This window comes from Alsobacter metallidurans (genome assembly GCF_014636935.1).
GTDB lineage: Bacteria > Pseudomonadota > Alphaproteobacteria > Rhizobiales > Beijerinckiaceae > Alsobacter > Alsobacter metallidurans.
The window spans coordinates 1873479-1988821 of sequence record NZ_BMES01000002.1; the positions used below are offsets into that span (position 1 = coordinate 1873479).

The 115343-nt window shown below is 68.2% G+C and carries 99 protein-coding genes and 1 tRNA gene (1 of these 100 only partly in view); 50 read left to right on the top strand and 50 right to left on the bottom strand.

The window, feature by feature from the left end:
- Positions 1-44 precede the first annotated feature (44 nt).
- Both minD and minE read left to right on the top strand, forming a co-directional pair.
- Positions 45-860: a septum site-determining protein MinD gene (minD, locus tag IEV99_RS19145; RefSeq protein ID WP_188519306.1), complete on the top strand. Its 816-nt coding sequence runs from the start codon at positions 45-47 to the stop codon at positions 858-860.
- Entirely contained in the window at positions 857-1129 is a 273-nt protein-coding gene (minE, locus tag IEV99_RS19150; RefSeq protein WP_188519307.1) for a cell division topological specificity factor MinE, read from the top strand. Before minD ends, minE begins: the two co-directional genes overlap by 4 nt.
- Before the next feature lie 187 nt (positions 1130-1316).
- Here the strand turns inward: minE and IEV99_RS19155 are convergent, their stop codons facing one another.
- The 4 genes from IEV99_RS19155 to IEV99_RS19170 all read right to left on the bottom strand — a co-directional run bounded on the left by IEV99_RS19155 (position 1317) and on the right by IEV99_RS19170 (position 8175).
- A complete protein-coding gene (locus tag IEV99_RS19155) occupies positions 1317-2426 on the bottom strand; it encodes a mandelate racemase/muconate lactonizing enzyme family protein (protein ID WP_188519308.1) in 1110 nt (369 codons plus the stop codon).
- A 9-nt stretch (positions 2427-2435) separates the two neighbouring features.
- Positions 2436-3584, bottom strand: a complete 1149-nt coding sequence (locus IEV99_RS19160) for an iron-containing alcohol dehydrogenase (RefSeq protein WP_188519309.1) — start codon at positions 3582-3584, stop codon at positions 2436-2438.
- A 62-nt stretch (positions 3585-3646) separates the two neighbouring features.
- A complete protein-coding gene (locus IEV99_RS19165) occupies positions 3647-5665 on the bottom strand; it encodes a hydantoinase/oxoprolinase family protein (RefSeq protein ID WP_188519310.1) in 2019 nt (672 codons plus the stop codon).
- On the bottom strand, positions 5662-8175 hold the full coding sequence (locus IEV99_RS19170) for a GcvT family protein (protein WP_188519311.1): 2514 nt from the start codon (positions 8173-8175) through the stop codon (positions 5662-5664). The genes IEV99_RS19165 and IEV99_RS19170 overlap by 4 nt, the downstream gene beginning before the upstream one ends.
- A 246-nt stretch (positions 8176-8421) precedes the next feature.
- Here IEV99_RS19170 and IEV99_RS19175 point away from each other — a divergent pair, with 246 nt between their 5' ends.
- The 4 genes from IEV99_RS19175 (at position 8422) to choV (ending at position 13480) form a co-directional block, all read left to right on the top strand.
- Complete coding sequence (locus IEV99_RS19175; protein ID WP_188519312.1) at positions 8422-9966, top strand: trimethylamine methyltransferase family protein; 1545 nt, start codon at positions 8422-8424, stop codon at positions 9964-9966.
- A 308-nt stretch (positions 9967-10274) separates the two neighbouring features.
- Positions 10275-11219, top strand: coding sequence for a choline ABC transporter substrate-binding protein (locus tag IEV99_RS19180; RefSeq protein ID WP_188519313.1), 945 nt, complete (start codon positions 10275-10277; stop codon positions 11217-11219).
- Between the two features lie 200 nt (positions 11220-11419).
- Positions 11420-12274: a choline ABC transporter permease subunit gene (choW, locus tag IEV99_RS19185; RefSeq protein ID WP_188519314.1), complete on the top strand. Its 855-nt coding sequence runs from the start codon at positions 11420-11422 to the stop codon at positions 12272-12274.
- 3 nt (positions 12275-12277) lie between these two features.
- Positions 12278-13480 carry a choline ABC transporter ATP-binding protein gene (gene choV / locus IEV99_RS19190; RefSeq protein WP_188519315.1) on the top strand — a complete coding sequence of 401 codons (1203 nt, stop codon included), beginning with the start codon at positions 12278-12280 and terminating at the stop codon, positions 13478-13480.
- 40 nt (positions 13481-13520) lie between these two features.
- Here choV and betA read toward each other — a convergent pair whose 3' ends face one another.
- From betA to IEV99_RS19215, 5 genes are all read right to left on the bottom strand, one after another.
- Complete coding sequence (gene betA / locus IEV99_RS19195; RefSeq protein ID WP_188519316.1) at positions 13521-15203, bottom strand: choline dehydrogenase; 1683 nt, start codon at positions 15201-15203, stop codon at positions 13521-13523.
- 115 nt (positions 15204-15318) lie between these two features.
- The gene (locus IEV99_RS19200; protein WP_244643935.1) at positions 15319-15726 is read right to left on the bottom strand and encodes a GFA family protein; all 408 of its coding nucleotides are present in this window, start codon (positions 15724-15726) and stop codon (positions 15319-15321) included.
- Positions 15723-16775, bottom strand: a complete 1053-nt coding sequence (locus IEV99_RS19205; protein WP_244643936.1) for a GlxA family transcriptional regulator — start codon at positions 16773-16775, stop codon at positions 15723-15725. The genes IEV99_RS19200 and IEV99_RS19205 overlap by 4 nt, the downstream gene beginning before the upstream one ends.
- A gap of 98 nt (positions 16776-16873) precedes the next feature.
- Positions 16874-17950 (bottom strand): coiled-coil domain-containing protein, encoded by a 1077-nt coding sequence (locus IEV99_RS19210; RefSeq protein WP_194483081.1) that lies wholly within the window; start codon positions 17948-17950, stop codon positions 16874-16876.
- Between the two features lie 112 nt (positions 17951-18062).
- Positions 18063-18653, bottom strand: coding sequence for a DUF1134 domain-containing protein (locus IEV99_RS19215; RefSeq protein ID WP_188519319.1), 591 nt, complete (start codon positions 18651-18653; stop codon positions 18063-18065).
- A 39-nt stretch (positions 18654-18692) separates the two neighbouring features.
- On the opposite strand from IEV99_RS19215, the gene IEV99_RS19220 reads away from it, so the two are divergent.
- The 5 genes from IEV99_RS19220 (at position 18693) to IEV99_RS19240 (ending at position 23659) form a co-directional block, all read left to right on the top strand.
- Positions 18693-19271 carry a YHS domain-containing (seleno)protein gene (locus tag IEV99_RS19220; RefSeq protein ID WP_210318678.1) on the top strand — a complete coding sequence of 193 codons (579 nt, stop codon included), beginning with the start codon at positions 18693-18695 and terminating at the stop codon, positions 19269-19271.
- 109 nt (positions 19272-19380) lie between these two features.
- A complete protein-coding gene (gene chpT / locus IEV99_RS19225; protein WP_188519321.1) occupies positions 19381-20028 on the top strand; it encodes a histidine phosphotransferase ChpT in 648 nt (215 codons plus the stop codon).
- A gap of 114 nt (positions 20029-20142) precedes the next feature.
- Positions 20143-22764 carry a hybrid sensor histidine kinase/response regulator gene (locus IEV99_RS19230; protein ID WP_188519322.1) on the top strand — a complete coding sequence of 874 codons (2622 nt, stop codon included), beginning with the start codon at positions 20143-20145 and terminating at the stop codon, positions 22762-22764.
- The gene (locus IEV99_RS19235; RefSeq protein ID WP_244643937.1) at positions 22761-23288 is read left to right on the top strand and encodes a chemotaxis protein CheW; all 528 of its coding nucleotides are present in this window, start codon (positions 22761-22763) and stop codon (positions 23286-23288) included. Before IEV99_RS19230 ends, IEV99_RS19235 begins: the two co-directional genes overlap by 4 nt.
- The gene (locus IEV99_RS19240) at positions 23285-23659 is read left to right on the top strand and encodes a response regulator (RefSeq protein ID WP_188519323.1); all 375 of its coding nucleotides are present in this window, start codon (positions 23285-23287) and stop codon (positions 23657-23659) included. The genes IEV99_RS19235 and IEV99_RS19240 overlap by 4 nt, the downstream gene beginning before the upstream one ends.
- A gap of 77 nt (positions 23660-23736) precedes the next feature.
- Here IEV99_RS19240 and ctrA read toward each other — a convergent pair whose 3' ends face one another.
- The gene (ctrA, locus tag IEV99_RS19245) at positions 23737-24438 is read right to left on the bottom strand and encodes a response regulator transcription factor CtrA (RefSeq protein ID WP_188519324.1); all 702 of its coding nucleotides are present in this window, start codon (positions 24436-24438) and stop codon (positions 23737-23739) included.
- 364 nt (positions 24439-24802) lie between these two features.
- Here ctrA and fliI point away from each other — a divergent pair, with 364 nt between their 5' ends.
- Both fliI and fliJ read left to right on the top strand, forming a co-directional pair.
- Positions 24803-26140: a flagellar protein export ATPase FliI gene (gene fliI / locus IEV99_RS19250; RefSeq protein ID WP_188519325.1), complete on the top strand. Its 1338-nt coding sequence runs from the start codon at positions 24803-24805 to the stop codon at positions 26138-26140.
- 62 nt (positions 26141-26202) lie between these two features.
- Positions 26203-26622, top strand: coding sequence for a flagellar export protein FliJ (fliJ, locus tag IEV99_RS19255; protein ID WP_188519326.1), 420 nt, complete (start codon positions 26203-26205; stop codon positions 26620-26622).
- Between the two features lie 54 nt (positions 26623-26676).
- On the opposite strand, the gene IEV99_RS19260 is transcribed toward fliJ, so the two are convergent.
- Positions 26677-27285: a GNAT family N-acetyltransferase gene (locus IEV99_RS19260; protein ID WP_188519327.1), complete on the bottom strand. Its 609-nt coding sequence runs from the start codon at positions 27283-27285 to the stop codon at positions 26677-26679.
- 84 nt (positions 27286-27369) lie between these two features.
- Here IEV99_RS19260 and copM point away from each other — a divergent pair, with 84 nt between their 5' ends.
- From copM to IEV99_RS19285, 5 genes are all read left to right on the top strand, one after another.
- Positions 27370-27732, top strand: coding sequence for a CopM family metallochaperone (gene copM / locus IEV99_RS19265; RefSeq protein ID WP_188519328.1), 363 nt, complete (start codon positions 27370-27372; stop codon positions 27730-27732).
- 118 nt (positions 27733-27850) lie between these two features.
- Positions 27851-29356, top strand: a complete 1506-nt coding sequence (locus IEV99_RS19270) for a sugar ABC transporter ATP-binding protein (RefSeq protein WP_188519329.1) — start codon at positions 27851-27853, stop codon at positions 29354-29356.
- The gene (locus tag IEV99_RS19275; protein WP_188519330.1) at positions 29353-30402 is read left to right on the top strand and encodes an ABC transporter permease; all 1050 of its coding nucleotides are present in this window, start codon (positions 29353-29355) and stop codon (positions 30400-30402) included. Before IEV99_RS19270 ends, IEV99_RS19275 begins: the two co-directional genes overlap by 4 nt.
- A 53-nt stretch (positions 30403-30455) precedes the next feature.
- On the top strand, positions 30456-31553 hold the full coding sequence (locus IEV99_RS19280; RefSeq protein ID WP_188519331.1) for a substrate-binding domain-containing protein: 1098 nt from the start codon (positions 30456-30458) through the stop codon (positions 31551-31553).
- A 161-nt stretch (positions 31554-31714) separates the two neighbouring features.
- The gene (locus IEV99_RS19285; protein WP_308469383.1) at positions 31715-32746 is read left to right on the top strand and encodes a lysylphosphatidylglycerol synthase transmembrane domain-containing protein; all 1032 of its coding nucleotides are present in this window, start codon (positions 31715-31717) and stop codon (positions 32744-32746) included.
- Positions 32747-32766: 20 nt separating this feature from the next.
- Here the strand turns inward: IEV99_RS19285 and flhA are convergent, their stop codons facing one another.
- From flhA to IEV99_RS19300, 3 genes are all read right to left on the bottom strand, one after another.
- Entirely contained in the window at positions 32767-34911 is a 2145-nt protein-coding gene (gene flhA / locus IEV99_RS19290) for a flagellar biosynthesis protein FlhA (RefSeq protein ID WP_188519333.1), read from the bottom strand.
- Positions 34912-36148: 1237 nt separating this feature from the next.
- Positions 36149-38575 (bottom strand): GcvT family protein, encoded by a 2427-nt coding sequence (locus IEV99_RS19295; protein ID WP_188519334.1) that lies wholly within the window; start codon positions 38573-38575, stop codon positions 36149-36151.
- 11 nt (positions 38576-38586) lie between these two features.
- The gene (locus IEV99_RS19300) at positions 38587-40134 is read right to left on the bottom strand and encodes a trimethylamine methyltransferase family protein (RefSeq protein WP_188519335.1); all 1548 of its coding nucleotides are present in this window, start codon (positions 40132-40134) and stop codon (positions 38587-38589) included.
- Between the two features lie 287 nt (positions 40135-40421).
- Between IEV99_RS19300 and IEV99_RS19305 the strand changes: the two genes are divergently transcribed.
- From IEV99_RS19305 to IEV99_RS19335, 7 genes are all read left to right on the top strand, one after another.
- On the top strand, positions 40422-41126 hold the full coding sequence (locus IEV99_RS19305; protein WP_188519336.1) for a cobalamin B12-binding domain-containing protein: 705 nt from the start codon (positions 40422-40424) through the stop codon (positions 41124-41126).
- Positions 41127-41354: 228 nt separating this feature from the next.
- Positions 41355-41981, top strand: coding sequence for a DUF1638 domain-containing protein (locus tag IEV99_RS19310; protein WP_188519337.1), 627 nt, complete (start codon positions 41355-41357; stop codon positions 41979-41981).
- Positions 41982-42147: 166 nt separating this feature from the next.
- On the top strand, positions 42148-42444 hold the full coding sequence (locus tag IEV99_RS19315) for a virulence factor (RefSeq protein ID WP_188519338.1): 297 nt from the start codon (positions 42148-42150) through the stop codon (positions 42442-42444).
- A gap of 83 nt (positions 42445-42527) precedes the next feature.
- Positions 42528-43052 carry a methylenetetrahydrofolate reductase C-terminal domain-containing protein gene (locus IEV99_RS19320; RefSeq protein WP_188519339.1) on the top strand — a complete coding sequence of 175 codons (525 nt, stop codon included), beginning with the start codon at positions 42528-42530 and terminating at the stop codon, positions 43050-43052.
- An 8-nt stretch (positions 43053-43060) separates the two neighbouring features.
- Positions 43061-44116, top strand: a complete 1056-nt coding sequence (locus IEV99_RS19325) for a methylenetetrahydrofolate reductase (RefSeq protein ID WP_188519340.1) — start codon at positions 43061-43063, stop codon at positions 44114-44116.
- A gap of 128 nt (positions 44117-44244) precedes the next feature.
- Positions 44245-45165, top strand: coding sequence for a dihydropteroate synthase (locus IEV99_RS19330; protein WP_188519341.1), 921 nt, complete (start codon positions 44245-44247; stop codon positions 45163-45165).
- Between the two features lie 217 nt (positions 45166-45382).
- Positions 45383-47398 carry an ASKHA domain-containing protein gene (locus tag IEV99_RS19335; RefSeq protein WP_188519342.1) on the top strand — a complete coding sequence of 672 codons (2016 nt, stop codon included), beginning with the start codon at positions 45383-45385 and terminating at the stop codon, positions 47396-47398.
- Between the two features lie 18 nt (positions 47399-47416).
- Here IEV99_RS19335 and ade read toward each other — a convergent pair whose 3' ends face one another.
- On the bottom strand, positions 47417-49147 hold the full coding sequence (gene ade / locus IEV99_RS19340) for an adenine deaminase (RefSeq protein WP_188519343.1): 1731 nt from the start codon (positions 49145-49147) through the stop codon (positions 47417-47419).
- 410 nt (positions 49148-49557) lie between these two features.
- On the opposite strand from ade, the gene IEV99_RS19345 reads away from it, so the two are divergent.
- From IEV99_RS19345 to IEV99_RS19355, 3 genes are all read left to right on the top strand, one after another.
- The gene (locus tag IEV99_RS19345; protein WP_188519344.1) at positions 49558-49812 is read left to right on the top strand and encodes a hypothetical protein; all 255 of its coding nucleotides are present in this window, start codon (positions 49558-49560) and stop codon (positions 49810-49812) included.
- Positions 49813-50130: 318 nt separating this feature from the next.
- Complete coding sequence (locus tag IEV99_RS19350) at positions 50131-50382, top strand: hypothetical protein (RefSeq protein WP_188519345.1); 252 nt, start codon at positions 50131-50133, stop codon at positions 50380-50382.
- Positions 50379-50621, top strand: a complete 243-nt coding sequence (locus IEV99_RS19355) for a hypothetical protein (RefSeq protein WP_188519346.1) — start codon at positions 50379-50381, stop codon at positions 50619-50621. The genes IEV99_RS19350 and IEV99_RS19355 overlap by 4 nt, the downstream gene beginning before the upstream one ends.
- A 2-nt stretch (positions 50622-50623) precedes the next feature.
- On the opposite strand, the gene IEV99_RS19360 is transcribed toward IEV99_RS19355, so the two are convergent.
- From IEV99_RS19360 to IEV99_RS19370, 3 genes are all read right to left on the bottom strand, one after another.
- Complete coding sequence (locus tag IEV99_RS19360; RefSeq protein WP_188519347.1) at positions 50624-50878, bottom strand: hypothetical protein; 255 nt, start codon at positions 50876-50878, stop codon at positions 50624-50626.
- Between the two features lie 60 nt (positions 50879-50938).
- Positions 50939-51376, bottom strand: coding sequence for an EamA family transporter (locus IEV99_RS19365; protein ID WP_188519348.1), 438 nt, complete (start codon positions 51374-51376; stop codon positions 50939-50941).
- Positions 51377-51521: 145 nt separating this feature from the next.
- A complete protein-coding gene (locus IEV99_RS19370; RefSeq protein ID WP_308469384.1) occupies positions 51522-52040 on the bottom strand; it encodes a cold-shock protein in 519 nt (172 codons plus the stop codon).
- A 687-nt stretch (positions 52041-52727) separates the two neighbouring features.
- Between IEV99_RS19370 and IEV99_RS19375 the strand changes: the two genes are divergently transcribed.
- Both IEV99_RS19375 and IEV99_RS19380 read left to right on the top strand, forming a co-directional pair.
- The gene (locus tag IEV99_RS19375) at positions 52728-53066 is read left to right on the top strand and encodes an FKBP-type peptidyl-prolyl cis-trans isomerase (protein ID WP_244643987.1); all 339 of its coding nucleotides are present in this window, start codon (positions 52728-52730) and stop codon (positions 53064-53066) included.
- Between the two features lie 97 nt (positions 53067-53163).
- Positions 53164-54471 carry an Hsp70 family protein gene (locus IEV99_RS19380; protein WP_188519351.1) on the top strand — a complete coding sequence of 436 codons (1308 nt, stop codon included), beginning with the start codon at positions 53164-53166 and terminating at the stop codon, positions 54469-54471.
- A gap of 6 nt (positions 54472-54477) precedes the next feature.
- On the opposite strand, the gene IEV99_RS19385 is transcribed toward IEV99_RS19380, so the two are convergent.
- From IEV99_RS19385 to IEV99_RS19420, 8 genes are all read right to left on the bottom strand, one after another.
- The gene (locus IEV99_RS19385; protein ID WP_244643988.1) at positions 54478-56646 is read right to left on the bottom strand and encodes a hybrid sensor histidine kinase/response regulator; all 2169 of its coding nucleotides are present in this window, start codon (positions 56644-56646) and stop codon (positions 54478-54480) included.
- A gap of 88 nt (positions 56647-56734) precedes the next feature.
- A complete protein-coding gene (locus IEV99_RS19390) occupies positions 56735-57937 on the bottom strand; it encodes a mandelate racemase/muconate lactonizing enzyme family protein (RefSeq protein WP_188519352.1) in 1203 nt (400 codons plus the stop codon).
- Positions 57938-57970: 33 nt separating this feature from the next.
- Positions 57971-59194, bottom strand: coding sequence for a mandelate racemase/muconate lactonizing enzyme family protein (locus IEV99_RS19395; RefSeq protein WP_188519353.1), 1224 nt, complete (start codon positions 59192-59194; stop codon positions 57971-57973).
- 208 nt (positions 59195-59402) lie between these two features.
- Positions 59403-61130: an ABC transporter ATP-binding protein gene (locus IEV99_RS19400; protein WP_188519354.1), complete on the bottom strand. Its 1728-nt coding sequence runs from the start codon at positions 61128-61130 to the stop codon at positions 59403-59405.
- The gene (locus IEV99_RS19405) at positions 61127-62254 is read right to left on the bottom strand and encodes an ABC transporter permease (RefSeq protein WP_188519355.1); all 1128 of its coding nucleotides are present in this window, start codon (positions 62252-62254) and stop codon (positions 61127-61129) included. The genes IEV99_RS19400 and IEV99_RS19405 overlap by 4 nt, the downstream gene beginning before the upstream one ends.
- 4 nt (positions 62255-62258) lie before the next feature.
- The gene (locus IEV99_RS19410; RefSeq protein WP_188519356.1) at positions 62259-63245 is read right to left on the bottom strand and encodes an ABC transporter permease; all 987 of its coding nucleotides are present in this window, start codon (positions 63243-63245) and stop codon (positions 62259-62261) included.
- A 152-nt stretch (positions 63246-63397) separates the two neighbouring features.
- Positions 63398-65353, bottom strand: a complete 1956-nt coding sequence (locus IEV99_RS19415) for an ABC transporter substrate-binding protein (RefSeq protein WP_188519357.1) — start codon at positions 65351-65353, stop codon at positions 63398-63400.
- A gap of 94 nt (positions 65354-65447) precedes the next feature.
- On the bottom strand, positions 65448-66317 hold the full coding sequence (locus IEV99_RS19420) for an aldose 1-epimerase (protein WP_188519358.1): 870 nt from the start codon (positions 66315-66317) through the stop codon (positions 65448-65450).
- A gap of 183 nt (positions 66318-66500) precedes the next feature.
- Here IEV99_RS19420 and IEV99_RS19425 point away from each other — a divergent pair, with 183 nt between their 5' ends.
- Complete coding sequence (locus tag IEV99_RS19425; RefSeq protein WP_188519359.1) at positions 66501-67766, top strand: glucarate dehydratase family protein; 1266 nt, start codon at positions 66501-66503, stop codon at positions 67764-67766.
- Positions 67767-67791: 25 nt separating this feature from the next.
- On the opposite strand, the gene IEV99_RS19430 is transcribed toward IEV99_RS19425, so the two are convergent.
- Positions 67792-68031, bottom strand: a complete 240-nt coding sequence (locus IEV99_RS19430) for a hypothetical protein (protein ID WP_188519360.1) — start codon at positions 68029-68031, stop codon at positions 67792-67794.
- A gap of 356 nt (positions 68032-68387) precedes the next feature.
- Between IEV99_RS19430 and IEV99_RS23885 the strand changes: the two genes are divergently transcribed.
- On the top strand, positions 68388-69767 hold the full coding sequence (locus IEV99_RS23885) for a methyl-accepting chemotaxis protein (protein WP_188519361.1): 1380 nt from the start codon (positions 68388-68390) through the stop codon (positions 69765-69767).
- A gap of 4 nt (positions 69768-69771) precedes the next feature.
- On the opposite strand, the gene IEV99_RS19440 is transcribed toward IEV99_RS23885, so the two are convergent.
- From IEV99_RS19440 to IEV99_RS19465, 6 genes are all read right to left on the bottom strand, one after another.
- Positions 69772-70719 (bottom strand): MurR/RpiR family transcriptional regulator, encoded by a 948-nt coding sequence (locus tag IEV99_RS19440; RefSeq protein ID WP_188519362.1) that lies wholly within the window; start codon positions 70717-70719, stop codon positions 69772-69774.
- A complete protein-coding gene (locus IEV99_RS19445) occupies positions 70716-71684 on the bottom strand; it encodes an ABC transporter ATP-binding protein (RefSeq protein ID WP_244643938.1) in 969 nt (322 codons plus the stop codon). The genes IEV99_RS19440 and IEV99_RS19445 overlap by 4 nt, the downstream gene beginning before the upstream one ends.
- The gene (locus IEV99_RS19450) at positions 71681-72685 is read right to left on the bottom strand and encodes an ABC transporter ATP-binding protein (RefSeq protein ID WP_188519364.1); all 1005 of its coding nucleotides are present in this window, start codon (positions 72683-72685) and stop codon (positions 71681-71683) included. Before IEV99_RS19450 ends, IEV99_RS19445 begins: the two co-directional genes overlap by 4 nt.
- Positions 72685-73527: an ABC transporter permease gene (locus tag IEV99_RS19455; protein WP_188519365.1), complete on the bottom strand. Its 843-nt coding sequence runs from the start codon at positions 73525-73527 to the stop codon at positions 72685-72687. Before IEV99_RS19455 ends, IEV99_RS19450 begins: the two co-directional genes overlap by 1 nt.
- 4 nt (positions 73528-73531) lie before the next feature.
- The gene (locus IEV99_RS19460; RefSeq protein WP_188519366.1) at positions 73532-74473 is read right to left on the bottom strand and encodes an ABC transporter permease; all 942 of its coding nucleotides are present in this window, start codon (positions 74471-74473) and stop codon (positions 73532-73534) included.
- 219 nt (positions 74474-74692) lie between these two features.
- Positions 74693-76252 (bottom strand): ABC transporter substrate-binding protein, encoded by a 1560-nt coding sequence (locus IEV99_RS19465; RefSeq protein WP_188519367.1) that lies wholly within the window; start codon positions 76250-76252, stop codon positions 74693-74695.
- A gap of 220 nt (positions 76253-76472) precedes the next feature.
- Between IEV99_RS19465 and IEV99_RS19470 the strand changes: the two genes are divergently transcribed.
- From IEV99_RS19470 to IEV99_RS19480, 3 genes are all read left to right on the top strand, one after another.
- Positions 76473-77606 (top strand): amidohydrolase/deacetylase family metallohydrolase, encoded by a 1134-nt coding sequence (locus IEV99_RS19470; RefSeq protein WP_188519368.1) that lies wholly within the window; start codon positions 76473-76475, stop codon positions 77604-77606.
- 238 nt (positions 77607-77844) lie between these two features.
- Positions 77845-78306, top strand: coding sequence for a RidA family protein (locus IEV99_RS19475; protein ID WP_188519369.1), 462 nt, complete (start codon positions 77845-77847; stop codon positions 78304-78306).
- A gap of 11 nt (positions 78307-78317) precedes the next feature.
- Positions 78318-79412 (top strand): D-TA family PLP-dependent enzyme, encoded by a 1095-nt coding sequence (locus IEV99_RS19480; protein WP_188519370.1) that lies wholly within the window; start codon positions 78318-78320, stop codon positions 79410-79412.
- A 36-nt stretch (positions 79413-79448) separates the two neighbouring features.
- On the opposite strand, the gene IEV99_RS19485 is transcribed toward IEV99_RS19480, so the two are convergent.
- From IEV99_RS19485 to IEV99_RS19525, 9 genes are all read right to left on the bottom strand, one after another.
- Entirely contained in the window at positions 79449-79730 is a 282-nt protein-coding gene (locus IEV99_RS19485; protein ID WP_188519371.1) for a DUF4242 domain-containing protein, read from the bottom strand.
- Positions 79731-79949: 219 nt separating this feature from the next.
- Positions 79950-81629: an ABC transporter substrate-binding protein gene (locus IEV99_RS19490; protein ID WP_244643990.1), complete on the bottom strand. Its 1680-nt coding sequence runs from the start codon at positions 81627-81629 to the stop codon at positions 79950-79952.
- A gap of 145 nt (positions 81630-81774) precedes the next feature.
- The gene (locus IEV99_RS19495; RefSeq protein WP_188519373.1) at positions 81775-82053 is read right to left on the bottom strand and encodes a DUF2160 domain-containing protein; all 279 of its coding nucleotides are present in this window, start codon (positions 82051-82053) and stop codon (positions 81775-81777) included.
- Positions 82053-82850: a carbohydrate ABC transporter permease gene (locus IEV99_RS19500; RefSeq protein ID WP_371875803.1), complete on the bottom strand. Its 798-nt coding sequence runs from the start codon at positions 82848-82850 to the stop codon at positions 82053-82055. Before IEV99_RS19500 ends, IEV99_RS19495 begins: the two co-directional genes overlap by 1 nt.
- On the bottom strand, positions 82850-83740 hold the full coding sequence (locus tag IEV99_RS19505; protein WP_188519375.1) for a carbohydrate ABC transporter permease: 891 nt from the start codon (positions 83738-83740) through the stop codon (positions 82850-82852). The genes IEV99_RS19500 and IEV99_RS19505 overlap by 1 nt, the downstream gene beginning before the upstream one ends.
- Positions 83737-84828: an ABC transporter ATP-binding protein gene (locus tag IEV99_RS19510; RefSeq protein ID WP_188519376.1), complete on the bottom strand. Its 1092-nt coding sequence runs from the start codon at positions 84826-84828 to the stop codon at positions 83737-83739. Before IEV99_RS19510 ends, IEV99_RS19505 begins: the two co-directional genes overlap by 4 nt.
- 10 nt (positions 84829-84838) lie before the next feature.
- Positions 84839-85921 carry an ABC transporter ATP-binding protein gene (locus tag IEV99_RS19515; RefSeq protein WP_188519377.1) on the bottom strand — a complete coding sequence of 361 codons (1083 nt, stop codon included), beginning with the start codon at positions 85919-85921 and terminating at the stop codon, positions 84839-84841.
- Positions 85918-87456, bottom strand: coding sequence for a glycerol-3-phosphate dehydrogenase (gene glpD / locus IEV99_RS19520; protein ID WP_210318679.1), 1539 nt, complete (start codon positions 87454-87456; stop codon positions 85918-85920). Before glpD ends, IEV99_RS19515 begins: the two co-directional genes overlap by 4 nt.
- 95 nt (positions 87457-87551) lie before the next feature.
- A complete protein-coding gene (locus tag IEV99_RS19525) occupies positions 87552-88352 on the bottom strand; it encodes a DeoR/GlpR family DNA-binding transcription regulator (RefSeq protein WP_188519378.1) in 801 nt (266 codons plus the stop codon).
- 128 nt (positions 88353-88480) lie between these two features.
- On the opposite strand from IEV99_RS19525, the gene IEV99_RS19530 reads away from it, so the two are divergent.
- From IEV99_RS19530 to IEV99_RS19545, 4 genes are all read left to right on the top strand, one after another.
- Positions 88481-89134, top strand: a complete 654-nt coding sequence (locus IEV99_RS19530) for a glutathione S-transferase family protein (protein WP_188519379.1) — start codon at positions 88481-88483, stop codon at positions 89132-89134.
- Positions 89135-89226: 92 nt separating this feature from the next.
- Positions 89227-90012: an ABC transporter ATP-binding protein gene (locus IEV99_RS19535; RefSeq protein WP_188519380.1), complete on the top strand. Its 786-nt coding sequence runs from the start codon at positions 89227-89229 to the stop codon at positions 90010-90012.
- Between the two features lie 59 nt (positions 90013-90071).
- Positions 90072-90935: an ABC transporter permease gene (locus IEV99_RS19540; protein WP_188519753.1), complete on the top strand. Its 864-nt coding sequence runs from the start codon at positions 90072-90074 to the stop codon at positions 90933-90935.
- A gap of 31 nt (positions 90936-90966) precedes the next feature.
- Positions 90967-91989 (top strand): ABC transporter substrate-binding protein, encoded by a 1023-nt coding sequence (locus tag IEV99_RS19545; RefSeq protein WP_188519381.1) that lies wholly within the window; start codon positions 90967-90969, stop codon positions 91987-91989.
- A gap of 7 nt (positions 91990-91996) precedes the next feature.
- Here IEV99_RS19545 and IEV99_RS19550 read toward each other — a convergent pair whose 3' ends face one another.
- Entirely contained in the window at positions 91997-92839 is an 843-nt protein-coding gene (locus IEV99_RS19550) for a 3-oxoadipate:acetyl-CoA acetyltransferase (protein WP_188519382.1), read from the bottom strand.
- A gap of 92 nt (positions 92840-92931) precedes the next feature.
- On the bottom strand, positions 92932-95298 hold the full coding sequence (locus IEV99_RS19555) for a methyl-accepting chemotaxis protein (RefSeq protein WP_188519383.1): 2367 nt from the start codon (positions 95296-95298) through the stop codon (positions 92932-92934).
- Between the two features lie 304 nt (positions 95299-95602).
- Here IEV99_RS19555 and cpaB point away from each other — a divergent pair, with 304 nt between their 5' ends.
- Together cpaB and IEV99_RS19565 are read left to right on the top strand one after the other, a co-directional pair.
- Positions 95603-96478 (top strand): Flp pilus assembly protein CpaB, encoded by an 876-nt coding sequence (gene cpaB, locus IEV99_RS19560; RefSeq protein ID WP_188519384.1) that lies wholly within the window; start codon positions 95603-95605, stop codon positions 96476-96478.
- 3 nt (positions 96479-96481) lie between these two features.
- On the top strand, positions 96482-98119 hold the full coding sequence (locus tag IEV99_RS19565; protein WP_188519385.1) for a vWA domain-containing protein: 1638 nt from the start codon (positions 96482-96484) through the stop codon (positions 98117-98119).
- A 7-nt stretch (positions 98120-98126) separates the two neighbouring features.
- Here IEV99_RS19565 and IEV99_RS19570 read toward each other — a convergent pair whose 3' ends face one another.
- Genes IEV99_RS19570 through IEV99_RS19580 form a run of 3 tightly spaced genes read right to left on the bottom strand, consistent with a single transcriptional unit; the run spans position 98127 to position 101837 of the window.
- Complete coding sequence (locus IEV99_RS19570; protein ID WP_188519386.1) at positions 98127-99179, bottom strand: ABC transporter ATP-binding protein; 1053 nt, start codon at positions 99177-99179, stop codon at positions 98127-98129.
- Positions 99176-100771, bottom strand: coding sequence for an ABC transporter permease (locus tag IEV99_RS19575; protein WP_188519387.1), 1596 nt, complete (start codon positions 100769-100771; stop codon positions 99176-99178). The genes IEV99_RS19570 and IEV99_RS19575 overlap by 4 nt, the downstream gene beginning before the upstream one ends.
- A gap of 43 nt (positions 100772-100814) precedes the next feature.
- Positions 100815-101837 carry an iron ABC transporter substrate-binding protein gene (locus IEV99_RS19580; RefSeq protein ID WP_188519388.1) on the bottom strand — a complete coding sequence of 341 codons (1023 nt, stop codon included), beginning with the start codon at positions 101835-101837 and terminating at the stop codon, positions 100815-100817.
- A gap of 469 nt (positions 101838-102306) precedes the next feature.
- Here IEV99_RS19580 and IEV99_RS19585 point away from each other — a divergent pair, with 469 nt between their 5' ends.
- The 9 genes from IEV99_RS19585 to IEV99_RS19625 are packed head-to-tail and all read left to right on the top strand — an operon-like array spanning position 102307 to position 111927.
- Complete coding sequence (locus IEV99_RS19585) at positions 102307-102579, top strand: hypothetical protein (protein WP_188519389.1); 273 nt, start codon at positions 102307-102309, stop codon at positions 102577-102579.
- Complete coding sequence (locus IEV99_RS19590; RefSeq protein WP_188519390.1) at positions 102576-104024, top strand: amidase; 1449 nt, start codon at positions 102576-102578, stop codon at positions 104022-104024. Before IEV99_RS19585 ends, IEV99_RS19590 begins: the two co-directional genes overlap by 4 nt.
- 1 nt (position 104025) lies before the next feature.
- Positions 104026-104949 (top strand): ABC transporter permease, encoded by a 924-nt coding sequence (locus IEV99_RS19595; protein WP_188519391.1) that lies wholly within the window; start codon positions 104026-104028, stop codon positions 104947-104949.
- A 7-nt stretch (positions 104950-104956) separates the two neighbouring features.
- A complete protein-coding gene (locus tag IEV99_RS19600; protein WP_188519392.1) occupies positions 104957-105874 on the top strand; it encodes an ABC transporter permease in 918 nt (305 codons plus the stop codon).
- Between the two features lie 50 nt (positions 105875-105924).
- Entirely contained in the window at positions 105925-107526 is a 1602-nt protein-coding gene (locus IEV99_RS19605) for an ABC transporter substrate-binding protein (RefSeq protein ID WP_188519393.1), read from the top strand.
- 30 nt (positions 107527-107556) lie between these two features.
- Positions 107557-108810 carry an amidohydrolase family protein gene (locus IEV99_RS19610; RefSeq protein WP_188519394.1) on the top strand — a complete coding sequence of 418 codons (1254 nt, stop codon included), beginning with the start codon at positions 107557-107559 and terminating at the stop codon, positions 108808-108810.
- Positions 108807-109826: an ABC transporter ATP-binding protein gene (locus tag IEV99_RS19615; RefSeq protein ID WP_188519395.1), complete on the top strand. Its 1020-nt coding sequence runs from the start codon at positions 108807-108809 to the stop codon at positions 109824-109826. The genes IEV99_RS19610 and IEV99_RS19615 overlap by 4 nt, the downstream gene beginning before the upstream one ends.
- Complete coding sequence (locus IEV99_RS19620; RefSeq protein WP_188519396.1) at positions 109823-110860, top strand: ABC transporter ATP-binding protein; 1038 nt, start codon at positions 109823-109825, stop codon at positions 110858-110860. The genes IEV99_RS19615 and IEV99_RS19620 overlap by 4 nt, the downstream gene beginning before the upstream one ends.
- 20 nt (positions 110861-110880) lie before the next feature.
- Complete coding sequence (locus IEV99_RS19625) at positions 110881-111927, top strand: histone deacetylase family protein (protein WP_188519397.1); 1047 nt, start codon at positions 110881-110883, stop codon at positions 111925-111927.
- Positions 111928-112074: 147 nt separating this feature from the next.
- On the opposite strand, the gene IEV99_RS19630 is transcribed toward IEV99_RS19625, so the two are convergent.
- The 3 genes from IEV99_RS19630 to IEV99_RS19640 all read right to left on the bottom strand — a co-directional run.
- Positions 112075-114498, bottom strand: coding sequence for a tetratricopeptide repeat protein (locus IEV99_RS19630; RefSeq protein ID WP_188519398.1), 2424 nt, complete (start codon positions 114496-114498; stop codon positions 112075-112077).
- 507 nt (positions 114499-115005) lie between these two features.
- Positions 115006-115081: transfer RNA gene (locus tag IEV99_RS19635), tRNA-Glu, on the bottom strand.
- A gap of 103 nt (positions 115082-115184) precedes the next feature.
- Positions 115185-115343: the 3' end of a DUF6476 family protein gene (locus IEV99_RS19640; RefSeq protein WP_188519399.1), read on the bottom strand. 162 nt of this gene lie beyond the right edge of the window; only the last 159 of its 321 coding nucleotides appear in the window; its start codon lies off the right edge, out of view — the gene reads right to left on this strand; its stop codon occupies positions 115185-115187.

Sequence of the window (115343 nt, forward strand, 5' to 3'; positions counted from 1 at the left end):
CTGAAGCCGACGAACCGGGTTTGAGTCGAGGAGGACGAACGGAAATGGCCAAGGTCTTGGTCGTGACTTCGGGCAAGGGGGGCGTGGGAAAGACCACCTCCACGGCCGCTCTCGGCGCCGCGCTGGCGCAGAGCGGGCAGAGCGTCGTCGTGGTCGACTTTGATGTCGGCTTGCGCAACCTGGATCTCGTGATGGGCGCTGAGCGCCGGGTCGTCTACGACCTCATCAACGTGACGCAGGGCGACGCCAAGCTCTCGCAGGCGCTGATCCGCGACAAGCGGCTCGACACCCTTCACCTGCTGCCCGCCTCCCAGACGCGCGACAAGGACGCGCTGACGGAGGAAGGCGTCGCCAAGGTGATGGAAGAGTTGCGCGCCAAGTTCGACTGGGTGATCTGCGACAGCCCGGCCGGCATCGAGCGCGGCGCCTGGCTGGCCATGCGGCACGCCGACGTGGCGGTCGTGGTGACCAACCCGGAAGTCTCCTCCGTGCGCGACAGCGACCGCATCATCGGACTGCTCGACTCCAAGACGCTGAAGGCCGAGCGCGGCGAGCGCATGGAGAAGCACCTGCTGCTCACCCGCTACGACACCGGCCGGGCCGAGCGTGGCGAGATGCTCAAGGTCGACGACGTTCTCGAGATCCTGTCGATCCCGCTGCTCGGCATCATCCCGGAGAGCGAAGAGGTGCTGCGCGCCTCCAACCTGGGCACGCCCGTCACCCTCTCCAACCCGGCCAGCACCCCGGCCCGCGCCTATTCGGATGCGGCCAAGCGGCTGAACGGCGAGAGCATCACCATGATGGTGCCGCAGAACCGCCGGAGCCTCTTCGGCAAGCTGTTCGGAAGGAAGGCTGCATGAGCATCCTGAGCTTCTTCAACCGCCGGACCTCTGCCCCCGTTGCGCGCGACAGGCTCCAGATCCTGCTCGCGCACGAACGCGCCATGGTGGGCCAGAACGATCTGGTGGGGGTGCTCCGCGAGGAGATCCTCGCCGTGATCGCCAAGCACGTGCAGGTGGAGCCCGAGCACGTGCGGGTGAAAATGGAACGCGGAGACGCCATCTCGACCCTCGAGGTCGAGGTCGACATCCCCGCCCAGGCGAAAGTGCGCATCGCGCTCTCGGCGTGAGCCGCCGCACGGAAACGAGCTGAACGGCCGCCACGCGCGGCCGTTTTGCGTTTGGGGCTGCAGCCCTCACCCCAGCCCTCTCCCTGTTCCAGGGAGAGGGGGCGCGACGAGGCTCACCGCAGGGCGCGCCCTTCGCCCCGGTACGGGGAGAAGGTGGCCCGAAGGGCCGGATGAGGGGCAGCTCCCCCTACCCCACCTGCGTCGCCTTGAGCCGATCCTCGTCCGGCGCATAGCCGAGCCCCGGCGCGTCCGGCATCACGATCCAGCCCTCCGCGTCCACGCGCAGCGGCTCGGCCATCATGTAGTCGCGGCGGTCCAGCCCCCATTCGGGCGGGTCATAGGGATACTCGAGGAAAACGCCCTCCGTAAGCCCGCAGACCAGGTGGGCGTTGGCTGTCACCCCCATGCCGTTGGTCCAGGTGTGCGGCGTGAACACGAGGTTCGCGGCCTGCGCCATGGCGGCGATGCGGCGAAGCCCCGTGATGCCGCCCACCAGCGCGGCGTCCGGCTGCACCACGTCGAGGCACCCGTCCGCGATGAGGTCGCGGAACTCATAGAGCTCACGCGTCATCTCGCCGCCCGCGATCCGCACGGAGGTCATCTCGCGCAGGCGGCGCATGCCCTCGCGGTCGGCGCGGTGCAGCGGCTCCTCCATCCAGTACACGCCGAGCCGCTCCAGCTCGCGCGCCACCGGCAGGGCGTCCTTCAGCGACCAGGCCGGGTAGGTGTCCCACGGCATGCGCCAGCCCTGGTTGCAGTCCACCATGAGCTCCAGCCGGTCGCCCACCCGCGCCCGCACGGCCTCCAGCGCCCGGATGTCCTTGCGCCAGTCGCCCCGATGAAAGCGGATCTTCAGCGCCCGAAAGCCCTGCGCGAGGTAGCCCTCGGCCGCCTCGGAGAGCGCGGCGGGATCGCGCAGCGTGCCGGACGACGCATAGGCGCGCACCCGGTCGGTGAGGCCGCCGAGCAGCTTGAAGACCGGCTGGCCCGTGACCTTGCCGGCGAGGTCCCACAACGCGAGGTCCAGTGGCCAGCAGCGGCCATAATGAAACTGGATGTTCTCCAGCACCCGGTAGTGCCGCTCGATCGCGAGCGGGTCCTGCCCGACGAACAGGTGCTCGTGCCCGGCGAAGCCCACCATCAGGTCGCCCGAGCCGACGCCCGTGATCCCCTCGTCCGTGTGCACGCGCACCACCGTGGCGTCGAACGACGTGCGCGGCTTGGTGTCCCAGCTGGCGTGGAAGGGCGGATCGTAGTCGAGCCGGTGCTGCGTGATCTCGATGCCGGTGATCTTCATGGCTCGCCCTCAGCTCTGGCTCAGCACGGTCGCCGCGAACGCGTCGATGTCGGCGTCCTTCACGGGGCGGCGATTGGAGCGCCGCATGGCCTCGTTCTCGGGCCGGCGCATCTGCGCGGCCAGCATCGCGGGCGAAACGCCCTCGCAGTCTCGCGCCAGCGAGATCGCCACGCCGGTGGCCCGCATCAGCCGCTCGAAGGCGACGGGGACGCGCGCCGCGTCCGCCGCCTCGCCCATGGCGGCCGCGACCGCCGCGAAGGGCCCGTCGTCGCCTTGGACGTTCCACGCCAGCGTCGCCACCATGGCGCATCCCACCGCGCGGCCGTGGTGGATGGGCCGCAAGGAGCCGAGCGCGTGGCCGATGGTGTGGCCGATCGCCGTGCCGGCGTTGTCGATCGCGACGCCGCCGAAAGCCGCCGCCAGTTGCATCGCGGCGCGGGCCTCGAGGTCTCCGGGATGCGTCACGGCGCGCTCCAGGTTGCCGGCCGCGAGCCGGATCGCCGCATGCGCGTAGACGTCGTTGGCCGCGCTGCGATTGTGGTTGGTGGAGGCCTCGATGGCATGCACCAGCGCGTCCACGCCCGTGGCCGCCGTGAGGTGCGGCGGCAGGCCCACAGTCAGCGCCGGATCCAGCACGATGCGGGCGGCCTTGAGTTCGTCGCCCCAGAACCACTGCTTGGAGCCGTCCGGCCCGCTCACGATCGCGACCCGCGTGGTTTCCGAGCCGGTGCCCGATGTGGTCGGAACGCAGATCACCGGCAACGCGCCGGCCGGCAACGGCGCGGCGCACAGCGCATATGTCATCGCGGGCGCGGCCGAGCCCGCCACGGCGGCGATCAGCTTGCCGGCGTCCATAGCGGAGCCGCCGCCGAGAGCCACCACGGCGCGCGCGCCGGCCTCGCGCGCAAGCGCCGCCCCGGCGTCCACCTGCGCGTGCGTGGGGTCGCTCTTGACGTCGGCGAAGAGCACGGCCCCGAGCCCGGCGGCCCGCAGCGCCGCCAAAGCCTCGTCCACCATGCCGGACGCCTGGAGGCCTGGATCGGCGACCAGCAGCACCGCCGCGCCCGGGCCCGTGAGGGTCGCGGCTTGAGCGCCGATCTCGCCCAGCGCCCCCGCCCCCTGGATCATCGTCGGTATGCGATCGAGCGTCGCCGCCATGCTGTTTCCCCTCCGGCGCCACGCGCCCCCGCCAGCCTAGCTTGCGCTGGCCGCCCCGCAAGTTACTCGGCCAGCGGCGTGCCCCAGCACTCCGCCACAACCGTCGCGGCCACGAGCCCGCGGTCCCCCTCCATGCCGGGCAAGTCGACCCGGTCCACGTGGACGTCGACCTCCGGCGCCGATCCGCCCATTGCGAGCGCCCTTGCGCGCGCCGCCTCCACGGCGATGTCGCGCGCCCGAGCCAGCGCTTCGGTGGGATCGCTCATCGCGACGGGCTCGCCCTCGGCGTGGATGCGGTACGCGCCAACGCCCGAGGACGAAATGTCCACCACCGCCTGCGCCTTCACGACGCCCACCGCCGCCCCCACCGCGTTGGCGACGTCCCCATGCGGGGGCAGCACGACTTCGCTCCCGAGCCGCCGGCCCACCTCCGGATAAAACACCGGCGCCGGCCCGCCCACCGCCACCACGGGAGCGACGGGCCCGATCGCGACCCGCAGGTTGCGCCAGCGCCCCTGCCCGCTTGCGACCGCGTCCACAAGCCCGGCGGCGTCGCCGTCCAGCGCCTCGCCGGCGAGCGCCTCCACGATCACGCGCGCCGACTTGGCCGCGGTGGCGTCGAACACCTCGGCGGCGAAGCGCCGAGCCGCCGCGTCCGCCTCGGCCGGCCCGAGCGGACCCGCCATCCGCAAGCGCCGCTCCAACACCAGCGCGCCGACCCGCGCGCCCTCGGCTGACCATTGGCCCTGCAATCCCAGCACATGCGCGGCGTCGCTGGGCGTGAACCCCGCCACCGCGATCCGCCCGGCCCCCACCAGCCGCGCCAGCGCTTTCTGCTGCAGTGGCCCATGGATCACGTCGCCCATCGGCGCCGGCCCTTTGTTCACCGCGGCCAGGATGTCACGCTCCCGCGCGGCGCTCTCGCCCGGGTCGGCGCCCGCCTGCCCGAACGGCCGCAGCAGGAACTTGCCCGCATAGGGCGCGCCTTCGGGATCGTTGAGCTGCGCCTGGAGCCGGCGCAGCACGTCCGGATGCCGGTGCGCCAGCAGCGACAGCGGCACGACCTTGCCGCTCGACAGCCCCACCCGGTTGCGGGCGTCCACCAGCACCTCGCTGTCGCCGCCCAGCCCGAAGGTCCGCATCGCGATGGCGCGCACCAGCGTGCGCCGCCCGCCGACCTGCGCGCCCTCGCGGTCGAGCCTAGGCCAGCCGTTCTCCAGCACGGCGACGTCCGTGGTGGTGCCGCCCACGTCCGAGATCACGAAGTCTGACAGGCCGGACAAAAACTTGGCCCCGATCACGCTCGCGGACGGGCCGGACAGGATGGTTTCAATCGGCCGCAGCGCCACCGCCTCGGCGGGCGCCAGCGTGCCGTCGCCCTTAACGACCATCAGCGGCGCGGCCACGCCATGGCGCGCCATGGCGGCGCGCACCGCCCCGATCAGCGCCGTGATGGCCCCGATGATGCGGGCGTTCAGCGCCGCCGTGAGCGCCCGCCGCGGCGCGTCCAGCGCATGCGCGAGCTCGCTGGAGAGCGTCGCCGGACGGCCCGCGATGCGCTCCACGATCGCGCGCGCCTGCCGCTCGTGGCCCGGGTTGCGCACCGACCATTGCGACGCCACCGCGTAGGCCCCGACTTGGCTGGCGGTCTCGCGCACGAAGGCTTCCAGCTCGGCGACGTCGAGCCGCGCGGCCTCGCCGCCGCCGTGGTCGTGCCCACCCGCGAAGCGGCCGATCCGCGTCCCCGGCAGCGCCCTGGCGATGTCGGTCCGCTCCGCCATGGCGTCGTCGAAGCCGATCAGGATGGCGGCGACCGGCGAGCCGTGCCCCTCCACGATCGCATTGGTGGCCAGCGTGGTGGAAAGCGACACCAGCGCGATGTCGCGGCCCTCGAGCCCGCCCGGCCGCCTCTCGCCGGCCGCCGCCAGCACCCGGTCCAGCGCCTCCCGGACCCCGATCGCGAGGTCGCCCTTGGTGGTGAGCGCCTTGGCCTTGGCGAGCACCCGCCGGGCGCCCGCGTCCACCACCACGGCGTCCGTATAGGTCCCGCCCGTGTCGATCCCGACGACGAGGCGTGTCACGCCCTCAGCCGCTCGTTCTGCGGATCGAAGGGGCTTTCCTCCACCACCGTGCAGCGGCGCTTTTCGCCCAGGATGGTGATTTCCAGCTCCTGCCCGATCTCGCCGAGATCCGGCCGCACCATGCCGAGCGCCAGCGACTTGCCGCAGCGCCAGCCATAGCCGCCCGAGGTGGAGCGGCCGATGAGGTCTCCGTTGAGCCACAGCGGCTCCGACCCGCGCGCGTCCGCGTCCGTCACGCCATGCACCTCCAGGGTGACGAAACGGTTCTTGAACCCGCGCTCGCGCCACGCCACCAGGGCGTCGCGGCCGATGAACGCGCCCTTGTTGGGATGCACGAAGCGATCGAGCCCGGATTCCAGCGCCGAATACTCGATCGAGAGCTCGCGCGGGATCAGCCGATAGCTCTTCTCCAGCCGCAGGCTGTCCATGGCCTTGATGCCGAAGGGCCGGATGCCATACGGCTTGCCGGCCTCCATCAGCCTGTCGAAGATGTAGTTCTGCGTCTCGATGGAATGGTGCAGTTCGAAGCCGAGCTCGCCCACGAAGTTGACGCGTAGCGCCCGCGCCGACGCCGCCCCCACCGAGATCGTCTGCCCGGACAGCCACGGGAACGCGGCGTTTGACAGGTCCGTGTCGGTCAGACTCTGCAGCACCTCGCGCGAGCGCGGCCCGGCCAGCACCAGCACGCCGTACTGCGTCGTCACCTTCTGCAGATCGACCGAGCCGTCGCGCGGCCGCAGCTTATGCAGGTAGTCCCAGTCGTGCCGCTCATAAGCGCCTGCGCCGACGAGATAGAAGCTCTGTGGCCCGATGCGCAGCACCGTGAACTCGCACCGCACGCCGCCGTTCTGCGACAGCAGATGCGTCAGCGCCAGCCGGCCGATCTTCTTGGGGATCCGGTTCGCCAGGATGGAGTCGAGCCAGGCCTCTGCGCCCGGCCCGCTCACCACGTATTTGGCGAAGGCCGACATGTCCTGCAGGCCGACATTCTCGGTCACGTTGCGGCATTCCTCGCCGACGAACGGGAAGTAGTTGGAGCGGCGGAAACTCCAGCGCTCCTTCACCTTGCCGTCGCTCGTCGCCGGCGCGTGGTTCTCGTTGGTGAGCACGTCGTCGACGTTCAACTCTTCCGCCGGAACCTCGTAGCCGGGAGGCGCGAACCAGCCCGGCCGCTCCCAGCCGTACACGGAGCCGAACACGGCCCCGAGCGCCTTCATGCGGTCGTAGCAGGGCGTCTGGCGCAGCGGCCTTGCTGCGGCGCGCTCCTCGTCCGGATAATGAGTGGTGAAGACGTTGGCGTAGGCCTCCTCGTTCTTGGCGCGCAGGTAGCCGCGCGACGCGTAGGGGCCGAAGCGGCGTGGGTCGACGCCCATCATGTCGATCGTCGGCTCGCCGTCCACGATCCACTCGGCGAGCTGCCAGCCGGCGCCGCCGGCCGCCGTGACGCCGAAGGAATGGCCCTCGTTGAGCCAGAAGTTCTTCAGCCCCCAGGCCGGCCCGATGATCGGGCTGCCGTCCGGCGTATACGCGATGGCGCCGTTATAGATCTTCTTGATGCCGACCTCGCCGAAGGCCGGCACGCGCGTGATGGCGGTCTCGATGTGCGGCGCCAACCGGTCGAGGTCCTCCTGGAACAGCTCGTACTCGCTCTGCGCGTCGGGTCCGTCCACATAGCAGCAGGGGGCGCCGACCTCGTAGGGCCCGAGCAGCAGGCCGCCGGCTTCCTCGCGCATGTACCAGGAGCTGTCGCTCTCGCGCAGCACGCCCATCTCGGGCAGGCCGTTGCGCTTGCGCTCCTGGATGGCCGGATGCGGCTCGGTGACGATGTACTGGTGCTCCACCGGGATCACCGGCACGTCCAGCCCCACCATCTGGCCGGTCTTGCGCGCGAAGTTGCCCGTGGCCGACACCACGTGCTCGCAAGTGATGTCGCCCTTGTCGGTCTTCACCAGCCACTCGCCGGACGGCGTCTGCTCGATGCCGAGCACGGCCGTATAGCGGTGGATCTCGGCGCCGCGGCTGCGCGCCCCCTTGGCCAGCGCCTGCGTGAGGTCGGCCGGCTGGATGTAGCCGTCCTGCGGATGCTGGATCGCGCCCAGGATGCCGTCCGTCTCGCACAGCGGCCAAATCTCCTTCAGCTGCGCGGGCGTCAGGACGTTGACCTCGATCCCGCCGATCGTCCGGGCGACGCCGGCGTAGTACATGAACTCGTCCCACCGCGCCTTGGTGCGGGCGAGCCGGATGTTGGACACCTGCCGGAAGCCGACATTCTGGCCGGTCTCGGCCTCCAGCGTGGCGTAGAGGCCCACCGAGTATTTGTGGATCTGCCCCACCGAGTAGCTCATGTTGAACAAGGGCAGCAGGCCGGCCGCGTGCCAGGTCGAGCCCGAGGTCAGCTCCTTGCGCTCGAGCAGCACCACGTCCGACCAGCCCTTGCGGGCCAGGTGATAGAGCGTCGAGACGCCCACCACGCCGCCGCCGATCACGACCACGCGCGCGTGTGATTTCATGGTCCTGTTTCCCTCGACACCAACGATCCGGCCCGCCGGCTCCGCCGACGCCGTAGCCTCGACTGTCGAGGCCCGCCGCGCAAGCGGCTCACCGCCCCCCGACCCCGACTGTCGGATGCGCGCCATGACGGTCGCCGCCGGACAATTCAGCGCCGCCCCCGTGCGAGGACAAGTCGCATCCCGCGCCTAGCGTGTCGCAAAGCGGCTCGCATCCCTGGCGAGCCGCGCGAGCAGGCGAGGAACCGCATGAGCGACGAGGTCCAGAATCCCCGCGAGGCTCGCCGCGGTCGCGAAGCGCGCCGGGCCGCGCGGGCCCAGCGCTCTGCCGCGTCGATCCCCTATATCAGCCGCAATCTCCCGCTCACGGACGTGCTCTCGGCCGAGGGGCTGGAGATCATCGAGCGCAACGCCGAGACCATCCTGCAGGAGGTCGGCATCGAGTTTCGCGACTACCCATCGGCGCTGAAACTCCTGAAGGACGCCGGCTGCGACATCCAGGGCGAACGGGTGCGCTTTCCGCGCGGCCTCGCCCGCAAGCTGATCTCGACGGCGCCAAGCGACTATATCCAGCACGCCCGCAACCCGGAGCGCAGCGTCCATATCGGCGGCAAGGACACGGTGTTCGCCCCCGTCTACGGCTCGCCCTTCGTGCACGACATCGACAAGGGCCGCCGCTACGGCACCATCGAGGACTTCCAGAACTTCGTGAAGCTCGCCTATGCGAGCCCCTACATGCACCACTCGGGCGGCACGGTGTGCGAACCCGTCGACCTGCCGGTCAACAAGCGCCATCTCGAGATGGTCTACGCGCACATGCGCTACTCGGACAAAGCCTACATGGGCTCCGTGACGCATCCCGACCGCGCGCAGGACACTGTGAACCTGAGCAAGATCCTGTTCGGCGAGGAGTTCGTCGCCAACAACACGGTGTGCACCAGCCTGATCAACGCCAACTCGCCGATGGTGTGGGACAACACCATGCTGGGCGCGGCCGAGGTCTACGCCCGCAACATGCAGGCGACCATCATCACGCCCTTCATCCTGTCGGGCGCGATGAGCCCCGTCACGGTGGCGGGCACGCTCGCGCAGGTGCTGGCCGAGGTGCTGGCCGGCGTCTCTTTCACGCAGCTCGTGCGCCCCGGCGCGCCCGTCATCTTCGGCACCTTCGTGTCGACGCTGTCCATGCAGTCGGGCGCGCCCACCTTCGGCACCCCGGAAGCGGCGCTGGCCATCTACGGCGCCGGCCAGCTGGCGCGCCGCTACAACCTGCCCTTCCGCACCGGCGGCTCGCTCTGCGCCTCCAAGGTCCCGGACGCGCAGGCCGCCTATGAGAGCGCCCAGACGCTGATCCCCACCCTGCACGCGGGGGCCAACTTCGTGCTGCACGCGGCCGGCTGGATGGAGGGCGGCCTCGCCTCCTCGTACGAGAAGTTCATGATGGACTGCGACCAGCTCGGCGCCATGCACGTGCTCGCCAAGGGAATCGACCTCAGCGAGAACGGCCAGGGCATGCAGGCCTTTGGGGAGGTGCCGCCCGGCGGCCACTTCCTGGGCTGCGCCCACACGCAGGCGAATTTCGAGACGGCGTTCTACCGGTCGAGCATCTCGGACAACAACTCCGTCGAGCAGTGGGAAGCCGAGGGCCGCCTCGACGCCCCCCAGCGCGCCAACGCGCTCTGGAAGAAGACCCTGGCCGACTACGAGCCGCCTGCCATCGACCCCGGCGTGGATGAAGCCCTGCGCGACTACATCGAGCGCAAGAAAGCCTCCATGCCGGACGCGACGCACTAGATCGGCGGCGTAAGGGCGCGCTCGAACGCAGACGCAACCTCCCCGTCATTGCGAGCGACAGCGAAGCAATCCAGTCTAATTGCCTGACCTTTAGACTGGATTGCTTCGCATCCGGCTCGCAATGACGGACGCGCGGCCCACGCTGATGCAAGCAATTGACGGAGAGGTTGGTGACCGCAATGCCCGGGATGGTCGCAGGGCGCGTCCGCTGCTCGCCAGGACGCCCCGCCTCTTTCGCATAACGGTTTTGTGATCCACCATGCGCCTCACCGCCGCGCTCGAGGCGGGATAGCCGATTGGAGCACCCGATGCGTTTCAGCCGTTTCACCATTTCCGTCGCGGCCGTTCTGGCCACCACCTCGCTGGCCGCCGCGGCCGACCCGGCGTCCTGCAAGACGGTGCGTTTCTCGGATGTCGGCTGGACCGACATCACCGCCACCACGGCCGCGACCTCGCTGGTGCTGCAGGGCCTCGGCTATACGCCCAAGACCGACGTGCTCGCCGTTCCGGTCACCTACACGTCCATGAAGAACAAGAACATCGACGTGTTCCTGGGCAACTGGATGCCCACCATGGAGGCGGACCGGAAGCCCTACGTGGACGACAAGTCCGTGGACGTTGTCGGCGTCAACCTGGAGGGCGCCAAGTATACGCTGGCGGTGCCGGCCTACACGTACGAGGCCGGGCTGAAGACCTTCGCGGACATCGCCAAGTTCAAGACGCAGCTGGCCGGCAAGGTCTATGGCATCGAGCCGGGCAACGACGGCAACCGGCTGATCCTGGACATGATCAAGGACAACAAGTTCGACGTGAAGGACTTTGAGCTGGTGGAGTCCAGCGAGCAGGGCATGCTCGCCCAGGTGGAGCGCGCCACCCGCCGCAAGGAGCCCATCCTGTTTCTCGGCTGGGAGCCCCACCCGATGAACACCAAGTACCAGATCAAGTACCTGGCGGGTGGCGACGACATCTTCGGCCCGGATCTCGGCGGCGCCACCATCTACACCAACACCCGCGCCGGCTACTCGGCCGAATGCCCGAATGTCGGCCAGCTGCTCAAGAACCTGAAGTTCACGCTCCAGATGGAAAACGAGATCATGGGCGCGATCCTGTTCGACAAGCAGGAGGCCGACAAGGCCGCGGGCGACTGGCTGAAGAAGAACCCGGCCGTGCTCGACGGCTGGCTCAAGGACGTGACCACGCTGGACGGCAAGCCCGGCCTCCCGGCCGTGAAGACCGCGCTCGGCGTGAAATAAGCGATGCGTAACGCGGCGCCTTCTCCCATTGGGAAGAGGTGGCCCGAAGGGCCGGATGAGGGCCTAACAGCCGAGAACTTTTCCTTCGCTGCTGCCTAGCCGTCGAGGCTAGTCCCTCATCCGTCCGCTCCGCGGACACCTTCTCCCGGGGGGAGAAGAATTCGCCAGCAATGTCGGTGCGTAGCGGGAGAAGGACGCACATGGAGAGCTGGTTCACCGGGGTCGACAAGAAGATCCCGCTCGGCGCCTGGATGAAGGCGGCCGTCGACGCGCTGAACGACCACGCGCAGGCAGTGTTTGACGCCATCGCGTTCGGCCTCGGCGCGGTGATCATGGCGTTCACGGCGACGCTGCTCTGGTTCCCGCCCGCCGTGCTGATCCTCGCCATCGCGGCGCTCGGCTATGCGCTGCATCGCTCCTGGGGCCTGAGCCTCTTCATCGCCCTCGCATTCGCGCTGATCGTGAACCTCGGCTACTGGAAGCCCACCATGGAGACGCTCTCCCTGGTGCTGTTCGCCACGCTCGCCTGCGTGCTGATCGGCGTGCCGATCGGCATCGCGGCGGCGCATCGCGCTTGGCTCTACACCGCCATCCGGCCGGTGCTGGACCTGATGCAGACTATCCCGACCTTCGTGTACCTCATCCCCACCCTGATCCTGTTCGGCCTCGGCGTTGTCCCGGGGCTGATCTCCACCGTGATCTTCTCCCTGCCGGCGCCCATCCGGCTCACTTACCTGGGCGTGTCGTCCGTCCCCACTCCGCTGATCGAGGCGGGCGAGAGCTTCGGGGCCACCCGCCGGCAATTGCTCTGGAAGGTGGAGCTGCCCTATGCGCTGCCGACCATCATGGCGGGCGTGACGCAATGCATCATGCTCAGCCTCTCGATGGTGGTGATCGCCGCCTTGGTCGGCGCGGACGGCCTCGGCAAGCCGGTGGTGCGGGCGCTGAATTCGGTCAATATCGCGATGGGCTTTGAGGCCGGGCTCGCGATCGTGATCCTCGCCATCGTGCTCGACCGGCTGTTCAAGCAGCCCGAGCGTCGGCGCGGGAACTGACCCATGGCGGACAGCGAAACCGCGATCGAATTCCGCGACGTCGACATCATCTTCGGCGAACGGCCCAAGGAGGCCCTGCGCCTCCTCGACGAGGGCCGGACGCGGGCCGAGATCCAGGCCGCCACCGGGCAGGTGCTTGGCGTCGCGGGCGCCAGCCTTTCTGTGCAGCGCGGCGAGATCTGCGTGCTCATGGGGCTGTCCGGCTCCGGCAAGTCGACGCTGCTGCGCGCCGTGAACGGCCTCAACAAGGTGACGCGCGGCGAGGTGCTGCTGCGCCACGAGGGCCGCATGGTGGACGTCGCCTCGGCCGACGCCGCCACGCTGCGCGCCGTGCGCACGCAAAGCGTCGCGATGGTGTTCCAGCAATTCGCCCTGCTCCCCTGGCGCACCGTGGCCGAGAATGTCGGCTTTGGCCTCGAGCTGCGCGGCATGCCCAAAGCCGAGCGCGACCGCATCGTGGCCGACAAGCTGCGCATGGTTGGCCTCGACGCGTGGGCCGACCGCTACGCCAACGAGCTCTCGGGCGGCATGCAGCAGCGCGTCGGCCTCGCCCGCGCCTTCGCGACGGACGCCGACATCCTGCTGATGGACGAGCCCTTCTCGGCGCTCGACCCGCTGATCCGCACCAAGCTGCAGGACGAGCTGCTGGATCTGCAGCACAACCTCGGCAAGACCATCCTGTTCGTAAGCCACGACCTCGACGAGGCGCTCAAGATCGGCCGCCACATCGCCATCATGGAGGGCGGCCGCATCGTCCAGTTCGGCACGCCCGAGGACATCGTGCTGCGTCCGGCCGACGACTACGTCCGCGAGTTTGTCGCTCACGTGAACCCGCTCAACGTGCTCACGGCCTATAACGTCATGCGCGACGCGCGCGACCTGGAGCACGCCGGCGACGGCTGGGTCTGGCTGGACCGGCGCCGCACCACGCGCTTTCGGGTGGAAGGCGACCGCAAGGTCACGGCGGCGGAGCGCGACGGCGCCGCGGCGCCATGGCAGGACTGCAGCGTCGACCCGGCCGGCTGGCTGAAAGGCCCCGCGCTGGCCTTCTGGGCCCGCCAGGACACGCCCCTGCGCGACGTCATGCTGGCGATGCAGCGCAACGCCGCCCCGGTGGCGGTGTTTGACGCCGAAGACCGCTTCGTCGGCGCCATCGGCGTCCGCGACGCCCTCGCGGGCGTCCTGCGGCGCAGCGACGAGGACTAGGCAAAGCCAGGCCGGTCAAAACGGCCAGGAAGCAAAAGGCCTACCGCTGCGCGGTCTCCCACTCCGGATGCACGAACGCGGGCGCGTTGCTGGCCGGCGGCGGCTCCCGCCCTCTGATCAGGTCCGAAGCCTTTTCGCCCAGCATGATGGCGGGTGCGTTGAGGTTGCCGGTCGTGATCGTCGGGAACACGGAGGTGTCCGCCACCCGCAGCCCCTCGACGCCGATCACCCGCAGATCCGGGTCCACCACTGCCAGCGGGTTGTCCGCCGCCCCCATCCGGCACGTGCCGCACGGGTGGTAGGCGCTCTCCAGCTTGTCGCGCAGAAAAGCGTCGATCGCGTCGTCGGATTCCGCACCGGCCCCGGGCTGCAACTCCTCGCCCCGATAGGGGTCGAACGCCGCCTGGGCGAAGATCTCGCGCGTCAGCCGCACGCTGGCGCGCATCTCGGCCCAGTCGTCCGGATGGCTCATGTAGTTGAAGCGGATCACCGGCTTGGCGAACGGGTCCGGCCCACGCAGGCGCACATGGCCGCGGCTCTTAGACCGCATGGTGCCGACATGCGCCTGGAAGCCATGGGCGTTGGCGAGGCTGCGGCCGTCATACGTGATGGCGAGCGGCAGGAAATGGTACTGGATGTCCGGCCAGCGCACCCCGGCGCGGCTGCGGATGAAGCCGCAGCTCTCGAAGTGGTTGGTCGCCCCGAGCCCGGTCTTGAACACCATCCAGCGCAGCCCGATGAGAGCCTTGGACCAGAGGCTCATGGACGAATACAGCGTGATCGGCCGCCGGCTCGCCACCTGGAAGTAGTATTCCATGTGGTCCTGCAGGTTCTCGCCCACGCCGGCCCGGTCCGCCAGCACGGGCAGGCCCATTTGCGCCAGCTCCGCACCGGGCCCGACGCCCGAGAGCTTCAGCAGCGCCGGCGAGTTGATCGCCCCGCCCGCCAGGATCACCTCGCGGCGCGCCCGCACCTCGCGCTCCGCCCCGCCCGGGCCGCCAACCCGGAACGCGACCCCGACCGCGCGGCGGCCCTCGAACAGGATGCGCGTCGCCATCGCGAGCGGCGTGACTTGCAGGTTTGCCCGCCCCATCGCGGGGCGGAGATAAGCGTTCGCGGCGCTCCACCGTCGGCCCGCATGGATGGTGCGGTCCATCCGGCCGAAGCCTTCCTGCCGGAAGCCGTTGATGTCGTCCGTCTCGGCGTAGCCCGCCTGCCGGGCGGCGTCGACAAAGGCGCGATAGAGCGGGTTGGCCATGGGCCCGTAGCTGGTGTGCAGCGGCCCGTGGTCTCCCCGATAGGCGTCTCCGCCCTCCTCCCGGGTTTCGGCGCGGCGGAAATAAGGGAGCACCCGGGCGTAGTCCCAGCCGCGCGCGCCCTGCGCCGCCCAGCCGTCGAAATCCTGCGCGTTGCCGCGCACATACACCATGCCGTTCACGGACGACGACCCGCCCAGCACCTTGCCGCGCGGCACATGGAGCACGCGGTTGTTGAGATGCGGCTCGGGCTCGCTGGCGTAACGCCAGTCATATTTGGCCGAGTTCATCGGGATCGACAGCGCGCTCGGCATCTGGATGAAGGGCGAGCGGTCGCCCCCGCCGGCCTCCAGCACCGCGACCGTCACGGCCGGGTCTTCGCTCAGCCGGTTGGCGAGCACGCAGCCGGCTGATCCGGCGCCCACGATGACGTAGTCGAAGCTGTCGACCGAGGATCGGGAAGGCATTCGGTTTCGACGCTGCTCCTGCCGCACGGGTCGCGGCGCGCCCATTCTGGACGCTCGGCGCCCCGGGCGCAGCGGGCTCATCCGCCCTCTTCTGGCCTGGGAGCGTCAGCCGCGGCTAACCCGGGTCGTCCCCGCCATGTTGCGGCTTGCCGTCGGTGAGCGCGTAATAATCGGACTTGTCGTCGCAGAAGATGTGCTCGCGGATGCTCAGCCCGGTCGGCGGGTCCAGCGATCCGGCCGCGATGCTGGTGGTTTCGCCCCCGGTCGGCCGCCAGAACAGCGCGCCGCCGCAGCGTCCGCAAAAGCCTCTTTCGGCTTCCGGCGAGGAGCGATACCAGCGCAGCGTCTCGTCGGACGAAAACCGGATCTCGTCCGTCCGCGCCCGGGTGGCCGGCAGGAAGTGGCCGGTGGTCTTGCGGCACTGCGAGCAGTGGCAGGCGATGATCTCGCTCAGCCGGCCGTGCACCTCAAACGCCACACCGCCACACAGGCACGAGCCCGTGGCCCGGACCGTCTCGGTCACTGCAGGCCCCGCCGTTCGTGCGAGGGCGTGCGGCCGAAGTGCTCGCTGTAACACTTGGAGAAGTGCGATGCCGACACGAACCCGCATGCGAGCCCGATGGTGAGGATCGGCATCGAGGTCTGGCGGAGCAGGAAACGGGCCCGGTTCAGCCGCAGGCTGAGGTAATACTTGGTGGGCGCCTCGCCGATATACTTGCGGAACAGCCGCTCCAGCTGACGGGTCGAGAGCCCGACCTCGTCGGCGAGCTCCGCGCAGGACAGCGGCGTCTCCAGGCTCTTCTCCATCTCGGACACGACGGCCAGCAGCTTGGGATGCGCCACGCCGAGCCGGGCCCGCAGCTCCATGCGCTGGCGCTCGTGCGAGTCGCGTTGGCGATGGTGGATCAGCTGGTCGGTGACCTGGGCGGCGATCTCCGGCCCCTTCTGCTTGGCGATCATCGACAGCATCATGTCGATCGCGGCCGTGCCGCCCGCACAGGTGAAGCGGTTGCGGTCGATCTCGAACAGCTCCTGGGTGACGTCGATGTCCGAGAACTCCTCCCGGAAGCTGTCGTTGTTTTCCCAGTGGATGGTGCATTTGCGCCCCGCCAGCAGCCCAGCCTTGGCGAGCACGTGCGTGCCGGTGCACACCGCGCCGATCTGCACGCCGTAGAAGGCCAGCGTGCGCAGCTTGGCGATCAGGGCGCCATGGTCGAAGCGATGGACGTCGACACCGGCGCACACCACCACGGCTGGCATGGGCCCGACATCCGCATAGGCGCCGTCCACCGCGATGCTGACGCCGTTGGAGGCCGTCACCGGCTGGCCGTCCGGCGAGAAGATACGCCAGCCATAGAGCGTCTTGCCCGAGCAGCGGTTGGCCAGTCGTAGCGGCTCGATCGCGGACGTGAAAGCGATCATGGAGAAGTCCGGCACCATCAGGAAGCCGAACGTGTGCACGCTTTCGGGCGCGCCGAAGGTGGAGGCGGCCGCGACCGGCGCGGGCTGAACCTCGCCGACGGATAACAATTGTGGCGTGCGAAACATCGTGACGTATCCCCTCAGCGACATCACGGCATCAGCTTCCGACCGATTGAAGCACGAAGCCTATCGATTGGCGACACGGGATGTCGCCAATAGGATATTCAGACGGGGGATTGAGGTCGCCGTTAGCCGGAGGCCGCCGGCTTCGCTGGCTCGGAAGCGACAGCCGTGAGGCGTCCGCGGCGGCGCTCAACCGGCGGCTCCGCCCCACCGCCCTCGCCCACGCTGCGGCGCAGGGTCTCGATCTCCTGCTGCAAGGCGCGCCGGTCCGCCCTGGCGGCTTCGAGGGCCCCGTCGGCGGCGGCCTTTTCGGTGCGCAGCTTCTCAACGAGGTCGGCCCGGGTGGTGAGCGCCGAAACGTCCATCGCGTGGGCCCGCTCGGAGGCCGCAAGCGCCGCCTCGGCCCGCATGGTCTCGGTTTCGAGCCGCCCCTTGAGGTCTTCGAGTTCGGTATTGGCCGCCTCGAGAGCTGCGGCGTCCTCCTCACGCTGGGTGCGCAAGGTCTCGATCATCCGGTCGCGATCGTCGCGCTCCTGGCCGAGCGCCTCGACCTTGTGATCGAGAACGGCGCGGCGCGTTTCGAAATCGCTGAGCCGCGTGTCGCGCTCCGCAACTTCGATCCGCGCCTGGGCGAGGCTGCGCTCCGCGTCCGAGATGCGCAGGCGCAGCCCGTCCACGGAGGTTTCCAGGGTGGCGATCACGAGGCGGCGCTCTTCGCTGAGTTCTTCGAGCGCCGCATGCGCGCGCTGCAGGTTCTCGAGCTCCTGGCGGCGCGCGACGAGGTCTTCGGTCGTGATCCTCAACTCAGCGGCCGTGCGGTCCAGGTCGGCGGCCGTGGCCGCAAGCATGTCGCGCGTCGCCGCCAGATCGGCGTCGAGTTCGGCGATGGTTTGGTCGCGAGTCGCCACCACGGTCTGGAGATCGCTGATCTGCACCGCCCTGCGGCCAAGCTCGGCCATGTCGTCGGCGTGCGATTTCGCCACCGCTTCGGCGCGCAGTTCAACGCGTCGGGCTTCCACGGCCATCTCTGCGCGCAGGTGGTCCCGCTCGGCCGCGATCTCGGCAAGAGACATCGGGAGCCGGGCCTCGACCCGGCGGCGGGCGAGGCGCTCGGCCCGGCGCGACAGCGCGGGCAACACCAGAAGAGCCAGCAGGGCCGCCGTCAAAAAGCCCAGGGCGAAGATCATCCCGGTTTCGATCACCGCCGCGGGCCTCTCCGATCACTCTCGCGGCTGAGCATCGCACGCCGCCGAGTTGTTTTCCAACCCGCAACGCCGGCGCCCAACCGCTGGCCCCTATACGGGGCGAATTCGTTCAGAAGGGATTCCAGGTCGAGCTCGGCGTGAACTTGAGGTATCCCACATTGACGCCGAGACGCGCGCCCACGCCCGAGCTGATCGGCACCACAACCATCTGGTCGGCCACAAGCGCCGTCATGCCAAAGCCGCCGACGAAATAGGCCGAGCCATCCACGCCGCCGAAACGCTGGAAAAGCGCGTCCGTGGACGGCATGTTGTAGACCAGCATCATGGTTCGCGCGCCCTGGCCGCCGAAGTCGAAGCCGAAGGAAGGCCCCTGCCAGAAGATGCGCCGGTCGCCCGCGTTGCGGGTGTAGAGAACGCCCTCGCCGTAGCGCAGGCCGCCCACGAAGGCCGCTCCGCCCTCCTGGCCGAGGATGTATCCGTTTGGCTGGCCCCATCGGCGCGTCGCCTCCTCGATCGTCAACGCAAGACCGCGGGTGACGTTGCCGAAGAAGCGATGTCCGGAGTTCACCAGCTCGTCGGACGAATAAGCCGCCGGGGGCGGCGGGGGATTGCGCCTGTTCTGCGCGAGCGCCGCTTCGGCCGAGCACACGGAGAGGATGAAGAGGGCGGCGCGCGCCAGTTGGCGCATGCTGATGATCATGAAGCTCCTCCCGTCACGCGCGCAGCGAATCGCCGGGTGGTGAACCGCGTCAACGCAACTGCAAGCGCCATCGTGCTAGATGCAGCCGGACGGCCGCATGGTGATCGAATCAACCCGATGTTACAGTCCAGACGAAGTATGACGCAGGCAAGGCCCTTTCGCGCCGCCATCTTGGCCTTGGCCCTGTTATGCGCGCTCCATCCCGCAAAGGCCGACGATGCGGCTGTGACGACGCAGCGGATCGTCGTCGATCCGCTCAGCGGGCTCGCGCTCTACGGCTATGATCCGGTCGCTTACTTCATCGACAAGACCGCGGCGGCGGGGCGGCCCGCCTTCGAGTGGCGCTGGGCCGGCGCCACCTGGCGCTTCGCCTCGGAGGCCAACCGGGCCGAGTTCATGCGCAATCCGGAGGCGTTCGCCCCCGCTTACGGCGGCTATGACGGCGAAGGCGTGCTCCGCCGGACGCCGATCGCGGCCGATCCCACCATTTTCGTGCTGCGCGACGACCGCGTTTTCCTGTTTCGCTCGCCCGAAGCCCGGCAGCTGTTTTTCGCATCTGGCGGCATCGAGGCGGCGGACAAGCTGTGGCCGATCGTGCTGAAGGACCTGATCCCCTGAGTGGGCGCGGACGCGCTCTGGTCGCGCCTCACTTTCAAGGCGGCGCTGGGCGGTGTATCCGCATGAGGGCGGCCTTTGCCGATTCGGCGCCGAACGGCGGAGATACTCAATGACGGCCATCACTCTCGACGCACTCGATCTGTCGGCGCTGCTGTGCAGCCGCGTCTGCCACGACGTGATCAGCCCGGTCGGCGCCATCGTGAACGGTCTCGAGGTGCTCGAGGACGAGAAGGACGAGTCCATGCGCGGCTTCGCGCAGGACCTCATCAAGAAAAGCGCCCGCCAGGCCTCGGCCCGGCTTCAGTTCGCCCGGCTCGCCTTCGGGGCCGCTGGGTCCGCCGGCGCGGCCATCGACACCGGCGACGCCGAGCAGGTGGCGCGCGGCTTCATCCACGATGAGCGCACCACCCTGAACTGGCACGCGCCGCGCGTGCTGCTGCCCAAGAACCAGGTGAAGCTGCTGCTCAACCTGCTGGTGATCGCCACGACGACGATCCCGCGCGGCGGCGTCATCGACCTCACCCTCACGGTTGAGGGCGACAAGGGCACGTTCCACATCGCCTCGAAGGGCATCAACGCCCGCATCCCGCAGTCGGTGCCCGGCCTGCTCGCCGGCGCGCCCGAGAGCGGCTCCGTGGACGCCCACGGCATCCAGCCCTTCTATGCCGGACTGATCGCCCGGGCGGCGAGCATGAGCGTCGATCTCACCATCGAGGGCGACATCGTCACCATTCTCGCCAAGCCGCAGGCGGAATAGCGCAGCCGCGACGCGGTTTCCTGGCGAAACCAGGGCCAGCCGCAACCTATCATCAACGCTTCATGGGCATGAATGGTCGACGGCGCCGGACGCGGCGCCTGACCGGGAATCCCCATGGACGACGTTCTTCGCGAGTTTCTGACCGAGACCTTCGAAACGGTCGAAAACGTCGATCGCGAGCTCGTGCAATTCGAGCGCGAGCCGAACAACGCCACCATGCTGGCGCATATTTTCCGGCTCGTTCACACCATCAAGGGCACCTGCGGGTTTCTCGGCCTGCCGCGCCTCGAGGCGCTGTCGCATGCGGCCGAAAGCCTCATCAGCCGCTTTCGCGAGGGCGCGCCCGTCACCACCGAGGCGGTGACGCTGATCCTGCTCACGATCGACCGGATCAAGATGATCCTGCGGACCCTGGAAGAAAGCCAGGCCGAGCCCGACGGGCAGGACACCGACCTGATCGACGAACTCACGGCGCGCGCCGAGGGTCGTGAAACCGAGCAGACCATCGGCGATCAACCGCAGCCGGAACCGGCCGTGGCGGCGCGCGCCCCGAGCGCGCAAATCGCGCCCACGCCAATCATCTCCGACCCCCCGCAGGACGGCATCGAGCATGCCGAGGCGCAGCGCTCCCGGGCGCAGCCCAGCAAGGCGGCGCCCGCGCGCCCCAACGGGCAGGGAGGCGCCAACTCGGCGCAGTCCATCCGGGTCGGCCTCGATACGCTCGAAGGCCTGATGACGATGGTGTCGGAGCTGGTGCTGACCCGCAACCAGTTGGTCGAACTGGCGCGGCACGACGAGAACAGCGACTTCAAGGGGCCGCTCCAGCGCCTCTCAAGCGTCACCGCGGAGCTGCAGGAGCGGGTCATGAAGACCCGCATGCAGCCCATTAGCACGGCCTGGCAGAAGCTTCCGCGGCTGGTGCGCGACCTTTGCGCCGAACTCGGCAAGGACATCGAGCTCGCGCTGACGGGCGCTGAGACCGAGCTGGACCGCCAGGTTCTCGAGCTCATCAAGGACCCGTTCACCCACCTGATCCGCAACGCGGCCGACCACGGCATCGAGACGCCGGAGGAACGTCGGCTCGTTGGCAAGCCGGCGCGCGGCACGATCCGCATCTCGGCCGTACACGAGAGCGGCACCATCACGATCGAAGTCGCGGACGACGGCCGCGGGCTCGACGTCGGCAAGATCGCCGCCAAGGCGCTGGAACGCGGCCTCGTCGGCCCGGGCGAACTCGAGCGCATGAGCGACGAGCGCATCGCCCGCTTCATCTTCGAACCAGGATTCACGACCGTTTCGCACGTCTCTCACGTCTCCGGCCGCGGCGTGGGCATGGACGTGGTCCGCACCAACATCGAGCTGATCGGCGGGTCGGTCGACGTTCGCTGGGTGCCGGGCGAAGGCTCCACCCTGACCATGAAGATCCCGCTCACGCTCGCGATCGTGGCGGCCTTGATCATTGAGGCCGGCGGGCAGCGTTTCGCGATCCCGCAGGTGGCCGTGCTCGAACTCGTTCAGCCGCGCGCCACGTCCGAGCATCGCCTCGAATCGATCAACGGCACCTGGCTGCTTCGTCTGCGCGAAACCCTGTTGCCCGTGGTGCGGCTGAGCGCGATCCTCGGGCTCGATCCAGTCGGCGAGCGCTTCGATCCCGAGGATGGCTTCGTGGTCGTCCTGAAGCTCGGCAAGCGGTCCTTCGGACTGGTGGTCGACAAGGTGTTCCACACCGAAGAGATCGTCGTGAAGCCGATCTCCAACATCCTGAAGCCGATCAACATCTTCTCGGGCAACACGATCCTGGGCGATGGCCGCGTGATCCTGATCCTGGATCCCAACGGCATTGTGCAGCGGATCGGCCATGGGCCCACCATGACCCGTCCGGAACGCGACGAAGTCGCCCCGCGCCGCCGCGTGCAGGAAGACAAGACCTCTTTCCTCGTCTTCCGCGCCGGCCAGGGCGAGGTCAAGGCGGTGCCGCTCGCAGCCGTGACCCGGCTCGAGGAGTTCGACGTCTCCAAGATTGAAACCGTGGGCGGCCGCATCGTCGCCCAGTACCGGGGCGACCTGATTCCGATCGTGCCGGCGGTTCCTGGCTCTCCCCTCCACGCCAGCGGCATCCAGCCGGTTCTCGTGTTCTCGGAGGGCGATCGCACCGCCGGCATCGCGGTCGATGAGATCGTCGACATCGTCGAGGACCATCTCGACATCAAGGCCACCGGCCAGGCGCCCGGCATCGTCGGCTCGGCCGTGATCCGCGGGCGCGCCACCGAAATCATCGACGTCGCGCATTTCCTGCCCCTGGCCTATCCGGACTGGTTCGAGAACGCCGCCGCGCCGGCCCCTGCCCGCTCCAACCGGGTGCTGCTGGTGGATGGCGCGCCCTTCTTTCGCGGCATGCTGCTGCCGGTTCTCAAGGCCGCCGGATACGACGTGGTCGCGCTCGCCGAGTTCGACGCAGCCCTGGCGCTGGCCCAGCGCAGCGCCGACAGCTTCGCGGTTGTGGTCGCCGACATTGAATCGCGCGGCCGCAACGGCTTCGATCTCGCCGAGGGCTTGCAGGCGGACCGGCGCACCGCCGAACTGCCCATCATCGGGCTCGCGTCGCGACTCCAGCCGGCCGCGCTTGAACGCGCCCGCGCGCTCGGCATCTTTGACGTGGTCGCGAAATTCGATCGCACCGGCCTCATCGAGGCGCTCGCCGAGGCGACCCAGCACAGGGAGGCCGCAGGCGCATGACGCTGATGCCAAGATCCGGCTTCGAGGATGTCGAGACGACGTCCGAAACCCGTGAATTCGTCACCGTGCTGGTGGATGGGCAACTGTTCGGACTGCCGATCGAATGCGTGCACGACGTATTCATCGCCGCCGAGGTCACGCCGGTTCCGCTGGCGCCGCCTGAAGTCGCCGGGCTCCTCAATCTGCGCGGCCGGGTCGTCACCACCCTGTCGCTGCGCCGCATCCTCAAGCTCGACGACGTCGACCAGAAGCCCAGCCGCATGGTGGTGGGCGTCGAGTATGGCGGCGAATCGTTCGGCCTCGCGGTGGACGGCGTCGGCGAGGTGCTCAGCCTCGGCACGGCCGAACTGCAGCCCAATCCCATCAATCTCGATCCACGCTGGGCCCGGATCGCGGCCGGCATCCACTGGCTCGAGAACGGGCTTCTCGTGGTGATCGACATCGAAGCCATTCTCGGCCCCGCCTCGCATTCGGAGGGCGCACGGCTCGCGTCATTCTCCCCGTCCAAGGGATTTCAATCATGAAGACCTGTCTTGTCGCAGACGACTCCCCCGTAATCCGCAAAGTCGCGCGCCGTATCTTGGAGGGGCTCGATTTTCGCGTCGAGGAGGCCGAGGACGGGCAGCAGGCGCTCGCGGCGTGCCAGCGCAGCATGCCGGACGCCGTGCTGATCGACGGCTTCATGCCGGTGATGGACGGCTTCGACTTCTGCAAGGCGCTGCGGCGCACGCCGGGCGGCGGCGTGCCCAAGGTGCTGGTCTGGAACACCGAGAACGAAGTCGCCGTGATGGCCCGCGCCATTCACGCCGGAGCCGACGACGTGCTGCTGAAGCCCTTTGATCGCGCCCAGATGACCAACAAGCTCACCGAAGTCGGGCTGATCCAGGCGCGCTGACGCCCTCCCCCGCCCGGATCCACGCACAAAAAACCCCGCCGGCGGCGGGGTTTTTTACTGACTTCGAGCGCGTGGCCTCAGGCCGGAATGCGCTCTTCGGTTTCGTTCGGCTCGCGCAGCACGTAGCCGCGGCCCCAAACCGTCTCGATGTAGTTCTTGCCCTGCGACGCATTGGCGAGCTTCTTGCGAAGCTTGCAGATGAAAACGTCGATGATCTTGAGCTCGGGCTCGTCCATGCCGCCGTAGAGATGGTTCAGGAACATCTCCTTGGTCAGCGTCGTGCCCTTGCGCAGGCTCAGGAGCTCCAGCATCTGGTACTCCTTGCCGGTCAGGTGCACCCGCGCCCCGGAGACCTCCACCGTCTTCTGGTCGAGGTTCACGATCAGGTCGCCGGTGGTGATCACCGACTGGGCGTGACCCTTCGACCGACGCACGATGGCGTGGATGCGGGCGACCAGCTCGTCCTTGTGGAAGGGCTTGGTCAGGTAGTCGTCGGCGCCGAAGCCGAGGCCACGAACCTTGTCCTCGATGCCGGCGAGGCCGGAGAGAATCAAGATCGGCGTCTTGACCTTGGCGACCCGAAGGCTGCGCAGAACCTCGTAACCCGACATGTCGGGGAGGTTCAGGTCGAGCAGGATGATGTCGTAGTCGTACAGCTTCCCGAGGTCGATGCCTTCCTCGCCGAGATCCGTCGTATAGACGTTGAAATTCTCGGACTTGAGCATCAACTCGATGCTCTGGGCGGTAGCGCTGTCGTCTTCGATGAGAAGTATGCGCATTTCAGGTCTCCAAGCTCGTCCCTTGGTCCGCAACCGCAGCATCGACCGGCGGGACCCGGCTGAAGCTCTCAAACGTCCTCTCGGACGTCCGTGTGATCTCGACTCGCAACACTACGCCGCAATGGTTAACAAAACCTGATTCTGATCCGCAAGCCTCATCGGACCCGACTTTCGCGAATCGGGATAAAATGTTGCTCTTGAAGCGGAAAAGGCGAGCGTTGGATCTCATGTGGCGGATTAAGCATCTCTGGTAACCGACTCTCAGGACTCACCCTTCGGAACAGCGCTTCCGATTGGGCGGGACATGCGGGTTCGGCAAGGGCATTGTTAACGGGACGGGTAAACGAATCGTTACGGACCAGGCATGCCTGTTCATGAACATGACCGTCTGCATGCCTTGCGCGCAGATTTGGCCGACATCGACGACCTGAAGGTTTATGGCCGCGTCGCCAGCGTGCGCGGGTTGATGATCGAGGTCGCGGGGCCGCTGTCCACCATGCATGTCGGCGGGCTGCTCGACATCGAGGTCACGCCCGGCCGCACGGTGCCGTGCGAGGTGGTCGGCTTTTCGGGCGATCGCGCCCTCGTGATGCCGTTCGGGGTTATCGAGGGCCTTCGCCGCGGCTGCCGGGCCATCGTGCGCTCGGCTCCGGGCGGCGTGCGCCCTTCGCGCGCCTGGTTGGGCCGCGTCATCAACGCCATGGGCGAGCCCATCGACGGCAAGGGGCCCCTGCCGGCAGGACAGAATCTCGTGCGGCTGAAGCAGGACGCGCCGCCGGCTCACTCCCGCCAGCGCGTCGGAGCGCCGCTCGACCTCGGCGTGCGCGTGCTCAACACCTTTGTGACCTGCTGCCGCGGCCAGCGTATCGGCATCTTCGCGGGATCGGGGGTCGGGAAGTCCGTGCTCCTGTCCATGCTGGCCCGCAACGCCGGGTCGGACGTGGCCGTGATCGGCCTGATCGGCGAACGCGGCCGTGAGGTGCAGGAGTTCCTGCAGGAGGACTTGAAGGAAGAAGGCCTTGCCCGCGCCATCGTGGTGGTGGCCACCTCGGACGAGCCTGCGTTGATGCGCAAGCAGGCCGCCTACCTGACGCTGGCGATCTCGGAATATTTCCGCGACGAGGGCGCGGATGTGCTGTGCATGATGGACAGTGTCACCCGCTTCGCCATGGCGCAGCGCGAGATCGGCCTCGCCTCCGGCGAGCCGCCCACCACCAAGGGCTACACGCCGACGGTGTTCACCGAGCTGCCGCGCCTCCTCGAGCGCGCCGGCCCCGGCGCGGGTGAAGGCACCATCACGGGCCTGTTCACCGTTCTGGTGGACGGCGACGACCACAACGAGCCGGTCGCCGATGCGGTCCGCGGCATCTTGGACGGCCATATCGTGATGGAGCGCGGCATCGCGGAGCGGGGCCGCTACCCGGCCGTGAACGTGTTAAAGTCCGTGTCGCGCACCATGCCGCGATCCTGCGACCCGGAATTCTGGCCCGTGGTGCAGAGCGCCCGTCAGGCCATGGCGACCTATTCCGATATGGAAGAACTTATCCGACTTGGCGCTTATCGGGCCGGGTCATCGGAAGAAGTCGACACGGCAATCCGCCTGAACCCGCATCTCGAAGATTTTCTGCGTCAAAGTAAGGAAGAAGCAACCTCGTTGCGTGAAGGATACATCCGTCTCGCGGAGATCATGGCCGGCGCCTGACGGCTGATCGAAGTGCAAACTCGGAACCGTCCCGACCGGCTCCGCAGCGTGAGTAGATGGGTATGAAATCGCGGGATACCGTCATGCGCTTGAAGCGCTTCCAGGTGGACGAAAAGCGTCGCCGGGTTGCGCAGATCGAGATGATGATCGCTGACTTCGAGCGCATGGTGCATGAGCTCGAGCGCGAGATCGCCTCCGAGGAGCAGAAGTCGGGCATTTCCGACAAGGCTCACTTCGCCTACCCGACCTATGCGCGCGCCGCCATGACGCGCAAGGAGAACCTGCAGCGCTCCGCCGACGAGTTGAAGACCCAGCTCGAGGACGCCCGAGTCGAACTCGAGGCGGCCTTCCAGGAGCTCAAGAAATTCGAGATTCTGGATGACCGCGAGCAGGCGCGCGAACGCGCCGCCGAGGCCGCCCGCGAGCAGTCGGACCTCGACCGCATCGGCCTCGCCATGCGGGCGGGCTTCGCCCGAGCCTGAGCCAGGGCGCCGGCTCTACACGAAAGCCCGGTCGCCTCGACCGGGCTTTCGCATTCAAGGCCGAACCAGCGGGATTTCCGGAAAAGCCCCCGGGTCGAGAGCGCCCGTGAGCCTCGGGTCGTCCGCGATCTCCACGGCGAGCTTGAAGGGTGCGAACCCGAAACGCCGGTAGAACCCGACCGCGCCCGGGTGATCGAGCGTGCACGTGTGGAGCCAGCAGCGGCCGATCGGACGCGCCCACGCGATGGCGAGCGCTTCGCGCATCATCCAGCCGCCGACCCCCTGCCCAACCGCGCTGTCCACCAGCCCGAAATAAACGATCTCGGCCTCGCCGGGCTGCGTCAGGTCGAGTTCGAGCAACCCGAGGTCGACGCCGTCCCGCGTCGCCGCATAGGCTTCCACTCCGGGGCTGGCCAGAATGGCCGCGAGATCGCCGTCCGCGATCGACAGCCGCGAGAACCAGAACCATCGCTCGCCGATCTGCCTGTAGATGCGCTTGTAGCGGGCGACGTCGACGGGGCCGAGGCGGACCAGTTGCACCCCGACGGCGGGGCGAGCCGTCAGGGTCGGCTTCCGCCGCATTTCCAGAAAAGTCACGACGGACGCGATCTTGCCGGGCGGCACAACCGTGTACCCGTCCGGCAGCGCCTGCTGAGTTGACATCGTTCCTGTCGTCCTTATGTGCCGGGCTTCGGGATTGTAGCGTCGCCCCGCCCGCTCACAATCCGCCAAGGGAGCTTCGAGACCATGAAGACGCACCTGTTCGCCGCACTCGTGATCGGCGCTCTGGCGGCAATGCCCGCTTTGGCGCAGCAGAACCACAGCGGCCACTCGATGCCGATGCCGGCGCGCCAGGGAACTTCCAACGCCGGCTACAAGGCCGCGATGGACAAGATGCACAAGGACATGACCGCCCCGCTCACCGGCGACGCCGACGTCGACTTCGTGCGCGGCATGATCCCGCATCACCAGGGCGCAATCGACATGGCGCGGGTGGAGCTGCAGCACGGCAAGGACCCGGAGCTGCGCAAGATGGCCGAGGAGATCGTCAAGGCCCAGGAGGCCGAGATCGCCACCATGAAGGCCTGGCTGAGCAAGCACGGCAAGTGAGCGCGCGCCGCACCCGCGCGACCCATCGCGCAAGCGGCGCTGTTTGATAGTCGTCAAATCAACGTGACAGCATCGTCGTTCTGCCCCACTGTCTCGGCAACGAAGAGTGGGGCGGGGAATGGAGACGGCCGGCGAGTTGCGCTTCGAGCGCATCGCGAAGGCGTTCGGCGGCGCGCAGGCGCTGAAGGGCGTGAGCCTCTCCGCGCGGCGCGGCGAGGTGCTGGCGCTCCTGGGTGAGAACGGCGCCGGCAAGTCCACCCTGATCAAAATTCTCGGCGGCATCCACAAGGCCGACCAGGGCGCCATCACGATCGATGGCGCGCCTTACGCGCACTACGCGCCGCGGCGCGGCGAGCGCCAGGCCGTTGGCTTCATCCACCAGGATCTCGGCCTGCTCGAGTGGATGACGGTGGCCGAGAACGTCGCGATGGCGGGCGGCTACGCGAGACGCCCGGGCTGGGGCCGGCTCATCGATTGGCGCGAGACCACCCGCACGGCGGCCCGCGCGCTGGCGCTGGTCGGCTGCGACATCGACCCCACCACCCGCATCAATGCCCTCAGCCGCACGGAGAAGTCGCTGGTCGCGATTGCGCGCGCGCTGGTGGTCGACTGCGACTACCTCGTGCTCGACGAGCCGACCGCCAGCCTCCCGGCCGACGAAGTGGAGCGTCTCTTCTCCGCCATGCGGCGCTTGAAGGCGGCCGGCGTGGGCATGATCTACGTGTCGCACCGGCTCGACGAGGTGTTCCGCATCGCCGACCGCGTCGCGGTGCTGCGCGACGGACGCCTCGTTGGCGAAGGCGCTGTCGCGGACGCCACCCCCCAATCGCTGGTTGGCCTGATCGTCGGCCGCAGCCTCGATGACGCCTTCACCCGCCCGGCCCATCCGCCCGGAGCCGTGCGCGTCGCCGTACGTGAGCTGCGCACCGCCGGCGCCGGTCCGGTGAGCTTCGAGGTGCGCGACCGCGAGATCCTCGGTCTCGTTGGCCTGCGCGGCGCCGGGCAGGAGGACGTCGGCCGGGCGCTGTTCGGCGCCACGCCCCATGCGGGCGAGATCACGCTGGACGGCGCCGCGCCGGACCTGTCCTCGCCCGTGGCGGCGTTGAGGGCCGGCGTCGGCCTGATCGCACGCGACCGCACCGAGGAATCAATCGCCCCCGCGCTCTCCATCCGCGAGAACGCCTTTCTGAACCCCGCAGCGGCCGGCCGGCGCCTCCTTGCGCCGCTCTCCCCGGCCCGCGAAGCAGAAGCCGCCCGCGCGCTCGGCGCCGAAGTCGGCCTGCGCCCCAACGATCCCACCCTGCCGATCGAGGGGCTCTCGGGCGGCAACCAGCAGAAGGTGGTGGTCGGCCGCTGGCTGGCGACGGGCCGGCGCCTGCTGATCGCCGAGGACCCGACCGCCGGCGTCGACGTCGGCGCGAAAGCCGAGATCTACCGCCTGATCGCCGGCGCGCTGGAGCGCGGCCTCGCCGTCGTGGTGGTGTCCACAGACTTCGAGGAAGTCGCGCATCTGTGCCACCGCGCCCTGGTGTTCAACCGCGGCCGCATCATCCGCGAGCTCAGCGGCCCGGCGCTCGCCGCCCAGGCCCTCATCAGCGCCGCCTCAGCCTCGGAGGCTGCATGAACTCCATCGAATCCAACGCCCTCGAGCCCACGCCGGCCGAGCTGCGCCGCCTTTCGCCACGCGACCGGGCGCTGCGGCTGCTGCCCGTCTACGGCCTGCCGATCCTTACGGTGGCGCTGGTGGCGCTGTTCTCGGCGCTGCTGCCCGAAACCTTCCCGACTATGCTGAACCTGCGGTCGATCGTGTCCGACAAGGCCATTATCGCGCTTCTGTCCCTGGCCGCCATGATCCCGATGGCGGCTGGCAAGATCGACCTCACGGTCGGCTACGGCATCGTGCTGTGGCACATCCTGGCCATCTCGCTGCAAACCGCGTTCGGCCTGCCCTGGCCGGTGGCGGTCGTTGTCGTGTTGGCGCTGGGGGCGCTCGTGGGCGCGATCAACGGCGCGCTCGTGGAGGTCGCCCGGATCGACAGCTTCATCGCCACGCTGGGCACCGGCACGGTGCTGTACGCGCTGGCGCTGTGGCACACGGGCGGCAGGCAGGTCGTCGCACCCTTGCCGGAGGGCTTCCTGGCGCTCAACGGCGCCTTCGTGTTCGGGCTGCCGATCACCGGCTTCTACGTGCTCGCGCTGGCGCTGGCGATGTGGCTCGCGCTCGAGCACCTGCCGGTGGGTCGCTACCTCTACGCCATCGGGGCGAACCCCAAGGCGGCGGCGCTGAACGGCATCCCGGTGCAGCGCTTCACCATGGCGGCCTTTGTGACGTCCGGAACGCTCGCGGCCGCCGCCGGCGTGCTGCTCGCGTCCAAATTGCGCATCGGCCAGGCCAGCGTCGGGCTGGAATACCTTCTGCCCGCGCTGGTCGGCGCCTTTCTGGGCTCCACCACCATCAAGCCCGGGCGCGTCAACGTCTGGGGCACGCTGGTCGGCGTTTCCGTGCTGGCGGTGGGCATCGCCGGCATCCAGCAATTCGGCGGCTCCTTCTGGGTCGAGCCGCTGTTCAACGGCGTCACCCTGCTGGTCGCCATCGGCATCGCCGGCTACGCGCAGCGTCGCAAGGGCGCGGCCGCACGCCAACCGCCCGCCGACGCCGCGCCGCCGTGAGCGGCGCCCGTTTTCACCAAGAGCAAAAAGCACAACGCTTCAAGGAGGGGACCATGCTGAAACACATCATCGCCGGCGTCGCCGGAGCCGGCCTTCTGGCCGCAGCCGCCGCGCCGGCCAACGCCGACGCCATTGCGGACGCCAACGCGTTCGTGGCGACCTTCGCGGGCCGGGCCACGAAATGGGACGGCCCCACGACCGGCCCAAAGGGCGCGGCTGGCAAGACCATCGTGGTTCTGGCCGCCGACATGAAGAACGGCGGCGTGCTCGGCGTCTCCAACGGCGTGTCCGAGGCCGCCAAGGCGCTGGGCTGGACCGTGCGCGTGCTGGACGGCGCCGGCTCCATCTCGGGCCGCACTGCCGCCTTCGGGCAGGCCATGGCGCTGAAGCCGGACGGCATCGTGATCAACGGCTTTGACGCCGTGGAGCAGAAGGCCGGCATCGAGGCGGCCGGCGCGGCCAAGATCCCCCTGGTGTCCTGGCACGCCGCGCCCGTGATCGGCCCGGTCCCGGGCACCCCCGTCCGGGTCAACGTCTCCACGGACGCCATGGACGTGTCCCGCGCGGCCGCCCTGTGGGCCTTCGCGGACGCCGGCGGCAAGCCCGGCGTGGTGATCTTCACGGATTCGACCTACGCGATCGCGATCGCCAAGGCCAACAAGATCCGCGACGTGATCACGGCAGCCGGCGGCACGGTGCTCGAATATGTCGACACCCCCATCGCGGACACGTCCACCCGCATGCCGCAGCTCACCACGTCGCTGCTGCAGCGCCATGGCGCCAAGTGGACGCATGCGCTCGCGATCAACGACATCTATTTCGACTTCATGGGCCCGTCGCTCGCCTCCGCGGGGATCAAGGGCGATGGAGCCCCCAAGGCGGTCGCGGCCGGCGACGGCTCCGAGAGCGCCTACCAGCGCATCCGCTCGGGCCAGTACCAAGCTGTCACCGTGGCCGAGCCGCTCAACCTCCAGGGCTGGCAGCTCGTGGACGAGCTCAACCGCGCCTTCGCGGGCGAGGCCTGGTCCGGCTACACGCCGCCGCTGCATGTGGTCACCAAGAGCAATGTCGAGTTCGACGGCGGTCCCAAGAACGCCTTTGATCCCGACAACGGCTATCGCGACGCCTACAAGGCGATCTGGGGCAAGTAAGAGCCGGACGGCCCGCGGGCGCATGCCGCCCGGGCCGGCCGCGCCCGCCGAACCGGCCGCGAGCCTGCGATCAGGCTTGCGGCGGTGATCCGCTTCGTGCAGGACATGCCGCCAACGAGGCCTGCACGGGGGCGACCAGGTCGGCTGGCATGAAGCGCATCATGGATTTCATCTGGCCCCTCGTCGGGCTGGCCGCGGTCGTTTGGTCGATCGACCTCCTGTACAAGAAGCTGAAGCTGGAGGCCGGAGCCGACCCCGCCGTCCGCGCGCTGCTGGACCAGGGGTCCGTCTGGGCGAACGTCAAGACGATCGCATCCGTGATCGCGGCGAAAATCGTCGAGATTCCTCCGCATGCCTACCTGCTGTGCGCGCTCTCGACGCTCGTCGCCTATGCGGCGCTGGCCTGGTACGACCGGATCGCGCTGATTCATCTTAAGAAACAGAACGGCATATCGTGGTTCTACATCGCGACTTGCTCGTTCGTGACCTACGCGCTGTCGCACAACATCGGCGCCTCGGTGTTCTCGGGCGGCATGGTGCGCTACCGGGCCTACACGGCGAAGGGGCTCTCGGCGGCCGAGGTCGCCATCCTGGTGGCTCTCTGCTCCTTCACCTTCGCGTTCGGAACCATCCTGCTGCTCGGCCTCGTGCTGGTCGGCGAGCCGCAGATCCTCGGGCCCCTGCAGACGCTCTCGCCCTGGTTCGCCATCAACCCCAATGTCGCCCGGCTCGTAGGGTTCGGCCTCCTGGCCTTCTGCGCCCTGTACACGCTGGGCTCGTGGCGGCATTTCAAGCCCATCCAGTTCGGCCACTTCGAGGTGGTCTACCCGCGCCTGCCGATCGTGCTTCGCCAGTATTTCGCGGCGCCGCTGGAGCTGATGGGCGCGGCAGGCATCATCTACTTCGCCCTGCCGGAGGGCAGCCCGCACTTCTTTATCGTGCTGGGAGCCTTCCTGATGTCGTTCTCGGCCGGCCTCCTGTCGCAGGTGCCGGGCGGCGTCGGCGTCATGGAGGCGGTGTTCCTGGCCATCATGCCGTCGGTGCCCGCACCGTCGGTGGTGGCCGCGCTGCTGGTCTGGCGGCTGTTCTACCTGATCCTGCCGCTCGTCATGTCGCTGCCGGTCGTGTTGCTCTTCGAGCGCTCGCAACTCGCCCAGGCCGCCGCTCCGATTGAGCCGAAAGCGCCCGTCTGATCGGCCGAGACGGCGGCGCATCAGACGCTCCCCACCGTCTTCAGCCTCGCCCGCGTGTGGATCTCGGCCTGCGAGATCACCGGCGTTTCGCGGCGAAAGCGCTCGATGATCGAGCGCACGAAGGGGCGTGCGTAGGCCGACGTCACCAGCACCGGGATCTCGCCCATCCGCGCCGCCTCTTCGAAGCGGTCGCGCACCACCATCACGAAATCCTGCAGGCGCGAGGGCTGCATCGCGAGGTGCCGTTCGTCGCCCTGCCCGACGATGGATTCGGCGAACGTCGTTTCCCAGGCCGGCGACAACGTGATGATCGGCAACTGGCCCTGCGCATTGGCGTATTGCGCGCAGATCTGCCGCGCGATGCGCTGGCGCACGATCTCGGCGATGTCGCGCGGGTTCTTGGTCATGTTCACCGCCTCGGCGATGCCCTCCAGGATGGTGCCGAGGTCGCGGATCGACACACGCTCGCCAAGCAGGATCTGCAGCACGCGCTGGATCGTCGTCATCGGGATCTGGTTCGGCGTCAGCTCCTTGACGAGGTCGGAATGTTCCTTGGGCAGGTCCTTCAGGAGCTTCTGCAACTCCACATAGGACAGGAGCTCGCCTACGTTGGCCTTCAGGATCTCGGTCAGGTGGGTCGAGATCACCGTGGCGGCGTCCACCACCGTGTAGCCCCGAATCTGCGCGTCGTCGCGCAGCGAAGCGTCAATCCAGGTCGCCGGCAACCCGAAGGTCGGCTCGATCGTGTGCTGGCCCGGCAGCTCGATGGCGCCGCCCATGGGGTCGATGGCCATGAACTGGCCGGGATAGACCACGCCCTGGCCGGCGTCGACCTCCTTGAGCTTGACGATATAGAAATTGGCCTCGAGCTGGACGTTGTCGAGGATGCGCACCGACGGCATCACGAAGCCCATTTCGCTCGCCAGGGTCCGCCGGAGCGCCTTGATCTGCTCGGTCAGGCGATCGCCCCCATGGGGATCGTTCACCAGCGGCAGCAGCGCATAGCCGATCTCGATCTTGAGATCGTCCATCTTGAGCACCTCGGCCATGGTCTCTTCGCGCGGAGCCTGCCCGGCGGCGCCCCCTGGTGCGCCGGGAACGCCCTCTGGGTCGGCATGAGCAGCCGCTTCCCGGGCGATATGCAGCTTGCGGGCGAACCACGCCGCGCCGGCCGCCAGGCCGAAGAAGGGCAGCATCGGGATGCCGGGCAGCAGGCCGACCGCCACCATCACGGCGGCCGACATGCCCAGCGCCTTCGGCATGGTGGCGAGCTGCTTGGACAGTGCCTTGGCGGCCGAACCGGAGACGCCGGCCTTGGACACCAGCAGGCCCGCGGCCGTGGACACGATCAGGGCCGGGATCTGCGACACGAGGCCATCGCCCACGGTCAGCAGCGTGTAGGTGCGGCTCGCCTGCGAGAAGCTGACGCCATGCTGCACGACGCCGATGATGATGCCGCCGATGACGTTGATGAAGGTGATCAGCAGGCCCGCGATGGCGTCGCCGCGCACGAATTTGGACGCGCCGTCCATGGCGCCGAAGAAGGACGACTCGTCTTCGAGATCCTTGCGGCGCTTCTTGGCGGTCGCTTCGTCGATGAGGCCCGCGTTCAGATCGGCGTCGATCGCCATCTGCTTGCCCGGCATCGCGTCGAGGGTGAAGCGCGCCGCCACTTCGGCGATGCGGCCCGAACCCTTGGTGATCACCACGAAGTTCACCACCAGCAGGATCGCGAACACCACGAGGCCGATCACGAAGTTGCCGCCCATCACGATGGCCCCGAAGGCCTCGATGACGTGCCCGGCGCCGCCCGTGCCCGTATGGCCGTTGGCCAGGATCAGGCGCGTGGATGCGAGGTTCAGCGCCAGCCGTAGCATGGTGGCGATCAGCAGCACGGTGGGGAACGACGAAAACTCGAGCGGCGCCTCGATGAACAGCGCCGTCATCAGGATCAGCACCGACAGGATGATCGAGACCGCCAGCAACAGGTCCAGCAGAAACGCCGGCAGCGGCATGATGAGCACCACCAGGATGCTCATCACCGCGATCGCGAGCGCGATGTCCGACCGGCCCAGCAGGGCGCCGATCTGCCCGAAGGACGGCATGCCGCTGCCATCCGGGGTGGATTTGGCGGTTCTGCCGTCGACCACCGAGAGGTCGGTCATGCGCGTGTGGTCCTCGATGTCGGCTGCGCCCAGACGCAGCTCTGGGCAATTTCTGCCGGGTGCATGGTTAGCGCCCCGTTAACGCAAGCCATCCTGCACGCGGCCGGAGACGCCTTCTCGGTCCCTAACGCTCACCCCTCTCCGTCATCCCCGGCGACCCGCGCAGCGGGTCGGGAAGGAGATCCAGGGGCCATTGCTTGGCTCTGGACCCAGTCCCCTGGATCCCCTTCCCGGCGCTGCGCGCCGCCGGGGATGACGGTGGAGGGGTGTTTCGGTCTCTTTTTCCCGTCTCTCCCCCGCTTGGCGGCCCCTTTTCCCGGGGGAGACGGGGCGCGCATCGATGGCCATGCGTCCGCGTTCTCCGCCGGCGCGGAGGTGGGGCAATCAGTGTGGAGGGGCGCCGCGAGGCGCCGGCCCATCATTGGTTTTACGCGTAGGGTTCGGACGGGCCGACGCCTCGCGACCGGCGATTTTGAACCTTTCCGACCCGCGCTCCTTCCTTGTGGCCGCTCCTTGTGGGCAGCGACCGCAAGGTTGTTAAGGTGGCCTCGTCCACGGCCCCACCGTAGTGTGGGGCGGGCGGGCTGACTGCCGAGGGGCGGGCGTTGCCGGGGCTGTTACCCCCCGAACCCACCTTCCGGCCGCTCCGGAAAGGCCTCCCGGGAGGGTGGGTCCGGTATCCCCACCCGCGCAGGCGCCGCGCCCCGACCCCGCTCTGGACCGCTCCGGAAGCGCCCCCTCCCTGGGTCGAGAGTAGGCGCAGGGTGCGGGAAAGCGGGCGAGATGTCAAGGATTATTTTCATATTGCGGATGTGTTCCCTCTCCCCCCGGGAGAGGGACGCGCACGACGATGCAGCGCCCCGCCGTCATTGCGAGCGCAGCGAAGCAAGCCAGGCGGTTGGGGGTGGCGCCTGGCACTCGGCGTAGCGTCCGGCCTTTAGACTGGATTGCTTCGCATCCGGCTCGCAATGACGGCGAGGCATCGCTTGGATCGGACAAGCCCGGCGCCCTCACCCCTGCCCCTCTCCCGCAGGCGGGAGAAGGAAGGGCACCACGGTTGAGCCCCTCGCCGTCATTGCGAGCGCAGCGAAGCAATCCAGATGGCTGGGGTTGGCCCCGTCACCGGGCGTCGCGCCCAGCCTTAGACTGGATTGCTTCGCCTCCGGCTCGCAATGACGGCGAGGCGGTGGCGCCATGCTTTGCTTCCGCAAACGCAGCGGGGCGGCGCCCCGGCGCCTCAAGCCCGCAGGCGGGCTCCCGAGGGATCAAACAGCGGCTCCGGCAGCGGCTTGGCGCGCACGCGTTCGCCGATCACCTCGACCTCGAAACCGTCCCGGGCGTCCGCGAGCGCGACCGGCACATAGCCCATCGCGACAGAGACGCCGGACCCATGCGCGTAGCCGCCGGACGTGATCCAGCCGACGACCTGGCCATTGCACCAGATCGGTTCGTCCCCGATGGCGTCGGCGTCGCGGGCGTCGAGCTTGAACGTGACGAGCCTGAGCGCGCCGCCGGAGGCCTTCTCGGCCAGCGCCGCGTCCGCGCCGATGAAGTCCGGCCGGCTCCAGCGAATGAAGCGCCCGAGCCCGGCCTCGACCGGACCGTAGATCGGCCGGTACTCGCGCGCCCAGGTCCCGAAGCTCTTTTCCAGCCGCAGCGCGTTCAGCGCCCGCAGGCCGAAATGGCCGACGCCGAATGCCTCCCCGGCGCTCCAGAGCGCGTCGAACAGCGCGCGCTGGCAGTCGGGCTCCACCCAGATCTCGTAGCCGAGGTCGCCCGTGAACGAGATGCGCCCCACGATGGCCGGCACGGGGCCGACATCCATGGCGGCGATCGACAGGAAGGGAAACGCGGCGGTGGACAGGTCCTGCCGGACCAGCCGTTGCAGCAGCTCGCGCGCCCGCGGCCCGGCGACGCTGAGGCCCTGCATCCTCTGGCCGAGCGGATCGATCCGCACGCCCGAGGCCGGCGCGTGCTGGAGGAACCAGCGCATGTGGTGCTGCTCGGCCGGGCCGGAGCCGATCACCAAAAAACGCTCCGGGCCGAGCCGCCCGACCGTGAAGTCGCCGATCAGCTTGCCGCGCTCGTTCAGCATGGGGGTGAGCGTGATGCGGCCCTGGGCCGGCATGCGGCCGGCCAGCACCCTGCACAGAAACGCCTCGGCGCCCGGCCCCGTCACCTCGTATTTGGCGTAGCCGGACGTTTCCAGCACGCCGACGCGCTCACGCACCGTGCGGCATTCCTCGCCGATCGGCCCGAACGCGTTGGAGCGCCGGAATGAGAACACGTCCTTCGGCTCCGTCCCCCTCGGGGCGAACCAGAGCGGGTATTCGAGGCCGTAGCTCTCGCCCATCACGGCGTTGTCGGCCTTGAGCCGGTCAAAAAGCGGCGTGGTGCGCAGCGGCCGCCCGGCTTCGAGCTCCTCGTTGGGGAAGCGGATGCGGAAACGGCGCGAGTAGTTTTCCTTCACGCGTGCGTTGGTGGTGGCGAGCGTGGCCCAGTCGCCATAGCGGGCGACGTCCATGGCCCAGACGTCGAAGCCCGGGTCGCCCTGAATCATCCAGTTGGCGAGCGCCAGCCCGACGCCGCCGCCCTGGCTGAAGCCCGCCATCACGCCGCACGCGACCCAGTAGTTGCGCAGCCCGCGCACTGGGCCGACCAGCGGGTTGCCGTCCGGCGCGAACGTGAACGGGCCGTTGATGATCTTCTTGATGCCGGCCCGGGCGAAGGCCGGGAAATGCTCGAAGCCGACCTCCAGCGAGGGCGCGATGCGGTCGAGGTCGGGCTCCAGCAGGTCCTGGCCGAAGTCCCACGGCGTCACGGTCTCGGACCACGGCTTGCCGGCGCGCTCATAGGTGCCCATCAGCATGCCGCCGCGCTCCTGGCGCGTGTAGATCTCGCCCTCGAAGTCCAGCGCCGTGATCACCTCCTTGCCGGTGCTGGCGTTGACCTCCGCCACCTCGGGCATGTCCTCGGTGAGCAGGTACATGTGCTCCATGGCGAGCACCGGCAGCTCCAGCCCCGCCATGCGGCCGCACTCGCGCGCCCAGAGGCCGCCGGCGTTGACGACATGCTGGGCGTGGATGGTCCCCTGCTCGGTGACGACGTCCCACGTTCCGTCCGACCGCTGGACCGTGTCCACCACGCGGTTGCGCAGCACGATCTCCGCGCCCTTCAGCTGGGCCGACTTGGCGTAGGCGTGCGTGGTCCCATAGGGATCGAGATGCCCCTCCAGCGGATCGTACATGGCCCCGACGAAGCGGCTCTCGTCGATCAGCGGCATCAGCCGCTTGGCCTCGGCGGCCGAGATGATCTCGGTATGCATGCCAAGGTAGCGCCCCTTGGCGTGCGCCATCCTGAGCCAGTCCATGCGCTCGGGCGTGCCCGCCAGCATCACGCCGCCGGTGAGGTGCAGCCCGCAGGAGACGCCGGACAGGGCTTCGATCTCGCGATAGAGCTCCACCGTGTATTGCTGCAGCTTGGCGACGTTCGGGTCGCCATTCAGCGTGTGGAACCCGCCCGCCGCGTGCCAGGTCGAGCCGGAGGTGAGCTCCGCTCGCTCGATCAGCACGACGTCCGTCCAGCCCGCCTTGGCGAGGTGGTACAGCACCGAGCACCCGACGACGCCGCCCCCGATGATCACGGCCTGGGCTTGGGTTTTCATCGTCAGGTCTCTCAATAATCCGTCGGCGCGCCGCCCTCGGCCTTGCGGCGGGCGACGAAGGCTTCGAGTTCGTCCCGGATGGCCGGGTCCATCGGCGGCGGCTCGTGGGCGGCGAGGCGCTGCTTGTAGAGGCGGTTGGCCGTGTCGTAGGCGGTGGGCGCGCCGGCCTCCTCCCAGCTCTCGTAGTTGCGCCAGTCCGAGATCATGGGCGCGAAAAAGGCCGTGCGGTAGCGCGACTGCGTGTGTGCGCAGCCAAAGAAGTGGCCGCCCGGGCCCACCTCGCGCATGGCCGAGAGGGCCAGCTCCTCGGCGTCCACCTGCACGGGGCGCAGGAAGTTCGCCACCATGTCGAGCAGGTCTGCGTCCAGCACCATCTTCTCAAAGGACGCGTGGAGGCCGCCTTCCATCCAGCCCGCGCCGTGCATCAGCAGGTTGGCTCCGCCCATGATGGCGCCCCACAGCGAGAACACGCTCTCGTAGGCCGCCTGCGCGTCAAGGGTGTTGGCCGCGTTGGCGTTGGAGGAGCGGTAGGGCAGCCCGTAGCGGCGCGCCAGCTGGCCGCCAATCAGCGCCGCCTTCATGTATTCGGGCGTGCCGAAGGCCGGCGCGCCGGTCTTCATGTCGACGTTGGAGGTGAATCCCCCATACACGAAGGGCGAGCCCGGCCGCACCGTCTGGGCGACCACCAGCCCGGCCAGCGCCTCGGCGTTCTGCTGCGCCAGCGCGCCCGCGAGCGTGACCGGGGCCATCGCGCCCGCCAGCGTGAACGGCGTTAGCACCACCACCTGGTTGCGCTTGGCCATTTGGATGATGCCCTCCAGCATCGGCCCGTCCAGCCGCAGCGGCGAGGACGAATTGATGATGGTGAACACCGAGGGCTCGCGCTCCAGCGTCTCGTGATCGATCCCGCGCGCGATGCGGATCATCTCGATGGCGTCTAGGTTGCGCTCGCGCCCCAGCGAGTAGGCGTGGATGGCCTTGTCGGACAGCGTCAGCATGTCCCACAGCGCGTCGAGGTGGCGCACGGAGGCGTGCACGTCGGCGGGCTCCACCGGGTAGCCGCCCCACAGGTGCACGGCGTCCAGCGTGTGCCCGAGCCGGATCAGGTTCTGGTAGTCGACGCGGTTGCCCGGCCGGCGGCCGCCGTCGCGGTCGGCCGCGTTGGGGGCGCTGCCCACCGAGCAGAACGCCACGGCGTTTCCGCCGATCTGCAGCGTCCGCTCCGGGTTGCGGGCATGCAGCGTAAAGGAGCGCGGCGCGAGCCCGATGCGGCTCTCCACCAGTGCGCGCGGCAGGCGCACGCGCTGCGATGCGGGGTCGACGTCCGCGCCGGCGTCCCGCAGCAGGGCGCGCGCGCCCTCGTGCAGGAAGTCCATGCCGATCTCCTCCAGCACGGTCAGCGACGCCTCGTGGATGGCCTCGAGCGCATCCTCCGAGATGGCCGCGACAGGCTTGAAGGGCAGGCGCGGCTGCGCCCGCGCGGGGGCCGGGCCAGTCGGCTCCCCGTCGCCGCGGCCCCGGCGGCGGCGCCCCCGGTTCTCCATCGCGGCTTCGGACATGGGCGCTCCTGCGATCGGGCCGGCGACGCTGCCGCGCGCCGTCTTGACGTTGGTTAGTCTTGCGGAACGCAGGCGCGGCGATTGCCTCAGGGGCGACCCATGCTGGCCTTCCGTCGACGCTGTCGCGTGTGGCGCACAGCCGCCGGGCCGCGCTGGCCCATGCCGAATCGGCATGCGCGTCGCGCCCGCGCCACCGGGTGTCTCGCGGGCGACAATGCGTTATACGGAACCTCGACAAGCTGATGCGAAGGCCCGCGCTTCGGGCCGGAACGCAAGGGTATCCGCTGATGGCCGGCGACGATCTCGACCTTTCCACGCTCTCGGACGACGAACTCGTCGAGCAGATGCACGACGATCTCTATGACGGCCTGAAGGAGGAGATCGAGGACGGCGTGCGCATCCTCCTGGATCGTGGCTGGACGCCCTATGACGTGCTCACCAACGCGCTGGTGGAAGGCATGCGCATCGTCGGCAACGACTTTCGCGACGGCATCCTGTTCGTGCCCGAGGTGCTGATGTCCGCCAACGCCATGAAGGCTGGCATGTTCATCCTGCGGCCGCTGCTGGTGGAAACCGGCGCGCCCAAGATCGGCAAGATGGTGATCGGCACCGTGAAGGGCGACATTCACGACATTGGCAAGAACCTCGTCTGCATGATGATGGAAGGCGCGGGCTTCGAGGTGATCGACCTCGGCATCAACAACCCGGTCGAAAATTACCTGCAGGCCATCGAGACGCACCAGCCCGACATCCTCGGCATGTCGGCGCTGCTCACCACCACGATGCCGTACATGAAGGTCGTCATCGACACGCTCAGCGAAAAGGGCATGCGCAACGACTACGTGGTGCTGGTCGGCGGCGCGCCGCTGAACGAAACCTTCGCCAACGCTATCGGGGCCGACGCCTATTGCCGCGACGCCGCCGTGGCGGTGGAAACCGCCAAGAGCTTCATGGCCAAGCGCCAAGGCTCGGTGCAGTCGAAGACGGCTTGAGGCCTCAAACGTTCAACGGCTCAATGCCCCTCATCCTGAGGAGCGCCCAAGGGGTGCGTCTCGAAGGACGAGGGACTCCAGAAGGCGGCGTCGGCGAGCAAGCTGAATTCCCTCGTCCTTCGAGACGCAGGCCCAGGCGGGCCTGCTCCTCAGGATGAGGGTGTGGGGTGTCGGCCAGATCCTCAAGAACTTGGCGCCAACAAGGGCTCTCTTGGAATCAAGCAAACCATGACGCCCGCTCCCCCCAAGACCCTCGTGATTGCCTGCGGGGCGCTCGCCCGCGAGCTGCTGGCCGTGGTGGAGGCCAACCGGCTGACGCATCTCGAAATCACCTGCCTGCCCGCCATCCTGCACAACCGGCCGGAGAAGATCCCGGCCGAGGTGCGCCGCAAGATCCGGGCGGCGCGCGGGCGCTACGACGAGATCCTGTGCCTCTATGGCGATTGCGGCACCGGCGGCCTGCTGGACGCGGTGCTGGCCGAGGAGCGCGTGGCGCGCATCGAAGGCGCGCATTGCTATGAGTTCTTCATGGGCGCGCCGGACTTCGCGGCGCTGACCGACGCCGACCCGGCGACGTTTTTCCTCACCGACTATCTCGTGCGCCACTTCGACCGGCTGATCATCAAGGGCCTCGGCCTCGACCGCTTCCCGCAGTTGCTGCCGACCTATTTCGGCAACTACACGCGCGTGGTGTACCTGGCGCAGATCGAGGACGCGGCGCTGGACGCAAAGGCCAGCGCGGCGGCGCAGCGGCTGGGGCTGGCGTATGAGAAGCGGGTCACGGGCTTAAGCGGTATCGCGGGGTTTGTGACGCCGAAGAACGCAGACGCCACCCCCCCAAGCCCCTCATCCTGAGGAGCCCGGCGCAGCCGGGCGTCTCGAAGGGCGAGGGATCCAGGAGGCTGAACGGCCACGCCATCTGGAGCCCCTCGTCCTTCGAGACGCGCCTGCGGCGCTCCTCAGGATGAGGGGTGTTGTTAAGACGTTTCAAACCGCCAGCTTCAGAACGAAAGACACCACCATGCCCCAGCTCACCATCCTCTACTGGCGCGACATCCCCACGCAGGTGATCGCCAAGCAGGGCCGCACCGCGGCCAAGCGCGAGTTGTCGAAGCGGTTCATCGAGGCTGTCGACATGGCGGCGATGCGCTCGGGCGCGGCCGCGACGGACGATTACCTGGCCGACTGGCGCAAGGGCGACCCCGTCGAATGCGGGGCCGATCTGGAGGCCGAGGCCGCCGCCGAGGCGGAGCGGCTGGAAGCGCGCTACGACAAGGCCGCGTTGAAAGCCCTGATCGACAACCAAGGTCGCGCCTAGAGCTTTTTTCGGCGCATGGAGCGTCGGCGCACGGCCGCGGATCGGCTCAACTCGGAACGACCCGAGGGCCGCCGAGTGACCCGATGATCCCCGCCGCATTCGAACCACGAGGCAAGCTGCCGCCAAAGGGCGACCGCGGCCGCCTGCGCTTCTTCTCCATCCGGCACGCGCGGCTCATGGAGAGCCTCTACGCCGCCTTCGAGCCGATCGTTGTGCGGCTGCACCCGCTCTGGCGGACGCTGGGCTACGACCGGATCGAGCGCCCGGCCGCCGCCGTGGAGGCCGCCATCAAGGGCGCGCTGTTCGATTGCCGCATGTGCGGCCAGTGCATTCTGTCCTCCACCGGCATGTCCTGCCCGATGAACTGCCCCAAGAACCTGCGCAACGGCCCCTGCGGCGGCGTGCGGCAGGACGGCAATTGCGAGGTCTATCCGGACATGCCCTGCGTATGGGTGAAGGCCTGGGAGGGTAGCCGCCTGATGCGCGACGGCGAACGCATCGCCGACGTGCAGCCGCCGATCGACCACCGCCGCAAGGGCGAGTCGAGCTGGCTGCGCGTGGCGCGCGAGCGCAACCCCGACGCCGCGCCCGCCGCGCCACGCGCCTGAGGCCCGCCATGACCCGCGACGACAAAGCCTGGCTGGCCCCGCACCCCGACGACATCGGCGCCGAGCCGCACGCCCCGCTGCCGCCGCTCCCGGGGCACTCCTCGCGCGGCCGGCTCGAGCGCGTACTGCGGCGCGGCGAGTTCGCCGTGACGGCCGAGCTCAATCCGCCGGACTCGGCCGACCCCGAGGAGGTGTACGAGCGCGCCCACATCTTCGAGGGGTGGGTGGACGGCATCAACGCCACCGACGGCTCCGGGGCGCATTGCCACATGTCGAGCGTGGCGATCTGCTCGCTGCTGACCCGCATCGGCTACTCGCCGATCATGCAGATCAGCTGCCGCGACTACAACCGCATCGCCATCCAGGGCAACGTGCTGGGCGCGGCCGCGCTGGGCGTCTGCAACGTGCTCTGCCTCACGGGCGACGGCGTGCAATGCGGCGACCATCCGGAGGCGAAGCCGGTCTTCGACCTGGACTCGACCTCCCTGCTCGCCACCATCCGGACCATGCGGGACGAGAAGCGGTTCCTGTCGGGCCGCAAGCTCACCACCTCGCCCGACATGTTCCTGGGCGCGGCCGAGAACCCGTTTGCGCCGCCCTATGATTTCCGGCCCATTCGCCTGGCCAAGAAGATCGCCGCCGGGGCGCAGTTCTGCCAGACGCAATATTGCTTCGACCTGCCCCTGCTGGAGCGCTTCATGGGGCGCGTGCGCGACGACGGGCTCGACCAGGAGTGCTTCATCCTGGTCGGCGTCGGTCCCCTGGCGTCCGCCCGCACGGCCAAGTGGATGCGCGCCAACGTGGCGGGCGTCCACATCCCGGACGCCGTGATCGCCCGGCTGGAGGGCGCGCAGAACCAGAAGGCCGAGGGCAAGAAGATCTGCATCGAGATGATCCAGCAGCTGCGCGAGGTGAAGGGCGTCTCGGGCGTGCACGTGATGGCCTACCGGCAGGAAGAATACGTCTCCGAGATCGTGCACGAATCCGGCGTCCTGCGAGGCCGCACGCCCTGGCGGCGCGACTTCCAGCCCAGCATGCAGGCGGTGGAGAGCCTCAGCGTCTGACTCTCGCCCTTTAGAGGAGGCGCGGAGTGACATAACAAACGCTATGTTTCTCATAGCGAACGCGTCGTGCTAATAACGCGCCCGAATGGCCGGGCCCCGGGCCCTCGAAGCCCCTACGGAGGATCGACATGACGGAAACTGTGATCACCTCGGACAAGAAGAGGGTGGTGATCGGGTTCGAGCATCGCTTCGTCATGATCGGGGAGCGCATCAACCCCACGGGCCGCAAGCTGCTGGCGGCCGAGATGGCGGCCGGCGATTACAGCCGCGTGATCGCCGACGCGGTCGCGCAGGTCGAGGCCGGCGCGCAGATGCTGGACGTCAACGCCGGCATTCCGCTGGTGGACGAGCCCGCGATCCTGGCCGAGTGCATCAAGCTGGTGCAGAGCACCGTGGACGTGCCGCTCTCCATCGACAGTTCCATCGTGGCCGCGCTGGAAGCCGGGCTCGCGGTCTACAAGGGCAAGCCGCTGGTCAACTCCGTCACCGGCGAGGAAGAGCGCCTCGAGCAGGTGCTGCCGCTGGTCAAGAAATACGGCGCCGCCGTGGTGGCGATCTCCAACGACGAGACCGGCATCTCCGAGGACCCGGACGTGCGCTATGGCGTCGCCAAGAAGATCGTCGAGCGCGCCGCCGATTTCGGCATCCCGCGCGAGGACATCGTGGTGGACCCGCTGGTGATGCCGGTGGGCGCCATCAACGACGCCGGCCGCAAGCTCATCTACCTGCTGCGCCGCCTGCGCGAGGAGCTGAAGGTGAACACCACCTGCGGGGCCTCCAACTTCTCGTTCGGCCTGCCCAACCGGCGTGGCCTCAACGCCTCGTTCCTGCCCATGATGATCGGCGCCGGCATGACCTCCGCGATCATGAACCCGCTGCACCTCGAAGACATCCAGGCCATCCTGGGCGCCGACGTGGTGATGGGCGCCGACCCGAATTGCGGCGCCTGGATCCGCAAGTTCCGCGAGCCTGCTCCGGAGGGCGGCGCCGGCGAAGGCGGCCGTGGCCGCCGCGAAGGCGGTCGCCGCCGGGCGCGCGAGCAGGCGTGAGATGATGTGCCGTCATCCCCGGCGGCGCGAAGCGCCGGGAAGGGGATCCAGCCTGACGCCGGGCGTGGCGCTGGATCCCCTTCCCGACCTGCTGCGCAGGTCGCCGGGGATGACGGCGGAGAGGTGACGACCATCCCCCTCCCTGCCCTCCCCGCCCTGCGGGAGAGGGTTCCAGACAGAGCCCCATGACTTCCCTGCACACCCCCGAAAGCCATCCGTGACCGAAGCCCCCGACCATCTCGTCGTCTTCACCCCTTCCGGCAAGCGCGGGCGCTTCGCCGAGGGCGTGAGCGTGCTGGAAGCGGCGCGCAAGCTGGGCGTGGACCTCGATTCCGTCTGCGGCGGGCGCGGCATCTGCGGGCGCTGCCAAGTGCAGGTGGGCGAGGGCTCGTTCTCCAAGCACGGCATCGAATCCCACGCCGATCACGTGACAGCCTGGAACGCCGTGGAGGCGCGCTACACGTCCAAGCGCGGCGCGCTGGCGGAGGGTCGCCGCCTCGGCTGCCAGGCGCGGCTGTGCGGGGACGTCGTCGTGGACGTGCCGCCGGACTCGCAGGTGCACCGGCAGGTCGTGCGCAAGCGCGCCGAGGCGCATCCGATCGAGATCGATCCGGTGGTGCGGCTCTACTATGTCGAGGTCGCCGAGCCCGACATGCACGACCCCTCCAGCGATTTCCGCCGCCTGCAGAACGCGCTCGCGGCGCAGTGGGAGGTCGCGGACACCCGCGCCGACCTCGCTTTGCTGGCCGGCCTGCAGAAAACGCTTCGCGCCGGCGAGTGGAAGGTCACGGCCGCGGTCCGCCGGAGCGGCGACATCGTCGCGGTGTGGCCGGGCTTTCGCGAAGCCGCGCATGGGCTGGCGGTCGACATCGGCTCCACCACCATCGCGGCGCATCTGACGGACCTGATCACCGGCGAGGTCGTGGCGTCGGCGGGCCTCATGAACCCGCAGATCCGCTTCGGCGAAGACCTCATGAGCCGGGTCTCCTACGTGATGATGAACCCGGGCGGGGAGCGCGAACTCACCGCCAGTGTGCGCGAGGCGTTGGACAGCCTCGTCGGCGAAGTCGCGCGCGAAGCCGGCATCGCCCGCACGGACGTGCTGGAGCTGACGGTGGTCGGGAACCCGATCATGCATCACCTCTTCCTCGGGCTGGACCCCGTGGAGCTCGGCGGCGCGCCCTTCGCGCTCACCATCGATGGCGCCTACGAGGCCCGCGCCCGCGACCTCGGGATCACGATCGCGCCGGGCGGCTACGTCTATACGCTCCCCTGCATCGCCGGCCATGTCGGCGCCGACACCGCCGGCGTCGTCCTTTCCGAGGGACCCTACCTCAAGGACGAGCTCACCTTGCTGGTGGATGTCGGCACCAACGCCGAGATCGTGCTGGGCAACCGCGAGCGGCTGCTGGCTTGCTCGTCGCCCACCGGTCCGGCCTTCGAGGGGGCGCAGATCTCCTGCGGCCAGCGCGCCGCGCCGGGCGCCATCGAGCGCGTGCGCATCGACCGCGACACGCTGGAGCCGCGCTACAAGGTGATCGGCTCGGACCTCTGGTCGGACGAGCCCGGCTTCGCCGAGGCCACCGCCGCAACGGGAGTCACCGGGATCTGCGGCTCGGGCATCATCGAGATCATCGCCGAAATGTGGCTGGCCGGGATCATCACCCAGGACGGCGTGGTGGACGGCGGCATGGCGGCGCGCTCGCCCCGCATCGAGAGCAACGGCCGCACCTTTTCGTACCTTGTGCGCGAGGGCGAACCGCGCCTAGCCATCACGCAAAACGACGTCCGCGCCATCCAGCTCGCCAAGGCGGCCCTCTACGCCGGCATCAAGCTGCTGATGGACCGCTACGGCGTCTCCCGGGTGGAGCGCATCACGCTGGCGGGCGCGTTCGGCAGCCACATCGACGTCACCTACGCGATGGTGCTGGGCCTGATCCCGGATTGCGACCTCGCCAAGGTGGCGTCGGCCGGCAACGCGGCCGGCACAGGCGCGCGCATCGCGCTGCTGAACGCGGCCTCGCGGCTGGAGATCCAGGACGTCGTCCGGCGCATCGAGAAGATCGAGACCGCGCTGGAGCCGGCGTTCCAGGAGCACTTCGTCAACGCCATGGCGCTGCCCAACAAGCAGGACGCCTTCCCGGAACTCGAAAAGGTCGTGCGCTTCCCCGAACCCAAGGTCGCGGCCGCCGGCGAGGACGGTGGGCGCAGAAGGCGGCGACGCGAGGGCTGAACCGCGTTCCGGGGTGCGCTACTCCTCGATCAGCGCGAAGCGGTCGACATCCACCATGCCCTTGTCGGTGATCTTGAGGTGCGGGATCACGGGCAGCGGCAGGAAGGCGACCTGCAGGAAGGGCTCGGCCAGCACGACGCCGAGGCTCTTGGCGGCCGCCCGCAGCGGGATCAGCCCGTCGCGCACCTGCTCGAAGGGCAGCAGGCTCATGAGCCCGGCGACCGGCAGGGCGAGTTCGGCCAGCACGCGGCCGCCCTCCGCCACCACGAAGCCGCCCTCGATGGCGCCGAGCCGGTTCACCGCGAGCGCCATGTCGGCGTCGTCGGCCCCCACGACCGTGATGTTGTGGCTGTCGTGCCCAACCGAGGACGCGATGGCTCCGCGCTTTAGGCCGAAGCCCTTCACGAATCCGCGCCCGATCCCCCGGCCCGGCGCGCTGCGGCCGTGCCGCTCCACCACGGCCACCTTCACGACGTCCTGCGCAAGGTCCACCCCGCGCTCGCCGCCCCCGTAGGGTAGCGTCAGCGTGAGATGCTCGGTGATGATCTTGCCCGGGATCACGCCGATCACCGGCGTGGTCGCCCCCGGCCCCGGGCTGGCGAAATCGGCCGCCGCGACGGGCCGCGCCTTGACGCTGCCCCGGCCCACCGGCGCCACCTCCCGCCGCGTCGCGAACAGGGCGTCGTCGACGAGCCGTCCGGCGCTGAACACGGCCGAGACGCGGCACTGCTCCAGGTCGTCCAGCAGCACGAGATCAGCCCGCCAACCGGGCGCGACCAGGCCGCGGTCGCGCAGCCCGAACGCGCGTGCGGCCGAGATGGACGCCATCCGATAGGCGTCCAGCGGCCGCGCTCCCAGCGCGATGGCGGTGCGGATCAGGAAGTCGAGGTGGCCTTCCTCTGCGATGTCGAGCGGGTTCCGGTCGTCCGTGCAGAACGCCATAAAGGGGGCGTGGTCCGGCGTGATCAGCGACGCCAGCGCGTGCAGGTCCTTGGAGACCGACCCCTCGCGCACCAGCACGGTCATGCCCTTCGCGAGCTTCTCGCGCGCCTCGGCGGCGCCGGTGGCCTCATGGTCGGTGCGGATGCCGGCCGCGCAGTAGCCGTCGAGATCGCGCCCGGTGACCAGCGGCGCATGGCCGTCGATGTGGCGCCCCTGGAATGCGACGAGCTTGTCGAGACAGTCGGGATCCCCGAAGAGAACGCCCGGGAAGTTCATGAACTCGGCCAGGCCGATCACCTGCGGGTGGTCCGCGAACGGTGCGAGGTCGGCGGCCCCCAGCGCCGCGCCGGCGGTTTCCAGGTGGGTGGCCGGCACGCAGCTCGACAGGTTGACGCGCAGGTCCATGGCGGTGGCGGTCGACCAGTCGAGGAAATAGCGGAGACCCTCCGCGCCCAGCACATTCGCGATCTCGTGGGGGTCGCAGATCGCCGTGGTGACCCCGTGCGGCAGCACGCAGCGGTCGAACTCACCTGGCGTCACCAGCGACGATTCGACGTGCAGGTGCGTATCGATGAAGCCCGGAACCACGGTCTTGCCGCGCGCGTCGACCTCACGGGCGCCTTGATAAGCGCCGCCCACCCCGACGATGCGGTCGCCGCAGATCGCGACGTCGCCGACCATAAGGTCGCCCGTCACGAGATCGAACACGCGCCCGCCCTTGATCACGAGATCAGCCGGCGCAATCCCGCGCCCCGCCTCGATCATGCGCTTCAGCGCGGCGCTGTCCGGCGTCCTGGAAGCTTCCATGGTCTCCTCGCGAACTGCCCCGGCACGACGATGGCCGAGCAGCACGAACGCGTCCAGCCTGCGCTAGCCGGTCGACGCAAAAGAAAAGCCCTGCTTGCGCAGGGCTCTTGAGGAGTTGAAGCAATCGCCACTTCCGTGACCCCCGAAGGCTACCAGAGGCGCCGCCGCATCCAAGTTACGGTTTACCAATCCTTCCTGTGGCGGCCGCCGCGCACGTGCCCACGGCGCCAATCCCTCGCAAGGTAAGTTCATGATCATCTCGCAGGAGGCACGCTGCTGCGATGCGCGAAGGGCAGACGATCGCCAAGAGTAGGCCAGCGATTAAACATCCCGAAGTTATCGATGCCGCGCTTTGGAACGCTTCAACTTTGAGCTGCGTTGACCGGCATCTTCAAAGGAGGACGTAACCTATGAAACTCTTCGCAATCGCTCTTGCGGCGACGCTCGCCGCCACTGTCGCTCATGCACAGGACACCACCGTGATCAAGAAGGAAGGCATGATGGGCAACAAGACCACCAAGGTCATCCGCCATAGCGACGACTCCGACGTCTCCGTGCGCCGCAAGACGGTGGTGCGCACCGGTTCGGTCGGCTGCAGCACCAAGACGGTGAAGAAGACCAACGACATGGGTGACACCGTTACGAAGTCCAAGTCGTCCTGCTGAGCATTGATCAGCTAAGTTGAAGAAGGCCGGTGATATCAGCCACGCCTGCCTCACACATCGAACGACCGGCACGAGAATGCCGGTCGTGATATGCCCGGCCAAACGGACTGCCTTTCTACTTTCACTGTTCAGAAACTTATACAACTCCGCAATCTTACAGCACTTCTACGCGGAACATCTCATAGCATAGCGCGTTTACGAACAAATTGAGAGACGATACTGGAACGGCGCAGGCAACGCCGCCGAGGCCCCTTCCGGGCAGCCGGGAGGGGCCTCGATGTTTGAACGAAAGCGCGATTGATGGACGGAGCGACATGGATGCCGCCCCTGGTTCTCGTTGTCGGTTATGACGCTTCTGATTCCGGCTGGACGGTACGGATCAAGGGCTACCCGCCCTATATGGTCTTCAGGTTCGCACGGATCGAAACATTGGTGGCACTGATGGACGCCGCAAAAGATGCATCGCCGGTGCACTATGAACTGGCGGCTCCCACTCTGGTCGGGCGTCCGCAGGCGCTGCGGGAGCTTGCGGAAAGCGGCATCTCCCGCGCAATGGGGCCCCCACAATGACGGACGCCGATTTTCTCCCGAGCCCTATCGATTACGCGGTGCTGCGCACGATCCTAGCCACCATGGAGCAAGGCGCGATCGCGACGAAGCTGCGCTACATGATCGTGGAAATCCACGTGATGATCGAGGAAGCGGAGCGGTCGCCCAATCCCGAGGTTTGGGAGCGCAAGATCCGCGATCGCTGGGCCGCGCTCGAGGAGGTCGTGCGGGCAAGCCGTCCGGCCGCCCGCATCGCCTGAGATCAGCGCGGAATGCGCGGATCCTTGCTGTTCTGAACCGCCTCCGTGGCGGCCTTGGGATCGTGATCGACGCCAGCCTGCAACACCTTCGCGGCCGTCTCGTTCTTCCGGTCCGGATCGTCGCTCTTGGCGGCCGTGTCGGGCTTTTCGGTCAGCCCCTGCCCGTCGGGCTTCTTGCCGCCGGCGCGGCTGGCGGCCTCGAAGGTGCGCAGCGCTTCGGGTTGGCGGTCTTCGTGGGTGGTGGTGTCTTTGGCCATGGCGTCCTCCCGGTCTAGCGAAACCAATCGCCAGCCCGGCCGCCGGTTCCACGGCTCCGGCTACGGCAGGGCGACCAGGAGTGCGCCGGCCGCGATCAGGCCGACGCCGACCCAGTTGTGAACCGATAGCTTCTCCCCGAGCACGAGCGCGCCGAACAGGGCGACGAGCACCACGCTCAGCTTGTCGATGGGCGCAACCTGCGACGCCTGTCCGAGCTTCAGCGCGCGGAAATAGCAGAGCCACGACGCCCCGGTGGCGAGGCCCGACAGCACCAGGAAGATCAACGCCCGCCCCGACACCTGCGGCAGCGTCCGCCAGGCGCCCGTTCCGGCCAGGATGAGGCCGAGCGCCGCGATCACCACCAGCGTGCGAATGAAAGTCGCAAGGTCCGAATTGACGCCGCCGACGCCGATCTTCGCCAGGATCGCCGTCAGGGCCGCAAAGATCGCCGACAACAGGGCCCAGAACGCCCAATGGCTCAGGAGGGAAGACGACATCCCGCCAGCCTATCGCGGCTTTGGCGCAGCGCGCCACCGCGAACCATCAGGTTTAGAAGCCCGCCAAACGAAACGAGGCGCCTCGCAGCAGCGAAGCGCCTCGTCCAAGTTCTAGAACGAGCCCGGAGGCTCGCGCCGATCAGGATCAATCGTCGGAACGAACCGAAGCGGCCTCGGGACCCTTCTGGCCCTGGCGCACGTCGAGCTGCAGACGCTGGCCGACGTCGATCTCGCGCATGCCGGCGCGCTCGAGCGCGGTGGCGTGAACGAAGATCTCGGGGCCGCCGTCATCCGGGGTCACGAACCCGAAGCCGCGCTCGCGCGAATACCACTTCACGACGCCGCTCTTGGGCTCGGTCGGGCCGGAGTCGCGCTGGAAGCGACCGCCGCCGCCCGGACGCGGACCCGCGCCGGGGCGATCGCCGAACCCACCGGGACGCGGACCGCGCGGCGCCTGAGGCGTCGCCGTGCTGGCGTCAACCGAAACAACTTCGGTGACCTGCGGACCTTTTTGGCCCTGGCCGATCTTGACCTGGAGCGTCGTGCCCGGCTCGAGAGCCGTGTGACCCGCCGCCTCGACGGCGCGGATGTGCAGGAACGCCTCGCCCGAGCCGTCCGTCATCTCGACGAAACCGAAGCCCTTTTCACCGTTGAACCACTTCACTCGCGCTTCAACGTCCGGTCCCGAAGAAACCGCCCTCGCCGGAGCCGGACGAGCGGAAGGAGCCGACGACGGACGCGGAGGCGTCCATTCTTCCTGGCCCCAGCCCCCACCCTTCGGTCCGCGATCCCAACCTTTGCCCATAGTGCGCCACCTGCCGCATTCAATACTCATGGTGAATGACCGGTCTGGGGCTTTGGGTCAACTGGAATCACGAGGCTGGCGCGCAAAATTGGCGACGTTCCTGTTCCTCTCAGGAACAGAAAGCGCCGTCCCGGGCTGAATCGCCCTGGGGCGTCATGATCCCATAATCGACGCGCCCTTGACCGGCGCCCCAATTCGACCTGCGTGAGCTAGAAAACCTGGGCGCAAACAGCCCACTTGGCGGGCTGTCCGCGTCGGAAAAACCATTCCGAACGATTCGTCCGAAGTGGCTGACCCTCGGTTTACCAGAAAAGCGGGTTTCGCCCACCCAAAAAGCGAATCCGTTCTCGACCAACGGATGCGCTCGCGCTTGCGGGCGGCCTGCGCGCGCTTTACTGCGGATGCGCCATCCTGAAAGGACGCACCATGCAGGACCCCATCGCCGCTCCCGCGATCGCCGGCCAGGCGCTCACACGCCGCACCGCGCTCGCGCTGTTCGCCCTGCCCCTGATCCCGGCCGTCGCCTCGGCCCAGACGGAGAAGAAAATGACCAAGACCCCCTCGGGCCTGTCCTACACGGACGTCGTTGTCGGAACCGGCGCGAGCCCCAAGGCCGGCCAGCGCTGCACCGTTCACTACACCGGCACGCTGGAGAACGGGACCAAGTTCGACAGCTCGCGCGACCGCAACCAGCCGTTCACGTTCACGATCGGCCAGGGCCAGGTCATCAAGGGTTGGGACGAAGGCGTCTCCACCATGAAGGTCGGCGGTCGCCGCAACCTCGTGATCCCGGCCGAGCTCGGCTACGGCGCGCGCGGCGCCGGCGGCGTGATCCCGCCCAACGCCACGCTGCTGTTCGACGTCGAGCTGCTCTCGGTCAGCTGACCGTCGCTCCCGCCGGCCGCCGGTCGGCTGGTCGATCCTTCAACGGACGCATTCACGGGGTGCGTCCGTTTCTTTTTCTACGATCCGGAGAACGTGCGTGACCACCGAAACCGTTTCGATCGGCATCGATTTCGGCACCAGCAACACGGTGGTGGCGGCCTCGGTCGGCGGCGCGCCGGCCAAGGTGGCGACGTTCCGACATCAGGGGCGCCATCCCAGCAATTCCAGCGCCTTTATCTCGGCGCTGTGTTTTTGGGAGGATGTCTCGTCGGCGGGCCGTCGCACGCGCTGCGAGGGCGGGCCCTGGGCCGTGGAGGAGTTCCTGGAAGGCCTCTCGGCGCATCGCTTCATCCAGTCGTTCAAGACATTCGCGGCCAGCGCTTCTTTCCAGGACACCCGCATCTTCGGAGCCAAATACCGCTTCGAGGATCTGCTGGCGTCGTTTCTCACCAACGTCTTCGGCCATGCGGGCGTCGATCCCGCACACACCAAGCTCGTCGTCGGCCGTCCCGTGCGCTTCGCGGGCGGGAACCCCGACGAGAACCTCGCGATGCGGCGTTATCGGGCGGCCTTCGCCAAGGTCGGGCTGGAGCAGGCGCAATACGCCTATGAGCCCGTTGGGGCGGCCTTCTTCTACGCTCAGCGGCTCGCGCATGAGGCCACCGTGCTGGTGGCGGATTTCGGCGGCGGCACCAGCGACTTCTCGGTGATCCGCTTCGAGACGCAAGGCGGCGTGCGCCGCGCCCGGCCGCTTGGCCACGCGGGCGTGGGCGTCGCCGGCGACGCGTTCGACTACCGCATCATCGACAAGGTCGTGTCGCCGCGTCTCGGCAAGGGGCAGAACTACAAGTCCTTTGACAAGCTCCTGTCGCTGCCCACGCACTACTACGCCAACTTCGCGCGCTGGAACCAGCTCGCGATGATGAAGGCGAATGGCGACCTCAAGGAGTTGCGGCAGCTCGCCCGCTCGGCCGTGGACCCGGAACCGCTGGAGCGTTTCATCGAGATCATCGAGCAGGATCTCGGCTTCGCGCTCTACCGCGCGGTGTCGGCCGCCAAGATCGCCCTGTCCTCCTCCGACGAAACGGTCCTGCGCTTCAGCGAGGCCGGCGTGAACATTGCGGCCCGCATCACACGCGCCGAGTTCGAGGGCTGGATTGCGCCCGATATCGAGAAGATCGGCGGCGCTCTCGACGAAGCGCTGCGGCGGTCGGACGTGACGGCAAAAGGGGTCGAGCGGGTGTTTCTCACCGGCGGGTCGTCGTTCATCCCGGCGATCCGCAAGGTGTTCGTGGATCGCTTCGGCGAACAAAAGCTCACCTCCTCGGACCAGTTCGAGTCCATCGCCTCCGGACTGGCGCTGATCGGCGCGCAGCCGGACGTCGCTCGCTGGGTCTCGGCCTGACGGAGGTCAGTAGCTCTTCGCCGCGACCGGCTCGCAACTGGGCGTGACCACGCTCGCGATGGCGTGCGCCAGATCCTGCCGGAGAAACGGCTTCGCCAAACGGGGGAGATCCAGGCTCGAGCGGGTCGCGATCTCGGCGTGGCCGCTCGCCAGCAGTATGGGCATGTGGGGGCGTTTGGCCCTGATGCGCTCGGCCAGTTCGACGCCCGTCATGCCGGGCATGGACTGGTCGGTGATCACGATCTCGGGCTCGCGTTGCTCCAGGATCGTGAGCGCCGCGTCGCCCGATGAGGCCTGCAGCACCGTATGGCCGAGGTCCTCGAGCATCGCGGCGGTTCCCGCCATCACGAGGGGATCGTCCTCGACGAGCAGCACCAGGCACGCCCGATACTCGGGGTTCGAGGGCTCGGCCTCCGGGATGCGGATTTCGACCTCCCCGCGCGGCAGCCAGAGCTCCGCCGTCGTGCCGCGCCCGCGCTCGCTGTCCAGCCGCAGCATGCCGCCGGACTGCACCGCGAAACCGTGGATCATCGACAAGCCAAGCCCCGTGCCCTTGCCGACCCCCTTCGTGGTGAAAAATGGCTCCACCGCGCGGGCCAGCGTCTCGGCCTCCATCCCCATGCCGGTGTCGGCGACGCGGATGCACACATAGGAGCCGGGCCGCAGCATTGGACGATCCGCACCCGCCATGTCCCGCGCCTCGGCGGAGATCGTGATCGCTCCACCGGCCGGCATGGCGTCACGCGCGTTCAGCACCAGGTTCAGCAACGCCATTTCGAGCTGACCGGGGTCGACCCTCACGGGCGGCAACTCGGCCGGGAACACGGTCTCGATGCGGATGTCGGCGCCGAGCGAACGCGTCAGCAAGTCGGTCATGCCTTCCACAAGCCCGCCAACGTCGACGGATTGGGGCGAGAGATCCTGCCGGCGCGCGAAGGCGAGGAGGCGTTGCGTTAGCGAGGCGCCGCGCTGGGCGCCCTGCATGGCGGTGTCGAGCAGGCGCTTCGCCCGGTCGTCATCCTTGAGCCTGCGGCGCACCAGATCGATGTTGCCGATCACCACCGCGAGGAGATTGTTGAAATCATGCGCAACGCCGCCCGTGAGCTGGCCGAGGCTCTCCATCTTTTGCGCCTGCAGCAGGCGCTGCTCGGCCAGCAAGCGCTGCTCGCTCTCGGCGCGCAGCCGAACGAGCGCCTGCTGCTCGGCCTGGGCGCGCTGCAGCGCGAGCCACGACACCAGCGTCAGAACCAGCGCCGACGCCAGCGCCACCGCCCCATAGGCTGCAAGATTGTGCAGCCACTGGGCGTTGACCTGCGCGGCGTCGACGCCGAACACCACGTAGACGGGATAGGGGGCCACCTTGCGGTAGGCATAGAAGCGGTCGCGCTTGTCGACCGTCGAATAGCCCTGGAACGCCCCACCGAGAGGGTTCGCCGCGATGGCCCGCATGATGTCCGTGGTGGCGGGCACGCGCGGGTTGGGCCACCGGTAGGGCAGCCGCGCCAGGATCTCGCCATCCTCCCGCAGCAGCGCCCCGGCGGTGGCGGTCGTGGGTGCGGCCTCCGCCATGAACCGGGCGAAATATTCGGGGCTCAGCGCCACGTGGATGATGCCGTCGAAGCGCCCGTCCGGCGTGATGCGGCGCCGGCTCACCGCAAAGGACGCGATGCCGGTCGCCTTGCCCAGGAACGCCGGGCTGACATGCGAACCGGCGTTTCGCGCCTTTTGCACCTGGAACCACTCGCGGTCCGCGATGGAGACCTTGGGGTCCCAGGTCTGGCTGCCGGCCCGCACGAAGCCGTCGGCGTCCGTCAGCCACACCGAAACGGCCTGCTCGAGAGGCGCCTTCAGGTCGCGCAGAAAGGCGCTCGTCTCAGGCCTGGCGATCTCGTCCCAGCTCATGCCGCGCACGCGATCGTCGATCAACGCTAGCGTGAGTTCGACGGTGTCGAACACCTTGCGGGCATGCTCATGCATGATCGCCGCCGTGCGAACCGTAATCTCCCGGTTCTCGCGCAGCACGTCGGCCCGGTTCCACGCGCCTGCCGCCACGAAGACGACCGTGGGCACGAGCACTGAAGCCGCAAGCAGGAGCCGGTAGAGCCGGACAGAACTCGACGAAAAGGGCATCGGCACCAGTGCATAGCGGGCGCCGCCAGACTGGCGCAGACGCATCCTCACTTGGAATGCTTCAAAACGCTAGGCGTTGCATAGCCCACGCGGTGGAGTTTCAGCCACCGCGTGGACGATTCCGCCGCTTCACTCAGACATAGCCTGTCGAACCATCCGGACGCACCGGCACCTTGCGGCTCCAGTTCACGTAGTCTTCGGTGCCCAGCAGCTCCTCATCCATCTCGACGCCCCAGCCCGGCCGGTCCGGACGCAACTCCAGGTAGCCATCCTTCGGCAGGTAAGGGTCCTTCACATACCAGGCGCCCTGCAGCTTCTGCTCGCTGCTCGGCGCTTCGCCGCCGCCCGTTCCGAACACGTAGCCGGGCCCGTGCGGCAGCCGGTATTCGAGGATGCGGAAATTCGGCTGCGCGGCGCAGAAGTGCACGTTCACGGCCGAGGCCAGCGGCCCCATCGGGTTGTGCGGGGCGACCGTGACGTAGTGCGCCTCCGCGATGGCGGCGATCTTGCGCATCTCCAGCAGGCCGCCCACCACGCAGATGTCGGGCTGGATGATGTCCGCCCCGCGCACCTGCAGGAGCCGCAGGAACTCGAAGCGGCTGTAGAGCGACTCGCCTGTCGCCAGCGTGCAGGTGAGCCCGCGCTTCAGCTCGCCCCAGGCTTCGAAGTTCTCCGGGCGGATCGGCTCCTCGAAGAAAAGCGGGTCATAGGGCGCGAGCGCGTTGCCGAGCTGGATGGCCTGCTGCGGCTCGAAGATCTTGGCGTGGGCGTCGAACGCGATTTCATAGTCGACCCGCACCGTCTCGCGCACCTGCCGGAAATACTCCGCGCTGGTGCGCACCACCTCGCCCCACCGGTTGCGGTGGATGTCGATCCGGTAGGGGCTGAGCTTGAAGGCCGTGATGCCCCACTGCTCGTTCAGGCTGTCGAGCTGCTCGCGCGCCGCGCCCGGGTCCGGCGCCGTGTAGACGCCCGCATAGACCCGCACCTTGTCGCGCGCGTTGCCGCCGAGCAGCATGTAGACCGGCACGCCGAGCGCCTTGGCGGAGATGTCCCAGAGGCAATGGTCGATGGCCGAGATCGCGGCGAGACCCAGCGCGCCCGGCGGGAAGCGCGTCTGCTGCATCAGCTTCATGACGATGTATTCGATCCGCCGCGGGTCGTCGCCGCGGATGAAGTCCATCAGGTAGTCGAGCAGCGGCAGCAGGGCCTTGTCGGGGCCGTGGTTGTAGCACTCGCCCCAGCCGGTCAGGCCGTCGTCGGTGTCGATCGCGATCACGACGCGCGGCCGGTCCTTGTCGCGCGACATAAAGGCGCGCAGGCGTTCGATCTTCATGGGGGGTCGTTCCTCGCTTGTGTTCGTCAGGGCTCAATCCGGGCGGAAGTGCCGCCCGCGCCGCAGCCGCGTCTGCACGTAGACGTGTTCGTCGAAGGTGCCGGGCGCGTAGGACGTGGTGTCCTTGCCGATGGGCACCGAGAGGTTCTGGCTGCTGGGGAACTGCGCAACGAACTCCTCGTCGATGTCGACGCCGAGCCCGGGGGCGTCCGGGACCTGCAGGTAGCCGTCCACCTGTTGCGGATGCGGGATCACCGTGCGGGCGCGCCCGTCCCAGTCGTCCTCGATCCGCTCCAGGATCAGCGCGTTCGGGATCGCGGCCATCACGTGCAGCGCCGCGTATTCGGCGACCGGCCCGAGCGAGCCCGAGTGGGGCGCCATCATGATGTGATGCGCCTCCGCCATGGCGGCGATCTTCTTCATTTGCGTGATGCCGCCGGCCCGGCCGGTATCCGGCTGGGCGACGTCCACGAGATCGTGCTCGATCAGCTCACGCAGCCCGAAGATGGTGGATGAACGCTCGCCGGCGGCCAGCGGCACATGGGCGGCGTCGCGGATGCGACGGTAGCCGTCGAGGTTCTCGGGCGCGATCGGGTCCTCGATCCACATCAGGTCGTAGGGCTCGAGCGCCCGCGCGAGCCGGGCGGCGTCGCCGGGCGTCATCCAGGGCGGGCCATGGAGGTCGATCATCAGGTCCATCTCGTCGCCGATCGCGTCGCGCAACCCGGCGACCTTGCGCACCGGGTCCGAGACGCCGCCGCATTTGATGGCCGTGATCCCGCGCTCCTTCAGGCTCAGCGCGACCTCCGGCGTGTTGGCGTGCGCGTAGATGTGGATGCGGTCGCGCACCTTGCCGCCAAGGAGGTTCCACACCGGCACGCCGAGCGCCTTGCCCTTGATGTCCCACAACGCCATGTCTACGCCCGTCATGGCCCCCGCCCCGACCGTCCCGGTCATGCCGTGTCCCATGATGGCGATCTGCATCTTCTGCCAGAGCCGCTCGATATGGGTGGGGTCCTCGCCCACCAGCAGCGCCCGCAGGTCCCGGACGGCCGTCTCGATCACGCGCGGCCAGCCCGAGCACTCGCCGATGCCGGTGATCCCCTGGTCCGTGTACACCTTCACGAACAGCCAGTTGCGCGTGCCCGTGAGGTTGCCCGAATAGCTCTGCGTGCCGAACGAGCCATCCGCCGCCCAGCTCTTCAAGTTGGGCGCGCCGGCCTGCATCAAGAAGGTTTTGACGTCGGTGATCTTCACGGGAGGACTCCGCACATAAGTATCGCGCCCACACCACCATGCCCCTCATCCTGAGGAGCAGGCCCCCTTGGGCCTGCGTCTCGAAGGACGAGGGACTCCAGAGCGCGCCATGGCTGAGCTAACTGGATCCCCTCGTCCTTCGAGACGCCATGCTGCGCATGGCTCCTCAGGATGAGGGGTTTGGGAGATGGGGGCAGAAAGCGCGCGCTCACGCGATGTACCGGTGGCGCTTGTGCATGCTGCGCAGGCGGGGGTCGGGACGCGGGATGGCGGAGAGGAGCGCCTGCGTGTAGGCGTGCTGCGGGGCGTCGCAGACCTGGTCGGTGGAGCCAGTTTCCACCACCCTGCCCTGGTACATCACCGAGACGCGGTCGCACATGTAGCGGATCACGCCGATGTCGTGGCTGATGAACACGTAGGAAAGCTTCAGCTCGTCCTGCAGCCGCATCATCAGGTCCAGCATCTGCGAGCGCAGCGACACGTCGAGCGCCGAGGTGGCCTCGTCGGCCACGATCACGCGCGGGTTGAGCGAGATGGCGCGCGCGATGCCGATGCGCTGGCGCTGGCCGCCCGAGAAGGCGTGCGGGTAGCGCTCGCGCCAGTCGGGGTTCAGCCCCACTTGGTCCATCAGGACCGACACGCGGTCGTCCAACTCCGAGCCCTTCGCGATCCCGTTCACCAGCAGCGGCTCGCCGATGATCTGCGCCACCGTCATGCGCGGGTTCAGCGACCCCACCGGGTCCTGGAAGATCATCCGGATCTCGCGGCGGCAGAGCTTCAGCGTCTCCTTGTCGGCCGTGACGAGGTCGACCACCGTCCCGTCCGCCTTGCGGTAGCGCATGGCGCCGCCGGTGGGCTGGTAGATGCGCAGCAGGCAGCGGCCCATGGTGGTCTTGCCCGAGCCGGACTCGCCCACGATGCCGAGCGTCTCGCCGGCCTTCACCTGCAGGGACACGTCGTCCACGGCCCGGATCGGCGCGGCGGGCGAGCCGAAATGCATCTTGAGATTGTCGATCTCGATCACCGAGGGCGCGTCCTCGGCGAGGGGCGCGCGCTTTAGCCGGATCTCGGCCTTCTGCTCGAGCTTCAGCACCGAGCCGATCAGCATCTTGGTGTAGTCGTTCTGCGGCGCGTGGAAGATCTGGTCGACCGGCCCGGCCTCCATGACCTTGCCGTGGTACATCACCAGCACCTCGTCGGCGATCTCCGCCACCACGCCCATGTCGTGCGTGATGAACATCACCGCCATGCCGTGCTGCTGCTGCAGGCGCTTGATGAGGTCGAGGATCTCGGCCTGCGTCGTGACGTCAAGCGCCGTGGTGGGTTCGTCGGCGATCAGCATGGCGGGATTGCACGCCAGCGCCATCGCGATCATGACGCGCTGGCGCATGCCGCCCGAGAACTCGAACGTATAGCGGTCCACCGCCTTGTCGGGGTGGGGGATCTCGACCTGCCGCAGCAACTCCACCGTGCGGGCGCGCGCCTCCTTCTTGGACAGGCGCAGGTGGAGCAGCAGCACCTCCATGATCTGGTCGCCGACCGTGTGGACGGGCGACAGCGACGACATTGGCTCCTGGAAGATCATCGCGATCTCGGCGCCGCGCACCGCCCGGATCTCGCGGCCGCGCGGATGGAGGGTCGCGAGGTCGACCGCGCTTCCGTCTGGCCGGTGCAGCAGCATGGAGCCGCTCACGATGCGCCCGGGCTGGTCGACGATCTGCAGGATCGAGCGCGCCGTGACGCTCTTGCCGGAGCCGGACTCGCCGACGACGCACAGCGTCTTGCCGCGCTCCACCGTGAACGAGACGCCGTCCACGGCCTTCACGACGCCCGTGCGGGTGGGGAAATGCGTGACGAGGTCGCGCACCTCCAGCACCGCGCGGGGCGGGGCCGCGGCGGCGTCGGCACGGCGGGATGAGAGGTCCACGACGGTCATTTGTTGTACGGATCGGCGGCGTCGCGCAGTCCGTCTCCCAGGAAGTTGAGGGCGATCACGGCGATCACCACGGCGATGCCCGGCGCGAACAGCCAGGGCGCGGTCGCGATGGAGCGGATGTTCTGCGCCTCGCGCAGCAGCACGCCCCACGAGATGGTGGGCGGCTGCAGGCCGAGGCCAAGAAACGACAAGGATGTCTCGGCCAGGATCATGGCCGGGATCGCGAGTGTGATGGACGCGATGATGTGGCTGGCGAAGCTCGGCAGCATGTGCCGGAAGATGATGCGCCCCTCGGACGCGCCGTCGAGCCGTGCCGCCGTGACGAACTCCTCCGTGCGCAGGCTCAGAAACCGGCCGCGCACGACGCGGGCGAGCTGCGCCCAGCCGGTGAGGCTGAGGATCACCGTGATCATGAAGTAGTTCAGCGTCGCCGGCCAATCCTGCGGCAGCGCCGCCGCCATGGCGAGCCAGATCGGGATCGTCGGCAGCGCCAGGATGAACTCGATGGTGCGCTGGATCACGAAGTCGATCCGGCCGCCGTAATACCCGGAGATGCCGCCCAGCACGATGCCGAGCAGCAACGACAGGAACACGCCCACGAGGCCGACGGAGAGCGAGATCTGCGTCCCCTGCATGATGCGGCTCCACACGCAGCGCCCGAGCCGGTCGGCGCCGAGCAGGAACAGCGGCTGCCGCGCCTCCGACGACACGAACAGGTGCGTGCGGGCGCTGAACACGCCGAGCACCGAATACTCGTAGCCCTCGCCGAACATCGTCACATAGATCTTGCGGCTCGTGTCCGGAACATGAACGGCCGCCAGCGTCTGCGGGTCGCGCTTCAGCGTCGTGGGATGGAAGTACGGCCGAAAGGACCAGCTCCCGTCCGCCGCCGTGTCGATGAAGTGCAAGCCCTGCGGAGGCTGGTAGGCCGCGCGCGCGTTCTGCTGGCTGGGATCGTTGATGGCGAAGAAGCCCGGGATCACGGCGATCAGGTAGAAGAACGCCGTCACCCACAGCCCGATCATCGCCAGCCTGTGGCGCTTGAACGCCCACCAGACCAGCTGCCATTGCGACGCGACCGCGACCTTGCGCTGGTCGATGGCCGCGAATGCGACGTCCGTCATGCGCCTACTCCAGCCGGATGCGCGGATCGACCAGCGCGAGCAGGATGTCGCTGATCAGGGAGCCGATCAGCGTGAGCGTGCAGATCAGCAGGATGAAGGCGCCGGCCAGGTACATGTCCTGGCTCATCAGCGATTGCAGCAGCAGCGGCCCGGCGGTGGGCAGGCTGAGCACGATCGCGACGATGATGGAGCCGGACACGAGGTTCGGCAGCAGCCACGCGATTGTGGAGATGAAAGGGTTCAGCGCCAGCCGCACCGGGTACTTCATCAGGAGCCGGAACTCCGACAGCCCCTTGGCGCGCGCCGTCGTCACATAGGCCTTGTTGAGCTCGTCCAGCATGTTGGCGCGCATCACCCGGATCAGGCTCGCGGTGCCCGACACCGCCAGGATGATCACCGGGATCCAGAGATGGCCGATCAGGTCCCAGACCTTGGCGAGGCTCCAGGGTGCGTTGAGATACTGCTCGGAAAACAGCCCGCCGACCTCCTGCCCCCACTCCACGGCGGCGAGATACATCAGCACCAGCGCCAGCAGGAACGAAGGGATGGCGAGGCCCAGGAACGAGAAGAACGTCGCGATGTAATCGCCAATGGAGTATTTGCGCACGGCCGAGAAGATGCCGATCGGCAGCGCGAGGCCCCAGGTGGCCAGCAGCGTCGCGAAGGTGAGCACCAGCGTCAACGCCATGCGCTCCCAGATCAGGTCGCCCACGGGCTGCTGCCACTCGAAGCTGAGCCCGAAGTCGCCGCGCAGCAGGATGCCGGTGATCCATTTCCAGTACTGGACGATCATTGGCTGATCGAGCCCGAACCGGGCGCGCAGGTCGGCGGCCGTGTTCTGGTCCACGACCTCGTTGGAAGCCGCCAGCGTGGCGATGTAGGTCGTCACGTAGTCGCCGGGCGGCAACTGGATGAGCACGAACGCCATGAAGCTGATGACCACCAGGGAGGGGATCATCCACAGCACGCGCTTGGCGATGAATTTGAGCATGCGGGGCCCTTCGCTGGACCGATCGGAAAACGCCGCCGTCATCCCCGGCCGGAGCGGCGAAGCCGCGGAGGGGAAGGGGATCCGGGGGTGAGCACGGCTGCCCTGGATCCCCTTCCCGCGCCTTCGGCGCGCCGGGGATGACGGAGGGGATGTTACGTCGTGAAGTAGAACTGCTGCGGCAAGGCCGGGCCGGGGTTCGGCCAGGTCCAGGCGTTGGGGTACTTCTCGGGCACGTTCTTCAAGTTGGTCTTGACCACGCCGAAGTTGTTCACCGCCAGGCACACGCCGAGCGTTTCAAAGGCGTCCGCGGCGAGATCGAAGACCTGCTTCATGATTTCGCCGCGCTTCTTCAGGTCCGACGTCGCGCGCGCGTCGTCGAACAGCTTCATGCGCTGCTTCTGGCTCTCCGGCGGCTCCTGCCCGTCCTTGCCGCCCGACACGTACCAGAGCGTCCACGGCACCGCGTAGCGCGACCCCTGCGGGTGCTGGGCGAAGTAGTCCCGCGGGTCGAGCATGGGATCGAGCCCGCCGGGGCCCGGCCACACGGCCGCGTCATGGTCGTTGTTGTCGCCGCGCGTGTAGTAGAGCGCGCGCTCGATGGTGTTCACCTTCATGTCGACGCCAATGTCCGCCCAGTGGCGCTTCACCAGCTCCAGCACGTCGACAAGGTCGGGATACAGCGTCGGGATCACGTCGATCGAGAAAAACACCTTCTGGCCGTCCGGCCGCAGGCGCATGCCCTGCGCGTCCTTTTTGCCGTAGCCGAGCTTGTCCAACATCGCGTTGGCCTTGGCCTTGTCGAACTCCGTGTACTGGCGGCCGAGCTTCTCGTTGAACCAGGGATGCCCCGGCCGCGGCCCGGCCTGGTAGGGCTCGGACTGGCCCAGATACACGATGTCGATGATTTCCTTGCGGTCCATGCCGAGCGAGAGCGCCTGCCGGAACTCCTTGGAGCCCAGCATCTCCCGCATCTTCGGATCTTTGTGCGTGATGTTGAAGTAGATCTGGCACTGCTGCGACGAGGACGCGATCAGCTCGACCAGCCTGTAACCGCCCTTCTTCATGTTCTGCGACAGCGTCGGCTTGTTCTGCAGCGTGTCGATGTGCCGGTCCTGGATGTCGAGCCGTCCCGACACGGCGTCCAGCATCAGCGATTCCACGTCCTGCGAGATCGAGAACGAGATCCGGTCGACATAGGGAAGCTGGTTTCCCTCCGTGTCGACCTGCCAGAAGAACGGGTTGCGCTCCATGGTGACGCGCGTCGCGCCGCCCGTATAGGGCTCCTTGACGACCCAGGGGTCGATGGTCGGCTTGTCCGGGTTGCCCCAGCGCGACGGGATCTCGATGTCGCCGCACTTGATGCGAAACAGCGCGCCCCAGTCGGAGACGTTGGCCTGCTTCACGAGGTCGGCGACCGCCGGGTTATATTTGGGGTGGAACTGGCCGCAATAGTGCTTGGGGAACAGCGTCGGGTGCTGGCCGAGCGGCGTCGCCATCAGGTCCAGGAACAGCGCGTACGGGCTCGCGAAGGTGAACTTCACCGTCGTCTCGTCCACCTTGGTGGCCGTTCCGGCCTTGCCGGCGATCACGAGCGGGCTTGGGACGGACTTGTAAAGCTCCGAGTTCTTGGCGCAGTCCTCCACCGCGAACACGATGTCGTCGGCCGTGAACGGCTTGCCGTCCGACCACTTCATGCCCTTGCGCAGGAAGAAGGTGAACTCGGTGGAGTCGGCGTTCACCTCCCAGCGCTCCGCCACGTTGGGGAGCGGCTCGGTGAACTGCAGGTTCCAGCGCACCAGCCCCTGGTTGCCGACCATGCGCAGGATCCCGTTATGGTCGGCGCTGCCGCGCAACCCGCGGCGCAGCGAGCCGCCATAGACGCCCACCTTCTCGAAAGGAGTCACCACCATGGGCTTCTCGGGCAGGCGCTGCGCCAGTGCGGCGAGCTTGCCCTCGCCGACCAGCTTGGCCAGTGCCGGCGCTTCCTTGCCGGCCGCCTGCGCCCGCAGCGCGCCGGGCAGCGCCGTCATGGCGGCCGCACCGGCGATGCCTTGCAGCACGGCGCGGCGCGCGAGCCTCGGCGCAAACGGATCCCTGGTGTCGTTCATGGCGTATCCTCCCCTTTGGCCGGCGTCGTTGCGCCGCTGTTCTTATGCAAGCCGTCCGGCTTCGCTGAAGCCGATGGTCAGCCGTTGCGGTTGATCATTCCAGCGCGATCGTCATGCTTCCGCGGACCGTCTCCCCCGGTCCAGCGACACGCGTTCCCGCGCCCTGGACGCCCCGCGCGGCGAGATTGAACGCGTCCGCCACATGGCTCACGGGCTCGACGCAGAGGTAGGCTCCACCCTCCGGCGCATGCATCACGAGTTGGTCCAGCACGCCGTCGCTCTTGATCGAGATCCGCCTGCCGTCAGCCCGGTCGATCAACACGCGGCCGTCCCAATCGGCGAAATAGCGGGTCATCCCGGCGGCGCCGTGGCGCAGGTCATGGGCGGCTTCGCTCCCCGAGAGCCGTTGCGGCGCGATCCCGCATCCAGCCTCGTCCTGAGACCATTCGATGCCGGCGTTGAACCGCACCCGGTCGCCATGTCGGGCGACCAGATACGGATGCAGCCCGAGCCCGACCGGGATGGGCGTCGCATCCTCGTTGCGGATCGCAATCGCGATGGCGAGCGCCGTTTCCGAGAGCCTGACGGTCTGGGTGGCGGTGAAACGCCACGGCCAGGCGTCCGGCTCGTGCGCGTAGGTCATCACGGCTGCCGACGCGTTCTCCAGCGCGCAGCTCCAGGCGCGCAGCTGCGAAAACCCGTGCAGGGCGTGCGGCGGGCAGGCCGGATGCGCGGGCAACTGCACGTCCCTGCCGCCAAAGCGGAAGCGCCCATCCCGGATTCGATTGGAAAACGGCGCGAGCGGGTAGCAGCCGGCCTTGGGCCAGAACAGCGGATCGAAAGCCGCCTCCGCCATCGGCATGAGGATCGGGTCGGCCTGCCCGTCCGTCTCACGCCAGAAGCCCGCCACCCGGCCGCCCTGGCCTGGAGCAAGCGCTGCCCGCAGCGCTCCCGCGGCCAGCAAGGGCCGCGGCGCCGTCTCCCGAATCGTTTCGCTCCCCGGAGCATGGTCGGCTGTGGTCACGCGCAAAAGCTTGATCCAGCGTGCTTGATATTTCAGATTTCACGGTAGGAAGCCGAGACGGCGCTGTCAATCGCCCCTGATGATGGGATCTGATGGCGCCCAACAAGAAAGCCGGGAGGCAGCATGAACAAGGCTGATCGCATCGCGGATGTTCGCATCCATCCCATCGCGTTCCGGGATCCACCCCTGCTCAACGTGGCGGGCGTCCATGAGCCTTGGGCGTTGCGCAGCATCATCGAGATCGAACTGGAGAATGGCCTCGTCGGCCTCGGCGAGAGCTACGGCGACCTCGTCACCCTGGCCGACCTCGAACGGGTGAAGCCCGCGCTCATCGGCCTCTCGCCGTTCGACCTGAACGCCCTGACGCGGTGCGTCTATGGCGCCGTGGCGCCACATAGTGATCCCGCCGCGACGTTCCCGCCGGCCGGCGACAAGGCCCGCGCCACCGCGGTCGGCGCCTTCGAGGTCGCGATGCTGGACCTTCAGGGCCAGATCCTCGGGCAACCATTGCACCAGATCCTCGGCGGCGCAGTGCGCGACCGCGTGTCGTTCAGCGCCTACCTGTTCTACAAGTTCGCCCAGCATCGCGACGCGCCGGATCCCGGCGACGACTGGGGCGAGGTGCTGACGCCCGAGCAGATGGTGGGCGAAGCGCGCCGCATGGTGGAGCAGTACGGATTCGGCTCCATCAAGCTCAAGGGCGGCGTGTTCGAGCCCGAGCGCGAACTCGACGCGCTGGACGCCCTGCGCGCCGCTTTTCCAAAGCATCCGCTGCGAATCGACCCGAATGGCGGCTGGTCGGTCGAGACCACGCGGCGGCTGATGCCGCGCCTCGATGGCCTGCTGGAATATTGCGAGGACCCGGTGAACAGCCTCGCCGAGATGGGCGAAGTGGCGCGTTTCGCCACCATGCCGCTCGCCACCAACATGTGCACCATCGCGTTCGGCCACATTCCCGAAACGATCCGGCTCAACGCCGTGCAGGTGATCCTGTCGGACCACCACTACTGGGGCGGCCTGCGCGCCACCCAGCATCTCGCCTGGATCGGCCGGGTGTTCGGCATCGGCATCTCGATGCACTCGAACTCGCACATGGGGGTCAGCCTCGCCGCGATGGCGCATGTGGCCGCCACGATCCCGAACCTCGCCTATGCGTGCGACACCCACTATCCGTGGCAGACCGACGAGGTGATCGAGGGCGGCAAGCTGCCCATCGAGGGCGGCATGGTGGCGGTTCCGCAAGGCCCCGGCCTCGGCGTGCGCCTCGACCGCGACGCGCTGGCGCGGCTGCGCCAGAACTACCGCGACTGCGGCATACGCAAGCGCGACGACGCGACCGAGATGCGCAAATACGACCCCGCCTTCAACCCGGCCCGGCCTCGCTTCTGAGGGCGCCGTTTTGCGGTCGGGCGGTTCAACTGCGCGCGCACAGGGCGGGGTCGGGCAGCGCCGCGTCCGCGAGCGTGGTCAGCGCCGCCGCCCGGGCGGCGCCGGCGGAGCCGCGCCGACGGAAGCTTTCGAGGGACGACTGCGTCAGCTTCCCGTCGATGAAATGCGTGACAATGAAAGCGCCTTTGCTGGGGCCGAGAACTTCAGCCCAGGCCGCGCTGAGCGGACGGGGTACGGAGGTCGTGCCATTCGATCGCTTTGTCATGGGCCATGAACGACCTCCGAGCAGCGCGGTTTCAGGCCCAAATCCCGCATGGTTAACCGAACATGAAGGCGTCCGACGCCGGTCCGAGAACACTCGGCGAACTCTGTTGCGAGCCCGCGCGGGAATCGCGAAAGCCCTTATCCAGGCCCGACCCGAGTCGTTCGTTTGCGAACAGACGGCGTGTTTTTGGGACGGGTCGCGGCTGCCCGCGCGAGGCGGCCACGCAGGCGATTGCACGCCTGGACAAGCATGACGGTCCAGTAAAGACGTCAATTGACGACAGTAAAAGCGCGGAACCTTTTATTATTGATCCTCTGTAACCATCCGGGCGTGAGTTCCCCCGCCACGGTGTTGCAGTGTCCCCGGTCATCACGTCTTCGCTTCCGCAGCAGACCAATCCGGTTACGCTGCCTGCCCTGCAGCGGCTTCTGAGCGTGTCAGGGGTGACCGAGAGCGCCAAGGCGACGACGAGGGCGTTGCGCGACATCGTGCTCGCCGCCGTCCCGGGCGCGGTTCACGCCTATTGCGACCATCTCGAGCAGTCCGTTCCGGACATGCGGGACACCGTGAAGACTTTTCGCGACGAGATGGTCGCGGAGGAACTTCGGCATTTCGAGGTTCTGTTCTCGGGCGACCTCGGCGACGCCTATGCGGCGGCCCTTAACCACGCCACGGCGGCTCGGCACGCGGATGCGCTCGGCGCCCGCACCCGGCTGGGCACAGTTGTACGCGTGCTGCCGGCCCTGCATGCCGAAATCAGGCGTCGCAACCGCTTCACGCCGTGGCGCGCCGTGCGTGAAAGCGAGGCCGTTTCGGCGCTGTTGTTCAGCGACGCTCTCGCCGCCACCGTCTGCCACCAGCGCGCCGGACGCTGGAGCCTTTCGGCCCGCAAGGGCCAGCTCGACCAGGCTGCGGCGGCCATGCAGCACGAGATCGCCGGCCTGGCGACGGGTCTCCACGAAGCCGCAGGATCGCTGCGCAACGCCGCCGGCGAAAGCGCCGAAGGCGGCTGGCTCGCCGGCCAGGAAGCCACGCTGGCCGAGGAAGCATCGCAGGAGTGCGCCACCCGGATCGCGAGCGCGGCGCGCATGACCGAGGAGTTCGCCCGGGCGCTCGAGCAGGTGAGCTCCGAGGCGCGGCGCTCGCGCCAGATCACCAGCGCGGCCGTGGATCACACCCGCTCGGTCGCCAACGGCATCAACAAGCTTGCGGATGCGACGGCGCGCATCGGCTCCATCGTGACGCTGATCCAGGAGATCGCCACCAAGACCAATCTCCTCGCCCTGAACGCCACCATCGAGGCCGCCCGCGCCGGCGCGGCCGGCCGCGGCTTCGGCGTCGTGGCCGGCGAGGTCAAGGTGCTCGCCAGCCAGACGGCCCGTGCGACCGACGACATCGCCGGGCAGATCGCCGCCGTGCAGGACGCCGCCTCGGCCTGCGTAGGCTCCGTCGAGGCCATTTCGGCGACCATCGCGAGCCTCGACCAGTCGTCCTCCGCCATCTCGGCCACGGTCTCGGACCAGTCGATCGCCACCGCCCAGATCGCCGCCGCCGCGCGCGCGGTGGCCGAGCAGGCCGGCGCCGGCCTGTCCTCCGCCAAGCGCTCGCGCACCGCCATCGGCGAAGTGGCCGAACGGTCGCGCGACCTCGACGCCGCCTCGCGTCAGGTCGACAGGGCGGCCGCCGACATCTCCGAACTCGTCGGGCAGTTCCTGTTGCGGCTGAAGACGATCTGACGACCTACTCGTCGTCGCCCAACGGGCGGCTGCCCCAATGCATCAACGACGGATCGTCGTTGTCGACGCCGTGCGTCTGCAGCACCTCGTGGATCGTCTTGAGCCGGGCGTTCACGGCCGGACCGCGCTTCAGCCCCACCATCACCATCACGATCTCGATGATCAGCAGTTGGACCACATAGGCCTCGGTGCCGACCCGCATGGTGGCGTCGCGCGGCACGTCCGTGCTGAGCACGATGTCGGCGAGGTCGGCGAGCGGCGTATGCGTGCGCGTCAGCGCGATCACGGTGGCGCCGCGGGACCGCCCGAGCTGGACGGCCTCCAGCAGCGCCGGCATGCGGCCCACGAACGAGATCGCGAACAGCACGTCGCCGGGCTCCATGGTGGCCGCGCCGACAAGCTGGAAATGCGCGTCCGAAAACGCGTTGGTGACCAGCCCCAGCCGAAACAGCCGCGCCTGCAGGTCCTGCGCGAGGAAGTTGGACGTCGCGCCCGTGCCGTAGCAGTCCACCCGCCGGGCGGCGTCGATGGCGGCGGCGGCGCGCTCCACCTCGGCCGGGTCGAGCCGGCGCTGCCACTCGGCCAGCACCGACGTGAGGCTGCCGACAACGTTGCGCACCACGTCGCCGGTGCTGTCGCCGGCCGCCACGCCGCGATGGAGAAACGGCGTCCCGAGCGCCAGCGCGCCCGCAAGCTTGAGCTTGAAATCCTTGAGCCCGTCGCACCCGACCGCGCGGGCGAAGCGCACGATCGTGGGCGCGCTCACGCCCGCGCGCGTCGCCAGATCCTCCACGTTGGTCTGCACCGCCCAATGGGGATCGTCCAGGATCATCCGGCCGATACGCTGTTGGCCTTCCGACATGCCGCCGAGCCCGAGCCGGATGGCGCGCAGGATGTCGGGGGCGTTCTGGTCCGCCTGGGCGAGGTCGAGCGCCTCCGGCCGGCCGCTCATGCGACCTCTGGCCGGGACGGCAAGCTGTCGAGGATGCACGCATAAGCCCGGCCGTCGCCGGCGTCGCGCAGCGGCGGCACGACCTCGGCGCAGGCCGGCATGGCGTAGGGGCACCGTGTCCGGAACACGCAGCCGGACGGCGGCGCCATCGGCGACGGGATGTCGCCCTTCAGCGTGCGCGACAGCTTGGGCGCGTCCGGGTCCGCCTTGGGCGACGCCGCCAGCAAGGCCTGCGTGTAGGGATGGCGCGGTCGCGCCGTGACGATCTCGGCCGGCCCGATCTCCATCACGCGCCCGAGATAGAGCACCGCGATGCGGTCGCACATGAGCTCCACGACGTCGAGGTCATGCGAGATGAACAGCATCGCGAGCCCGAAGCGGGCGCGCAGGTCCTGCATGAGGTTGAGCACCTGCGCCTGCACGCTGACGTCGAGCGCCGACACGGGCTCGTCGGCGACGATCAGCTCCGGCTCCACCGCGAGCGCGCGCGCGATGCCAATGCGCTGCCGCTGCCCGCCCGAGAACTCGTGCGGGTAGCGGGTCATGTGCGCGGCCGGCAGGCCCACAGTCTCCATCAGCTCGCCGATGCGCTCCGTGCGCCGGCCGCGCGCCAGCCCATGCGCGTCCAGCGCCTCGCCGATGATGTCGCGCACCCGCAGGCGCGGGTTCAGGCTCGCGAACGGGTCCTGGAACACCATCTGGGCGCGGCGCCGCAGCGCCTTCAGCTTGCGCTCCGGCGCGGTGGCGATCTCGTCGCCGCCAAATCGGACGGAGCCGGCGGTTGGATCGAGCAGGCGCAGGATCAGCCGGCCGATCGTGCTCTTGCCGGAGCCGGATTCGCCGACCAGGCCCAGCACTTCGCCGGGCTGGATCGCAAAGCTGACATCCTCGACGGCGCGCACCGGATGAGCGCCGCCGCCGAAATGCTTGGTGAGGCCCCGAACCTCCAGCAACGCCCCGCTCACGCGATCTCCCTCCAGCGCAGGCAGCGCACGACCCGGTCGGGCTCGCTTTCCAGCGGAATGGCGCCGACCCGGCATGAATCGCGCACGAATTCGCAGCGGGGCGCAAAGCCGCATCCTTCCGCGACCCGGCTCACCGTGCCCGGAATGGAGCGCACCACGCGTCGGCCATCCGCGCCCCGCGCCGCGCGGGCGGGCAGGCAGTCCAGCAGCGCGCGCGTGTAGGGATGCCGCGGCGCATGAAACAGCGGCCGCACCGGCGCGCTTTCCACCACCTCGCCCGCGTACATCACGGCCACGCGGTCGGCGACTTCGGCGACAACGCCGAGATTGTGCGTGATGAACAGCACCCCCATGCCCATCTCGCGCCTGAGCCGCTCGATCAGCGCCAGGATCTGCGCCTGGATGGTGACATCGAGCGCCGTGGTGGGTTCGTCCGCGATCAACAGGGCCGGGTCGCACGCCATTGCGAGCGCGATCATGACGCGCTGGCGCATGCCGCCCGACATCTGGTGCGGGTAGTCGTGCACGCGCCTGCCCGCATCCGGGATCTCGACGAGGTCCAGCATTTCGCGCGCCCGCCTCATAGCGTCGCCTTGGCCAAGGCCGCGATGGAGGCGCACCGACTCGGCGATCTGCTCGCCGACGGTGAGCACCGGGTTGAGGCTCGTCATCGGCTCCTGAAAGATCATCGCGATCTCGGCGCCGCGCAGCCGCCGCACCTCGGAGGCCGACGCCTGCGCGAGGTCGATCGCCCCGCCTGCCCGGCGACGGAACAGGATGCTGCCGCCCGAGATGCGCCCGGCCGGACGCGGCAGCAGGCCCATGACGGCAAGGCTGGTCACCGATTTTCCGGACCCGGACTCGCCCACGAGCGCCAGCGTCTCGCCGGCGTTCACCGACAGCGTCACCCCGCGCACGGGCGTGACGGTCCCTTCCTCGGTGCGGAAGCTGACCTCGAGATTGTTGATCGCGAGCAGCGGCTCAGGGTGGGTCGCCGTCATCAGAGCGCCTTCCTGAGCTTGGGGTCGAGCATGTCGCGCAGGCCGTCGCCCAGCACCTGCAGCGACAGGGCCGCGAGCACGATGGCGATTCCCGGAAACAGGACGACCCAGAACGCGTCGTCGGCGAATTGCTGGCCGGACGCGATCATTGTTCCCCAGGTGGGCGTCTCGGGCGGAACGCCGGCGCCCAGAAACGACAGCCCCGCCTCGGCCAGCACCGCATAGGCGAAGATGAACGTGGCTTGCACGAGCACGGGCGACGCCACGTTGAGCAGGACGTGCACGCCCAGGATGCGCCGCGTCGAGACGCCGAGCGCCCGCGCGGCCTCCACGAAGGGCAACTCGCGGACCACCAGAGTGGAGGCCCGCACCACCCGCACCACGCGGGGCGTGTAGACGATCGACAGTGCGAACACGACGTTGAACGCCGAGGCGCCGAGCACCGCCACCAGGAAGATGGCGAGCAGGATGTCGGGCAGCGCCATCATGGCGTCCACCACCCGCATGACGGGCGCGTCCAGCCGGCGGAAATATCCCGCGAAGAGCCCGATCGTCGTCCCGATCGTCATCGAGACCGCCACCACGGCGGCTCCGATTCCCAGCGACGCCCGGGCGCCAAAGATGATGCGGGAGAGGATGTCGCGCCCAAATTCGTCGGTGCCCAGCCAGTTCACATCGCTCGGCGGTTTCAGCCGGCGCGCCAGCCGCATGGCGTCCGGTTTGAAGGGCGTCACCCATGGGGCCAGCAGCGCGCCGAGCAGCAGGCTCAGCAGCACGAGGGCGGCGGCCAACACCAGCTTGCGGCGAAACAGGCGGCGGAAGAACAGCAGCGTCGGGGACATCGGCTCAGGTCCGCACGCGCGGGTCGACCAGCGTGTAGATCACGTCAATCGCCAGGTTGATGAGCACATAGACTGCAGCCACCACGATCAGCGCGCCCTGGATCACCGGGTAGTCGCGGCGCAGCACGGCCGACACCACGAGATTGCCGACGCCCGGCAGGCCGAACACCGTCTCGGTGACGATCGCGCCGCCCACCAGCAGCGCCGCCGTGAGCCCCACCACGGTGATGATTGGGATCAGCGCGTTGCCGAAGGCGTGGCGCAGCACCACGCGCGCCTCGGACACGCCCTTGGAGCGGGCCGTCCGCACGTAGTCCTCATTCAGCACATCGAGCATGCTGGCGCGCGTGAAGCGGGTGATCAGCGCCGAGTTGACGAGGCCCAGCACGCTGGCGGGCAGAATGAGATGGCCAAGCCTGTCGGCCAGCGGCGCGCCGGGGTCGCCGTAGCCGGCGACCGGGAACCACCCGAGCCGCACCGCGAAGAGCTGGATCAAGATCAGCCCGAGCCAGAAGCTCGGCACGTTGGCGGCCAGCATCGCGAGGCCGCTGACGATCTGGTCCACCGCCCTGCCCCGCCACACCGCCGAGGCGACGCCAGCCGGAATGCCGATCAGCGCCGCGATCGACACCGAGAACAGGGTGAGGAAGAAGGTCGGCTCGGCCCGTTCGGCCAACGCTTGCGTGACGGGCCGCTGCAGAAAGATGGATTGGCCCAAGTTGCCGCTCGCGACCTCCTTCAGCCACAGCCCGAACTGCACCAGCAGCGGCTTGTCGAGCCCGTACACGGCGCGCAGCCGCGCGACGTCCTCGGGAGTGGCCTGGTCGCCCAGCATCAGGGCGGCAGGATCGCCCGGCGCCAGGCGGGTCAGAAAGAACACCATGGTGGCGACGAGCAGCATCACGATGATGAGCCCGCCGATCCGCCGCCCCAACGTCAGCCACATGCGTGTAGAACTCCAGATGGTTCGACGGTTCGGTCACACATGTCCGCCGTCATCCCCGGCGGCGCGTCGCGCCGGGAAGGGGATCCAGAGGCCAACGCTAAAGTCCATCAAGGATGGCGCGCGTGGCCCCTGGATCCCCTTCCCCTCCGCCGCGAGGCGGCTCCGGCCGGGGATGACGGCAGGGAGCGGGAATAACCCTGTGCTCCCCGCCGCGTTGACTCAATTCAGCTCGACGTTCCAGAAGGCCGGGAACGGCATCGGCGTGTAGCCCTTCATCTTGGACGAGACGCCCGCCAGCGAGCCGAAATTGCCGGCGCGGATATACGGGACCTCGTCGTAGACGACCTGCTGCACCTTGGCCCAGAGCGGCCCGCGCTTGGCCGGGTCCGGCTCGCCGTTGAAGGCCGCCAGCGCGGCGTCCTTGGCAGGGGTCTTCCACCAGCCCGGCGCGCCGTCGCCGAGTTGCGGCGGCGAGAGCATGGGCTCGGGGAAGAAGGCCGAGTGGGTGATGTAGACGTCCCACAGCGCCGGGTCGCCGCGGCGCTGCACCAGCGTCGCCCAGTCGACAACGTCGAGCGTGACGGTGAAGCCGGCCGCCTTGAGCTGCTCGGCCATGACGAGCGCCATGCGATGGTGGAAGTCGTACTGCTTGGAGTTGAGGATGCGGATGGGCGCGCCGTCGTACTTGGCCTCGACCAGCAGCTTCTTGGCCCCGGCCGCATCGGCCTTGCTGTAGCGCTCCGCGCCAGCGTCCGAGTTGAAGGGCGAGCCCTTCGGGAAGTGGGACGGCGCCAGCGCGAAGAACTTCGGATCGCCGAAGCCCGCGAGCAGGATCTCCTCCTCGTCCAGCGCCATCTGGAACGCCTGCCGGACCTTGAGGTCCGCCATCGGGCCCTGCTTGGTGTTGGTGGGGAAATACGGGAAGCCGTACGGCATGGTCAGCACCGCCTTGGCGGCGCTCGACGAGGCGAGCTTCTTGTTGGCTTCCACCGGCAGCTGGTCGGCGAAGTGGTACTGGCCGGCCACAACGCCCTCGACGCGCGTATTGGCGTTGGGCGCCGGGATGAAGCGCAGCTCCGCGATCTTCGCTTCCTTCTTGCCCGCATAGCCGTTGGCCGGCTCGGAGCGCGACACGTAGCCGTCGAACTTGGTCAGCACCACGAACTGGTCCGGCTTGCGCTCGCGGAACTTGTAGGGACCGGTGCCGACGAACTCGACCAACGGATTGGCGATGCTCTCCTTCGCCATGATGCCCGCATAGCCGGACGGCAACGCCAGGTGCGCCAGCAAGGCGGGCTGCAGGTCGTTGAGCGCGATCTCGACCGTGCTCGGACCCTTCGCGGCGATGGACGCAATGCTCTTGGACAGGGCCTTGCCGCGCGGCGTCATCTCGACCCAACGCTTCAGGGACGCCACCACGTCCTCGGCGTCGAGGTCTCGGCCGTTGTGCAGCTTCACGCCCTTGCGCAGCTCGATGGTGTAGAGCTTGCCGTCAGCCGCGATCTTGGGCATCTCGGCCGCCAGCATCGGTTGAACGGCGCCATTCGCGTCGAAGGTGAACAGCGGCTCGTACACATGCTGCATGATGATGCTGACGAGGTCGGCCGTGGACGCCATCGGGTCGAGCGACTGCGGCTCGCCCACCATCGCCAGATTGGCGCTCTGCGCGCCCTGGGCGGACGCGATCTGAGGCCCGAGAAGGGTCGCCGCGAGAGCGCCCATGCCCGCCCCAAAGCCACGGCGCGTCGGCGCCCAGCTGAATGATCCGGAATCCGTCATGCATCCCTCCCGTCGAGCCGGAGCCCGCCGTTCCCGCAGCGTGCTCCCGAATGGATGTAACTTTATTAAGCTGAATTTCAGCCTGTCAACGCCTTTCGCGCGATGTTGCAGCGCAAACAATGTTTAGCCGTTGTGCAAGCAGGGAGAGATTGACCACACTGGCGCCTCCAATGTAACTTTTTTCCGCTTGCGCTGCGGCGCGCGACAAAGGTTTGAGGCCATGGATTACGAACTCGTCGTCAGCGGCGGCCGGGTGATCGACCCGTCCCAGTCGATCGACCGCATCACGGATGTCGCCTTCTCGGGCGGCAAAGTCGCGGCCGTCGGCGACGGACTCGCAGCGCGGGCCGCCCAGCGCGTCGACGCGACGGGCCGCATCGTCACGCCCGGCCTGATCGACCTGCACACGCATGTGTATTGGGGCGGCACGTCGCTGGGCGTCGACCCGCTGATCCTGGCGCGCGGCGGCGCGACAACGCTGATCGACACCGGCAGCGCCGGGCCGGGCAACTATCCGGGCTTCCTGGAGCATGTGATCAAGCCCGCGCCGATGCGCATCATCGCCTATCTCAACGTGTCCTTCGCGGGCATCTACGGCTTCTCCAAGCGCATCATGGTGGGCGAGAGCGGCGACCTGCGCCTGATGGCTCCGATCGACGCCGTGGAGGTCGCGGAGGCGAACCGCGACACCCTGGCGGGCATCAAGGTGCGGGTCGGGATGAACGCGTCGGGCAATTCCGGGCTCGTGCCGCTGCAGATCGCCCGGCAGGTCGCCGACCGCATCCGCATGCCCATGATGGTGCACATCGACGTGCCGCCGCCCACGCTGGAGGACGTGCTCGCGCTGATGCGCCCGGGCGACATCCTCACGCATTGCTTCCGCCCCTTCCCCAACACGCCCGCCACCGGCGACGGCAAGGTGCTGCCGGCCGTGCTGGAGGCGCGCGAGCGCGGCGTCCTGTTCGACATCGGCCACGGCATGGGGTCGTTCTCATTCAAGACCGCGCGCGTGATGCTGGCCAACGGCTTCATGCCGGACACCATCTCGAGCGACGTCCACGCGTTGTGCATCGACGGCCCGGCCTTCGACCTGCTCACCACGCTGTCGAAATTCCTGTGCCTCGGCGTCGACCTGCCGGCCGTGATCAAGGGCGCGACGGAGAACGCCGCCGCCGCCCTGCAGCGCCCCGATCTCGGGACCTTCAAGCCCGGCTCGGCCGGCGACGCCTCCATCCTGTCGCTCGACCACGGCGCGCACGACTATGTGGACTCCACCGGCGAGACGCTGCGCGGCGAGCAGCGCCTGCTCGCCAAGGGGGTCGTCATCGCCGGCAAGCTCTGGCACGAAGGGTAGCGCCGTCGCAACGGCGGTTCCATGCTTCTAAGCCCCTCATCCTGAGGAACATCGCCCCTTGGCGATGTGTCTCGAAGGACGAGGGACTCCAGAAGGCGATCCGTTTGAGGCAATCTGGATCCCTCGTCCTTCGAGACGCAGACCCAGGTGGGTCTGCTCCTCAGGATGAGGGCTGGGAGACGCTTCGATCGCCTGAAACCCACCTTGAACGCGAACAAGCATCTGACTGGAGCCCCGCATGACCCCCGAAGAGAAACTCGCCTCCCTCGGCCTCACGCTGCCGAGCGCGCCCGTGCCGGTGGCCAACTACGTGCCGTTCCGCTGGGCAGGCAACCTGCTCTACCTCTCGGGCCAGGGCCCGAAGCGGACGGACGGAACCTACAAGGCCGGGCGGCTCGGCCGCGACATGACGATCGAGGATGGCTACGCCGAAGCGCGGCTGACCACGCTCAACATGCTGGCCGTCGCCAAGCAGGCGCTGGGCGAGCTCTCGCGCATCGAAGCGGTCGTGAAGCTGCTCGGCATGGTCAATGCCGAGCCTGATTTTGGCGACCACCCCAAGGTGATCAACGGCTGCTCGGATCTTCTCGTCGAGGTGCTGGGCGAGGCCGGGCGCCACGCCCGCTCGGCCGTCGGCATGGGCTCGCTCCCGAACCGCATGGCGGTCGAGATCGAGGCCATCCTGCTCATTCGCAACTGAGGACGAGCGCCATGGCGGACGCCGGTATCGCGACTCTCAAAACCGAAGTGGCGCGCCGCTTCGGCACGCCCGCCGTGGTGATCGACCTCGACGTGGTCGAGCGCAACATCGCGCGCGTGCAGGAGATGTGCGAGGCGGCCGGCGTCGCCAACCGCCCTCATATCAAGACGCACAAGAGCCCGGTGATCGCCGGCCTGCAGCGCGACGCGGGCGCGCAGGGCATCACCTGCCAGAAGATCGGCGAGGCCGAGGTGATGGCGCAGGCCGGCTTCGACGACATTTTCATCACCTACAACCTGCTCGGCGAGGAGAAGATGGGCCGTCTCGGCCATCTGGTCCAGACGACGCGCATGCGGGTGGCGGCCGACAACCCGACCGTCGTGGCCGGCCTGCCGGAAGCGGCCCGCATCGGGGGGCGTGACCTGGAAGTGATGGTGGAGTGCGACACCGGCCGCAAGCGCGCCGGCGTGGAGACGCCCGCCGAGGCGGTCGCGCTCGCGCGCGACATCGCCAGCCGCCCGGGGCTCTCCTTCGCGGGGTTGATGCTCTATCCGCCGGAGAACCGCATGGCCGAGACGCAAGCCTTCCTTGACGAGGCGCTCGCCGGCCTGCGCGCGCACGGGCTGGAGGCGCGCGTGATCTCGTCGGGCGGCACGCCCAACCTCGCCAATCTGGGCAAGGTCACGGGCGTCACCGAGCACCGCGCCGGCACCTGCGTGTTCAACGACCGCATGATGATGCGCGCCGGCATGGCCTCGCTGGAGGATTGCGCCCTCACGGTCTACGCCACCGTGGTGAGCCGAGCCGGCCCGGAGCGCGGAATCCTTGATTCTGGCTCCAAGACGCTCACCAGCGACACCGGCGGCGGGCTGGATGGCCATGGGCTCATCCTGGAGCACCCCGAGGCCCGCATCGCGCAATTCGCCGAGGAGCACGGGTTCCTGGACCTGCGCGCCTGCAACGACCGGCCGAGCGTCGGCGACGTCGTGCGGATCGTCCCCAACCATGTCTGCGTGGTGGTCAACATGGTGGACCGCCTCGTGGCGGTGCGCGGCGCCGAGATCGTCGGCGAGTTGCCGGTGGCGGCGCGCGGCCGCATCACCTGACGCGGCGGGAATAGCCGCCGCGCCACTTTCGCCCAGTCAGCGAGCCGCCGTCATCGGATCGATGCGCTTGCGGACTTCGGTGATCTTGGTGGCCGGGAACCCGCTGATCTCCGCGTGCTTGCGGATCGTCGCCGGATCGTCCGCGAGGTAGACGCAAAACAGCTTGTCGTCGGTCACGAAGCTCTCGACCCATTGAATATCGGGGGCAAGCTGGCGGAGCACGTCGTTGGATTTCCCGGCGGCCTGCTGAAGCTGCTCACGGCCCATCGTGCCGACTGCGGGAATGTCGCGCTCGATGATGAACTGACGAAGCGTCATGGCAATCTCCGAACTGCGGCCTGCGGGATGGCCGGCCGCTCGAAGGCGAAAGCTGCGCTCCCGGCGCCAGCCGCACTGTGCGTCGACGCACGCCACGGGCTGTGAAAGCCAGGACGGCGATGATCAACGTGAAGGCCGCGAGGCGTCCGGAGACGCCGCCGCGGCCTCTTATGGCGAAACGGAGGACCGGCCCCGGAGGGCCGGCCCTGGAGATCGCCGTCAGCCCTTCTTGGGCGGCGTGGCCGGCCAGCTCTTGATCAGAGTGTCGTAGTCGATCGTCTCACCCTTCGGCTTCTCGTTCGCCAGCTTGCGCTGCGGCGCGATCGTGCCGGCCTTCTCGGCCTTCGCGTACCACTCCTCGGCCGAGGTCTTCGGGTTCAGCTTCGGACCGCATTCGCCCTGCACGCCCGACCGCTCGATGCGCTCCATCACGGCGTCCTGGGCCGCCGCAAGCGCATCCATGGCCTGTTGCGGGGTCTTCGCGCCCGACGAGGCGTCGCCGATGTTCTGCCACCAGAGCTGCGCGAGCTTCGGGTAGTCAGGCACGTTGTTGCCGGTCGGGGTCCACTGCACGCGCGCCGGCGAGCGGTAGAACTCGATCAGGCCGCCGAGCTTGGGCGCCCGCTCGGTGAAGCTCTTGTCCCAGATGTCGCTCTCACGGATGAAGGTGAGGCCGACATGGCTCTTCTTCAGGCTCACGGTCTTGGCCGTGATGAACTGGAGGTAGAGCCAGGCCGCCTTGCGACGGTCGACCGGGGTCGACTTCAGGAGCGTGGCCGAGCCGGCGTCCTGGTAGCCGAGCTTCATGCCGTCCTTCCAGTAGGCGCCCTTGGGAGAAGGCGCCATGCGCCACTTCGGCGTGCCGTCCTGGTTCATCACCGGCAGGCCGGGCTTCACCATGTCGGCCGTGAAAGCCGTGTACCAGAACATCTGCTGGGCGATATTGCCCTGGGCCGGGACCGGGCCGGCCTCGCCGAAGGTCATGCCTTGCGCCTGCGGCGGCGCGTACTTTTTCAGCCACTCGATGTATTTCGTGATCGAGTAAACGGCCGCCGGTCCATTGGTGTCGCCGCCGCGATCGATGGACGAGCCCACCGGACGGCAGCCTTCCATGCGGATGCCCCATTCGTCGACCGGCAATCCGTTCGGGATGCCCTTGTCGCCGTTGCCGGCCATGGACAGCCAGGCGTCCGTGAACCGCCAGCCGAGCGACGGGTCCTTCTTGCCGTAGTCCATGTTGCCGAACACCTTCACGCCATCGACTTCCTTGATGTCGTTGGTGAAGAACTCGGCGATGTCCTCGTAGGCGGACCAGTTCACCGGCACGCCCAGCTCGTAGCCATATTTGGCCTTGAACTTCTCCTTGAAGTCGGGGCGCTGGAACCAGTCGTAGCGGAACCAGTAAAGGTTCGCGAACTGCTGTACGGGCAGCTGGTAAAGCTTGCCGTCCGGGCCTGTGCCAAAGGACTTGCCGATGAAATCGTCGACGTCCAGGTTCGGGTTCGTGACGTCCTTGCCTTCTCCGGCCATCCAGTCTGTCAGATTGACAGCCTGCTTGTAGCGGAAATGCGTTCCAATCAGGTCGGAGTCATTGATCCAGCCATCATAGATGTTCTTGCCGGACTGCATCTGCGTCTGGATCTTCTCGACGACGTCGCCCTCCTGGATGAGGTCGTGCGTGAGCTTGATGCCGGTAATCTCACTGAAGGCCTTGGCGAGGGTCTTCGCCTCGTATTCATGCGTGGTGATCGTCTCGGAGACGACGTTGATCTCCATGCCGGCGAACGGCTTCGCGGCGTTGATGAACCACTCCATCTCCTTCAGTTGCTGATCCTTCGTCAGCGTCGAAGGCTGGAATTCCTGGTCGATCCATTTGCGGGCCTCGTCGATGCCCGCCATGGCCGAGCCGGCCCCGAGCGTCAGGGCGAACAGGCTCGCCCCCGCAATCCAAACGCTTTTGCTGCGCTTGCTCATCTGGTTTCCTCCATCTGCATTGTCGTTGTCGTGCGCCGCCTTCGGGCGGTCTTGGGCGAGACGCCGAAACTCAGACCCAGCGGAAAACGGCCGCTGCGTAGAAAAGCGAAATGGCCGACGCCCACCAGACATCCGGGCCGACGATGCCGAGCCAGGCCAGGTGGATGAAGGCGCTGCCAAGCAGCGTGATGAACAGGCGATCGCCACGCGTGGTCGAGAGGGACAGCACGCCAACGCGAGGCCGTTCCGGCCGCACCGCCGCCAGCGTGGTCATCAGCGCCAACGCGGCCGCGATGCCGATAAAGAACAGGCCCGTCTGCCAGGTCCAGGCCATCCAGGCGAGATCCATCAGACCCTCCCGAGGGCGAAGCCCTTGGCGATGTAGTTGCGGACGAACCAGATCACGAGCGCGCCCGGGATCAGGGTCAGCACGCCGGCCGCAGCCAGCACGCCCCAGTCCATGCCCGCCGCCGACACCGTGCGGGTCATCGTGGCGGCGATCGGCTTGGCGTTCACGGAGGTCAGCGTCCGCGCCAGCAACAGCTCCACCCACGAGAACATGAAGCAGAAGAACGCCGCGACCCCGATGCCGCTGGCGATCAACGGCGTGAAGATCTTGAGGAAGAAGCGCGGAAACGAGTAGCCGTCGATGGCGGCCGTTTCGTCGATCTCGCGTGGCACGCCCGACATGAAGCCCTCGAGAATCCAGACGGCCAGGGGAACATTAAACAGGCAGTGCGCCAGCGCGACCGCCCATGGCGTGTCAAACAGGCCGATCGCCGAATACAGGTTGAAGAACGGCAACGCGAACACGGCCGGCGGCGCCATGCGGTTCGACAGCAGCCAGAAAAACAGGTGCTTGTCGCCCAGGAACCGGTAGCGAGAGAACGCATAGGCGGCCGGCAGCGCGAAGCCGACCGACAGGATCGTGTTCAGGATCACGTATTTCAGAGAATTGATGTAGCCGTTGTACCAGCTCGGGTCCGTGAAGATTTTCTTGTAGTTGTCGAACGTCAGGGTGTGCGGCCAAAGCGTCATCACACTTGTGATTTCAGTGTTGGTCTTGAAGCTCATGTTGATGAGCCAGTAGATCGGCAGCATCAGGAAGAGCAGGTAGAGAAGAATGATGGCCCGGCCGCCGCGCATCATGCCGCTCCCGCTTTGGCGTCGGCCTTCGTCATCACGGTGTAGAACACCCAGCACACCGCGAGGATGATCAGGTTGTAGACGATGGAGAGAGCCGCCGCCTTTCCGAGATCGAACTGGCCGAGCGCGAGCTTCACGAGTTCGATCGACAGGAACGTCGTGGAGTTGCCCGGGCCGCCGCCCGTGACAACGAAGGGCTCGGTGTAGATCATGAAGCTGTCCATGAAGCGCAGCAGCACGGCGATCAGCAGCACGCGCTGCATCTTGGGCAGCTGGATGGTGCGAAACACCGCCCAGCGCGACGCCCCATCGATCCGCGCCGCCTGGTAATAGGCGTCCGGGATCGACTTCAGCCCCGCATAGCACAGCAGCGCCACGAGCGACGTCCAGTGCCAAACGTCCATGGTCACGATGGTGATCCAGGCGTGCAACGGATTTGAGACATAGTTGTAGTCGACCCCAAGCGCGTTCACGGCGGCGCCAAGCAGCCCGATGTCGCCGCGGGCGAAGATCTGCCAGATCGTGCCGACCACGTTCCACGGGATCAGCAGCGGCAGCGCCATCAGCACCAGCGTGGCGGCGACGCGCCATCCCTCGCGCGGCATTGACAGCGCGATCACGATGCCGAGCGGCACCTCGATTGCGAGGATGATGGCCGAGAACAGGAGGTTGCGGCCAAGCGAGTCGAAAAAGCGTCCGCCCAGGTCGGTGCTGCGGTCCAGCAGTTCGGAGAACCAGCCAACGCCGTTCCAGAAGAACTGGTTGTTTCCGAACGTGTCCTGGACCGAGTAGTTGACCACCGTCATCAGCGGGATCACGGCCGAGAAGGCGACGATCAGCAGTACGGGCGCGACCAGGAACCAGGCCTTCTGGTTGACGGGCTTGATCATGCCGCCGCCCCTTCCCCGTCAACCCGACGGCCATCCGCATAGATGTGAATGCGGGCCGGATCGAGCCGCAGCACGGCGCGATCGGAGTCGAACGCCGAATCCTCGCCCACCGTGGCGGCCATCGGGCGGTCGCCCAGCATCACGCGCGCGATGCGGGTCCGGCCCAGGTCGTCGATGCGCGTGATGCGCACCGGCAGTCCGTCGCCATGGGCCTCCAGCACCGCGAATTCGGGCCGGACCCCGAGCTCGATGCGCCCTGTTTTCGAAAGGTTCGGATAACCGCGCCCGAGCGCCACGCCGACCCCGTCCACAAATGCGGTCGCGCCATCCACCTGGCAGGGCAGGACGTTCATGCCCGGCGATCCGATGAAGTGGCCGACAAAAACGTGCTCCGGCCGCTCGAACAGTTCGTCCGGCGTCCCGGTCTGCACCACCGCGCCGTCATGCATCACCACCACGGTGTCCGCGAAGGTCAACGCTTCGGTCTGGTCGTGCGTGACGTAGATCATCGTCAGGTCGAGCTTGCGGTGCAGTTCCTTGAGGGTCGAGCGGAGCCGCCATTTCAGGTGCGGATCGATCACCGTCAGCGGTTCGTCGAACAAGATGGCGTTGACGTCCGGCCGCACGAGGCCGCGTCCGAGCGAGATCTTCTGCTTGGCGTCCGCCGTCAGGCCGCTCGCGTTCTGGTCGAGCGAACGGGTGAGGTCGAGCAGCCCGGCGATCTCGTCGACCCGCGAGCGGATTGTCTGGGTGTCGACGCCCCGGTTCTTCAGTGGAAAAGCGAGGTTCTCGCGCACCGTCATGGTGTCGTAGACCACCGGGAACTGGAACACCTGGGCGATGTTGCGCGCCTCCGTGGGCAGCGTGCTGACGTCGCGATCGTCGAACAGGATGCGTCCGCGCGTGGGCACGACGAGGCCGGAGATGATGTTCAGCAGCGTGGTCTTGCCGCAACCGGATGGGCCCAGCAGCGCGTAGGCGCCGCCCTGGCGCCAGACGTGGTTCATCTCCTTGAGGGCGAAGTCCTGCGGACCCTGCGGATTGGAGTGGTAGCTGTGCGCGAGATGGTCAAGCGTGATGCGGGCCATGCGGTGCTCCTCACGCGGCCAGCGCGACGTCAGCCGCGACGGCGCGGCCAGCCCGGTCGAACAGATAGAGCCGGCGCGGCTCCAGGTAGACGGTGAGAAGCGATCCCGGATCGAGCCGGCGCACGCCGGGCACGAGGGCGACAAATCGGTTCTGCCCGGCTTCGAGATGCACGTAGCTCTCCGACCCGGTGATCTCGACCACCGAGACGGTCGCGGGCAGCGCGATCGGGCGCTCGCCAGCGGGTTCGAGCGACAAGTGATGCGCCCGGAACCCGACCGCGTAGTCGCCATCCGGGGCGGACGCGAACACGCCTGCGGCCGGGATCGGCGCTCCGCCTTCCAGCGTCACCTGCCCCGCCGCCTTGCGGGCCGAGACGACGTTCAGCGGTGGGTCGGAGAACACCTGCGCGGTGACGAGATCCTGCGGGCGGCGATACACCTCGGGCGTCGGCCCGAACTGGGTCACCCGGCCCTGGTGCAGCGTCGCGGTGCTGCCGCCCAGGAGCAGCGCCTCGGAGGGTTCCGTGGTGGCGTAGACGAACACCGCGCCCGACTCGGCGAAGATGCGCGGCAGCTCCTCGCGCAGCTCTTCCCGCAGCTTGTAGTCCAGATTGGCCAATGGCTCGTCCAGCAGCACGAGACCGGCGTCCTTCACCAGCGCGCGCGCGATCGCGGTGCGCTGCTGCTGGCCGCCGGAGAGCTCCAGCGGCTTGCGCGTCAGGTATGGCTCCAGCTTCAGCAACGCCGCCGCCCGCCGCACCTTGGCGTCCACCTCCGCGCCCCGGCCGGAAACGCGCAAGGGCGATGCGATGTTCTCGTACACCGTCATGGACGGGTAGTTGATGAACTGCTGGTAGACCATCGCGACGTTGCGGCGTTGCACGGGCTGGCCGGTCACGTCCACGCCATCCACCAGGATGCGCCCACGCGTGGGCGCATCGAGGCCGGCCATGAGCCGCATCAGGGAGGTTTTGCCCGCCAGCGTGGCGCCGAGCAGCACGTTGAGCGAGCCGTTCTCGAGGGCCATCGAGATCCCGTCGAGATGGGTCTCGCCTCCGACATCCTTGCCGACGCCTTCGAGAACGATGCTCATGGCGCGGCGGCCCTCCTGGGCGTTCCGGTCAAGGCGCCGCTGCGCTCGGCCATGAAGGCGCCGAGTTCGGCCTGCTGCGCCTTGTCGAGTCGCAGCCCGAGCTTGCTGCGTCGCCAAAGAATGTCGGCGGGGTCCACCGCCCATTCCTCGTCCATCAGGTAGCGCACTTCGCGCTCCGTCAGGTCAGCCCCGAAGACGCGGCCGAGATCCGCCGGAGCATTCGCGCCCGCCAGGATCCGCTCGGCCCGCGTGCCGTAGGCGCGCACGAGGCGCCGCGCCAGCCCGGCGTCCAGCCACGGATGCCGCTTGCGCGTTTCGTCCACCAGCGCGGTGAAACCGACGCGCGAGAAGTCGCCGCCCGGCAGAGGCGAGCCGCCGGTCCAGGACGGCTTGGCAGCCGCCGGCAGGTGGCCTTCGAGCTTGGCCAGCGCCGACTCGGCGAGGCGCCGGAACGTCGTGATCTTGCCGCCGAACACGGACAGCAACGGCGGCGAACCCTCTGGCGCGTCCAGCGTCAGCACGTAGTCGCGCGTCGCTTCCTGGGCCTTGGACGCCCCGTCGTCATAGAGCGGGCGGACTCCCGAATAGGTCCACACCACGTCGTCTACGGCCACCGGGGCCTTGAAGTATTCGCTGGCGGCCTCGCACAGGTAGCGGATCTCGTCCGGGCTGGCCTGGACGTTTGTCGGATCGCCCTGGAAATCCTTGTCGGTGGTGCCGATCAGCGTGAAGTCGCGCTCATACGGGATCGCGAAGATGATGCGGTTGTCGGCGTTCTGGAAGATGTAGCACTGCTCGCCCTCGAACAGCTTGCGCACCACGATGTGGCTGCCCTGGACGAGCCGCACGGCCGCGGGCGCGCTGGACCCGAGCGTCGCGTTGGCGACCTCCGCCACCCACGGCCCGGCCGCGTTGACGAGCACGCGGGCCCGGGTGGTGCTGCGTTCCCCCGAGGCCGACTGCGTCTCGACGCGCCAGAGCCCGTCTTCGCGCACGGCCGAGAGGACCTTGGTGCGGGTCTGGATCGAGGCGCCGCGCTCGGCCGCGTCCTTGGCGTTCAGCACCACGAGGCGCGCATCCTCCACCCAGCAGTCCGAATACTCGAACGCGCGGGCGAATTCAGGCTTCAGCGGCTTGCCGGCCGGATCGCGCGCCAGGTCAAGCGTGCGGGTCGCCGGCAGCAGCTTGCGGCCGCCAATCGTGTCATACAGGAACAGGCCGAGCCGCAGCAGCCAGGAGGGCCGCAGCCCCGCATGATGGGGCAGCACGAAGCGCAGCGGCCAAACGATGTGGGGCGCTATTCCCCACACGACCTCGCGTTCGGCCAGGGCCTCGCGCACCAGCCGGAACTCGTAGTATTCGAGGTAGCGCAGGCCGCCATGGATCAGCTTGGTGGAGGCGGAGGAGGTGGCGCTGGCGAGATCATGCTGCTCGAAGAGAACGACCGAAGCGCCCCGTCCGGCTGCGTCCCGCGCGATCCCGGTCCCGTTGACGCCACCGCCAATGATGGCGAGGTCGAACGTTTCGACGGTCACGCGCTGGCCTCCCGCAATCAGCTTCTCGATCGTTGCTTGTAGCCTAGGGATTGATCCTGTTGCGTGCAACGACAAAACGAAACCGAAAGCGAAAATCAGTCGAGCGCGTCAGAGGCCCCTTCCGGCGACTCCGTCAGGGTTTCGATGAGCTGGATGGCTTCGCGGCTGCACAGATCGCGAAGAGAATCCTCCGGGATCCGGTCTGTCACGAACACGTCCACGTCCCGGAGATGCCCGATCCGCACCGGTGCGGACCGTTCGAACTTCAGCGAGTCGGCAACGAGCATCACTTTGCGCGCATTTTCCATAATTGCGCGTGAAACACGAACCTCTCGGTAGTCGAAGTCCAGCAAGGCCCCCTCGGGGTCGATCGCGGAGGTGCCAATCACCGCGTAATCCACCTTGAACTGCCCGATCAGGTCGATCGCCGCCGACCCGACGACGCCCCCGTCCGACCGGCGCACCGGCCCGCCCGCCACGATCACCTCGATCTTGGGGTGCGGATACAGCAGCGTCGCCACGTGAAGATTGTTGGTGATCACCAGCAGCCCGGCGTGGTTCTGCAGCTGGCGCGCGACTTCCTCGGTCGTGGTGCCGATGTTGATGAACAGCGAGGAATTGTCAGGGATCATCGCGGCCGCTGCTCGCCCGATGGCGACCTTCTCGTCGTGGGCGATAAAGCGGCGCGCTTCGTACGCCAGGTTCTCGACGCTGGACGCCACCACCGCCCCGCCATGCACGCGCGACAGGATGCGCTGCTCGCACAGGTCGTTCAGATCCTTGCGGATCGTCTGCGGGCTGACCTCGTAGCGCAGCGCCAGATCCTCGACGCTGACCCGCCCGCGCGTCCGCGCCAGCATCACGATTTCGTTCTGGCGGGGTGACAACTGCAGCATGTGGGTGGGTCCGGCGTGGAAATATGACGTTAGCGCGGGCTGAGCGGGCGCGCCACTCGCGGAAGACTTCTGGATCGCGGGCGCGCCTGCTACGTGTTGACGTCTGGACGCCCCCGCCGGAGACCGCCATGGCGCTCACGCTCTATGCCCACCCGTTTTCGTCCTATTGCCAGAAGGTCCTGACGGCGCTTTACGAGAGCGGCGTTCCGTTCGAATACCGCTCGCTCGAAGACCCCGCCGCCGGCGCCGAAATGCGGGCGCTCTGGCCCTTCGGCAAGTTCCCGGTGCTGGTCGACCATGGCGAGACGGTGGCCGAGTCCACCGCAATCATCGAGCATCTGGACAAGCGCCATCCCGGACCCACGCGGCTCATCCCGGCCGACCCTCAAGCCGCATTGCGGGTGCGCTTCCTGGACCGGGTGTTCGATAATCACGTCATGACGCCGATGCAGAAGCCCGTCGCCGAGGCTCTCCGGCCCGAGCCCGCGCGCCTCGACGAAACGCTGGAGGAGTCGCGGCGCAAGCTGGATGTCGCCTACGCATGGCTGAATGACGCGTTGCGGGGCGACGCCTGGGCCGCCGGCGACGCATTCACGCTGGCGGATTGCGCCGCCGCCCCGGCGCTGTTCTACGCCGACTGGGTGCACCCGATCTCGGACCGCTACGGGCGCTTGCGCGACTACCGGGCGCGCCTGCTGGGCAGGCCGAGCTTCGCGCGCTGCGTCGAGGAGGCGCGTCCCTTCCGCGGCTACTTTCCGCTCGGCGCGCCGGATCGGGACTGAGCGGGCCGCGCTGTCTCGCCTTCGCGGCGGCGAGTGGCTATCAAGGCTGAAAAGCGCGCTCTGCGCCAAACAACCGTCGTCCGGGAGGATCCATGAACGCGCCCACCCCAGCGCAGCCGTTGCTCGACGTGAGCGGCGTGACGCTGCGCTACAAGACCCCCGGCGTCCTCGTGACCGCCACCGAGCGCGTCAGCTTCTCGGTGAACCGCTCCGACCGCTTTGTTCTGCTCGGCCCGTCCGGCTGCGGCAAGTCCACGCTTCTGAAAGCGGTGGGCGGATACCTCACGCCCAGTGAAGGCTCCATCACGATCAAGGGCCGGAAGGTGACGGAGCCCGGCGCCGATCGCATGATGGTGTTTCAGGAATTCGACCAGTTGCTGCCGTGGCGCACGGTGCTCGAGAACGTCATGTTCCCGCTCCAGGTCGCCCGCCGCCTTGGCCGCAAGGAGGCCGAGGAGAAGGCTCGGCACGCGCTCGAGAAGGTGAACCTCACCCGCGCGGTGGACAGCTACCCGCACACGCTATCGGGCGGCATGAAGCAGCGCGTCGCCATCGCGCGCGGCATGGCGATGGAGCCCGACATTCTGCTGATGGACGAGCCCTTCGCGGCGCTCGACGCGCTCACGCGCCGGACCTGCCAGGACGAGCTGCTGCAGCTGTGGGAAGACACCAAGTTCACGGTGCTGTTCGTCACACACTCGATCGCGGAGGCGATCAAGATCGGCAACCGCATCCTGCTGCTGTCGCCGCATCCCGGCCGCGTGAAGGCCGAGGTCGTCGACGTCGACAAGGTGTCCCCAACGGACGGCACGGCCGGCCAGCTGGAAAAGAAGATTCACGAATTGCTGTTCGCCGACGAAGCGGCCCACGCGGAGTGACCCCCATGACCACGACCGCGCCCACCACCGCGACCACGCCCCCGCCCGCCCCCGACAGCATGATCGGCGCCGCCCGCATCACGATGCGCGACCAGTCTGGCGCCGGCGACCATCTCGGCGAAGTCGAGCGCAAGCTCGGCCTCCTGGAAACGCTGTGGGACAGCGGCTTCGTCCGCAAGGCGCTGCTCTTGGTGCTGCTCGGCGTGATCTGGGAGATCTATGGCCGGGCGCTGCAGAACCCGCTGCTGTTTCCCACTTTGTCGGAGACTTTCGAGTCGATGCGCGACGGCGTCATGAGCGGCGTGCTGCCGATGCGCGCCTGGTCGTCCATCAAGGTGCTGCTGATGGGCTACGTCGCGGGCGTGCTGCTCGCCGCCATCCTCACCATCGCGGCCATCAACACGCGCGTGGGCACCGATTTTCTCGAGACAATGACGGCGATGTTCAGCCCCCTGCCCGCCATCGCCCTGCTCCCGCTCGCGCTGATCTGGTTCGGACTCGGCAATGGCAGCCTCGTCTTCATTCTCATCCACTCGGTGCTGTGGGCGGTGGCGCTGAACACCCATTCGGGCTTCCGGTCGGTGTCGCAGACCATGCGCATGGTGGGCCGAAACTACGGCCTGCGCGGCCTCGCATACGTGTTCCGCATCCTGATCCCGGCAGCCTTCCCGTCCATCCTCACGGGCCTCAAGATCGGCTGGGCCTTCGCGTGGCGTACGCTGATCGCCGCCGAGCTGGTGTTCGGCGTGTCCTCCGGCCAGGGCGGGCTCGGCTGGTACATTTTCGAGAACCGCAACCTGCTCGATATCCCGGCCGTGTTCGCCGGCTTGCTGACCGTGATCGTGATCGGCCTCGTGGTCGAGAACCTCATCTTCCGCACGCTGGAGCGCCGGACGGTGCTGAAGTGGGGCATGCAGAACTGAGCGCGCCAAGCGCCGCACCAAGGAGGAAGCAATGAAGAACGCTTGCAGAAGGACCGTTCTGGCCGCGCTAGCCATCGGGGCAGCCGCCCTGACCGGCGTCGCCCCCGCCGCCGCGGAGGTCAGCCAGGTTCGCATCTCGAAGGGCTTCGGCATCCTGTACCTGCCGCTGATCGTCATGCAGGACCAGAAGCTGCTCGAGGCGCGCGCCGAAAAGGCCGGCCTCGGGGCCGTGAAGGTGGAGTGGCTGACGCTCGATGGCGGCAACGTCATCAACGACGCCATGATGACGGGCTCGCTGGATTTCGCCGGCATCGGCGCGCCGGGGTTCATCACGCTCTGGTCCAAGGCCAAGGGCATCCCGAGCGCCGAGGTCGTCGGCGTGTCCGGCATGAGCGCGACCTCGCTCTACCTCAACACCAACAAGCCGGGCATCAAGTCGCTGAAGGACATCACCTCGGCCGACAAGATCGCGATCCCGGGCATCAAGACCTCGCTCGCCGCCGTCGTGCTGCAGATGATGGTCGCCAAGGAGTTCGGCCGCGAGAACTTCGCCAAGCTCGACCCCATGACGGTGGGCCTCGCCCATCCGGACGGCCTCGTGGCGCTGACGGGCGGCAAGACCGAGATCACCTGCCACTTCACCTCGCCGCCGTTCCAGTACCTCGAGCTGAAGAACCCGAACATCCACCGCGTCGCGAACTCGGTGGACTATGTCGGCCGCATCACCCTGGACGTGACCTTCTCGCCGAAGAAGTTCGTCGACCAGAACCCCAAGATGACGCAGGCCTTTTTGGACGCCCTCGACGACGCCAATGCGCTGATCGCGGCCGACAAGCGCAAGGCGGCCGAGATCTTCGTCCGCAGCTCGAAGGTGAAGGTCGACGCCGACGAGGTCCTGCAGATGCTCGAGGACCCCGACACGCAGTTCTCGGCCACCCCGAACGGCGTCATGCAGTTCGCCGACTTCATGCACCTCGCCGGCTCGATCAAGACCAAGCCGGCTGCATGGTCGGACATGTTCATCCCTGCGCTCAAAACGCGCCAGGGCAGCTGAAGGCGCGTCAAGCCGGCGCGCGCAGTCCCAGGATCTCGCGCGCCTGCCGCCAGCTCGCGACAGGGCGGCCATGCCGCTCGCAGATGTCTACGGCGCGACGCACAAGCGCGGCGTTCGACGGCGCCAGGCGCTCGCGATCGAGGCGGACGTTGTCCTCGAGGCCTGTGCGCGTATGGCCGCCGCGCGCGATCGCCCATTCGTTGAGAACAAGCTGGTTCGCGCCGATCCCGGCCGCGCACCACAGGGCGTCGGGCGCCAGCCGCCGCAAGGTCTCGATGTAGATGTCGAGGATGCGCTCGTCCGCCGGCATGGCGTTCTTCACCCCCATCACGAACTGTACGTAGAGCGGACCTTTGATCCGGCCGTCCGCCTGCATCCGGGTGGCCTGCACGACATGGCTTAGATCGAAGGCCTCGATCTCGGGCTTCACGTCGTGGGCCAGCATCTCGGAGGCGAGCCAGTCCACCAGGTCCGGCGGGTTCTCATACACGCGCGTGGGAAAGTTGTTGGATCCGACGGCGAGCGAAGCCATGTCGGGCCGCAGCGGCAGCATGCCGCCCCGCTCGCGCCCGGCGCCGGAGCGGCCTCCCGTGGAGAGCTGCACGATCATGCCGGGGCAATGCCGCTCGATGCCGTCCTTCAGCCGTGCGAAGCGCTCGGGGTCGGAGGTCGGCTTGCCGGCGTCGTCGCGCACATGGCAATGCGCAATGGAGGCTCCCGCCTCGAAAGCCTCATGCGTGCTTTCCACCTGCTCGGCGACCGTGATCGGAACCGCCGGGTTGTTCTCCTTGGTGGGCAGCGATCCGGTGATCGCCACCGCGATGATGCAAGGGTTGTCAGCAGGCGACATGGCGGTCCTCGTCCGGCGATTGGCCTCCCCGGACTATCGCGCCGTCACCCGAAGCCGCAAGGTCCTATCGCGACTGGCCCCCTTGGCCCGCGTCAGCCCCGCCGTCCGCCGGCGGCCACGAGCCTGGGGGCTGGCTCTCGCATGCTAGCCTCGAAGGCGCCACCCCGCCCGCCACGCACCTGGAACGCCGACACGAGGTCGTTGAGACGCTGGATCTGTCCGGCGAGCGACGCCGCCGAGGCGGCGCTCTCCTCGGCCAGCGCGGCGTTCTGCTGGGTCATCTCGTCCATGTGGGCGACCGCCTGGCTCATCTCGTCGATGCCGTTGGCCTGCTCGGCCGCGGCGGTCGAGATCTCGGTGACGGTCGTGGCCACCCGCTGCGACGCTCCGACGATCTTGCCGAGCGCCTCGCCGGCGGAACGCACCAGCGTCACGCCCTTGGCGACCTCCTGCGTGGAGGTGCTGATCAGCGCAGTGATGTCCTTGGCGGCGTGGCTGGAACGCTGCGCCAGCGTGCGCACCTCGGAGGCCACCACCGCGAAACCCTTGCCGGCCTCGCCGGCCCGCGCCGCCTCGACGGCCGCGTTCAGGGCGAGGAGGTTCGTCTGGAACGCGATGTCGTCGATCACCGAGGTAATGTCCGTGATCTTGGCCGAGGCCGCCTCGATGCTCTCCATGGCGATGATCGCGTCCCGCACGATGGAGCCGCCCTCTTCGGCGACCGCCTTCGCCTCGTCCGCGAGGTCAACGGCCTGCCGCGACGAAGCTGCTGACGCCTTCACGGACGCGGCGAGTTCCTCGGTGGTGGCCGCCGTCTGCTCCAGCGAGGAGGCCTGCTCCTCGGTGCGGCGCGAGAGGTCGTCGGCTCCGGCGTTGATTTCCTGGGCCGAGTTGCCGCTTTCTACGGCGGTGTTCTGGATGGTCGCAACCGTGTCGGACAGGCGCTCGATGGTGCCGTTCAGGGCGTCCTTCAAATCTCCGAAGCGGCCATTGTAGCTGGTGTGGACCTGATGCGTCAGGTCACCCTGCGCCAGCCCGTCGAGCACGCGCGCGAACTCCTCCGTGGCGTCGTTCACGAGCCTGTTGATCTCGTTCACGCCGTCCACGAGGTCGCGCATCGGCCCCGTGATCGTGCCCGCATCGGCGCGGCCAGAGAAGTCGCCGTCGCGCGCCGCCGCCACGATCTTGGCGACCTCGCGCACCACCGCCTGAACACGCGCGGCCTGCTCGGCGTCGGCGAAATGCGCGGTTTCCCGCTCGATCCGGCTGGCGTCCAGCGCCAGGGCGTTTTGCCGATAAGCCTCCAGCGCCGTGCTGAGGGCCCCGACTTCGTCAGGGCAAGGAGCGACCGGGACCTTGTGGTCGAACTTGCCGCCCTGCATCACGTCCAGCGCGCCTTTCAGCGACACCAGCGGGGTGGCGATGCGGCGCTGCACGCCGCGCCAGGTGAGCCCCGCCATCAGCATGAGGCCGAGAAACAGGCCGCCCAGCGCAATCGAGTTGCGGGTCTCTTCGGCCAGGCGCGCCTGCGTGAAGGCCTGCATGCCATCCAGCGACTCCTGCACGGCGGCCAGGATGGGAACGAAGGGCGCGTTGCACATCCGCGTCCATTCCTCGGCGGCCAACACCGGGCCGGAGCCCGAACCGAGCTTGCCGAGCAATTCGTCGATGCGCTTGTTGGCCCCCTCCACGGCCGCCGCCATGGCGTCGACCTTTCCGGCGAGCGACGGCGACACGCCCGCGCGGGCGCTGAGCTGCCGCAGCTGGCTGACGCCCGCTCCCGCCGCGCCGCGCGCTTCGCCGAGCGCGCGCCACTGCGCCGGCTCGAGCGCCTTGCCGGACGCGATCGACGACCGCAGCAGCGAGCAGGTGGAGCCGTAGGACGAGCGCACCCGCCAGCCCGCCTGCTTGAACGCCTGCAGGTCGGCCAGCACCGGATCGCCGAGCCGCACCGCGTTGGAGGTGGCGTCGGACGCCTTCACGAGAGCGGTCTCGACATCGCCGACGGCGTTATACCACGGCATCGTGGGCGCGAGACTGCGCTGCGGCTTGGGCTTGGCGCCTTCCGCGTAAACGCTCGGCATGAGGGCCGCCGCGCTCTTGGCGGCGGCCTGAACGCCTGCGATGAGTTCGGCCCGGTCCGGCAGGTCCGTCTGCGCCAGCCGGTTCGTCGCGGCCGCGATCTCGGCGACGTTGGCCTGCTCGACCTTTTCAATGACGGAGCGCGGGTCATCAGCCACCTGAATGGCCGTCTGCGCCTGCCCTCGATTGGTCCGGATTGTATTGCCGGTCAGCAGCACAGCCTGGTCGGCGGCCACCAGCTCGGTCAGCCTCCGGTTCTCGCGCATGTCATGGACCGCGTCGATCGTCAGGTAGCCCACGGCGCCGAGCGCCGGAAGGCTGAGGCACGCCATGGTGGCCAGCAGGTAGCCGCGGACGGAAGTCGGGAACAGGTTCACGGGGGAGCTATCCTGGCTGAGGCGCCGATGGACGGGCGAAGAATGAAACGGAAGCTCAACCTCGGCCGAGATCCTTAAAATCCTCCTTAGTTTGCACATCCTGCGTGTGCTTTTCGTTGAACTCGGATTCCCGTTCCTTGAGTTTCCGTCGTGCGCCAGACCAGCTTTGTCGATCTGAGCGTAAGTCAGCGGACTCGGCTTTTGAAAACTTAACTCATCTAAAAAACGAAATGATTCCGTAACACGATCATCTCTGCCCTCGTGATGATGTCCTGCGAACACGATCGATGCGGGGCCGCGTCTCATGCAGGGCAGAGTAGTCACGATGCTGGTTTTGGCGGTTCTGGCCGGAGGCGCCTCGGTTGCGATCGGCCGCAGCGTCATCCAGTCACGCTTCGCCGCAAATTCGCGGGTGGCGCAGATCGTCGCCCCGCGCGCGCCGGAGTTCAAAACCATCGTGGTCGCCGCCAAGCCGCTGCGCTATGGGGCCGAACTCTCGACCGGTGGGCTGCGGGAGATCCCCTGGTCGGGCGACGACCTGCCCCCTGGCGCATTCCCGACCGTGAAGGCCTTGCTGGCCGGAGGCAAGCGCGTGGTGCTGTCCGCGCTGGAGCCCAACGAACCCGTGCTGGCCGGCAAGATCACCGGTTCGGGCCAACGCGGCACGCTGTCCAATCTGCTCGACGAGGACATGGGCGCCGTCACGGTGCCAGTCAACGAGGTGGTGGGCGTCGGCGGGTTCGTGCTCCCGGGGGACCGGGTCGACGTGTTCCTGTCGCGCCAGCCCCGCCTGGGCGAAAACGGCGGCCAGCCGCAGCAGGCCTTCTCGGATGTCGTCCTGCAGAACGCCCGCGTGCTGGCGGTCGGGCAACTGGCCGACGACAAAACCGACAAGCCCTCCATCGTCAACGCGGTGACGCTGGAAGCCAACCAGGCGGACGGCCAAAAGCTGGCGCTCGCCGCCAGCGTCGGCAGCCTCAGCCTCATGCTGCGCAAGTCCGGCGACACGAGCGAGCGGCCGAGCCGCCGCCTCTCGTCGTCAGACCTCGGCCGGCACACCAGCAATGCCGACGCGGCCATTACCATCCGGGTGACGCGGGGAACGCAGCGCGCCGAATACTCGGTGCCGGGCGGCGGCGCTGCCCTGCCGAGCGGCAGCCGGGTCGCCTCGGCGCCCTGAGCCATGCCCCTGCTTCGACGCTTCGCGCGCGCGGAGGACGGCGTTCTCGCGCCCATCCTGGCCTTCGCGCTGCTGCCGCTCGCCGCCATCGTGGGCGTGGCGGCCGACTACACGGCCCTCGCCCGCCTGCATGATCGGCTGCAACTCAGCACGGACGCGTCCAGCCTGCCGCTGTGCAAGGCCCCGGCTGCCCTGTCGCCCGATCAGCTGCGCGCCATCGCGCAGCGCATCCTGGATACCAACATGGGCGTGGGCGCGGCGACTGCGGACACGCCGGCCGTGATCGCGGCGCCGCGGTCCGTGTCCCTCACGGCGCGGGCCGACTACAAGGTTCTCTTCTCGGGACTGATCGGCGCAACCACGGTGCCGCTGTCCGCCAGTTCCACCTGCTCGGCCAACGAGCAGGATTTCGAAGTCGCGCTGGTGCTCGACAACACCGGCTCGATGGCGAATTCCAGCAACGGCGTCACCAAGATAGCGGCGCTGAAGCAGGCCGCCACCGACTTCGTGACCTACCTGGCGGGCTCCACCGCGCTGAGCGGCCATCTGCGTCTCTCGCTCGTGCCGTTCTCCGCCGCCGTCGCCGTCGACCCCGCAACACCCGGGCTCGTGAATTCCATCGACATGGCCGGCCAATCCAGCCTGCACTGGCCCAACGTCTCGAACGCCGCGGCGTCGGGGTTCGCCAACCGCCTCGACATCTTCGCGAAACTCTCCCCCAAGGCGACCGACTGGGCTTGGGCGGGCTGCTTTGAATCCTTGCCCTATCCGCGCAACGTCCGGGACGGAAAACCGGACGCCGCCGATCCCGACAGCTTCCTGGTGCCCATGTTCGCCCCCGACGAGGCCGGAAACGGCGGGTCGACCAGCCATACGGAAAAGAGCAGCGGCAAGAACCAGAGCACGCCGAACAGCTATATCGACGACGCGACCTCGGCCACCGGCTGCAGCACGACGCCCAACGACGACGCAACGCGCATGCTGCGCGCCTGCAAATACGCCAAGCCGACCAACGCCGACAGCGCCGGCGACCGCGGGCCCAACTGGATGTGCCGATCGCGACCGCTAACCCGGCTGACCGCCGACACCAACAAGATCATCTCCGAAATCGCCGCCATGCAGGCCAACGGCAACACCAACATCCATGAGGGCGTAGTCTGGGGCTGGCGCACGCTCTCGCCGCTCAGCGTCTTCGGCGACGGCGCGGCTTACACGAAGCAGGCCAACAACAAGATCATGGTCCTGATGACGGACGGCATGAACACCTGGACGGCCAACTCCGGGAATTCGGTGCTGAAATCCTATTACTCCGCCTATGGCTATTTCCGGAACGCAGACGGCAGCACCCCCAACACCCGCCTGCCGCCCGCCAACGCCAGTCCGAGCACCGACGCCACGGCCCGGGCCGCCATGGATGCGCTGACGCGCGAGGCCTGCCAGAACGTTCGGGCGGCCGGAATCAAGATCTATACGGTGGGGTTCAGCATCCCGACGGACCCGATCGACGCGCTGGGCCTGCAACTGCTGAAGGACTGCGCCGGCGTGGCCAGCCAAGCCTTCGTGGCCACCGACTCGGCGGCCCTGATCGCGGCCTTCCAGGCCATCGGCCAAGGGATCGGACGCTTGCGGCTGAGCAAGTAGCCGCGGCTCAGAACACGTGCGCCTCGCCGCCCACGAGCAGGTGCACGAGGTCGCCCGGCTTGGGAGCGCCGAAGCTCGGCAGCTTGAGCGCGAGCTGCAGCGCCTGGTCGGCGATCTCCACCACGATGGCGCAGTCGGCGCCTTCGAAGCGCACCGTCTTTACCGTCGCCGGTATGGAGCGCCCGTCGCGGCCGACCGGAGAGGGCTGCGCGGCGTGGAGCAGCACCTGCTCGGGCCGCAGCATCACATCCACAGCGCCCGTCTTGCCTTCCGTGTCGGCCGGAATCCGTCCCAGCGCGCAGTCAACGAAGCCTTCGCCGGCGCGCGCGGGCAGGAGGATCGCCTTGCCAAGGAACACTGCGGTCTCTCGCGTGAGCGGGCGCAGGTACAGCACGTCCGGCGGCCCCACCTGCGCGAATTCGCCGTGCCGGATCACCGCCACCTGGTCGGCGAAGGACAGGGCCTCGGCCTGGTCGTGCGTCACCAGGATGCTGGCGATCCCGGCCGCTTCCAGCGCATGGGCGACGACCTCTCGCACGTTCTGGCGCAAACTGGCGTCCAGCGCCGAGAAGGGCTCGTCGAGCAGCATCAAGCGCGGGCGGCACGCCAGCGCCCGAGCCAGGGCGACGCGCTGTTGCTGACCGCCCGAGAGCTGGTGCGGGCGCCGGCTCGCGAGCGAGCGGCTCAGCTCCACGGCGTCCAGCAGTTCGCCGATGCGTTGATCGCGGCTGCCGCTCAGCTCCTTCGGCAGGCCGAAGCCGATGTTGTCGGCGATGTCGAGATGCGGAAACAGCGCGCCGTCCTGCGACACGATGCCGATGCCGCGCTTGTGGGCCGGTATGATGCGCGGCCCCTTGGCGAGCAGCTCGTCGCCGAACGCGATCGTGCCCTCGTCCGGCGCCTCGAAGCCCGCGACGAGGCGCAGCAGCGTCGACTTGCCGGAGCCGGACGCTCCCACCACGGCCGTGCGGCTGCCCGCCGGCACGTCGAGATCGACGCCGCCCAGCGCCACAACATTGCCGTAGCGCTTCACCAGCCCGCGAATGCGAAGATCGCTCATCGGCCGGCGATCCGTCGGGATTGGGCGTGGAGGATGATGGTCAATGGCAGCGACGCGATGATCATCATGGCGGCATAAGGCGCCGCCGCCGCATAGTCGATCTCGCCGGTCAGCGACCAGAACGCCGTCGCGAGCGTGCGCACGCCATTGGGCGCGAGCATGAGCGTCGCCGTGAGCTCGGTGGCGGCGCCCAGGGACACCAGCACGATGCTGGCGGCTGCGCCCGGCGCCGCGAGGCGCAGCGTCACGGAGGAGACCGCCTGGAAGGGCGTACGGCCCAGCGCCATCGCGGCCTGCTCCAGCTCCACCGGCGCTTGCGCGAGGCTTGGCCGCAACCCCGCCATCGCGCGGGGCAGGAACAACAGCGCGTACGCGACCATGACGGTGAACATCGTCTGGTACAGCGGCAGCGCCACCTGGACGGTGATCCACACCAGCGCGAGCCCGACCACAACGCCCGGCAGCGAGCCGACATAATAGTGGCAGGCCTCAAGGATACGTTGCGTCCGGCCCGGCGACCGCACCGAAATCCAGGCCATCGGGGCCGCCGCAACTGTCGTCAACAACGCTCCGGCGAGCGACAGCAGCATCGTCTCGCCCAGGGCCGAGAACACGCCGGCGGTCCAGACCGCGCCGCCGCCGACAGCAAGCCAGCGCAGGATCATCCCGCACGGAACCCCGATGGCGAGCACGCCAAGCAGCGTCAGGCCTGCCAGGGCCGGCCACTTGAACGCCCCCAGGTCGCGCCGGGCCGCGATGCGGGCGGCCCCGGACCCAATCCGGGCGTAACGCTCCTGCCCGCGCAGGATCACATCCAGCCCAATGAGGCCGACGCAGGCCAGCACCAGCACTCCGCCCAGCATGTTGGCGGCCGCCGCGTTATAGGCCGATTGGAACTGATCCATGATCGCGGTCGTGAAGGTGTCGAAGCGGATCAGCGCATAAAGGCCATACTCAGACAGGAGGTGCAGCGCGACAAGAAGAGCGCCGCCGCTGATGCCGAGCCGCAGCTGCGGCAGCACCACCCGAAAGAACACCTGCCATGGGCCCAGCCCCATCGAGGCCGCCGCATCCTCCTGGGCCGGATCGAGCCGCCGGATCTGGGCGGCGATCGGGAGGTAGAGGAACGGCGAATAGGCCAGCACCGAAATCAGCGCGGCGGCCGGAAGGCCGTGGAAGCTCGGCGCCACGGTTGTCCACGCATAGCTCTGCACGAAGGCCGGGATCGCCAGAGGAGCGACCGCCAGCCACGACCAGAATGGCGCGAACGGCAGGTTGGTCCGCTGCGTCAGCCAGGCTGTCGCGAGTGCGACCACGATCGCGGGCGGCAACACGCACAGTTCCAGCAGCGCCGTGTTCCACAGCAGCTCCGCCACCCGCACCCGGACGACGAGGTGGAACGCCGCGTCCCAGCCGGTCTGGTAGGCGATCCAGCCGACGAACCCCATCGGCAGCAGCGAAAGGGCGGCGACCAGCGCGGCGAACGCCAAAACCGGACCGTTGCGGGTCCGGCTCAAGCGGCCGAGAGGTTCGCGTCGGGCCCCGGCTTGCGGTTCAAACGCAGCCAGGGCCTGAGGAGTGGATATGGACATCGTCACCAGTGTCGCGTGAGCGCCTCGCGGGCTGCGCGCGCCCTTATAGCAGGCCGGCGGCCGTCATCATCTCCGTAACCTTGCGACTGTTCAGGTTGGCCGGATCGACCTTCGGGGACTGGAGGTCCTGCAGCGGCACTAGCTTGTCGTTGGAGGCCGCGCCCTTGCTCACCGCATACTCATAGGAGTTGCCGGTGCGCAGGATGTCCTGCCCGCCCTTGCCGACGATCCACTTCAGGAAAGCCTGCGCCTCCTCGGGATGCTTGCTGGTCTTCAGGACGCCGCCGCCCGAAATGGACACGAACGCGCCGGGGTCCTGGTTGCGGAAGTAATGCGTGCCCACATTGGCGCTGTTCTCGCCCGTCTTCGCCTGATCGCCATAGTAGTAGTAGTGGTAGATCACCGCACCTTCGACCTCGCCGGCGTTGACGGCCTTCATGGCGGCGCTGTTGCCCCGGTAGGCCACGGCGTTCTGCTTCATGGCGTTGAGCCACTGCTGCGTCGCCTGCTCGCCCTTGAGCTCCAGCATGGCGCTTACAATCGCCTGGAAGTCGGCGCCGGCCGGCGACGCGGCCCAGCGGCCCTTCCACTGCGGCTCGGCCAGCTCAGCCAGCGAACGCGGCAGCTTGTCGGCCCCAAGCTTGCGCTTGTCGTACACGAACACGGTGGAGCGCGCCGCGATGCCGACCCAGCGGCCATGCGACGGCTTGAACGTGTCAGGGGTCAGCGCCAGCGTGTCGGCCGGAACAGGCGCAAACAGCCCGGCGGCGTCCACGAGGGTCATGGCGGGCGAATTCTCGGTCAGGAATACGTCTGCGGGCGAGTTCGCGCCTTCCTGGACGATCTGGTTGCCGAGCTGGGTGTCGCCGCCATTGCGCAGCGTGACCTTGATCCCGGTCTCCTTCGTGAAGGCCTCCGCCCAGGCCTGCGTGAGGCTCTCATGTTGGGCATTGTAGACCACGATCGATTTGGCTTGCGTCTGGGCGGCGGCCGGGGCGCTCAGGCTCGTGATCGTCGCAGCTCCGACGAAAAGGGCCGACAGCAAGGAGAATGCAAAAGACTTCATGGACCACCCAGTCAAGGTTGAGCGTACAGAACCAACGAGGCGCTGTAATAACGCTCAAAAACTGGATGTCAAAAGAAAGATGTTCTTCTATAGCGTTTCTAAACTGCAGTTTGGTTTCGCTCTAAAGTAAGCAACGATACAGCATGGCGCCGATGTGGAATACCGCCGCTTCGGCGGGCGGCCTCGCGCGCCGGATGTTGGAAGACCAGTTTGCAACACGGGGACACGATCTCACGCTGGCTTCGCCGCATCGCCGAAAGTGGCTGGCGGGACCGACCCGCACAACAAGCACCCACGAAGACCCTAACCGTCCTAAGGGATCATCACGAATGGCTCGATTTCCAGCCGTTTGGCCGAAAGCCACGCCACCGCTTGCCCGAATTTGCTGCACAACTCCAGGTTGACACCCCTAGGGTGACGTGAAACCGTTATATGTGACTATTACAGTTCACTGTTGCGGAACACGATCATGGCTCCTAGTTCGCCGGGTGATTTGGACGGGAAAGCGACCCAAAGCCGCTACCCGGCCCCTGACGACGCCACGCTCGAAACGCTGCGCCGCCAGCAGGAAGCCGTTCTGAAAACGCTGTTCGGCGAAGCCCTGAACCAGCGCCAGATCGCCGAGATGCAGCTCAGCCTCAGCGTGCAGGCAGCCAACTGCGAAATCCTCCACAGGTTTGCGCTCAACAACGCCGACGAGCCCGCATTCATGTTCGGCGCCACCGCGGGTCAGCTGTCTTGAACAGCGAAGACATCGCGTTCCTGTCGATCCGCGAATTGGGCGCGCTGCTGCGCGGTGGCGACGTCACGCCGCTCGATCTGGCGCGCATCTACCTGGAGCGCCTCAACGGCGTTGGCCGCGAGATCCGCGCGGTCGTGACCGTGCTGGACGACGTCGCGCTGCGCGAGGCCCGCCTCGCCACGGAGGAACTCGCCGCCGGGCTCGATCGCGGCCCGCTGCACGGCATCCCGTATGGATTGAAGGACATCATCGCCGCCACGGGCGCGCCCACCACCTGGGGCGTCTTCGCCGACCAGCGCTTCGAACGCGAGGCGACCGTGGTGACCCGCCTCCGGAACGCCGGCGCGGTGCTGGCAGCCAAGCTCGCCACGATCGAAATCGCGGGCGGCATGGGCTATGACAACCCGGACGCCTCCACGACGGGGCCGGCCGCCAACCCGTGGGACACCGGCCGCTGGACCAGCGGCTCGTCAAGCGGCCCCGCCGGCGCGGTAAGCGCGGCGGCGGTTCCGTTCGCGATTGGCAGCGACACCAGCGGCTCCATCCTGTTTCCGGCCGCCTTCACGGGCACGGCCGGCCTGCGGGCCACCTACGGCCGCGTCAGCCGCGCCGGCGCGATGACGCTGTGCTGGACGCTGGACCGCCTCGGCCCGATGTGCCGCACCGCCGACGACTGCGGCCTCGTGCTGGAAGCCATCGCGGGCGCCGACCCGCGCGACCGCTCCAGTCTTCCCCAGCCTTATGCCTATAGCCGCCCCGAACCGCGCCGCTTGGGCTTCCGCTTCGCCGTGGTGGACGGCTGCCTCGACGGCGCCGAGCCCGAGGTCGCCGCGAACTTCGAGCGCTCGCTCGCCCTTCTTCGCGAGATCGGAACGGTCGAGACCGTGGAGTTGCCCGACTATCCCTACGGAGCGGTGACGCAGACCATCTCGTCGGCGGAAGCCTACGCCGCCTTCGACGAGTTCATCGCCAGCGGCCGCATCGTAGAGCTGAAGGCCCGCAAGGCCGCCGGCCACCGGCTTGCCGCCGCCGTGCTGCCGGCGCACGACTACATCCGCGCCCAGCGCATCCGCCGCATGCTCGCTGACGACGTCGCGGCGCTCACGGCGCGATACGACGCCCTGCTCGCCCCTTCGCTTGGCGTCGTCGCGACGCCGGTTGACGAGGATTTCGAATACGGCCTGCCGCGCGCGTCCGGCCGCCGGTCGCTGAACCTCGCCGGCGTGCTGGCCGGCACGCCCACGGTCTCGGTCCTGAACGGGTTCGGCGAGGGAGGCCTGCCGACCGGCATCCAGTTCGCTGGAGCGCCTCTCGCCGAGAACGCCATCCTGGACGCCGCCTGCGCGCTGGAGCAGCGGCTGGGGCTAAGCGCGTTGCGGCCTCCGCTCACCTCCCCGGGCAAGGCCCGCCAAACCGGCGACGCCGGCCAGGCGGGAGCGGCGTGACATGAGCAGCTACGTCCTCCGGCGCCTCCTCGCCATCGTGGCGCTCGCCTTCGGCATCAGCGTCGTCGTGTTTCTGATCATCCGGCTGATCCCGGGCGATCCCGTCGCGGCGCTGCTCGGGACGAGCGCAGGCGACAAGGAGGTTGCGAGCCGGTTGCGCGCCCAGCTCGGGCTCGATCTGCCCATGCACGTGCAATATTGGCAGTGGCTCACCGCGCTGATGCACGGCGATTTTGGTTACTCCTACGGCAACCAGCAATCCGTCACCTCGCTGCTCGCCGCCAACTTCCCGGCAACCATCCAGCTCACCATCGCGGCGCTGATCGTGTCGCTCACCCTCGGCATGGCGCTCGGCGTGCTGGCGGCCGTGAAGCGCAACAAGGCGGCCGACACGGTCGCGATGACGGTGGCGCTGACCTTCATGTCGATCCCGAGCTTCTGGCTGGGGCTGCTGCTCATCCTTCTGTTCGCCGTGACGCTGCCGTGGTTCGACGTGGTCGGCGGCACGTCGCTGAAGGGGCTCGTTCTGCCCGCCGCCACGCTGGCGCTGGGCTCCATGGGCTTCAACGCCCGCTTCGTGCGCTCCAGCATCATCGCCGCGCAGACGCAGCGGCACGTCATCACGGCCCGCGCGAAGGGCATCAGCCGCGTCCGCGTGTTTCTGAAGCACGTGCTGCGCAATGCGCTTCTGCCCATCCTCACCATCGTGGGCCTGCAGGTCGGGCAGCTTTTGTCCGGCACCGTGATCGTCGAAACCGTGTTCTCCCGGCCTGGCATTGGGCGGCTGCTCGTGCAGGCCATCCTGGCCAAGGACTATCTCACCGTGCAGGCGGTCGTGTTCATCATCGCGGGCATCTACGCGCTCACCAACTTCATCGTCGATCTCCTCTACCCGGTGTTCGACCCCCGCGTGGCGAGCCGGTGAGGCGGGCATGAGCATGCAGGGCCAAGCCGCTTCCGCCGATCGCGCCCCCACGGTGGACGACCTGCAGGACGCCGTCGCGCCCCGCGTGTCGCGCGGGCGGCTCGCCCTGCGGGCGCTGCGTCATCGCAGCCTGCTGGCCGGGGTGGTCATTTGCGTCGTGCTCGCCGCGCTGGTCGCCGCCGCGCCTCTGCTGACCTCGATCGATCCCAACCTGCAGGACCCGCTGGCGACTTTCAGCCCGCCCTCCTGGGAACACCCGATTGGGGCTGACGCCTTCGGGCGCGACCTGTTCGCCCGCGTGCTCTATGGCGGCCGCACCACCATGCTGGCCAGCCTGCTGGTGGTCGTGCTCGGCTGCGTGTTCGGCACCTCGATCGGCTTGATCGCCGGCTACTTCGGCGGCGCGGTCGGCTTCGCGATCATGCGGCTCGTCGACCTGCTGCTCGCTTTCCCGGGCATCCTGCTTGCGCTCACGGTGACCGCCATTCTGGGCCCGGGCCTCATCAACGGCGTGATCGCCATCGCGGTGATCCTGGTGCCCGTCTACGCGCGCCTCGTCGAAGGCGCGACCGCCGAGGTTCGCAACCTGCCCTACGTGGACGCCGCCGTGACGCTGGGCGCGGGACCGTGGCGCATAATCGCGCGCCACATCCTGCCCAACGTGCTCTCGGGCGTGATCGTGCTCACCACCACATGGCTCGGCATCGCGGCGTTGTGGATCACGGCGCTCGGCTTCATCGGGCTCGGCGTCCAGCCGCCCACGCCCGAATGGGGCAGCATCCTCAACGACGGCCAGAACTACATCACGCTCGCGTGGTGGATCACCGTGTTTCCCGGCGCCTTCCTGTCGCTGTTCGTGATCGGCGTGAACCTCGTCGGCGACGGCCTGCGGGACGAGCTCGATCCCACGCTGGCGCGACGCTAGCAGCCACTCAAAACCACCGCGCCCTCCCGGCGCTACGACGGAGACGGATCATGCACCTGAGAACCAGCACCGCCGCGTTCAAGCAATCCCTCGCCGCCGCCGTGGCGCTTGGCGCCTTAGGTCTAGGCGTGCACGGCGCCGCCGCGCAGACGCCCAACAAGAACGCGAAGCTCACGGTCGGCTGGGCCGAACCCATCGACTCGCTGAATCCGGCGACCACGGGCGCCCGCAATGTCGGCCCCCTGGCCATGAACATCTTCGACACCCTGGTCTGGCTGACGCCCGAATTCGAGGTGACGCCGCACCTGGCCACCAAGTGGACCGTGTCGGACGACGGCAAGACCTACACGTTCACGCTGCGCGAGGGCGTCACCTTCCACGACGGCGCGCCCTTCGACGCCGAGGCCGTGGTCGCCAACATCAAATACATCACCGACAAGTCGACCCAGTCCAAGATCTCGCTCGGCCTGCTCGGCCCCTGCGGGACAGCGGAAGCGGTCGACAAGATGACCGTGAAGTTCACCTGCACGACCCCCTACGCGCCCTTCCTGGCGCAGCTTGGCGAACCCTATCTGGGCATCCAGTCGCCCAAGGCCATCACGGAGTTCGGCAAGGACCTGGCGCTTCATCCCACCGGCACCGGCCCCTTCTCGTTCGTGAGCTACGAGCCCAACCAGAGCCTCGTGCTGAAGCGCAACGAGAACTACAACTGGGGCCCGGCGGCCGTGAAGCATTCCGGCCCGGCCAACATCGCCGAGATCAAGTTCCAGATCGTCCCGAACTCCCAGGCCCGCGTCAGCCAGTTCCAGAGCGGCCAGTCGCAGATGATGCAGCAGACGCCGGGCGTCTACTGGAACGCCTTCCAGAAGGCCGGGACCTACACGGCAATCCCGGTGCCGATCAGCGGGCTCGGCATCTTCGCGCCCATCAACGCGTCCAAATGGCCGACCGACGACATCAACGTCCGCAAGGCCATCCAGTACGCCATCGACAAGAAGGGCGTGATCCAGCTCGCCGAGGCCGGCGTTTTCCCGCCCAGCAACACGCCCCTGTTGAAGGGCATGACCGGCTACGACGCCTCGCTGGAGAACTCCTATCCGTATGATCCCGCCAAGGCCGAGGAGTCGCTGAAGAAGGGCGGCTGGACCAAGACCGGCGAGTTCTGGGAAAAGGACGGCAAGCGCCTCGCCTTCACGATCAACGCCATCGCGACGGTGCCGTCCTACCCGCTGCTCGCGCAGGCCATGCAGGGCTACCTGCGCAAGATCGGCATGGACGTGCAGGTGCAGCAGCTCGCGACGCCGGCCTGGCTGGCCGCCAACACGAGCGGCGAAATGTCGATGACGCCGCTGCAATATATCGGCGTCGACCCCGACGCGCTGCACTTCTGGTTCCTGCCCAACGAGTATTTCAACTGGAGCAAGTTCTCGGACCCGCAGCTCACCAAGCTGATCACCGAGGGCCAGCAGGAGCGTGACCCGGCCAAGCGCACCAAGATCTACCACGAGGTGCAGAAAATCATCATGGACCAGGCCGTGATGATGCCGATCCGCGAGAACATCGACCTCGTGATGACCTCCAAGAAGCTCACCGGCGTCACCTATGCGGGCGGCGGCTTCGAGTATCTCTGGGCCGCCTCGCTGGCCGACTGACACGACACCGAGCAAGAGGAAACAGAGCCAGTGACAACGCTGATCAAAGCCGACCGGCTGATCGACGGCACGGGGGCGGCGCCGGTGCGCGACGCCGTCCTGGTGGTCGACGCGGGCAAGATCGTGAGCGTCCATCAGGGCCAGGCGCCGGAGGGGCTCGTCCCTCCGGGCGCCGAGGTGCTCGACTTCCCCGGCTGCACCGTGATGCCGGGGCTGATCGACACGCACGTCCATCTCAACCTGCCGGGAGACGGCACGTCGCTGGAGGACGCCGTGCGCGAGCCGGAGGGCGTGCTGGTCGCCACCTCGGTCATGACCGCCCAGCGTGCGCTGGCGGCGGGCATCACCACGGTGCGCGACGTCGGCGCGGTGGGCAGCACCGCGATCCACGTGCGCCGGGCGCTTCAGCTCGGCTACGGCCTGGGCCCGCGCGTGCTGGCCTGCGGGCAGCCGATCACCATCACGGGCGGCCACACCTGGTACATGGGCGGCGAGGCCGACGGAGAGGACGGGCTGCGCCACAAGGTGCGCCACATGGTCAAGCTCGGCGCTGACTTCATCAAGGTGATGGGCAGCGGCGGCGGCACCCTCAACACCATCTCGTACAAGCCGTCCTATCGGCGCGAGGAGATGATCGCGCTGGCCGACGAGGCCCACAGGCTCGACCGCAAGATCACGGTGCATTGCCTGTGCGCAGAATCCACCGACTACGCGGTAGAGGCCGGGGTCGACCAGATCGAGCACGCCGGCTTCATCGCGGACGCCCAAGGCAACCAGAGGTATGACGCCGCCGTGGTGGATAGGCTGGCCAAGTCGGGCATCCCGGTCACCAGCACGCTGGCGGTGGGCGGCGCGGTGCTGCGGACCATGCGGGCCATCGCGCAGCGCACGGCCGCCGAGGAGGCGCTGCTGACGCGCTGGATCAAGATGTTCGACGAGAACCTCCTCCACTTCCGCAAGATGCGCGAAGCGGGCGTGCGCTTCGTCGCCGGCACGGACGCTGGGTGGCGCTTTACGCCGTTCGACGGCCTGCCCTTCGAGATGCAGCTCATGCACGACGGCGGGATGCCCAACGACGAGGCGATCACGGCCGGGACGGGCTATGCGGCCGAGGTGATCGGCATCGCCGACAAGGTCGGGACGCTCAAGCCGGGCCTGGCCGCGGACGTGATCGTGGTCGGCGGCGACCCCACGGCCGACCTCAAGGCGCTGGATGACCTGCGCCTCGTGATGCAGAACGGCGTCGTGCGCAGCCGGGCCGCCCCGACCCAGGCGGCCCGATGAGCGCTGCGCCGCCCTCCACGACGGCCGGGAACGGCGGGGCGCCCGACGCCCCCGCCCTCCTGTCCGTGCGGGACCTCCAGACCCACTTCCGCACCGCCTCCGGAACCGTGAAGGCCGTGGACGGCGTGAGCTTCGACATCCAGGCCGGCTCCAGCCTCGGCATCGTGGGCGAGTCGGGGTCCGGCAAGAGCGTCACGTCGCTGTCGATCATGCGGCTGGTCGAGCCGCCCGGATTCGTGGCGGGCGGGCGCATCCTGTTCAAGGGACGCGACCTCGTCAGCTTCTCGGAGCGCGAGATCCGGGATCTGCGCGGGCGCGACATCTGCCTCGTGTTCCAGGACCCGATGGCTGCCTTGAACCCGGTCTACAAGGTCGGCGACCAGGTGATCGAGGCGCTGCAGGCGCACCAGGACATCGGCGGGCGCGCGGCGCGCGAGCGGGCGATCGAGCTCTTCCGCATGGTCGGCATCCCGGCCCCCGAGCGGCGCGTCGACGACTACCCGCACAAGCTCAGCGGCGGCATGCGCCAGCGCGTCACGATCGCGATCGCGCTCGCCAACGAGCCCGACCTCCTGATCCTCGACGAGCCCACCACGGCGCTGGACGTCACCATTCAGGCGCAGATCCTCGACCTCGTGCGCGACCTGCGTCGGCGCATCAACACGGCCGTGCTGCTGATCACGCACGACATCGGCGTCGTGAAGGAGATGTGCGACGAGGTAGTGGTGATGTATGGCGGCCGCGTGATGGAGCGCGGTCCCACCGCCCAGGTCACGGGCGCGCCGCGCCACCCTTACACGGTGGGGCTGCTCGCCTCGATCCCGAGCCCCGGCATGAAAGGCCAGAGGCTCAATGCGATCGGGGGCTCCGTGCCGAGCCCGCTGCGCATGCCGCCCGGCTGCCCCTTCCAGCCCCGCTGCCCGCACGCCATGCCGGTCTGCGCCACGATGCCCAGCCTGCGCCGCACCGACAGCGGCAGCCTCGCGGCTTGCTGGCTCTACGAGGAGCGCGCATGAGCACGCAACCCGGCTCCCCAAGCCCCGAGAACGTTCGCCGCGAGGGCGAGACCACGCAGGCCGCCGCCGGCGAGCCGCTGCTCGAAATCCGCAACCTGCGCACCTGGTTTCCGGTCCGCAGCGGCGTGCTCGGCCAGAAAACAGAATGGCTGAAGGCCGTGGACGACGTGTCCTTCGCGATCCGCAAGGGCGAGACCTTCGGGCTCGTGGGCGAGTCCGGCTGCGGCAAGTCCACGCTAGGGCGCTCCATCGTGCGGCTGGAGCAGCCGCGCTCCGGGCAGGTTCTGTTCGAGGGCGAGGACGTACTGGCGGCCTCCCCGGCCAGGCTGAAGGCCCTGCGGCCGAACATGCAGGTGATCTTCCAGGACCCGCATGGCAGCCTCGATCCGCGCATGACGATCCGGCAGGTCATCGCCGAGGGTTTGGTGATCCAGGGCGAGGCCAGCCGCGACGAGCGCGACGAACGGGTCGAGCATCTCGTGCGTGTCGTCGGGCTGCGCAAGGAGCACCTCGACCGCTACCCGCACGAGTTCTCGGGCGGCCAGCGCCAGCGCATCGGCATCGCGCGCGCGCTGGCGCTGCGGCCCAAATTCGTGCTCGCCGACGAGGCCGTGTCGGCGCTGGACGTCTCGGTGCAGTCGCAGGTGCTGAACCTCCTTTCCGACCTGCAGGAGGAGTTCGGCCTCACCTACCTGTTCATCGCGCACGATCTCGCCGTGGTGGAGTATTTCTCCGACCGCGTCGGCGTCATGTATCTCGGCAAGCTGGTCGAGATCGCCAGCGCCGAGGACCTCTACGCCGACCCGCGCATGCCCTACACGCAGGCGCTGCTGTCCGCGATCCCGGGCGGCGCCAGCGAAGGCCGCCAGGAGCGCATCATCCTCAAGGGCGACGTGCCGAGCCCGCTGAACCCGCCCTCCGGCTGCCCGTTTCGCACCCGCTGCTGGATGGCGCAGGACGTGTGCGCCCAGGTCGCGCCGCCGCTGCGCGAGGTGCGGCCCGCGCACTGGGCGGCCTGCCACTTCGCCGACTGATCCAGCCCCGGAGCCGCGCCATGCTGGCGATCCACCACCCCGACCAGGCGCTGCACGACCCCGAGCTGGTGTTCCGCACCGGCCGCTTCATCGCCCAGCCCGACCGCGCCGAGCGCTACCGCATCTTCACGGACGTGTTGCGCGAGGGCGGCCACACAATGGAGCAAGCCCCGCTCGGCGGGCTCGAGCCGATCCTCGCCGTGCACGACGCCGGCTACGTGGCGTTTCTCCAGACCGTGCACGAGCGCTGGTCGCGGCATCCGGACTACGGCCCCGTCGCGATCCCCAACGTGCACCCGACCCACCGCATGCACAAAAAGCCCACCGAACTTCTCGGCGAGTTCGGTTGGTACTCCAATTCGACGTCGTGCCCCATCACGGCCGAGACCTGGACATCGGTGAACGCCAGCGCGCAGGTCGCCATCCATGCGGCCGATCGGCTCGCGGGGGGAGCGGGGCCCGTCTATGCGCTGTGCCGCCCACCCGGCCACCACGCCTATCCGGACCTGATGACGGGCGCGTGCTTTCTCAACAACGCGTCCATTGCGGCGCATCGGCTTACGACCACGCAAGGCAAGGTCGCGCTGGTCGACATCGACGTCCATCACGGCAACGGCACGCAGTTCATCTTCTGGGAGCGCGGCGACGTGCTGGTCTGCTCCATCCATGTAGACCCGACGCTCACCGCGCCCTACTACGCCGGCCACGCCGACGAGTGCGGCGAGGGCGCCGGGGCCGGGCTGAACCACAACAAGCCGCTGCCCTGGGGCACGCAGGACCCCGCCTGGCTCGACGCGCTGGACGGCGCGCTAGCCCGCGTCGGCGCCTTCGCGCCGGGCGCGCTGGTGGTGTCGCTCGGCTTCGACGCCGCCAAGCACGACCCGGTCGCCGCGTTCCGCATCACCGATCAAGGGTTCGCCGAGGCCGCACGGCGCTTTGCGCGCCTGCGCCTGCCCACGCTGCTCGTTCAGGAGGGGGGCTATCTTAGTCCGCACCTCGGCGGGTACCTGCGCGCGTTCCTGCGGGCCTTCGACGCCGAATCCAGTTCGCGCCCAGCTTTCCCATAGTCTCAGGCAAAGAGCCCGCCCCGCGGCTCCACGCGGAGGTCGATGGAGGCGTGCCGCCTCAATCGTACGGCGGCTCGGGCCTGCCACAGGCTTCATGGCGCCGAGCTTCTACGCTTTGCCGCCGTCGAGCCGTATCCTGGCCGGCCCTCAGGGGGAGGATCGGAACCTGGCCGCCAGCCGGGAATACTCGGGATCGTCAGGGCGCAATTGCGCGAGAGCTTCGGCAAAGGTTCGCGCGGCTCTGTTGTCCTTTGCTTGAAGCGCCTCTTGCAACAGAGCCGAGAGGATTTCGACGCTGGCGGGGTTGCCCTGCAGGGCGGCCCGCCAAACGGCCGAGGCCTCCGCCTGCCGGCCGGTAGAATAGAGGGCGACGCCGTAGACATAGGCGAACCGATCGTTGCCGGGATCGAGCCGCGCAGCCGCGGCGAGGCTGTCGATCGCTTCCGGGATGCGACGGGCTCGCACCAGCACGAGCCCGAGCGCATGGCGAGGCGCTGCGGCGTTCGGCGACAGGGTGATCGCCGCCCGTAGCGTCTGCTCAGCCGCGGCTTCCCGGCCCGTTTGGCGGTAAAGGTCAGCAAGGTTCACCGAGACGGCGACCGCAGTCGGCTCCAGCCGCAGCGCCGCGAGATACTCCGCTTCAGCGTCGGCCGTCCGGCCTTGGCGAAGGCGGAATCGGGCCATGGCCGCCCGTCCTTCCGGCCGGTCGGCGTCGAGGCGCAGCGCGACCTCGTACTCGGCAAAATTCGCCAGCAGCGCAGCCCGGTCCTGCGCCGGAAGGGCGTCCGTGGATTGGTCCGCGAGAGCCGCCGTGGCGGCTAGCCTTACCGAGCGCACCGGGTCAGCCAGCAGGGGAACGAGCCGCCGCCGCCGGATATCGAGATTGCCGCCCTCGAAGCTCTCGACGGCCGCCATGCGGACGAGCGGGTCTGGATCGGACAGCGCGGTTGATCTGACGTCCTCGGCCGCGATCGAGGGCCAACCCATCAATGCTTCGATGGCGGTTGCGCGGGCCACCGCGGGCGTGGCGGGCTCGCGGGCCACGGACAGCAGCCTCTCACCGGCGTCCACCTCATGACGACGCGCTGCCGAGAAGGCCGCTGCGTAAGTCTGATGCCCCTTACGCCCGGGGCCGTGCCAGCGCTCAACGGCCGCGGCCGCCCAGGACGCCGGTCGGTCTGAATGGCAGGAACTGCAGGTGTTGGGCGTCCCGAGGCTCGCGGTGAGATCCGGGCGCGGAATCCGGAACGAATGATCGTGCCGGCGGTCCACGACCATGTATGTGCGCGCCGGCATATGGCAGTCGATACAGGTGGGATTCTTCGGGCCGGCAGGGTGGCCCGTGTGAGCGGCCTGCTCGAAGCGCGCCGGGGCGTGGCACTGGCCGCACACGGCGGCGCCGTTGGCCTTGAGGCTCCCGGAATGAACGTCGTGGCAGTCGCCGCAGGTGACGCCCTTCTCGAACATCAGGCTCTGGCGAAAGGAGTGGTCGTTGAACACCTCGTCCTTCATCTGGCCATCGTCCTCGAAGAGGTCTGGCGTGAGCAGCGCGGGTCGATGCGTGTCGGCCAGCGGCTGCCCCGGCGCCCAGACAGGCCAGACCTGCCCCCGTCGTGAATGGCAGCGCCCGCAGGTCTCCAGCTCGCCGTTCGCCGGGCGCGAAACGCCGGCCTTCGGACTGCCCGTGGTGGGATCCGGCGTCCAGTCGCGCGGGCCGCGGACAGCGGCCGCAGCCGCGAAGCCCTTCAGCGAGACGCCCGGCTTCGCTCCGTCGCGGGCCCAGACGACATGCGCCCGCCCACCACCGTGGCAAGCCTCGCAGCCCACGCTGATCTCCGACCAGGTGGTCCGGTAGGTGTTTGTCGCCGCGTCATAGCCCTTGTCCAGCGCGGTCGAGTGGCACTCGGCGCACATGTGGTTCCAGGTCTGCAGGTAACGCGTCCAGTGCCGGCTGTCGGAAGACGGGACGGGATCGTCGCCATAAACGTGGAACCATCGCTGCCCGCCCGCTTCGCGCGGACGCGTATCCCACGCCCATGGAAGCGCCTGCAGGCGGCCGTCCGGGAAGGTGACGAGATATTGCTGCAGCGGCGCCAGGCCGAAGCTGTGGCTCACCGCGAAAACGGCCGGCTTGCCGTCACGGCCTTCCGTTTCCACCATGAAACGGTCGCCGTCTCGGATGAATCGCGCGGTCGCGCCTCCGGCCGTGGCGGTGAGGCCGGAAAAGTCGCCTCGGACGGTCTCGGGCGTCGCCTGCGCCATCGCGCGCGCGTGATGTGAAGATCGCCAGGCCGCGTGCTCGCGGGGGTGGCATTCGGCGCAGGCCGAAGAACCGGCATGGTCGGGCGGCGCGGCGGCCGACAACTCCCCTATGCCGCCTGCCGCAACCGGTCCATTTCCCATCTGGCCGCGGCCGGGATCGGCCATAGTGAGCGCGAGGGCCGTGACAATGGTGACGGCGATGCCGCCGAAGATCGGCAGCGCCGTCTCGTCTCCAACCCGATGCCTAGAGCCGAAGCCAAGTCGCTTTGCTTCGCCTTCTCGTCGCAACCACTTGGAAATGAGGAACATGCGAGAGCGCATCCACCACGCGGGCCAGTCCGGTTCCGGGTCCCTCGCTCGCAAAGCTCACGGGCGAGTTGTTGGAAACCTCCAGCTAAGCCTGATTTCCTGTGTGGCGCCATAGAACGAACGTCAGTGATGGCGCTATCGCTCGAACCCGAATCCGCGTGCATCAATGGGGATGACGCCTGACGCGCGTGGAAAGCCTGGATCGGGAGCAGGAGAAAGGCGGCGCGAGCGGACATTGCCGCAGTCCGTACCTCGCCGGATCTGGCGGGCGCAGGACCTCCGGCTGCGCCGTCGCAGAGCCCGGCACGCCCCGACCGGCCCTGACGCGAAGGGGCAGCCGAGGACGTCTGAGGTGAACGAACACCCCAGTGGCCGTTGAATCGACCCAGGCCGACACCGCCGTGGCGCGCATTAGCGCAAGCCCATGGCCGAGCGCTGTCCCACATTCATCGGCGGGGGGACACTACAACGAACCGGTTTGTGGATTTCAGGCGCTTACGCCAGAATTGGCGCTCCCATGGGGAATCGAACCCCAGTTTTCGCCGTGAGAGGGCGACGTCCTAGACCGCTAGACGATGGGAGCGGCTCGCGGCGGGCCAAGCCGCCGCGGGAGCCCTCCTATAACGGCGTCGATCCGGGGCGGCAAGCGCAAATTCCGGCGCCTGGGCCGAAAAAGCGCTCGGACGTCAGCGCGGCCCGCCGAGCTGCAGCCGGCCCGTTTCGGCAAGCGTTCGGGCGTCGAACAGGATCACGATCGAGCCTTCCGGCCCCTCCGTCGTGACCGCGAGGCGGCCATCGCCCAGCGTGGTCGACACCACCCTGGAGCCCGCCGGCAGGAGCGCCTG

Excerpts from the sequence above, each read along its gene's own strand:
- IEV99_RS19385 (WP_244643988.1), bottom strand. The coding sequence starts at position 56,646 with ATGCGTCTGCGCCAGTCTGGCGGCGCCCGCTATGCACTGGTGCCGATG.
- IEV99_RS19280 (WP_188519331.1), top strand. The coding sequence starts at position 30,456 with ATGCTGAAACACATCATCGCCGGCGTCGCCGGAGCCGGCCTTCTGGCC.
- IEV99_RS19405 (WP_188519355.1), bottom strand. The coding sequence starts at position 62,254 with ATGACGGACGTCGCATTCGCGGCCATCGACCAGCGCAAGGTCGCGGTC.
- IEV99_RS19425 (WP_188519359.1), top strand. The coding sequence starts at position 66,501 with ATGAACAAGGCTGATCGCATCGCGGATGTTCGCATCCATCCCATCGCG.
- IEV99_RS19305 (WP_188519336.1), top strand. The coding sequence starts at position 40,422 with ATGGCCGGCGACGATCTCGACCTTTCCACGCTCTCGGACGACGAACTC.
- IEV99_RS19495 (WP_188519373.1), bottom strand. The coding sequence starts at position 82,053 with ATGGATCTCGCCTGGATGGCCTGGACCTGGCAGACGGGCCTGTTCTTT.
- IEV99_RS19410 (WP_188519356.1), bottom strand. The coding sequence starts at position 63,245 with ATGCTCAAATTCATCGCCAAGCGCGTGCTGTGGATGATCCCCTCCCTG.
- IEV99_RS19535 (WP_188519380.1), top strand. The coding sequence starts at position 89,227 with ATGAACGCGCCCACCCCAGCGCAGCCGTTGCTCGACGTGAGCGGCGTG.
- IEV99_RS19170 (WP_188519311.1), bottom strand. The coding sequence starts at position 8,175 with ATGAAATCACACGCGCGCGTGGTCGTGATCGGCGGCGGCGTGGTGGGC.
- betA (WP_188519316.1), bottom strand. The coding sequence starts at position 15,203 with ATGCCTTCCCGATCCTCGGTCGACAGCTTCGACTACGTCATCGTGGGC.
- IEV99_RS19275 (WP_188519330.1), top strand. The coding sequence starts at position 29,353 with ATGAACTCCATCGAATCCAACGCCCTCGAGCCCACGCCGGCCGAGCTG.
- IEV99_RS19270 (WP_188519329.1), top strand. The coding sequence starts at position 27,851 with ATGGAGACGGCCGGCGAGTTGCGCTTCGAGCGCATCGCGAAGGCGTTC.
- IEV99_RS19580 (WP_188519388.1), bottom strand. The coding sequence starts at position 101,837 with ATGAAGTCTTTTGCATTCTCCTTGCTGTCGGCCCTTTTCGTCGGAGCT.
- IEV99_RS19540 (WP_188519753.1), top strand. The coding sequence starts at position 90,072 with ATGATCGGCGCCGCCCGCATCACGATGCGCGACCAGTCTGGCGCCGGC.
- IEV99_RS19505 (WP_188519375.1), bottom strand. The coding sequence starts at position 83,740 with ATGATCAAGCCCGTCAACCAGAAGGCCTGGTTCCTGGTCGCGCCCGTA.
- IEV99_RS19175 (WP_188519312.1), top strand. The coding sequence starts at position 8,422 with ATGAGCGACGAGGTCCAGAATCCCCGCGAGGCTCGCCGCGGTCGCGAA.
- IEV99_RS19240 (WP_188519323.1), top strand. The coding sequence starts at position 23,285 with ATGAAGACCTGTCTTGTCGCAGACGACTCCCCCGTAATCCGCAAAGTC.
- IEV99_RS19400 (WP_188519354.1), bottom strand. The coding sequence starts at position 61,130 with ATGACCGTCGTGGACCTCTCATCCCGCCGTGCCGACGCCGCCGCGGCC.
- IEV99_RS19390 (WP_188519352.1), bottom strand. The coding sequence starts at position 57,937 with ATGAAGATCGAACGCCTGCGCGCCTTTATGTCGCGCGACAAGGACCGG.
- IEV99_RS19585 (WP_188519389.1), top strand. The coding sequence starts at position 102,307 with ATGGCTCCTAGTTCGCCGGGTGATTTGGACGGGAAAGCGACCCAAAGC.
- IEV99_RS19430 (WP_188519360.1), bottom strand. The coding sequence starts at position 68,031 with ATGACAAAGCGATCGAATGGCACGACCTCCGTACCCCGTCCGCTCAGC.
- IEV99_RS19215 (WP_188519319.1), bottom strand. The coding sequence starts at position 18,653 with ATGATCATCAGCATGCGCCAACTGGCGCGCGCCGCCCTCTTCATCCTC.
- IEV99_RS19350 (WP_188519345.1), top strand. The coding sequence starts at position 50,131 with ATGCCGCCCCTGGTTCTCGTTGTCGGTTATGACGCTTCTGATTCCGGC.
- IEV99_RS19600 (WP_188519392.1), top strand. The coding sequence starts at position 104,957 with ATGAGCATGCAGGGCCAAGCCGCTTCCGCCGATCGCGCCCCCACGGTG.
- ctrA (WP_188519324.1), bottom strand. The coding sequence starts at position 24,438 with ATGCGCATACTTCTCATCGAAGACGACAGCGCTACCGCCCAGAGCATC.
- IEV99_RS19625 (WP_188519397.1), top strand. The coding sequence starts at position 110,881 with ATGCTGGCGATCCACCACCCCGACCAGGCGCTGCACGACCCCGAGCTG.
- IEV99_RS19320 (WP_188519339.1), top strand. The coding sequence starts at position 42,528 with ATGATCCCCGCCGCATTCGAACCACGAGGCAAGCTGCCGCCAAAGGGC.
- IEV99_RS19295 (WP_188519334.1), bottom strand. The coding sequence starts at position 38,575 with ATGAAAACCCAAGCCCAGGCCGTGATCATCGGGGGCGGCGTCGTCGGG.
- IEV99_RS19230 (WP_188519322.1), top strand. The coding sequence starts at position 20,143 with ATGGACGACGTTCTTCGCGAGTTTCTGACCGAGACCTTCGAAACGGTC.
- IEV99_RS19180 (WP_188519313.1), top strand. The coding sequence starts at position 10,275 with ATGCGTTTCAGCCGTTTCACCATTTCCGTCGCGGCCGTTCTGGCCACC.
- IEV99_RS19375 (WP_244643987.1), top strand. The coding sequence starts at position 52,728 with ATGACCAAGACCCCCTCGGGCCTGTCCTACACGGACGTCGTTGTCGGA.
- IEV99_RS19565 (WP_188519385.1), top strand. The coding sequence starts at position 96,482 with ATGCCCCTGCTTCGACGCTTCGCGCGCGCGGAGGACGGCGTTCTCGCG.
- copM (WP_188519328.1), top strand. The coding sequence starts at position 27,370 with ATGAAGACGCACCTGTTCGCCGCACTCGTGATCGGCGCTCTGGCGGCA.
- IEV99_RS19450 (WP_188519364.1), bottom strand. The coding sequence starts at position 72,685 with ATGACGGCGACCCACCCTGAGCCGCTGCTCGCGATCAACAATCTCGAG.
- flhA (WP_188519333.1), bottom strand. The coding sequence starts at position 34,911 with ATGACCGACCTCTCGGTGGTCGACGGCAGAACCGCCAAATCCACCCCG.
- IEV99_RS19260 (WP_188519327.1), bottom strand. The coding sequence starts at position 27,285 with ATGTCAACTCAGCAGGCGCTGCCGGACGGGTACACGGTTGTGCCGCCC.
- cpaB (WP_188519384.1), top strand. The coding sequence starts at position 95,603 with ATGCAGGGCAGAGTAGTCACGATGCTGGTTTTGGCGGTTCTGGCCGGA.
- IEV99_RS19415 (WP_188519357.1), bottom strand. The coding sequence starts at position 65,353 with ATGAACGACACCAGGGATCCGTTTGCGCCGAGGCTCGCGCGCCGCGCC.
- IEV99_RS19530 (WP_188519379.1), top strand. The coding sequence starts at position 88,481 with ATGGCGCTCACGCTCTATGCCCACCCGTTTTCGTCCTATTGCCAGAAG.
- IEV99_RS19500 (WP_371875803.1), bottom strand. The coding sequence starts at position 82,850 with ATGCGCGGCGGCCGGGCCATCATTCTTCTCTACCTGCTCTTCCTGATG.
- IEV99_RS19595 (WP_188519391.1), top strand. The coding sequence starts at position 104,026 with ATGAGCAGCTACGTCCTCCGGCGCCTCCTCGCCATCGTGGCGCTCGCC.
- IEV99_RS19355 (WP_188519346.1), top strand. The coding sequence starts at position 50,379 with ATGACGGACGCCGATTTTCTCCCGAGCCCTATCGATTACGCGGTGCTG.
- IEV99_RS19235 (WP_244643937.1), top strand. The coding sequence starts at position 22,761 with ATGACGCTGATGCCAAGATCCGGCTTCGAGGATGTCGAGACGACGTCC.
- IEV99_RS19440 (WP_188519362.1), bottom strand. The coding sequence starts at position 70,719 with ATGAGCGGCCGGCCGGAGGCGCTCGACCTCGCCCAGGCGGACCAGAAC.
- choW (WP_188519314.1), top strand. The coding sequence starts at position 11,420 with ATGGAGAGCTGGTTCACCGGGGTCGACAAGAAGATCCCGCTCGGCGCC.
- IEV99_RS19310 (WP_188519337.1), top strand. The coding sequence starts at position 41,355 with ATGACGCCCGCTCCCCCCAAGACCCTCGTGATTGCCTGCGGGGCGCTC.
- choV (WP_188519315.1), top strand. The coding sequence starts at position 12,278 with ATGGCGGACAGCGAAACCGCGATCGAATTCCGCGACGTCGACATCATC.
- IEV99_RS19360 (WP_188519347.1), bottom strand. The coding sequence starts at position 50,878 with ATGGCCAAAGACACCACCACCCACGAAGACCGCCAACCCGAAGCGCTG.
- IEV99_RS19160 (WP_188519309.1), bottom strand. The coding sequence starts at position 3,584 with ATGGCGGCGACGCTCGATCGCATACCGACGATGATCCAGGGGGCGGGG.
- IEV99_RS19485 (WP_188519371.1), bottom strand. The coding sequence starts at position 79,730 with ATGACGCTTCGTCAGTTCATCATCGAGCGCGACATTCCCGCAGTCGGC.
- IEV99_RS19615 (WP_188519395.1), top strand. The coding sequence starts at position 108,807 with ATGAGCGCTGCGCCGCCCTCCACGACGGCCGGGAACGGCGGGGCGCCC.
- chpT (WP_188519321.1), top strand. The coding sequence starts at position 19,381 with ATGACGGCCATCACTCTCGACGCACTCGATCTGTCGGCGCTGCTGTGC.
- ade (WP_188519343.1), bottom strand. The coding sequence starts at position 49,147 with ATGGAAGCTTCCAGGACGCCGGACAGCGCCGCGCTGAAGCGCATGATC.
- IEV99_RS19325 (WP_188519340.1), top strand. The coding sequence starts at position 43,061 with ATGACCCGCGACGACAAAGCCTGGCTGGCCCCGCACCCCGACGACATC.
- IEV99_RS19475 (WP_188519369.1), top strand. The coding sequence starts at position 77,845 with ATGACCCCCGAAGAGAAACTCGCCTCCCTCGGCCTCACGCTGCCGAGC.
- IEV99_RS19345 (WP_188519344.1), top strand. The coding sequence starts at position 49,558 with ATGAAACTCTTCGCAATCGCTCTTGCGGCGACGCTCGCCGCCACTGTC.
- IEV99_RS19460 (WP_188519366.1), bottom strand. The coding sequence starts at position 74,473 with ATGTGGCTGACGTTGGGGCGGCGGATCGGCGGGCTCATCATCGTGATG.
- IEV99_RS19480 (WP_188519370.1), top strand. The coding sequence starts at position 78,318 with ATGGCGGACGCCGGTATCGCGACTCTCAAAACCGAAGTGGCGCGCCGC.
- IEV99_RS19155 (WP_188519308.1), bottom strand. The coding sequence starts at position 2,426 with ATGAAGATCACCGGCATCGAGATCACGCAGCACCGGCTCGACTACGAT.
- IEV99_RS19545 (WP_188519381.1), top strand. The coding sequence starts at position 90,967 with ATGAAGAACGCTTGCAGAAGGACCGTTCTGGCCGCGCTAGCCATCGGG.
- IEV99_RS19515 (WP_188519377.1), bottom strand. The coding sequence starts at position 85,921 with ATGAGCATCGTTCTCGAAGGCGTCGGCAAGGATGTCGGAGGCGAGACC.
- IEV99_RS19205 (WP_244643936.1), bottom strand. The coding sequence starts at position 16,775 with ATGTCGCTGAGGGGATACGTCACGATGTTTCGCACGCCACAATTGTTA.
- IEV99_RS19605 (WP_188519393.1), top strand. The coding sequence starts at position 105,925 with ATGCACCTGAGAACCAGCACCGCCGCGTTCAAGCAATCCCTCGCCGCC.
- IEV99_RS19490 (WP_244643990.1), bottom strand. The coding sequence starts at position 81,629 with ATGGCGGGCATCGACGAGGCCCGCAAATGGATCGACCAGGAATTCCAG.
- IEV99_RS19550 (WP_188519382.1), bottom strand. The coding sequence starts at position 92,839 with ATGTCGCCTGCTGACAACCCTTGCATCATCGCGGTGGCGATCACCGGA.
- IEV99_RS19365 (WP_188519348.1), bottom strand. The coding sequence starts at position 51,376 with ATGTCGTCTTCCCTCCTGAGCCATTGGGCGTTCTGGGCCCTGTTGTCG.
- IEV99_RS19470 (WP_188519368.1), top strand. The coding sequence starts at position 76,473 with ATGGATTACGAACTCGTCGTCAGCGGCGGCCGGGTGATCGACCCGTCC.
- IEV99_RS19455 (WP_188519365.1), bottom strand. The coding sequence starts at position 73,527 with ATGTCCCCGACGCTGCTGTTCTTCCGCCGCCTGTTTCGCCGCAAGCTG.
- IEV99_RS19330 (WP_188519341.1), top strand. The coding sequence starts at position 44,245 with ATGACGGAAACTGTGATCACCTCGGACAAGAAGAGGGTGGTGATCGGG.
- IEV99_RS19630 (WP_188519398.1), bottom strand. The coding sequence starts at position 114,498 with ATGTTCCTCATTTCCAAGTGGTTGCGACGAGAAGGCGAAGCAAAGCGA.
- IEV99_RS19525 (WP_188519378.1), bottom strand. The coding sequence starts at position 88,352 with ATGCTGCAGTTGTCACCCCGCCAGAACGAAATCGTGATGCTGGCGCGG.
- minE (WP_188519307.1), top strand. The coding sequence starts at position 857 with ATGAGCATCCTGAGCTTCTTCAACCGCCGGACCTCTGCCCCCGTTGCG.
- IEV99_RS19570 (WP_188519386.1), bottom strand. The coding sequence starts at position 99,179 with ATGAGCGATCTTCGCATTCGCGGGCTGGTGAAGCGCTACGGCAATGTT.
- IEV99_RS19575 (WP_188519387.1), bottom strand. The coding sequence starts at position 100,771 with ATGTCCATATCCACTCCTCAGGCCCTGGCTGCGTTTGAACCGCAAGCC.
- fliJ (WP_188519326.1), top strand. The coding sequence starts at position 26,203 with ATGAAATCGCGGGATACCGTCATGCGCTTGAAGCGCTTCCAGGTGGAC.
- IEV99_RS19285 (WP_308469383.1), top strand. The coding sequence starts at position 31,715 with ATGGATTTCATCTGGCCCCTCGTCGGGCTGGCCGCGGTCGTTTGGTCG.
- minD (WP_188519306.1), top strand. The coding sequence starts at position 45 with ATGGCCAAGGTCTTGGTCGTGACTTCGGGCAAGGGGGGCGTGGGAAAG.
- IEV99_RS19315 (WP_188519338.1), top strand. The coding sequence starts at position 42,148 with ATGCCCCAGCTCACCATCCTCTACTGGCGCGACATCCCCACGCAGGTG.
- IEV99_RS19300 (WP_188519335.1), bottom strand. The coding sequence starts at position 40,134 with ATGTCCGAAGCCGCGATGGAGAACCGGGGGCGCCGCCGCCGGGGCCGC.
- fliI (WP_188519325.1), top strand. The coding sequence starts at position 24,803 with ATGCCTGTTCATGAACATGACCGTCTGCATGCCTTGCGCGCAGATTTG.
- IEV99_RS19465 (WP_188519367.1), bottom strand. The coding sequence starts at position 76,252 with ATGACGGATTCCGGATCATTCAGCTGGGCGCCGACGCGCCGTGGCTTT.
- IEV99_RS19510 (WP_188519376.1), bottom strand. The coding sequence starts at position 84,828 with ATGGCCCGCATCACGCTTGACCATCTCGCGCACAGCTACCACTCCAAT.
- IEV99_RS19620 (WP_188519396.1), top strand. The coding sequence starts at position 109,823 with ATGAGCACGCAACCCGGCTCCCCAAGCCCCGAGAACGTTCGCCGCGAG.